Source organism: Neisseriales bacterium (assembly GCA_016699915.1).
Classification (GTDB): domain Bacteria; phylum Pseudomonadota; class Gammaproteobacteria; order Burkholderiales; family Q3-R57-64; genus Q3-R57-64.
Window position 1 is genome coordinate 461,372 of sequence record CP064990.1, and the last position, 115,343, is coordinate 576,714.

The 115,343-nt window shown below is 40.7% G+C and carries 102 protein-coding genes, 8 tRNA genes and 1 other RNA gene (2 of these 111 running past the window's edge); 58 read left to right on the top strand and 53 right to left on the bottom strand.

Going from position 1 to position 115,343, the window contains the following annotated elements:
- Together modB and IPK86_02185 are read left to right on the top strand one after the other, a co-directional pair.
- Positions 1-553: the 3' portion of a molybdate ABC transporter permease subunit gene (gene modB, locus IPK86_02180; protein ID QQS16272.1), read on the top strand. It extends 125 nt beyond the left edge of the window; 553 of the gene's 678 nt are visible here — the last part of the coding sequence; its start codon lies beyond the left edge, outside the window; the stop codon is at positions 551-553.
- 44 nt (positions 554-597) lie between these two features.
- The gene (locus tag IPK86_02185) at positions 598-1,392 is read left to right on the top strand and encodes an ATP-binding cassette domain-containing protein (GenBank protein ID QQS16273.1); all 795 of its coding nucleotides are present in this window, start codon (positions 598-600) and stop codon (positions 1,390-1,392) included.
- A 27-nt stretch (positions 1,393-1,419) separates the two neighbouring features.
- On the opposite strand, the gene clpB is transcribed toward IPK86_02185, so the two are convergent.
- From clpB to IPK86_02225, 8 genes are all read right to left on the bottom strand, one after another.
- On the bottom strand, positions 1,420-4,011 hold the full coding sequence (gene clpB / locus IPK86_02190) for an ATP-dependent chaperone ClpB (protein ID QQS16274.1): 2,592 nt from the start codon (positions 4,009-4,011) through the stop codon (positions 1,420-1,422).
- A 141-nt stretch (positions 4,012-4,152) separates the two neighbouring features.
- Complete coding sequence (locus IPK86_02195; GenBank protein ID QQS16275.1) at positions 4,153-5,979, bottom strand: SurA N-terminal domain-containing protein; 1,827 nt, start codon at positions 5,977-5,979, stop codon at positions 4,153-4,155.
- Positions 5,980-6,105: 126 nt separating this feature from the next.
- Complete coding sequence (locus tag IPK86_02200) at positions 6,106-6,375, bottom strand: HU family DNA-binding protein (GenBank protein QQS16276.1); 270 nt, start codon at positions 6,373-6,375, stop codon at positions 6,106-6,108.
- 178 nt (positions 6,376-6,553) lie between these two features.
- Positions 6,554-8,995 carry an endopeptidase La gene (lon, locus tag IPK86_02205; GenBank protein QQS17046.1) on the bottom strand — a complete coding sequence of 814 codons (2,442 nt, stop codon included), beginning with the start codon at positions 8,993-8,995 and terminating at the stop codon, positions 6,554-6,556.
- Between the two features lie 107 nt (positions 8,996-9,102).
- Positions 9,103-10,377 (bottom strand): ATP-dependent Clp protease ATP-binding subunit ClpX, encoded by a 1,275-nt coding sequence (gene clpX / locus IPK86_02210; protein QQS16277.1) that lies wholly within the window; start codon positions 10,375-10,377, stop codon positions 9,103-9,105.
- A 3-nt stretch (positions 10,378-10,380) separates the two neighbouring features.
- Positions 10,381-10,989 (bottom strand): ATP-dependent Clp endopeptidase proteolytic subunit ClpP, encoded by a 609-nt coding sequence (gene clpP / locus IPK86_02215; GenBank protein QQS16278.1) that lies wholly within the window; start codon positions 10,987-10,989, stop codon positions 10,381-10,383.
- An 81-nt stretch (positions 10,990-11,070) separates the two neighbouring features.
- Entirely contained in the window at positions 11,071-12,450 is a 1,380-nt protein-coding gene (locus IPK86_02220) for a trigger factor (protein QQS16279.1), read from the bottom strand.
- A 35-nt stretch (positions 12,451-12,485) separates the two neighbouring features.
- Positions 12,486-12,570: transfer RNA gene (locus tag IPK86_02225), tRNA-Leu, on the bottom strand.
- Positions 12,571-12,742: 172 nt separating this feature from the next.
- Here IPK86_02225 and IPK86_02230 point away from each other — a divergent pair.
- The 12 genes from IPK86_02230 to glmU all read left to right on the top strand — a co-directional run bounded on the left by IPK86_02230 (position 12,743) and on the right by glmU (position 24,104).
- Positions 12,743-13,531 (top strand): 3'-5' exonuclease, encoded by a 789-nt coding sequence (locus tag IPK86_02230; GenBank protein ID QQS16280.1) that lies wholly within the window; start codon positions 12,743-12,745, stop codon positions 13,529-13,531.
- 34 nt (positions 13,532-13,565) lie between these two features.
- Positions 13,566-15,470 carry a tRNA uridine-5-carboxymethylaminomethyl(34) synthesis enzyme MnmG gene (gene mnmG, locus IPK86_02235; protein ID QQS16281.1) on the top strand — a complete coding sequence of 635 codons (1,905 nt, stop codon included), beginning with the start codon at positions 13,566-13,568 and terminating at the stop codon, positions 15,468-15,470.
- Positions 15,442-16,092: a 16S rRNA (guanine(527)-N(7))-methyltransferase RsmG gene (rsmG, locus tag IPK86_02240; protein ID QQS16282.1), complete on the top strand. Its 651-nt coding sequence runs from the start codon at positions 15,442-15,444 to the stop codon at positions 16,090-16,092. The genes mnmG and rsmG overlap by 29 nt, the downstream gene beginning before the upstream one ends.
- Positions 16,093-16,204: 112 nt before the next feature.
- Positions 16,205-17,044, top strand: coding sequence for a F0F1 ATP synthase subunit A (gene atpB / locus IPK86_02245; GenBank protein ID QQS16283.1), 840 nt, complete (start codon positions 16,205-16,207; stop codon positions 17,042-17,044).
- A 53-nt stretch (positions 17,045-17,097) separates the two neighbouring features.
- Positions 17,098-17,340 carry a F0F1 ATP synthase subunit C gene (gene atpE, locus IPK86_02250; GenBank protein QQS16284.1) on the top strand — a complete coding sequence of 81 codons (243 nt, stop codon included), beginning with the start codon at positions 17,098-17,100 and terminating at the stop codon, positions 17,338-17,340.
- Positions 17,341-17,385: 45 nt separating this feature from the next.
- Entirely contained in the window at positions 17,386-17,859 is a 474-nt protein-coding gene (locus IPK86_02255; protein ID QQS16285.1) for a F0F1 ATP synthase subunit B, read from the top strand.
- Between the two features lie 2 nt (positions 17,860-17,861).
- Positions 17,862-18,416: a F0F1 ATP synthase subunit delta gene (locus tag IPK86_02260; protein ID QQS16286.1), complete on the top strand. Its 555-nt coding sequence runs from the start codon at positions 17,862-17,864 to the stop codon at positions 18,414-18,416.
- A complete protein-coding gene (locus tag IPK86_02265) occupies positions 18,407-19,975 on the top strand; it encodes a F0F1 ATP synthase subunit alpha (GenBank protein QQS16287.1) in 1,569 nt (522 codons plus the stop codon). The genes IPK86_02260 and IPK86_02265 overlap by 10 nt, the downstream gene beginning before the upstream one ends.
- Positions 19,968-20,831 (top strand): F0F1 ATP synthase subunit gamma, encoded by an 864-nt coding sequence (gene atpG / locus IPK86_02270; GenBank protein QQS16288.1) that lies wholly within the window; start codon positions 19,968-19,970, stop codon positions 20,829-20,831. The genes IPK86_02265 and atpG overlap by 8 nt, the downstream gene beginning before the upstream one ends.
- A gap of 44 nt (positions 20,832-20,875) precedes the next feature.
- Positions 20,876-22,285 carry a F0F1 ATP synthase subunit beta gene (atpD, locus tag IPK86_02275; GenBank protein ID QQS16289.1) on the top strand — a complete coding sequence of 470 codons (1,410 nt, stop codon included), beginning with the start codon at positions 20,876-20,878 and terminating at the stop codon, positions 22,283-22,285.
- The gene (locus IPK86_02280) at positions 22,282-22,704 is read left to right on the top strand and encodes a F0F1 ATP synthase subunit epsilon (GenBank protein QQS16290.1); all 423 of its coding nucleotides are present in this window, start codon (positions 22,282-22,284) and stop codon (positions 22,702-22,704) included. Before atpD ends, IPK86_02280 begins: the two co-directional genes overlap by 4 nt.
- Positions 22,705-22,721: 17 nt before the next feature.
- The gene (gene glmU / locus IPK86_02285) at positions 22,722-24,104 is read left to right on the top strand and encodes a bifunctional UDP-N-acetylglucosamine diphosphorylase/glucosamine-1-phosphate N-acetyltransferase GlmU (protein ID QQS16291.1); all 1,383 of its coding nucleotides are present in this window, start codon (positions 22,722-22,724) and stop codon (positions 24,102-24,104) included.
- Between the two features lies 1 nt (position 24,105).
- Here the strand turns inward: glmU and tsaD are convergent, their stop codons facing one another.
- Positions 24,106-25,131 carry a tRNA (adenosine(37)-N6)-threonylcarbamoyltransferase complex transferase subunit TsaD gene (gene tsaD / locus IPK86_02290; GenBank protein ID QQS16292.1) on the bottom strand — a complete coding sequence of 342 codons (1,026 nt, stop codon included), beginning with the start codon at positions 25,129-25,131 and terminating at the stop codon, positions 24,106-24,108.
- Between the two features lie 99 nt (positions 25,132-25,230).
- On the opposite strand from tsaD, the gene nusB reads away from it, so the two are divergent.
- The 14 genes from nusB to IPK86_02360 all read left to right on the top strand — a co-directional run bounded on the left by nusB (position 25,231) and on the right by IPK86_02360 (position 46,639).
- Positions 25,231-25,641, top strand: a complete 411-nt coding sequence (nusB, locus tag IPK86_02295; protein ID QQS16293.1) for a transcription antitermination factor NusB — start codon at positions 25,231-25,233, stop codon at positions 25,639-25,641.
- A gap of 30 nt (positions 25,642-25,671) precedes the next feature.
- Entirely contained in the window at positions 25,672-26,634 is a 963-nt protein-coding gene (thiL, locus tag IPK86_02300) for a thiamine-phosphate kinase (GenBank protein ID QQS17047.1), read from the top strand.
- Entirely contained in the window at positions 26,585-27,118 is a 534-nt protein-coding gene (locus IPK86_02305) for a phosphatidylglycerophosphatase A (protein ID QQS16294.1), read from the top strand. The genes thiL and IPK86_02305 overlap by 50 nt, the downstream gene beginning before the upstream one ends.
- Positions 27,119-27,154: 36 nt before the next feature.
- The gene (gene ndk / locus IPK86_02310; GenBank protein QQS16295.1) at positions 27,155-27,592 is read left to right on the top strand and encodes a nucleoside-diphosphate kinase; all 438 of its coding nucleotides are present in this window, start codon (positions 27,155-27,157) and stop codon (positions 27,590-27,592) included.
- On the top strand, positions 27,589-28,656 hold the full coding sequence (gene rlmN, locus IPK86_02315) for a 23S rRNA (adenine(2503)-C(2))-methyltransferase RlmN (protein QQS16296.1): 1,068 nt from the start codon (positions 27,589-27,591) through the stop codon (positions 28,654-28,656). Before ndk ends, rlmN begins: the two co-directional genes overlap by 4 nt.
- On the top strand, positions 28,653-29,867 hold the full coding sequence (gene ispG / locus IPK86_02320; GenBank protein ID QQS16297.1) for a flavodoxin-dependent (E)-4-hydroxy-3-methylbut-2-enyl-diphosphate synthase: 1,215 nt from the start codon (positions 28,653-28,655) through the stop codon (positions 29,865-29,867). The genes rlmN and ispG overlap by 4 nt, the downstream gene beginning before the upstream one ends.
- 283 nt (positions 29,868-30,150) lie before the next feature.
- Positions 30,151-31,440, top strand: a complete 1,290-nt coding sequence (hisS, locus tag IPK86_02325; protein ID QQS16298.1) for a histidine--tRNA ligase — start codon at positions 30,151-30,153, stop codon at positions 31,438-31,440.
- 18 nt (positions 31,441-31,458) lie between these two features.
- A complete protein-coding gene (locus tag IPK86_02330) occupies positions 31,459-32,088 on the top strand; it encodes a tetratricopeptide repeat protein (GenBank protein QQS16299.1) in 630 nt (209 codons plus the stop codon).
- A 2-nt stretch (positions 32,089-32,090) separates the two neighbouring features.
- Positions 32,091-33,245, top strand: a complete 1,155-nt coding sequence (gene bamB / locus IPK86_02335) for an outer membrane protein assembly factor BamB (protein ID QQS16300.1) — start codon at positions 32,091-32,093, stop codon at positions 33,243-33,245.
- Between the two features lies 1 nt (position 33,246).
- Positions 33,247-34,578: a ribosome biogenesis GTPase Der gene (gene der / locus IPK86_02340; protein QQS16301.1), complete on the top strand. Its 1,332-nt coding sequence runs from the start codon at positions 33,247-33,249 to the stop codon at positions 34,576-34,578.
- A 40-nt stretch (positions 34,579-34,618) separates the two neighbouring features.
- A complete protein-coding gene (locus IPK86_02345; protein ID QQS17048.1) occupies positions 34,619-35,938 on the top strand; it encodes an adenylosuccinate synthase in 1,320 nt (439 codons plus the stop codon).
- A 117-nt stretch (positions 35,939-36,055) separates the two neighbouring features.
- Positions 36,056-43,918: a hypothetical protein gene (locus IPK86_02350; protein ID QQS16302.1), complete on the top strand. Its 7,863-nt coding sequence runs from the start codon at positions 36,056-36,058 to the stop codon at positions 43,916-43,918.
- Positions 43,919-43,982: 64 nt separating this feature from the next.
- Positions 43,983-45,947, top strand: a complete 1,965-nt coding sequence (locus IPK86_02355; GenBank protein ID QQS16303.1) for a hypothetical protein — start codon at positions 43,983-43,985, stop codon at positions 45,945-45,947.
- Positions 45,948-45,949: 2 nt separating this feature from the next.
- Positions 45,950-46,639: a hypothetical protein gene (locus tag IPK86_02360; GenBank protein ID QQS16304.1), complete on the top strand. Its 690-nt coding sequence runs from the start codon at positions 45,950-45,952 to the stop codon at positions 46,637-46,639.
- A gap of 162 nt (positions 46,640-46,801) precedes the next feature.
- Here IPK86_02360 and IPK86_02365 read toward each other — a convergent pair whose 3' ends face one another.
- From IPK86_02365 to IPK86_02395, 7 genes are all read right to left on the bottom strand, one after another.
- Positions 46,802-47,368 (bottom strand): HD domain-containing protein, encoded by a 567-nt coding sequence (locus IPK86_02365; protein QQS16305.1) that lies wholly within the window; start codon positions 47,366-47,368, stop codon positions 46,802-46,804.
- A 35-nt stretch (positions 47,369-47,403) separates the two neighbouring features.
- Positions 47,404-48,681 carry an MFS transporter gene (locus IPK86_02370; protein QQS16306.1) on the bottom strand — a complete coding sequence of 426 codons (1,278 nt, stop codon included), beginning with the start codon at positions 48,679-48,681 and terminating at the stop codon, positions 47,404-47,406.
- 87 nt (positions 48,682-48,768) lie between these two features.
- Positions 48,769-49,284 (bottom strand): 2-C-methyl-D-erythritol 2,4-cyclodiphosphate synthase, encoded by a 516-nt coding sequence (locus IPK86_02375; protein QQS17049.1) that lies wholly within the window; start codon positions 49,282-49,284, stop codon positions 48,769-48,771.
- A 24-nt stretch (positions 49,285-49,308) separates the two neighbouring features.
- A complete protein-coding gene (locus tag IPK86_02380) occupies positions 49,309-50,010 on the bottom strand; it encodes a 2-C-methyl-D-erythritol 4-phosphate cytidylyltransferase (GenBank protein ID QQS16307.1) in 702 nt (233 codons plus the stop codon).
- A gap of 6 nt (positions 50,011-50,016) precedes the next feature.
- Positions 50,017-50,709: a DNA polymerase III subunit epsilon gene (gene dnaQ / locus IPK86_02385; GenBank protein QQS16308.1), complete on the bottom strand. Its 693-nt coding sequence runs from the start codon at positions 50,707-50,709 to the stop codon at positions 50,017-50,019.
- Entirely contained in the window at positions 50,706-51,194 is a 489-nt protein-coding gene (gene rnhA / locus IPK86_02390) for a ribonuclease HI (protein ID QQS17050.1), read from the bottom strand. Before rnhA ends, dnaQ begins: the two co-directional genes overlap by 4 nt.
- Positions 51,194-51,940, bottom strand: coding sequence for a methyltransferase domain-containing protein (locus IPK86_02395; protein QQS16309.1), 747 nt, complete (start codon positions 51,938-51,940; stop codon positions 51,194-51,196). Before IPK86_02395 ends, rnhA begins: the two co-directional genes overlap by 1 nt.
- Before the next feature lie 136 nt (positions 51,941-52,076).
- Between IPK86_02395 and IPK86_02400 the strand changes: the two genes are divergently transcribed.
- Both IPK86_02400 and IPK86_02405 read left to right on the top strand, forming a co-directional pair.
- A complete protein-coding gene (locus IPK86_02400) occupies positions 52,077-53,744 on the top strand; it encodes a LysM peptidoglycan-binding domain-containing protein (protein ID QQS16310.1) in 1,668 nt (555 codons plus the stop codon).
- A 15-nt stretch (positions 53,745-53,759) separates the two neighbouring features.
- Positions 53,760-53,849 (top strand) — tRNA-Ser (locus IPK86_02405).
- Positions 53,850-53,937: 88 nt separating this feature from the next.
- Here the strand turns inward: IPK86_02405 and ssrA are convergent.
- Both ssrA and mfd read right to left on the bottom strand, forming a co-directional pair.
- Positions 53,938-54,302, bottom strand: a transfer-messenger RNA (tmRNA) gene (ssrA, locus tag IPK86_02410).
- 52 nt (positions 54,303-54,354) lie between these two features.
- Complete coding sequence (gene mfd / locus IPK86_02415) at positions 54,355-57,729, bottom strand: transcription-repair coupling factor (protein QQS16311.1); 3,375 nt, start codon at positions 57,727-57,729, stop codon at positions 54,355-54,357.
- A 133-nt stretch (positions 57,730-57,862) separates the two neighbouring features.
- Here mfd and rlmB point away from each other — a divergent pair, with 133 nt between their 5' ends.
- From rlmB to rplI, 5 genes are all read left to right on the top strand, one after another.
- A complete protein-coding gene (gene rlmB / locus IPK86_02420; protein QQS16312.1) occupies positions 57,863-58,621 on the top strand; it encodes a 23S rRNA (guanosine(2251)-2'-O)-methyltransferase RlmB in 759 nt (252 codons plus the stop codon).
- Positions 58,622-58,786: 165 nt separating this feature from the next.
- On the top strand, positions 58,787-59,272 hold the full coding sequence (gene rpsF / locus IPK86_02425) for a 30S ribosomal protein S6 (GenBank protein QQS16313.1): 486 nt from the start codon (positions 58,787-58,789) through the stop codon (positions 59,270-59,272).
- Positions 59,265-59,558, top strand: a complete 294-nt coding sequence (priB, locus tag IPK86_02430) for a primosomal replication protein N (protein QQS16314.1) — start codon at positions 59,265-59,267, stop codon at positions 59,556-59,558. The genes rpsF and priB overlap by 8 nt, the downstream gene beginning before the upstream one ends.
- A 12-nt stretch (positions 59,559-59,570) precedes the next feature.
- Positions 59,571-59,804: a 30S ribosomal protein S18 gene (locus IPK86_02435; GenBank protein QQS16315.1), complete on the top strand. Its 234-nt coding sequence runs from the start codon at positions 59,571-59,573 to the stop codon at positions 59,802-59,804.
- A gap of 10 nt (positions 59,805-59,814) precedes the next feature.
- Positions 59,815-60,264, top strand: a complete 450-nt coding sequence (gene rplI, locus IPK86_02440) for a 50S ribosomal protein L9 (protein QQS16316.1) — start codon at positions 59,815-59,817, stop codon at positions 60,262-60,264.
- Between the two features lie 18 nt (positions 60,265-60,282).
- Here the strand turns inward: rplI and lolD are convergent, their stop codons facing one another.
- From lolD to IPK86_02460, 4 genes are read right to left on the bottom strand one after another with little or no spacing between them, the layout of a single operon-like run.
- Positions 60,283-60,990, bottom strand: coding sequence for a lipoprotein-releasing ABC transporter ATP-binding protein LolD (lolD, locus tag IPK86_02445; protein ID QQS16317.1), 708 nt, complete (start codon positions 60,988-60,990; stop codon positions 60,283-60,285).
- Positions 60,983-62,230, bottom strand: coding sequence for a lipoprotein-releasing ABC transporter permease subunit (locus IPK86_02450; GenBank protein QQS17051.1), 1,248 nt, complete (start codon positions 62,228-62,230; stop codon positions 60,983-60,985). The genes lolD and IPK86_02450 overlap by 8 nt, the downstream gene beginning before the upstream one ends.
- Positions 62,214-62,459 carry a hypothetical protein gene (locus IPK86_02455; GenBank protein ID QQS16318.1) on the bottom strand — a complete coding sequence of 82 codons (246 nt, stop codon included), beginning with the start codon at positions 62,457-62,459 and terminating at the stop codon, positions 62,214-62,216. The genes IPK86_02450 and IPK86_02455 overlap by 17 nt, the downstream gene beginning before the upstream one ends.
- A gap of 13 nt (positions 62,460-62,472) precedes the next feature.
- Positions 62,473-62,988: a C40 family peptidase gene (locus IPK86_02460; protein QQS16319.1), complete on the bottom strand. Its 516-nt coding sequence runs from the start codon at positions 62,986-62,988 to the stop codon at positions 62,473-62,475.
- A gap of 432 nt (positions 62,989-63,420) precedes the next feature.
- On the opposite strand from IPK86_02460, the gene IPK86_02465 reads away from it, so the two are divergent.
- Positions 63,421-65,889, top strand: coding sequence for a hypothetical protein (locus tag IPK86_02465; GenBank protein QQS16320.1), 2,469 nt, complete (start codon positions 63,421-63,423; stop codon positions 65,887-65,889).
- A 141-nt stretch (positions 65,890-66,030) separates the two neighbouring features.
- Here the strand turns inward: IPK86_02465 and IPK86_02470 are convergent.
- Positions 66,031-66,104, bottom strand: a tRNA-Thr gene (locus IPK86_02470).
- Between the two features lie 26 nt (positions 66,105-66,130).
- A tRNA-Pro gene (locus IPK86_02475) sits at positions 66,131-66,207 on the bottom strand.
- 211 nt (positions 66,208-66,418) lie between these two features.
- Between IPK86_02475 and IPK86_02480 the strand changes: the two genes are divergently transcribed.
- Positions 66,419-66,988 carry a dCTP deaminase gene (locus IPK86_02480; protein ID QQS16321.1) on the top strand — a complete coding sequence of 190 codons (570 nt, stop codon included), beginning with the start codon at positions 66,419-66,421 and terminating at the stop codon, positions 66,986-66,988.
- Between the two features lie 41 nt (positions 66,989-67,029).
- Here IPK86_02480 and IPK86_02485 read toward each other — a convergent pair whose 3' ends face one another.
- A complete protein-coding gene (locus tag IPK86_02485) occupies positions 67,030-67,629 on the bottom strand; it encodes a TIGR00730 family Rossman fold protein (GenBank protein QQS16322.1) in 600 nt (199 codons plus the stop codon).
- Between the two features lie 184 nt (positions 67,630-67,813).
- On the opposite strand from IPK86_02485, the gene ftnA reads away from it, so the two are divergent.
- The 3 genes from ftnA (at position 67,814) to IPK86_02500 (ending at position 69,950) form a co-directional block, all read left to right on the top strand.
- The gene (gene ftnA / locus IPK86_02490) at positions 67,814-68,338 is read left to right on the top strand and encodes a non-heme ferritin (protein ID QQS16323.1); all 525 of its coding nucleotides are present in this window, start codon (positions 67,814-67,816) and stop codon (positions 68,336-68,338) included.
- A gap of 17 nt (positions 68,339-68,355) precedes the next feature.
- A tRNA-Met gene (locus tag IPK86_02495) sits at positions 68,356-68,432 on the top strand.
- Positions 68,433-68,567: 135 nt separating this feature from the next.
- Positions 68,568-69,950: an amino acid permease gene (locus tag IPK86_02500; protein QQS16324.1), complete on the top strand. Its 1,383-nt coding sequence runs from the start codon at positions 68,568-68,570 to the stop codon at positions 69,948-69,950.
- A 166-nt stretch (positions 69,951-70,116) separates the two neighbouring features.
- Here the strand turns inward: IPK86_02500 and IPK86_02505 are convergent, their stop codons facing one another.
- Positions 70,117-70,404, bottom strand: a complete 288-nt coding sequence (locus IPK86_02505) for a C40 family peptidase (protein QQS16325.1) — start codon at positions 70,402-70,404, stop codon at positions 70,117-70,119.
- A gap of 466 nt (positions 70,405-70,870) precedes the next feature.
- On the opposite strand from IPK86_02505, the gene IPK86_02510 reads away from it, so the two are divergent.
- A complete protein-coding gene (locus IPK86_02510) occupies positions 70,871-72,286 on the top strand; it encodes a hypothetical protein (protein ID QQS16326.1) in 1,416 nt (471 codons plus the stop codon).
- Between the two features lie 106 nt (positions 72,287-72,392).
- Here the strand turns inward: IPK86_02510 and IPK86_02515 are convergent, their stop codons facing one another.
- From IPK86_02515 to IPK86_02525, 3 genes are read right to left on the bottom strand one after another with little or no spacing between them, the layout of a single operon-like run.
- Positions 72,393-73,145, bottom strand: coding sequence for an SDR family NAD(P)-dependent oxidoreductase (locus tag IPK86_02515; protein ID QQS16327.1), 753 nt, complete (start codon positions 73,143-73,145; stop codon positions 72,393-72,395).
- Positions 73,146-73,180: 35 nt separating this feature from the next.
- Positions 73,181-73,327 (bottom strand): hypothetical protein, encoded by a 147-nt coding sequence (locus IPK86_02520; protein ID QQS16328.1) that lies wholly within the window; start codon positions 73,325-73,327, stop codon positions 73,181-73,183.
- A 35-nt stretch (positions 73,328-73,362) separates the two neighbouring features.
- Complete coding sequence (locus IPK86_02525) at positions 73,363-75,741, bottom strand: Rne/Rng family ribonuclease (protein ID QQS16329.1); 2,379 nt, start codon at positions 75,739-75,741, stop codon at positions 73,363-73,365.
- 386 nt (positions 75,742-76,127) lie between these two features.
- Between IPK86_02525 and IPK86_02530 the strand changes: the two genes are divergently transcribed.
- The 4 genes from IPK86_02530 to IPK86_02545 all read left to right on the top strand — a co-directional run bounded on the left by IPK86_02530 (position 76,128) and on the right by IPK86_02545 (position 79,391).
- Positions 76,128-77,063: an RluA family pseudouridine synthase gene (locus tag IPK86_02530; GenBank protein QQS16330.1), complete on the top strand. Its 936-nt coding sequence runs from the start codon at positions 76,128-76,130 to the stop codon at positions 77,061-77,063.
- A 6-nt stretch (positions 77,064-77,069) separates the two neighbouring features.
- Complete coding sequence (locus IPK86_02535) at positions 77,070-77,768, top strand: HAD-IA family hydrolase (protein QQS16331.1); 699 nt, start codon at positions 77,070-77,072, stop codon at positions 77,766-77,768.
- Positions 77,752-78,384 carry a hypothetical protein gene (locus tag IPK86_02540; GenBank protein QQS16332.1) on the top strand — a complete coding sequence of 211 codons (633 nt, stop codon included), beginning with the start codon at positions 77,752-77,754 and terminating at the stop codon, positions 78,382-78,384. Before IPK86_02535 ends, IPK86_02540 begins: the two co-directional genes overlap by 17 nt.
- Before the next feature lie 65 nt (positions 78,385-78,449).
- Positions 78,450-79,391: a S49 family peptidase gene (locus tag IPK86_02545; protein ID QQS16333.1), complete on the top strand. Its 942-nt coding sequence runs from the start codon at positions 78,450-78,452 to the stop codon at positions 79,389-79,391.
- 82 nt (positions 79,392-79,473) lie between these two features.
- Here the strand turns inward: IPK86_02545 and secA are convergent, their stop codons facing one another.
- Positions 79,474-82,200, bottom strand: coding sequence for a preprotein translocase subunit SecA (gene secA, locus IPK86_02550; GenBank protein ID QQS16334.1), 2,727 nt, complete (start codon positions 82,198-82,200; stop codon positions 79,474-79,476).
- Positions 82,201-82,385: 185 nt separating this feature from the next.
- On the opposite strand from secA, the gene IPK86_02555 reads away from it, so the two are divergent.
- A complete protein-coding gene (locus IPK86_02555) occupies positions 82,386-82,727 on the top strand; it encodes a DUF721 domain-containing protein (GenBank protein QQS16335.1) in 342 nt (113 codons plus the stop codon).
- Positions 82,728-82,758: 31 nt separating this feature from the next.
- Here the strand turns inward: IPK86_02555 and IPK86_02560 are convergent, their stop codons facing one another.
- Positions 82,759-83,250, bottom strand: a complete 492-nt coding sequence (locus IPK86_02560; protein ID QQS16336.1) for an RNA pyrophosphohydrolase — start codon at positions 83,248-83,250, stop codon at positions 82,759-82,761.
- 107 nt (positions 83,251-83,357) lie between these two features.
- Here IPK86_02560 and dnaB point away from each other — a divergent pair, with 107 nt between their 5' ends.
- Positions 83,358-84,773: a replicative DNA helicase gene (dnaB, locus tag IPK86_02565; GenBank protein ID QQS17052.1), complete on the top strand. Its 1,416-nt coding sequence runs from the start codon at positions 83,358-83,360 to the stop codon at positions 84,771-84,773.
- Here dnaB and IPK86_02570 read toward each other — a convergent pair.
- The 4 genes from IPK86_02570 to IPK86_02585 all read right to left on the bottom strand — a co-directional run bounded on the left by IPK86_02570 (position 84,758) and on the right by IPK86_02585 (position 87,975).
- A complete protein-coding gene (locus tag IPK86_02570) occupies positions 84,758-86,368 on the bottom strand; it encodes an electron transfer flavoprotein-ubiquinone oxidoreductase (protein QQS17053.1) in 1,611 nt (536 codons plus the stop codon). The genes dnaB and IPK86_02570 overlap by 16 nt on opposite strands.
- 54 nt (positions 86,369-86,422) lie before the next feature.
- A complete protein-coding gene (gene asd / locus IPK86_02575; protein QQS17054.1) occupies positions 86,423-87,589 on the bottom strand; it encodes an aspartate-semialdehyde dehydrogenase in 1,167 nt (388 codons plus the stop codon).
- Between the two features lie 2 nt (positions 87,590-87,591).
- Positions 87,592-87,804, bottom strand: coding sequence for a hypothetical protein (locus IPK86_02580; GenBank protein ID QQS16337.1), 213 nt, complete (start codon positions 87,802-87,804; stop codon positions 87,592-87,594).
- A 97-nt stretch (positions 87,805-87,901) separates the two neighbouring features.
- Positions 87,902-87,975: transfer RNA gene (locus IPK86_02585), tRNA-Gly, on the bottom strand.
- A gap of 96 nt (positions 87,976-88,071) precedes the next feature.
- Between IPK86_02585 and IPK86_02590 the strand changes: the two genes are divergently transcribed.
- The 7 genes from IPK86_02590 (at position 88,072) to recR (ending at position 95,894) form a co-directional block, all read left to right on the top strand.
- On the top strand, positions 88,072-88,884 hold the full coding sequence (locus IPK86_02590) for an inositol monophosphatase (protein QQS16338.1): 813 nt from the start codon (positions 88,072-88,074) through the stop codon (positions 88,882-88,884).
- A 64-nt stretch (positions 88,885-88,948) separates the two neighbouring features.
- Complete coding sequence (dnaE, locus tag IPK86_02595; protein ID QQS16339.1) at positions 88,949-92,395, top strand: DNA polymerase III subunit alpha; 3,447 nt, start codon at positions 88,949-88,951, stop codon at positions 92,393-92,395.
- 106 nt (positions 92,396-92,501) lie between these two features.
- Positions 92,502-93,011, top strand: coding sequence for a pantetheine-phosphate adenylyltransferase (gene coaD, locus IPK86_02600; protein ID QQS16340.1), 510 nt, complete (start codon positions 92,502-92,504; stop codon positions 93,009-93,011).
- Positions 93,012-93,034: 23 nt separating this feature from the next.
- Entirely contained in the window at positions 93,035-93,322 is a 288-nt protein-coding gene (raiA, locus tag IPK86_02605; protein ID QQS16341.1) for a ribosome-associated translation inhibitor RaiA, read from the top strand.
- Between the two features lie 82 nt (positions 93,323-93,404).
- Positions 93,405-94,259 carry an RNase adapter RapZ gene (gene rapZ, locus IPK86_02610; protein QQS16342.1) on the top strand — a complete coding sequence of 285 codons (855 nt, stop codon included), beginning with the start codon at positions 93,405-93,407 and terminating at the stop codon, positions 94,257-94,259.
- 12 nt (positions 94,260-94,271) lie between these two features.
- Entirely contained in the window at positions 94,272-95,213 is a 942-nt protein-coding gene (gene miaA / locus IPK86_02615) for a tRNA (adenosine(37)-N6)-dimethylallyltransferase MiaA (GenBank protein ID QQS16343.1), read from the top strand.
- A gap of 84 nt (positions 95,214-95,297) precedes the next feature.
- The gene (recR, locus tag IPK86_02620; GenBank protein QQS16344.1) at positions 95,298-95,894 is read left to right on the top strand and encodes a recombination protein RecR; all 597 of its coding nucleotides are present in this window, start codon (positions 95,298-95,300) and stop codon (positions 95,892-95,894) included.
- A gap of 11 nt (positions 95,895-95,905) precedes the next feature.
- On the opposite strand, the gene IPK86_02625 is transcribed toward recR, so the two are convergent.
- The 7 genes from IPK86_02625 to ubiE all read right to left on the bottom strand — a co-directional run bounded on the left by IPK86_02625 (position 95,906) and on the right by ubiE (position 101,716).
- Positions 95,906-96,679 (bottom strand): ABC transporter ATP-binding protein, encoded by a 774-nt coding sequence (locus IPK86_02625; GenBank protein ID QQS16345.1) that lies wholly within the window; start codon positions 96,677-96,679, stop codon positions 95,906-95,908.
- Positions 96,663-97,619, bottom strand: coding sequence for an iron ABC transporter permease (locus IPK86_02630; protein QQS16346.1), 957 nt, complete (start codon positions 97,617-97,619; stop codon positions 96,663-96,665). Before IPK86_02630 ends, IPK86_02625 begins: the two co-directional genes overlap by 17 nt.
- A 9-nt stretch (positions 97,620-97,628) precedes the next feature.
- On the bottom strand, positions 97,629-98,426 hold the full coding sequence (gene dapB / locus IPK86_02635) for a 4-hydroxy-tetrahydrodipicolinate reductase (GenBank protein QQS16347.1): 798 nt from the start codon (positions 98,424-98,426) through the stop codon (positions 97,629-97,631).
- 52 nt (positions 98,427-98,478) lie between these two features.
- The gene (locus tag IPK86_02640) at positions 98,479-98,841 is read right to left on the bottom strand and encodes an outer membrane protein assembly factor BamE (protein ID QQS16348.1); all 363 of its coding nucleotides are present in this window, start codon (positions 98,839-98,841) and stop codon (positions 98,479-98,481) included.
- A gap of 68 nt (positions 98,842-98,909) precedes the next feature.
- Positions 98,910-99,365, bottom strand: a complete 456-nt coding sequence (gene nrdR, locus IPK86_02645; protein ID QQS16349.1) for a transcriptional repressor NrdR — start codon at positions 99,363-99,365, stop codon at positions 98,910-98,912.
- Positions 99,366-99,437: 72 nt separating this feature from the next.
- Positions 99,438-100,982: a 2-polyprenylphenol 6-hydroxylase gene (gene ubiB / locus IPK86_02650; GenBank protein QQS16350.1), complete on the bottom strand. Its 1,545-nt coding sequence runs from the start codon at positions 100,980-100,982 to the stop codon at positions 99,438-99,440.
- Entirely contained in the window at positions 100,973-101,716 is a 744-nt protein-coding gene (gene ubiE / locus IPK86_02655) for a bifunctional demethylmenaquinone methyltransferase/2-methoxy-6-polyprenyl-1,4-benzoquinol methylase UbiE (protein QQS16351.1), read from the bottom strand. The genes ubiB and ubiE overlap by 10 nt, the downstream gene beginning before the upstream one ends.
- 227 nt (positions 101,717-101,943) lie before the next feature.
- Between ubiE and IPK86_02660 the strand changes: the two genes are divergently transcribed.
- Both IPK86_02660 and accC read left to right on the top strand, forming a co-directional pair.
- Complete coding sequence (locus IPK86_02660; GenBank protein QQS16352.1) at positions 101,944-102,414, top strand: acetyl-CoA carboxylase biotin carboxyl carrier protein; 471 nt, start codon at positions 101,944-101,946, stop codon at positions 102,412-102,414.
- 67 nt (positions 102,415-102,481) lie between these two features.
- A complete protein-coding gene (gene accC, locus IPK86_02665) occupies positions 102,482-103,852 on the top strand; it encodes an acetyl-CoA carboxylase biotin carboxylase subunit (GenBank protein QQS16353.1) in 1,371 nt (456 codons plus the stop codon).
- A 32-nt stretch (positions 103,853-103,884) separates the two neighbouring features.
- Here accC and IPK86_02670 read toward each other — a convergent pair.
- From IPK86_02670 to selD, 11 genes are all read right to left on the bottom strand, one after another.
- Positions 103,885-103,961: transfer RNA gene (locus tag IPK86_02670), tRNA-Pro, on the bottom strand.
- A 19-nt stretch (positions 103,962-103,980) separates the two neighbouring features.
- The gene (locus IPK86_02675) at positions 103,981-104,292 is read right to left on the bottom strand and encodes an integration host factor subunit alpha (protein QQS16354.1); all 312 of its coding nucleotides are present in this window, start codon (positions 104,290-104,292) and stop codon (positions 103,981-103,983) included.
- Between the two features lie 20 nt (positions 104,293-104,312).
- A complete protein-coding gene (pheT, locus tag IPK86_02680; protein QQS16355.1) occupies positions 104,313-106,334 on the bottom strand; it encodes a phenylalanine--tRNA ligase subunit beta in 2,022 nt (673 codons plus the stop codon).
- Between the two features lie 13 nt (positions 106,335-106,347).
- Positions 106,348-107,331 (bottom strand): phenylalanine--tRNA ligase subunit alpha, encoded by a 984-nt coding sequence (pheS, locus tag IPK86_02685; protein ID QQS17055.1) that lies wholly within the window; start codon positions 107,329-107,331, stop codon positions 106,348-106,350.
- Positions 107,332-107,436: 105 nt separating this feature from the next.
- Positions 107,437-107,796, bottom strand: coding sequence for a 50S ribosomal protein L20 (gene rplT, locus IPK86_02690; GenBank protein QQS16356.1), 360 nt, complete (start codon positions 107,794-107,796; stop codon positions 107,437-107,439).
- Between the two features lie 13 nt (positions 107,797-107,809).
- Positions 107,810-108,007, bottom strand: a complete 198-nt coding sequence (gene rpmI, locus IPK86_02695) for a 50S ribosomal protein L35 (GenBank protein ID QQS16357.1) — start codon at positions 108,005-108,007, stop codon at positions 107,810-107,812.
- A 330-nt stretch (positions 108,008-108,337) separates the two neighbouring features.
- Positions 108,338-108,871: a translation initiation factor IF-3 gene (infC, locus tag IPK86_02700; GenBank protein ID QQS17056.1), complete on the bottom strand. Its 534-nt coding sequence runs from the start codon at positions 108,869-108,871 to the stop codon at positions 108,338-108,340.
- Positions 108,872-108,875: 4 nt separating this feature from the next.
- Complete coding sequence (thrS, locus tag IPK86_02705; protein ID QQS16358.1) at positions 108,876-110,792, bottom strand: threonine--tRNA ligase; 1,917 nt, start codon at positions 110,790-110,792, stop codon at positions 108,876-108,878.
- Positions 110,793-110,908: 116 nt separating this feature from the next.
- A tRNA-Val gene (locus IPK86_02710) sits at positions 110,909-110,986 on the bottom strand.
- Between the two features lie 87 nt (positions 110,987-111,073).
- The gene (locus tag IPK86_02715) at positions 111,074-112,435 is read right to left on the bottom strand and encodes a purine permease (GenBank protein QQS16359.1); all 1,362 of its coding nucleotides are present in this window, start codon (positions 112,433-112,435) and stop codon (positions 111,074-111,076) included.
- A 135-nt stretch (positions 112,436-112,570) separates the two neighbouring features.
- Positions 112,571-113,629, bottom strand: a complete 1,059-nt coding sequence (selD, locus tag IPK86_02720) for a selenide, water dikinase SelD (protein QQS16360.1) — start codon at positions 113,627-113,629, stop codon at positions 112,571-112,573.
- A 1-nt stretch (position 113,630) separates the two neighbouring features.
- Here selD and mnmH point away from each other — a divergent pair, with 1 nt between their 5' ends.
- Together mnmH and IPK86_02730 are read left to right on the top strand one after the other, a co-directional pair.
- Positions 113,631-114,689: a tRNA 2-selenouridine(34) synthase MnmH gene (mnmH, locus tag IPK86_02725; GenBank protein ID QQS16361.1), complete on the top strand. Its 1,059-nt coding sequence runs from the start codon at positions 113,631-113,633 to the stop codon at positions 114,687-114,689.
- A 126-nt stretch (positions 114,690-114,815) separates the two neighbouring features.
- Positions 114,816-115,343: the beginning of a 2,3-bisphosphoglycerate-independent phosphoglycerate mutase gene (locus IPK86_02730; protein QQS16362.1), read on the top strand. 999 nt of this gene lie beyond the right edge of the window; only the first 528 of its 1,527 coding nucleotides appear in the window; the start codon lies at positions 114,816-114,818; its stop codon lies beyond the right edge, outside the window.

The following is a 115,343-nucleotide window of genomic DNA, read 5'->3' on the forward strand; positions in this document are numbered from 1 at the left end:
GATTTTGTTAGAGACTATAGTAAACTTGCCACTGATTTTACCGCCTTCTGTTCTTGGTTTTTATACGTTACTGGCAATGAGTCCGCATCTGGCGTTTGGTAAGTGGTTACTTGAAAAATGCGATATTCAGCTTTTATTTACCTTTAAAGGCCTTATCATCGGTTCAATTTTGTATAGCCTTCCTTTTATGGTGCAACCGATTCGTGTTGCTTATACAGCCATCCCAAAGAATTTGTTAGAAGCTTCTAAAACTTTTGGTAAGTCGGCATGGAAAACTTTTTGGTGCATTGAGATACCTTTAATTCGCTCTGGATTACTTGTTGGATTAGTCATGGCTTTTGCGCATACTGTAGGCGAATTTGGTTTAGTTTTGATGATTGGGGGAGGTATTCCTGGGATTACTAATGTTGTTTCTATTGCGATTTACCATGAAGTAGAAATGAATCACTATGCTCAAGCCAATCTTTATGCATTAATTTTAGTTGTTTTTAGTTTTTCAATTTTATTTACTTTAAATTTATTCAACCGTCGCTATCAATTTTTTAATTCATGATTCATTTTAATTTTTCATTTGCTTACCATGATGCCACATTTAAGATGAGTGGTCATATTCACGCAAAAGAGTTGATTGGATTATCTGGTCCTTCTGGTGCCGGAAAATCAACCTTATTACGCCTATTAGCTGGTCTAGAAAGAGCATATGATGGTCGGTTAGTGGTTGATGACGTAATCTGGTTTGATGCTAAACAACAAATATGGTTACCTCCTCAAAAGCGTCCGATTGGTCTTATTTTCCAAGATGGAGCTTTATTTCCTCATATGACAGTTAAAGAGCAAATTTTCTACGCAGGTAATTCAATAGATACAAAATGGATTGATGAGCTGATCAGATTAACTGGTCTAACTAAGTTAGTATATCGCTATGCACATGAGTTATCGGGAGGTCAGAAACAGCGTGTAGCTTTAGCGCGAGCATTAGCTCGAAAACCAAAATTGCTACTATTAGATGAACCACTCAGCGCTCTTGATCAAGGCGCAAAGGAAAAATTGCAAGCTTTATTGCAGCGCGCTCACGAAAAATATCTGACTTATACGATTCTTGTATCGCATGATATCGCAGAGCTATTATCTTTAAGTCACCGCGTCTTTAAATGTGAAAAAGGACGAATTATCCAGTGTGGTATTCCATACCAAATACTTTTACCCAATACTTCCCAAGCTCTATCAGCACAGGTTCTGGACAAATGCTATGTCAATCATCAATGGACATTAACTTTGCGAATTGAGCAAACAATATTCAATATCAAGGTATCAGCAAAAAAAGCCAAAGCCTTACAAAAAAACCAAGTTATTCAGCTGCATCCAAAAACATTTAAAGTGATCATTAATTAAGTCACGCTTTTTTTAGTGTTTGTGTTGTCAAGTTGCCGAAATATTCTCAAATATAAACTCGTCACTAATATAGTCGACCTTGATTGTACTATACGGCATATAGCTATTTTCTAGAATAGCTTTTGCGATCGGATTTTCTATTCGATTTTGAATAGCGCGTCTAAGGGGTCGTGCGCCATATACAGTATCGAATCCTATTTTTGCAATAGCCTTTATTGCCTTGTCTGTTATATTGAGTAGAAGATTCAGTTTTGATAAACGTTTTTCTAATCCACGCAATTGTATACGTGTGATTGCCTCTAACTGTGTAGCATTCAACGCATGAAAAACAACCATTTCATCAATACGATTGATGAATTCTGGCCTAAAATTTGTTTTAACTTCTTCTAATACTGCTGATTTGATGTCTTTATACGAGCTATGATTTATTTGCGAAATATGCTGGCTGCCAATATTAGAAGTCATCACAATAACCGTGTTTTTAAAATTTACTGTTCGTCCATGGCTATCTGTTAATCGCCCTTCATCCAATACTTGTAGTAATAAATTGAACACATCTGGATGCGCTTTTTCGATTTCATCAAATAACACAACACTATAAGGTTGCCTTCTAATTTTTTCAGTAAGATATCCACCTTCTTCATAACCGACGTAACCAGGTGGTGCACCGATTAATTTTGCTACCGCATGTTTTTCCAAAAATTCTGACATATCAATACGAATCAGATGGCTTTCTGAATCAAATAAGAAATTAGCCAGCGTTTTACATAGTTCTGTTTTACCAATACCAGTTGGCCCTAAAAATAAAAATGAGCCATAAGGTTTACTTGGGTCAGCAAGTCCTGCTCTAGATCGACGAATAGCATTGACGACCGCATTGATAGCTTCATCTTGTCCAACGATACGCTCGTGTAAAATAGCTTCCATATTTTGTAATTTGATTTTCTCTCCCTGCAATATTTTAGAGACAGGTATACCGCTAATACTCGATACGATTTCAGCTATTTCTTCTTCTCCAACCTCTGTACGCAACAAGCGATGTTGCAAAGTGGAACCAGTATCCATTTCCTGGATAGATTTTAAGCGTGCTTCAAGTTCTGGTAATTGTCCATATTGTATTTCGGCTAAAGCCTGCCAGTTTCCTTGTCGTTTGAGTGTTTCCATTTGCATTTGAAGTTTATCAATTTTTTCTTTGATTTGTTGGCTGCCTGCGATATCCTGCTTTTCTGCTTGCCATATTTTTTCTAATGCTTGATAGCCAGATTCATCTTTTACAATTTCTTCTTCGATAGCTGCCAATCGTTTTTTAGATAATTCATCAGGCTCTTTTTTCAACATTTCTCGTTCGATTTTCAGTTGGATTAAGCGCCGATCCAGTTTGTCCATCGCTTCTGGTTTGGAATCTAATTCTATTTTAATACGGCTTGCCGCCTCATCAATTAGATCTATAGCCTTGTCTGGTAAATAGCGATCACTGATATAACGATTACTCAACTCTGCCGCCGCTACAATCGCCGGATCAGTAATTTGAACACCATGGTGAATTTCATAACGTCCATGTAAGCCTCGTAAAATCGCAATTGTATCTTCCACGCTTGGTTCATTGACTAAGATTTTTTGGAAACGTCGCTCCAATGCGGCATCTTTTTCGATACACTGACGATATTCATCTAATGTTGTTGCGCCAATACAATGCAATTCACCTCGTGAGAGAGCGGGTTTTAACATATTGCCAGCATCCATTGATCCTTCTGTCTTGCCAGCACCCACCAACATGTGAATTTCATCAATAAAAATTAATACATTACTCCCACTACTGGAGAGCTCTTTGAGCACAGCCTTTAGGCGTTCTTCAAACTCACCTCTGTATTTAGCGCCAGCGACCAAGGATGCTAAATCAAGTACCAATAGTTGTTTATTTTTAAGTGATTCAGGTACTTCTCCTTGCACAATACGTTGTGCAAGACCCTCAACAATTGCAGTTTTACCAACGCCGGGTTCTCCAATGAGAACAGGATTATTCTTGGTGCGTCGTTGTAAAACTTGAATCGTACGACGTATCTCATCATCTCGCCCAATGACTGGATCAAGCTTGCCTTGCTTTGCGCGTTCTGTTAAATCCAACGTATATTTCTTCAGTGCTTCACGCTGAATTTCAGCATCTTGTTGAGTCACAGATTGTCCTTGTCGCATTGTTTGAATAGCTTTCTCAATATTATTTTTTTGTATACCAAATGATCTGAGTAAATCACTAATTGGCAAATGGCTATCTAATAAAACCAGTAAGAATAATTCACTTGCAATAAAACTATCTTGCCAAAGTGCCGCTAATTTTTCAGTGAGATTTAATAGATTATTTAATTCACGGCTAAGCGTGATTTCGCCATCATGTTTAACTATTTTAGGAAAATGCCGTAGCGATTGGTCAAGTGCATTTTTTAATGCAGCCAAATCAATTTTATGTTCATAAATAAGCCTAAAAACAGTACCATTTTGGTCAGCAAGCAGAGCAAGTAGTAAATGCTCTGGCTCCACAACATTATGATCATGTGTCAGCGCAAGATGCTGCGCTTCCAAGAGCGCCTGCTGGAAAGTGTGAGTTAATTGATCGAATCGCATAGCGATCTACCTAAAAAATTACATAGTACCCTAACCTTAAATTTGGGTGCTATGAGATAATTTTCAAGCGATATTTACAAGCAAAAATCAGCAGATTTTAATCTTGTGCTATAGAGCTATGATGGCAAAAACGACTTCAGGCTAATGTTCGCTCGGATATACAATTGATATTTTGTCCCTTAACGCTCTAATATAAGCAGCAATTTGCGCGAAGCTAAAATTCTCCTCAAGTTGAGCGGAGAACTGTGCTTTTTCGGCTGGGGTCAATGTACTGGATTTAGTTTTGACAGCGTCAATTCTTATAAGCCAATAGGCGTTTTGGTTTGTTTTAAAGCCAACATAGGTTGGTAATACTGTAACAGGTGTTGTAAAAATGCGACGAATAGCTGCTGGAGGAAGTATTTGTTCTGGCATACTAAGCGATGCAATCAAAGGTCCTTGCCATGCAAGGGGTATTTTTTGACCATGTTTTAAAGCACGAAGCGTTGATTGAGCTTTATTCAAAGCAAGGCGACTTGCTTTTTGTTTAGTCAGTAACTGAATAATGGTAGGTGTTGCTTCTTTAAGCGTTAAAGTACGAGCAGGACGTTTTTCCTTGACTTGTAATACCAACAAGCTATCATCGTTTAATCGAATGACATCGCTGATTTTCTGGTGTTGATAAATGTTCGATTTAAAAATCTGCGCTAATACTTGAGGTTGACTCAAGTATGGATGCGTTGTTGTTTGGCTAGTCAGCCAGTCTGCATGTTGAACCGTACATTTTAGGGTTGCAGCAATTGTTGTCAAAGATTGGCCATCGTAGACCATTTTAGCCAATAATCGACCATTTTTTCTCATAGCCACCTTTTGTGCTTTTTCTTGTAATTGCGCAACGATAATGGGTTTAACGGTACTGAAGTTGTCTTTGCGAATAGCCTCAACTTTAATTAAATGATAACCGTACTGCGTTACAACAATATTGCTGACTTCGCCAATTTTTAGCGCAAAAGCCACTTCTTCAAAAGGTTTAACCGTCATACCACGACTAATTTCACCAATATTACCACCTTGCTCAGCAGAGCCAGTGTCTTGGGAGTATGCTTTAGCTAAAGTACTAAATTGAGAGGGGTTTAAGCGCAGCTGTTTTAATAAGGTCTGTATTTTTTGTTTTGCTTGAGTTTTTTCAGTATCGGTGCTCTGTACAGGCACTTGAATAAGAATATGTGAAATTTTTCGCTTTTCGAATTCAGCTTGATGAGTGTTATAGTAGGCTGCAACCTCTTTTGGGGATATAAAAGTATTTTTATTGGGTGATACGGTAATAAAATCAACCTTTGCCGCTTCAGGTTGTTTAAAATTTTTCATGTTTTGTTGATAATAAAGACCAATTTCTTTTGACGTGATCTGTACTTGCTCTAAAAAAGCAGTGGGTTCAAATTTAGCAAGCTGTACAATGCGTTTTTGTGAAAATAAAGCAGAGAGCCATTCAACTTGTTGTTGAGCGATAAATTGCCCTGCTAGAAACGGTGAAAGTTGTACCTGCACTAAAAACTGCTTCCTAACAGCAGCTTCAAATTCCTTCGCTGTTTCGCGACGGCTTTCCAGTAAATAGCGATAACGTAGCTGACTAAATTGCCCCGCCTCTTGTAGCTGAGGAATAGATAAAATAATTTTGGCAATTTGCTCATCATTGACCATGACATGCTGATCTTCTGCTTCAATCGCTAAGAGGTTATGGCCGATTAATTCATCAAGCACTTGTTGCTTGATTTGTGCTGTTACAGCAATATTACCGTTAGCTTTTAAACGTTCTATTGCACGCGCAAAATCATTTGATGTAACCGTCAAATGCCCAACTTTTGCTAGATAGTTACCACCTTGGCTAGACCAACGATAGCTGCCAACACCAAAACCAACAAAAGTCAAAGCAATGATTCCTAAGATCAAGCCAATGGTTAAGCGGTGTTTTTGGACAAAATCAAACATGATGATCTTTCGTGGCAAATAAACAAAAAAGGCGAATCAAGCAATCCACCTTTTTTGTTTTAATTTTGCTTATAAACAGCCACAATACAAATAAGATAGCTATCGTTTACTTTAGTCGTTAACAAATTACAGCGCATCTTTCAAAGCTTTTCCTGCGCGAAATTTAGGAGAAAGTGAAGCTGGTATCTTGATAACTGCACCGGTTTTTGGGTTACGTCCATTGCGCGCGGCACGCTTGCCTACGTAGAATGTACCAAATCCAATCAAAGTTACCGTGTCACCCTTATTTAAGGCTTTGGCAATAGCACCTAACGCACCATTTAAAGCAAGACCTGCTGCAGCTTTAGAAAGTTTAGCGGATTTTGCTATGTCATCAATTAATTCAGATTTATTCATGTTAAACCCTACTCATGTAATAGTTGATAAACTCACTACAAAAACGACTATCCCACCAGTTTCTGCCGAATAAACCATTCCAGCAGTAAGGCTACTTTATAGCAAGGAAAAAATCCCTCTGTCAAGCAATAAAGCGGATAAAACAGGTTTTATGCTATTTTTTATATGGTGTTAGCAATCAGTGTGCAAGTTCAGCAGATGAAACTGAAGGCTCTGCTACAACAATCGAAGCGGGTAGTATAAGGTCATTTATCTTGTCAGACAGAGTTTCTGGTAGCCTTTCCAAAGAAAGGGCAAAAACTTCATCAACCCATTTAACCGGCTTGATAATTAGTTTTTCCTGGATATTTTTGGGAGTTTCTGCCAAATTCTTCATATTACCTTGAGGGATCAATACATATTTGATCCCACCACGTAAAGCTGCGAGTAATTTTTCTTTCAGCCCGCCGATAGGTAATATTTCGCCACGTAAAGTAATTTCGCCTGTCATCGCAACGTCAGCTCGAACAGGAATATTGGTTAAAGTTGAGGCAATAGCTACCGCCATTGCAATCCCTGCACTTGGCCCATCTTTTGGGGTTGCGCCTTCTGGGACATGGATATGCATGTCTGTTTTTTCATAAAAATCAGACTGAATACCCAATTGTTTCACTCGGCTACGCACAACGCTCATTGCAGCGCTAATAGATTCTTGCATTACTTCACCTAGTTGCCCAGTACGAATAATTTGACCTTTACCTGGCATCGCTGTTGATTCTATGGTAAGTAATTCGCCACCCGTTTTTGTCCATGCAAGACCTGTCACCAAACCAACGCGGTTATCTGTTTCTGCTATCCCAAAATCAAAACGATGTACTCCCAAAAATTTATCAAGATTTTTGCTTGTGATGACTTTGTGATACCAACTTCGTTGGTGAAGCTGTTGGTGAGTAACGGTTTTACGACAAATTTTAGCAATTTCTCGGTCTAGGTTACGAACACCAGCTTCTTGAGCGTAGTAGCGTATAATATCCCGAATCGTGTTTTTTTGAATCAGTAATTCATCTTTTTTAACGCCATTGGCTTCCATTTGCTTAGGAATCAAATATTTCATAGCAATGTTTATTTTTTCTTCTTCCGTATAACCTGCTAAGCGAATAATTTCCATGCGATCCAATAGTGCAGATGGAATATTCAGCGAGTTCGCAGTGGCAACAAACATCACATCAGAAAGATCGTATTCCACTTCAATATAGTGATCAATGAATGTATGATTTTGTTCCGGATCCAAGACTTCCAGCAAAGCCGACGCTGGATCACCTCGATACGAATCCATACCCATTTTATCAACTTCATCAAAAAGGAAGAGCGGATTTTTAACTCCCGATTTAATAATATTTTGTAAAATTTTGCCAGGCATGGAACCAATATAGGTGCGCCGATGGCCTCTAATTTCCGCTTCATCACGAACGCCTCCTAATGCCATACGCGTAAATTTTCGATTCGTTGCCCTTGCAATAGATTGTCCTAATGAGGTCTTACCTACACCCGGTGGGCCGACTAAACATAAGATAGGCGCTTTTAAATGATTGGTGCGACGTTGTACAGCAAGATATTCTAAAATCCGTTCTTTAACCTTTTCTAAACCATAGTGGTCTTCTTCTAAGATTTTTTCAGCGTCCCGTATATCTTGACTTATTTTTGTTTTTTTCTTCCAAGGTAAACTTAACAACGTATCAAGATAATTACGCACAACAGAGGCTTCAGCAGATAATGGTGACATAGAGCGCAATTTTTTAAATTCGGACAATGCTTTAGTTTGTGCTTCTTTAGACATACCAGATGTTTGAATTTGTTTTTCAATTTGCTCAAAATCACTTAATTCATCATTTTCTCCGAGCTCTTTTTGAATTGCCTTAACCTGCTCGTTGAGGTAGTATTCACGTTGGCTTTTTTCCATCTGTTTTTTAACGCGCCCACGAATGCGTCTTTCGGCCTGCAAAATATCAATTTCGCTTTCCATATGACGAAACAAACTCTCAAATTGCTTTTCAAGACTCAATGTTTCTAAAATTTCCTGCTTTTGTTCAACCTTAATAGGCAATTGTGCTGCAATAGCATCTACCAAAGCATTAGCCGATTCGATATCTTCCAGTGAATTAATAATTTCCGGTGGGATTTTTTTGTTTAACCTAACCAATTGCTCAAATTGATTCAATAGCGCCCTTCGCATTGGCTCCACTTCCTTGTTTTCTGCATCGCTCGTAACCAACTCTGTTACCTTGGCATGCCAATAATCTTCTTCATACAGCACATCAATTTTTGCTCGACAATGACCTTCCACTAATACTTTTGCTGTTCCATCAGGAAGTTTAAGGAGTTGCAATATTGTCGCAATAACGCCTATAGAATAAAGTTCACTAGGTGTTGGGTCTTCTTGAGAAGTGGTGCGTTGAGCGACTAATAGTATTTTTTTATCTGCTCCCATTGCCGCTTCAAGTGCCTTAACAGATCTTGCTCGCCCAATCAGCAGTGGAATAACCATATAGGGAAACACCACGACATTACGCAATGGTAGTAAAGGCAGCGTTATTTCTTTTGTTGAGGCTACTATCGTGTTATCTGAAATTTTATCTGTCATAGTTTTTGTTTCTATAAAACGTTGTAAGTTTTTATAAGAAGTAACAGCTCGGTCTAATAATCGTTTTAACTGGTTAGCCATGTACGGTACTCTTATCGCATATCGCATCAGGCCGACTGAGCAGATAAAGACTCAATGTTTTTGTTAAGATGATAAGTAATCAAAGGTTTTTCTTTTAGTTTAATGGTCGCTTCATCAACAACAATCCTATCTATATCTTGCAGATGGGGTAGGTCGTACATAATATCAAGTAGTACATCTTCAATAATTGAGCGTAAGCCTCGTGCTCCTGTCTTTTTGGCAAGTGCTTTTTTAGCGATCGCTCGTAATGCTGCAGGTTTAAATTCTAAGGTTGCACCTTCCATTCTAAATAGTTTTTGATATTGCTTAACCAATGCGTTTTTGGGTTGTGTCAAAATAATAACCAGCGCTTCTTCATCCAGCTCTTCGAGTGTACTGATGATAGGTAACCGACCAATCAATTCTGGAATAAGGCCAAATTTAATTAAATCCTCAGGTTCGACTTCTCGAAGTAGCGTAGCTGTTGAGGTCGTTGTATTTTTGCTTAAAATTTCAGCGCTAAATCCCATACCGCTTTTACCTAAACGGTTCATAATCGTGTGGCTTAAGCCATCAAAAGCTCCACCACAAATGAATAAAATATTAGCAGTATCTACTTGAACAAAATCTTGATTGGGGTGTTTACGACCACCTTGGGGTGGTACGGAAGCTACGGTTCCTTCTATAAGCTTCAATAAAGCCTGTTGAACGCCTTCTCCAGATACATCGCGGGTAATAGACGGGTTGTCAGACTTTCTTGAAATTTTGTCAATTTCATCAATATAAACAATGCCGCGTTCTGCTTTTTTGATATCGTAATCACATTTTACTAATAGTTTTTGAATAATTTGCTCAACATCTTCTCCGACATAACCAGCTTCAGTTAACGTAGTTGCGTCAGCAATGACAAAAGGTACGTCTAAAATTTTAGCAAGTGTTTGAGCCAACAGGGTTTTACCAGAACCCGTTGGACCAATAAGTAAAATGTTGCTCTTGGATAACTCTATATCATCTTGCACATCTTGCTGCACTGATATAAGACGCTTGTAATGGTTATATACGCTCACCGCAAGAGATTTTTTAGCTGCTTCTTGAGCGATGACATAATCATCCAATGTAGCCCGTATTACTTTTGGTGTTGGCAATTGACTTGATGCTGATGGTTCTACCGTCTGTTCTTTTGGTATATGCTCTTGTAGCATTTCGCTACACAATTGAATACATTCATCACAAATATAAACTTGGGGACCTGCTACAAGGCGATGTACCTCGCGTTGATTTTTACCGCAAAACGAGCAAAGCAAAAGCGTTTCTTCTGTCATAACTTACTGTCTTAAATGAGGTCGAACGGTTAAGATTTCGTCAATTAAACCATATTGTTTTGCATCCTGCGCCGACATAAAATGGTCACGGTCGGTATCAGTTAGAATTTCCTTTACTGTACGATTGCAGTGCTTAGCCATTAATTCGTTTAATTTTGCTTTGGTATCAATCAATTCCCTTGCATGTATTTCAATGTCCGAAGCCTGCCCTTGCAATCCTTTTACATGAGGTTGATGAATCATAATACGACTATTTGGTAGGGCAAAACGTTTATTTTTTTGGCCAGCTGACAATAAAAATGCGCCCATACTAGCAGCTTGTCCTAAACAAAGCGTTGAAATATCTGGTTTGATAAAATTCATCGTGTCATAAATCGAAAAACCCGCAGAAATAGATCCGCCCGGTGAATTAATATAGAGAAAAATATCTTTTTCTGGATTTTCTGCTTCCAAAAATAAAAGTTGCGCAACCACTAAATTCGCTGTTTGATCATTAATTAATCCAACCATAAAAATAATACGCTCTTTAAGTAAGCGGGAATAAATATCATAAGCACGTTCACCGCGGCCACTTTTTTCAACAACCATCGGTACCAAATTTGCTTCAAACATATTTTCTTATCCTATAGTCCTGTATACCTACTATTTTTTTAATAGCTTCTTCATTTTAGGTAATTACTGTTTTTTGACCAACTAAACATCGGATTTTTTATTGATCTGGGGCGACTTAACGTTTTTTCTCTTTGCGGAAGAAGGTTTAGAAATTGACTTTATTGGTTGTATCTCCATGATTTCAGCAAAAGTAACAGGTTGCTCGACCAATTTGACCTGTTGAAGCACCCATTTAATGACTGTTTCTTCTAACGCAATCTTTGCAGCACTCGCCAAGCGATTTTTATCGGCATAGTACCAATCTATAATTTTTTTCGGATCCTCATAAGTGTCCGCAATGTGATCAACCGTCGTTTTGATATCCTCAGGTTTAGCTGTTAGCTGTTGGGATTGAATAATTTGACTAAAAATGATATTAAGCGCCACATTGCGCTCGGCATTTTTTTGGAAAATTTGGCGCGGCAATGATTTTACTCCCTTATCGCTTTGTGACAAACGTTTTTCTGTATCTTCAACCAAACGCTGTATTTCTTTTTCTACTAAACAAAGCGGAAGTTTTATAGGCACTGCTTCTAACAGCATATTCATGACATTTTCGCGTGTTTTAAAATATAAACGGCGATCTACTTCTTTTTCAATATTACTGCGTACTGCTACAAGAAGTTTATCAACATCGCCATCTACGATCCCTAACTTTTTTGCAAAAGTAGTATCTAAATTTGGCAGGGACGGTTCCTCTATTTTCTTTACAGTAATAACAAATTCTGCAGTTTTTCCAGCTAACGTTGGGCTATGATAATCCTTCGGAAAGGGTACTTTAACTGTATTGGTTTCTCCTACCTGCATACCGATAATTGATTTTTCAAATGCTGGCAGTAGCCGTCCTTGACCCAAAATTAACACAAAATCCGCTGCTTTACCTCCTTCAAATGGTTTTTTACTGAGCGTGCCCTCAAAGTCAATTGTGATACGATCACCACTACATGCAGCACGCTTTATTAAGTTAAATTGGACATGCTGTTTTCGCAACATTAACACTGTTTGATCAATGTCTTCATTTGTTACTACTGTCGTTGGTTTATTGACTGTTTTTGTAAATAGATCTTGAATGAGCACTTCTGGATACACTTCGAATATTGCTTTAAAACTAAATACATTGCCATCAGTTGGTTGATCACTTAGCTCGAATTCAGGTACGCCGACGATTTGTAGGTTATGATCAGACAAAGCTTGCTCAAAGCTACTATTGACTAATTCTCCGATAACTTCACGGCGGATAGACTGGCCATAATTTGCTGCAATAATAGAAAGCGGTGCTTTACCAGGTCGAAATCCAGCGATTTTTGTGCGGACAGATAAATGTTTTAATCGTTCTGCTATTTTCTGCTCAATAACTGGTGCTGGAATCGCAATATGCATTTTGTGCTGGAGATTAGCTAACTTATCAAGCTTTACTTGCATAACCAAACCTTAAATTTTAGGGTTGAACAAATTTTTGGTGCGAAAGGAGGGACTCGAACCCTCACAGGTCACCCCGCTGGAACCTAAATCCAGTGCGTCTACCAATTCCGCCACTTTCGCTTAATTAGCCAACATAATTTAAATATTTTCCACAATGGTTAACACTAAAAATAACCTTATTGAAGGCAAATCAAAGCAGGAATCGTGTGAATCTAGATAGCAAACACTATGCTATCATTTCCACTATAATCATATCATATCCATATATTGATATCTCATGAAGAATCACAGTATGAACAAGATCTTAGTGTTTGATATTGAAACTGTGCCCGATATCAAAGGCTTACGCCTTATTCATCGTTTACCGCATACAACGCAAGATGAGGCAGTCTATCAATTTGCACTTCGCGTTCGTCGTGAACAGGGACAGAGCGATTTTTTTCCTGTACATTTACAAAAAGTGATAGCAATTTCTTTTTTGTATCGACAAAAAGAAAGCGACATACATATTGGTACTATTGGTCACTTAGGGGACGATGAGCCAATACTACTTACAAAATTTTTTCAAAAAATTGACAAATATTTACCCATACTTGTTTCGTGGAATGGGAATGGTTTTGATTTACCCGTTTTACAACATCGAAGCCTAGTTCATGGCATCTCGTCATTCTGTTATTGGAATACAGAAGGCGAAGCAAAATGGCAAAACTATCTCAACCGCTATCAATTTCGCCATATTGATTTGATGGATATTTTATCGCGCTATCAACTTCAATCACGTGCTTCTTTATCGGATATGGCGAGATTATGTGGTTTTCCAGGCAAACTAGATATGGATGGTAGCGATGTTTGGCAAGTCTTTCAAGAGGGTGATTTGCAAAAAATTCGCAACTACTGCGAGGGAGATGTAGTAAATACCTACCTCTTATTTTTGCGTTTTCAGCGGCTGCGTGGACTATTAACGCAAGAATATTATGAAGATGAAATACAGTTACTGCAGTCTTGGCTAAAAAAACAAGATAGTCTGTACTGGCAACAATTTCTTGAAGTATGGCAACCCGCAACGGTTGCTATCCATTAAATAGCTATGCTGGGAATAATTTTTGGGTTGACCTGTGATACATCCGATTAAATATGACGTAATTGTTGTAGGGGCTGGTCATGCCGGAACAGAGGCTGCTCTAGCTGCAGCGCGCGTGGGTTGCCAAACCCTGCTCATTACACATAATCTAGACACACTAGGTCATATGTCTTGTAATCCATCCATTGGTGGTATCGGAAAAGGTCAGCTTGTCAAAGAAATTGATGCTTTGGGTGGCATTATGGGACGAGCAGCTGATATATCTGGCATACAGTTTCGCACTCTCAATAGTAGTAAGGGTCCCGCAGTCAGATCCACGCGCGCTCAAATTGATCGCATGCTCTATAAAATTACAATCCGTCGCGCACTAGAAAATCAACCCAATTTGATGCTCTGTCAAATGGAAGTAGAGGATATACGCATATTAAATGGCACGGTTTCAGAAATATTAACAAGTGCTGGCGTTGCCTTTAAAGCGAAGGCTATTGTATTAGCAACCGGTACATTTTTGGCGGGCAAAATCCATATTGGCTTAAAGCATTATTCGGGCGGACAAGCAGGTCATCCTGCATCAGACAAATTAAGCAATTGCTTGCAGTCTATTGCGCTACCCGTTGCAAGACTAAAAACGGGAACACCGCCTCGTATTGACGGGCGCACAATTAATTTTACAGCCTTAGTTAAACAGCCCAGCGATGATCCTTTGCCCTCCTTCTCTTCTTTAACTAAAACCCCTGACCATCCTCGTCAAATTCCTTGTTGGATTACAAGAACGAATGCCAAAACAAAAGAGGTAATACTTAAGTCGCTAGATCGCAGCCCTATGTTTACAGGACTCATTAAAAGCGTTGGGCCGCGCTATTGCCCTTCTATTGAAGATAAAGTTCACCGCTTTGCACACCGTGATGGGCATCAAATTTTTCTAGAACCAGAGGGTCTCAATACATACGAATACTATCCTAATGGTTTAGCGACGAGTTTGCCATTCGATACACAGTTAGCATTAATTCATACGATTCCCGGTCTTGAAGACGCACATATTTTACGACCTGGGTATGCCATTGAATATGATTACTTTGACCCACGTTTCCTTAAAACTTCTTTGGAAAGTAAAATTATCCAAGGATTGTTCCTTGCGGGTCAAATTAATGGCACAACAGGCTATGAAGAAGCCGCAGCACAGGGATTACTTGCCGGGATTAATGCTGCAAGATTCGCTAAATCTTTGCCATCATGGTCACCTGAGCGCCATGAAGCTTATTTGGGTGTTATGGTTGACGATTTAATTACCAAGGGAGTATCCGAGCCTTACCGTATGTTCACTAGTCGCGCAGAATATCGCCTACAGCTTCGAGAAGATAATGCTGATATACGTTTGACTGGTATTGGACGCAAACTAGGATTAGTTCCTGATGAACAGTGGCAAATTTTTGTAAGTAAACAAATGGCCATAGAAAAAGAAATCGCTCGACTTGCCAAAATCTGGGTGGATCCTCGCCAGCTGTCCGACAGGGAGCAGAGAACTATTTTGGGGCAGCTGATTGAACATGAATACACGTTGTATGATCTATTGAGACGACCTCATATTACTTATGATGAGCTCATGGCACTTTCCTTGGCACAACCCGATATACCGCTTGCTACAACTATAAAAGAAGCTGTTGAGACACAAATTAAATATCAAGGTTATATTCAGCGCCAAGCTAAAGAAATTGCTAAAAATCAGTATTTGGCACAAATCACGCTTCCTTCTTACTTTGATTATTCACAATTAGAAGGGTTGTCTTGCGAAGCGCGACAAAAACTTAATCAACATCAACCAGAGACTTTGGCTCAAGCTGCAAGAATTTCTGGTGTTACACCTGCTGCCATTAGTTTACTCATGGTTTACGCTAAACGTGGTTTTAAATGTGATGCAGCCGACTCCTGCACACATTGACCCGCTCATTCGTCGGCTGAATTTAATATTCAACCATTACCAGCTTGAGCAATGCTGTGCTTTGTTAGCTTTACTTGCCAAGTGGAATCATACCTATAACCTTGTTTCGGCTAACAGCATAAAACAACTAGTTAGTTACCATTTGCTAGATGCATTAACTATTGCAAACAGCATAAAACAGTTATGCCCTAAAAATATTTTAGATGTCGGGTCAGGAGCAGGTTTCCCCGGTATACCATTGGCAATCGCATTACCTAAAACAAGTGTCACGTTAATTGATTCGAGCCAGAAAAAAACTGCTTTTTTGCGCCAAGCGAAAATAGAAATTGCAATACCTAATATCCACGTTGTCACTCAAAAAGTGGAGAGTTGGCAAACACCGATACTTTTTGATTGCATCGTAAGTCGTGCATTTTCTACGCTGGCAATTTTCACACAAAAAACACGCCATCTTATCGCTCAACAAGGCAAGTGGTTTGCTATGAAAGGAGATTTATCAATGATTGATTTTGAAGTTTTGCCCGTTGATATTGTTATTAGTCGAGTTATTGCTTTGACAATACCTGATGTTAAAGCTACACGTCATTTGATTGTATTGAATCATCAAAATACTGCTTTGTAGCATTGCCAAAATGGTGTTTTGGTCTTACTATTGCAATCTTTACAATTTTAGTATTTAGTTGCGTCGGTTAAATCAATTCTTGTAAGAAATTATCATTATATTTCATTGATTTATGGCTATTGAATTAACGCCCAAGTCCTATATTGTTCACCATTTGACCAATCTAACACATACGGGTCATTTACAAGAGCGGGTGGTTGATTTTCACTTATTGAATATTGATTCCATTCTTTGGTCAATAATTGCTGGATTGATTATTCTGGTGTCCTTATATGCCATTATAAAGCCTGCAACAGCAAGCACACCTAATCGTTGGCAGGCTGCAGTGGAGTTACTTGTTGAATTTGTTGCTAACCAATCTAGAACCATTGTCCGTGGCAAACAGTCTTTTGTAGCCCCTTTAGCCTTAATTACCTTTTTGTGGGTGGTGATGATGAATAGCTTTGATTTACTACCTGTTGATTTAATGCCTAGCGTTATGGAATATTTAGGTGTTCAGCATAACCATATGCGTATCGTGCCAACTGCTGATTTAAATACAACATTAGGTATGGCGCTTGGTGTTTTTGGTATGAGCTTGTTTTTTAATCTGCGACATAAACATCTAAGTGGATTCTGCAAAGAGCTTGTCACTGTGCCATTTGGTGCCAATCTATTTTTTTGGCCATTTAACCTGCTACTGAATCTTATAGAATATATTGCTAAAACATTATCGCTAGGCATGCGATTATTTGGCAATATGCTCGCTGGGGAATTAATATTCTGTTTAATTGCACTACTTGGCACACTGTGGACGGGTTTAAATTTTACCTCTTTACTGGGTGTGGCAGGTCATTTTCTCGCAGGTATTGCTTGGGCAATATTTCATATTTTGATTATCGTACTACAAGGCTTTATTTTTATGATGCTCACGCTAGTATATATAGGTCAAGCTTGTGATCACCATACATAATCTAAGCTCTTTCAAAGCATGATGGGTTTTATTTTTTTAAAAGGGAGAAAGTGATGACGGATGTTGCTATGGTAGCCTTATCTTGTGGTTTAATTGTAGGATTAGGTGCAGTGGGTGCCTGTATTGGTATTGGATTAATGGGTGGTAAATTTATTGAAGCCTCTGCTCGCCAACCAGAGCTAATGGAACAATTACAGGTCAAGATGTTTTTGTTAGCAGGGCTCGTTGATGCAGCTTTTCTAATTGGGGTAGGGGTAGCTATGATGTTTGCTTTTGCTAATCCATTTGCCAGCTAATATTAATAGCTTATTTATATAAATGATTGCTATAGGACTTACATTGTGAACATAAACGCTACACTGTTGGTACAGTTGGCAGTGTTTTTTTCGCTGGCTTGGATTACGACAAAATATATCTGGCCTCCTATTACACGTGTTTTGGATGCACGCATAAAGAAGATAGCCGATGCTTTGTCTGCAGCAGAGCGTAGCGAGCAAGATCTTTTACTTATCAAAGAGCGCATTCAAACACAACTGCAATCCGCTCATGATCAAGCTGCCATCATCCTAGATGAAGCACATGTACGAGCTAAAAAGATCATTGAAGAGGCACAAACACTTACTAAACAGACTGCTGAGCAATATTTATCTAAAACACATCAACAAATTGAGCAAGAAAGACTGCAAGCTAAAAAAGCTTTGCAAGCTGAGTTAGCAAGTTTGGTAGTGGAGGGCGTCGAAAGTATTCTTCATAAAGAAGTTGATATAAAAGTACATGCTGATTTGCTTGATAAACTTAAACTCAATATGCGTTGATTATGACTGCTTTAAACCATGTAGCGCAATCTTACGCTAGGGCTCTGTTTGATATTGCCAAATCAACAAATAGTTCGGAAGAGTGGTCGGCAATATTAGCAAATCTTGCTGCTTTAACTCAGCCAAAATCCATGCAGTATTTGCTTAATCACCCTAATTTTTCTTCTGCAATGCTGCGCAAGCTATTGATGCATCATATTGCTCAATGTTATCAACAGCCTGTTAGCAATCTATTAGCTTTGCTAAAAAAGTATAAGCGCCTAGCCATTCTGCCCAGCATTCATCAAGCATTTTTACAGCTAAAACTCGCTTCGGAAAATAAAGTAGCTGTAACGGTTGAGTCGGCTTTTGAACTAACAAAAACGCAAATTGCACGTCTTGAGCGGCAATTATCTGAGCAACATAAAAAACAGGCAGTGTTAGCCATTAAACATTGTCCAGCACTGATAGGTGGCATCAAAATTGTGATTAAAAACGAAGTATGGGATCAATCTATTCTAGGTTTACTTAACCATATCAAAGCAAGTTTTAAAAACAAGGAGCATCCATGCAGTTAAATCCGTCCGAAATTAGCGCATTTATTAAGGCTAATATACAGGGTTTGCCTGACCTTACTACTGCTTACCATAAAGGTACAGTTATATCGGTAGCCGATGGCATTGTTCGCATTTATGGTCTTGACCAAGCAATGGTTGGCGAATTACTGCAATTTCCAAATGATGTGTTTGGATTGGTGATGAATTTAGAACAAGATTCAGTTGGAGCAGTCATTCTAGGAGAGTATGCGCATATTACCGAAGGTGATGAAGTAATCTGTACAGGACGTATTCTAGAAGTTCCTGTCGGACCTGCTTTAGTTGGTCGTGTTGTCAATGCCTTAGGGCAACCTATTGATGGCAAGGGTCAAATTGAAGCAGCCTATTTTTCACCTATTGAAAAAATTGCACCCGGTGTTATTTGGCGCCAATCTGTCTCGCAACCTTTACAAACTGGATACAAATCTATTGACGCCATGATCCCTATTGGTAGAGGGCAACGTGAATTAATTATTGGTGATCGCCAGATTGGTAAAACTACCTTGGCGGTTGATACCATCATTCGACAAAAAAATACTGGTGTTATTTGTATTTATGTTGCTATTGGCCAAAAGAATTCTTCAATTGCTGGGCTTGTGCATAAATTGATTGAATATGATGCTTTAAAACACACGATTGTTGTTGTTGCTGCCGCTGCTGAATCTGCTGCATTACAGTATATTGCACCGTACGCTGGCTGTACGATGGGAGAATATTTCCGTGATCGAGGAGAGGATGCACTCATTATTTATGATGACCTTTCTAAACAAGCTGTTGCTTATCGACAAATTTCTCTACTACTTCGTCGACCACCTGGTCGTGAAGCTTATCCTGGAGATGTGTTTTATCTTCACTCGCGCCTGCTAGAGCGTGCAGCACGCGTTAATGCAGATTATGTTGAAAAAGCAACAAATGGTCAGGTAAAAGGTAAAACAGGTTCTTTGACAGCATTACCTATTATTGAAACACAAGCAGGTGATGTATCGGCTTTTGTACCCACCAATGTTATTTCGATTACAGATGGACAAATTTTTCTAGGAGCCGATTTATTTTATGCAGGGATTCGCCCCGCGGTTGATGTTGGTGTCTCCGTATCCCGTGTTGGTGGTGCGGCACAAACGAAAATTATTAAACAGCTTGCGGGTGGTGTAAAATTGGCACTAGCGCAATATCGCGAACTTGCTGCTTTTTCACAGTTTGCTTCCGACCTTGATGACGTAACACGTAAACAACTACAGCATGGTCAGATAGTCACCGAATTGATGAAACAAAAACACTTTTCTACGCTGAGTATTGCAGAAATCGCTTTAACACTCTGGTGTATTAGCCAAGGCTGTTATGAAGATATACCTGTCGAACAAGCTCTATCCTTTGAGGCAGGCTTTCATACTTATGTTATGGATCATTATCCTGATCTGATTAGTGGTATTAATAAAACGGGCGAAAACTTCACAGGAGAGCAAGAAACCATCCTAAAAGAAGCAATAAAATCTTTCAAGATCACGTTTAATAGTAAATGGATCAATCATAAAAATGATTAATAGGGGCATTTTAACAAAAATCAAAAACGTTCAAAACACGCAAAAAATTACGCGCGCGATGCAGATGGTATCTGTGGCCAAAATGCATAAAACGCAAGAGCATATTAATATGGCGCGCCCCTATGCAGAAAAAGTACGCGCTGTGATGGCGCACTTATCAATGACTAATACCGATATTAAATTACCTTTTCTTAAACCCCATTCATCTGTTTCGCGCGCTGGCATAATACTTGTTACCAGCGATAAAGGTTTGTGTGGAGGATTAAACATTAATCTCATCAAACGTTTTTTGCATCAAGTACATGAATTATCTGCCAGTCATATCACGACAGAAGCATGTTGTTTAGGTTTAAAAGGGTTGATTGCCTGTAAAAAAGCACATATTGATGTCATTGCAAGCGCCGTTGAGCTGGGTGATACACCGCAAATGGATAATCTTATCGGTCCGGTATCACGTGTCTTGCAACGATATGAAGAACAAAGCGTTGATATGATTTATATACTGTACTCTCGTTTTATTAATTCAATGAAACAAATACCAGTACTCGAGCAAATTGTCCCGCTGACAGGAGATCATACGAAAGTCAGTAGTGGATACGCCATTGACTACTTATATGAGCCCGATGCACAAGCAGTATTGCAATGGTTAGTCAAGCGTTATATTGAGTCGGTGATTTATCAAGCGGTCGCCGATAATATGGCCTCTGAGCAAGCCGCAAGAATGGTAGCTATGAAAGCCGCAACCGATAATGCTGACCATGTCTTAAAAGAATTGCTCTTAACTTATAACAAGTCTCGCCAAGCTGCTATTACGACAGAATTATCTGAAATTATGGCAGGTGCAGCAGCGGTATAGGATAACGCAAACATTTATTAACGAGGTGCAGGAGTTGTATAAGAATGAGCCAAGGTAAAATTGTTCAAATTGTTGGTGCCATTGTAGACGTTGAATTTTTAGAGGAAATCATACCTAAAATATACGATGCGCTCATTGTCTCAGAGGTTAATTTGACGCTAGAAGTGGCGCAACAAATAGGGGGTCGGATTGTTCGCTGTATCGCCATGGGCACATCTGATGGCTTGCGTAGAGGAATGCTTGTTGTCAATACCCAAGCGCCAATTAGTGTTCCTGTTGGGCAAGCAACCTTAGGGCGCATCATGGATGTATTGGGCAATCCGATCGATGAAGCCGGAGAAATTGCAACAAAAACAAAACGCTCTATTCACCAAGCAAGTCCAGCATTTGATACGCTATCAACTTCCGAAGAACTATTAGAGACTGGTATTAAAGTCATTGACTTACTATGTCCTTTTGCTAAGGGAGGTAAAATTGGTCTATTTGGTGGCGCAGGCGTCGGTAAGACGGTCAATATGATGGAACTTATCCATAATATAGCTAAAGCCCATTCAGGTCTATCTGTATTCGCGGGAGTAGGAGAGCGTACCCGGGAGGGTAATGATTTTTATCATGAGATGAAAGACGCCAAAGTCTTAGATAAAGTTGCTATGGTTTATGGTCAGATGAATGAGCCACCAGGCAATCGGTTACGTGTTGCATTAACTGGACTGACTTTAGCAGAGCATTTCCGCGACGAAAAAATTGCTGGCAAAAAAGGGCGGGATGTTCTACTTTTTATTGATAACATTTACCGTTATACTTTAGCTGGCACCGAAGTCTCCGCTCTATTAGGACGTATGCCTTCTGCTGTTGGTTATCAGCCAACTTTAGCGGAAGAAATGGGTAAACTACAAGAGCGTATAACCTCAACAATATCCGGTTCAATTACTTCTGTACAAGCTGTTTATGTGCCTGCTGATGATTTGACGGATCCTTCTCCTGCAACAACTTTTACTCATCTTGATGCAACGGTCGTGTTATCACGAGACATTTCGTCACTTGGTATTTATCCTGCAGTTGACCCTTTAAGCTCAACATCTCGTCAACTTGACCCTTTTAAAATCGGGGAAGATCATTACGCAGTAGCCAGAGGTGTGCAATCTACCCTTCAACGCTATAAAGAATTGCGTGATATCATCGCTATCCTTGGTATGGATGAATTATCTGATGTGGATAAATTATTGGTATCACGTGCACGTAAAATTCAACGGTTTTTGTCGCAACCTTTCCATGTTGCCGAAGTTTTCACTGGTTCACCTGGTCGCTATGTATCGCTCAAGGACACCATTGCAGGTTTTAAAGCAATTTTAGAGGGAGCGTGTGATACCTTGCCCGAACAAGCGTTTTACATGGTAGGCGACTTAAACGAAGCAAGGAAGAAAGTATCAGATTTACCTGAAAGCGCATCATGAAAGTCATGCAAGTAGAGATAGTTAGTTCTGAGCGCTCTATTTATTCTGGGCAAGCGGTTTTTGTTACAGCACCTGGTGTTGAGGGAGAAATCGGTATTTATCCACAACATACACCTCTTTTGACGCGCATTAAACCTGGTCTGCTTCGTTTGGTGCCACCAGGCGATAAACAAGAGGTGCTTATTGCTATATCAGGTGGATTGCTAGAAATACAACCAACACTTGTCACGGTACTTGCTGATACCGCTTTGCGGGACGATGAATTAGATGAACAAAGAGCTATCAAAGCAAAAGAAACCGCAGAACAAATTTTGAAAAAAACGAAAAATGATAAAGCAATAACTGCCGCTCATGCATCTTTGGCAGCAGCAATTGCTGAATTAAAGGCGCTTTATTATCTACGCCATCGCAAGCCTTAAAAAGGGAGATTAAACGAATGACACTCGGCATCGTTATTCTTGCCGCAGGAGAGGGAAAACGTATGCTTTCACCTTTACCTAAGGCATTGCATCCCTTAGGTGGCGTCCCCATGATTGCACATGTACTCCGTACAGCCAAAGCGTTAAAGCCAGATCAATTAGCTATCGTGCATGGCCATTTAGGGCTCATGTTACAGCAGTATTTGGCGGAAGATAAAACCATTACATGGATAGCACAACCTACGCAATTAGGTACAGGTCATGCCTTAAAAATTGCTTTAGATCAGTTGCCACGTACAGACTATATATTGGTTTTGTATAGCGATGTTCCTTGTATCAGCGCTAATACATTACAACGATTATTACATCAAGCTAAAACGATTCAAGGTATTGCGCTTTTGACAAACCAATCCAGTGATCCAACTGATTTAGGGCGCATTATTCGCGATGAAACGGGTAATATTATCAATATTATTGAAGAAAAAGATGCCAGTACAGCACAAAAAGCGATTTTGGAAACCCATGCCGGTATTATGGTTTTACCAGGCGCGCCACTTCTTGATTGGCTTAGCGCATTGAATGTTGACAATGCACAGCGTGAATATTATCTCACTGATATTATTAGGTGTGCTGCGCGTGATGGTATGCCAATTTCTTCGGTACTTGCTGAACCCAGTTGGCAAGCTATGGGCGTTAATACCATGGCTCAACTTGCTCAATTGGAGCGATATTTTCAACAGTCCCAAGCGCATCGCCTGTTAAGTGAAGGGGTTACACTAATCGACCCTAGTCGCTTTGATTTGCGTGGCGAACTTACTTGTGGCAGAGGCGTGATCATTGACATTAATTGTCTAATTCTTGGAAGCGTTAGGTTGGATGACCAAGTTACTATCGGTGCACATTGCATTTTAAAAGATGTTATCATCGGCTCTAACACGACTATTAAGCCTTTTTCGCATATTGAAGGCACTCACATTGGATCAAAAGTAACTGTTGGGCCTTATGCTCGACTCAGAGCTGGTACACAGCTAGAAGAAGGTGTACATGTTGGTAATTTTGTGGAAATTAAAAATAGTACGCTTGCTTCTTACAGCAAGGCTAATCATTTTGGATATTTGGGTGATGCAAAGATCGGCAATTTCGTCAATATCGGTGCTGGCACAGTAACTTGTAATTATGATGGCGCTAATAAATTTAGCACGGTGATCGAAAAAGGAGCTTTTATCGGATCCGGCACGATGCTCGTTGCACCAGTACAAATTGGTCAAAATGCAACCATCGGTGCAGGCTCGGTGATTACACAGGATGCACCGCCAGATGCTTTAACATTCGCTCGTTCAATTCAAACAACGAAAAAAAATTGGCAAAAACCAAAAAAATCAGACGATATGGTGCAATAAACTACCTAAATACTGCTGGTAACGGTTGACCTAGTACCCACCTTGGATATACCGCGAAACGACCAGCTAACTTTATGTATTGTTGGTTTAAAGCGCCCGCAAAGGCAATCATGGCGCCATTATCAGCGCATAGTTCAATGGGTGGATAGGCAATTTGCCAGTTATTATTTTCAGCTTGCACAGCTAAAGCTTTGCGTAACTGTTCGTTAAGACTTACCCCTCCTGCAACAACTAAGCGTTTCATCTGATAAATAGACAATCCAAGACCTATTTTATTGACCAAAACATCAACCATGGCTGCTTGAAAGGCTGCGCATAAATCATGTTTTGTGGTTTCATCTATGGGTTGCTGCTGTGCATTGACTAAGTGAACCATAGCTGTTTTAAGTCCAGAAAAACTCATCATTAAATCATGTCGCTTTCCCAGTGGTCTTGGTAGTCTAAATCGATTAGGGTCTCCTAATTTTGCCAAAGCAGATAACTGTTTTGCGCCAGGATAGGGTAACCCTAGCAGTTTAGCTACTTTATCAAAAGCTTCGCCTGCCGCGTCATCTAGTGTTTCCCCAATTAACTGATATTCACCAATAGCTTTGGCTTTAAAAAATTGCGTATGCCCACCCGACACAAGTAATGTTAAAAATGGAAATGCTATAGCATGTGATGGATAAAGGGCAGCGAGCAAATGGCCTTCTAAATGATTGACTGGAATAACGGGTATATTGAGCGCAAAAGCCAGTGATTCGGCAACGCTAGCCCCTACCAATAAAGCACCAGACAATCCTGGTCCCGCAGTATAAGCAATAGCATCAATTGATGAGAGCGTTTGGTGGCTATTATTTAAGCAAGTTTTAATAAGTGGCACAATGTGACGAATATGATCACGACTGGCTATCTCAGGCACAACGCCGCCATACCGCGCATGCAGTGCTGTTTGTGTATGCAGCACTTGTACTAAATGCTGCGCTTTATCATCATAAAGCGCTACGCCTGTTTCATCGCAAGATGTTTCAATACCAAGTACTAGCATAGGTTAAAAATTTATATCCAAATCATTATTAGGAGGATGCTATACTGCATTGATCACACGAGTATTTTATTGTTCATTGATAATTAAGAAAGTTATAACGTGAAAACGGCACGGCGTTATGCCCGAGAACTGGCTATGCAGGGCATTTTTCAATGGCAATTTAATCGTGATGTATCTATTTTAACTATTGAAAATGATTTACGTGACTACAAAGGGTTTTCTAGAGCAGACAGCAAATTCTTGCTTGATCTTTTGCGTGGTGTGGTGCAGCAAGAACCGCTATTACTAGCTAAAATTATACCGCATTATGATTGTTCGGCAAAGGAAGTCAAGCCTGTTGAGCGCACGATTTTGTTGATAGGAACCTATGAATTACTTTATCACGCCGACACACCATCACGCGTCATCCTCAATGAAGCAATTGAAATCGCCAAAGTATTTGGTGGCACCGATGGCCATAAATTTGTTAACGGTGTATTGGACAAATTGGCCGTTGCTATTCGCGGTTAGACTAGCGACCTTTTTATGTGTTGATGCATGATGAATGAATTTGAACTGATCAATCATTTTTTTAAGCAACCTTGCCATCATTCAACTTTAGGTATTGGAGATGATGCTGCTATCTTCGCACCAACAACAGGTTGTGAAATACATGTATCGGTTGATACATTAGTTGAGCATCAACATTTTTTCGCTAATACGTCACCAACCGATCTTGGTCATAAAGCATTAGCGATCAACATATCCGATATCGCAGCAATGGGTGCTGTGCCACGTTGGGCCTTGTTATCACTCACACTGCCCCAAGTTGACCCACCTTGGTTAGCAGGTTTTATGCGTGGGTTTTTTTCACTAGCTAAACATTTTAATATTGACTTAATTGGGGGAGACACCGTTTGCGGTCCGCTTGCGGTGACTGTGACTATCATCGGTGAATCACCCATCGGTCGTGCTTTATATCGTAGTGCTGCTAAACCAGATGAAGATATTTGGGTAAGTGGTATATTAGGGTTAGCGGCGTTTTCGGTGTATTACCAAACACAAACTAATCATATTCAAAAAGAAACTATTCCCACTGAATTATGGGCAATGAGTGAAGACAAATTGAATAGACCATCGCCTCGCGTAGCGCTTGGTCAAGCATTACGTGGTATAGCAAGTGCTTGTATTGATGTATCAGATGGATTGCTTAGCGATTTATCTCATCTTCTTAACGCTTCTTGCTGTGGCGCTACATTGTGGTTCGAAACCTTACCTTCCCATCCTTTTATCAAACAAGACTCTATTTTACAGCACCGCTGCTTACTTGGTGGCGGGGATGACTATGAACTTCTTTTCACTGCTCCTGCACAACATCGTAATCATATTGATCAACTGAGCCAAGCACTACAATTACCTTTAACGCGCATTGGTGTATTACATACCCAACGCGGTTTACAGGTGTTAGATCAATATGCTCAGCCCATTACGATCACCCATAGAGGATTTGATCACTTTGCTTAAAATTAACTGGCGTTTCATTATGCGTCACCCTGCTTATTTTCTTGCTTTCGGGATGGGTATTGGTTTGTTGCCTAAAGCACCCGGTACCATTGGCTCGTTGTGCGTTATACCTTTTGTATGGCTCTGGTATGACCTCAATGGTTCTATGACAGGGCTTACCATTTTATGCGGATTATTTTTTATAGTAGGTACTTGGTGCTGTCAGGTTACAGGGCGCGCTATAGGGGTATCGGATTACGCAGGGCTTGTTATAGACGAAATGGTTGCAATGAGTATCTTACTCATCGCCTTGCCTTATTCATGGCGATGGTGGAGCATTGGTTTTATCTTATTTCGATGGATAGATATTCAAAAACCGTGGCCAATTAACTGGGTTGATCGCACTTATAAAAATGGTTTTGGCGTTATGTTAGATGACCTCTTAGCTGTAGGCTATGTTCTGATCATTTATCATGGCATCAAGATGAGTTTTTTATTAAAGTGATCAATCATTCCTCATGAACGATTTAGGAGTAAAACAATGGTACAGGAAAGAACGTTATCATTGATTAAACCCAATGCAGTAGATGCGCAACATATTGGCGAAATTATCCATCGCTTTGAAAGCAATCAACTTCGAATTATCGGCATGAAAATGTGTCAACTTTCTCAACAAAAAGCAGAAGGATTTTATGCAATCCATCGCCACAAGCCTTTTTTTAGGCATTTGATCGATTTTATAATATCTGGCCCGATTGTCTTACTGGTACTGGAGGGCGAAGATGCCATCGCGAAAAATCGGCGTTTGATGGGTCATGTAGATCCTGTTTTGGCTGAACCACAAACTATTCGTAAGGATTTTGGTCAAACAATCACTGCCAACGGTATTCACGGTTCGGATTGTGTGAGTAACGCGGCTTTAGAAATTCGTTATTTTTTTGCAGAAACTGAGCTTTATCCGCATTCCTTGTCGTCATGATCAATTTATTAAACTATAGTCGAACGCAATTACAAAATTGGTTTGCATCGTTAGACGAAAAACCCTTTCATGCTGGTCAAGTTATGCGTTGGATTTACCAGCATCAATTAAGCGATGTTACTCAAATGAGTAACTTATCGCATTTGTTGAAAAAAAAATTATCTGCCTTGGCAACGATTCCGCAGCCTCATCTTTTACAACAGCACTGTTCCAGCGATGGTACATGTAAATGGCTATTTGATACGGGTCATAATACAGCCATTGAAACAGTATTTATTCCCGAAAAAACACGAGGTACGCTATGTATTTCATCGCAAGTTGGTTGTGCTCTAAAATGCGCATTTTGTGCAACAGGTCACCAAGGTTTTTATCGCAACTTAACCACAGCAGAAATTATCGGGCAGTTATGGTGGGCAAAGCAAGTATTGCCTGCAACGCATCATAGCCAACGAATTATTTCCAATGTCGTGCTGATGGGTATGGGAGAGCCACTAGCCAATTTTGATGCACTAGTTGTAGCGCTTGATATTATGTTGGATGACTTTGCTTATGGTTTATCAAGAAGGCGTGTGACTGTTTCAACAGCCGGCATGGTACCGCAAATAGCTCAATTAGCTAGAACAAAACCCGTGGCGCTGGCAGTCAGTTTGCATGCCCCTAATGATGCCATACGCGATCAACTGGTTCCATTGAATAAAAAATATCCCTTAGCTAGATTGATGGAGGCTTGTGAAGACTATCTATGTTTTGCGCCACGTGATTTTATTACCTTCGAGTATGTACTTTTAGCGGGTATAAACGATCAAATCGTTCACGCAAAAAGTCTGATTAAGCTATTAGCTCCTATTCCTTGCAAAATTAATCTTATTCCTTTTAATCCTTTTTCTTTATCTTCCTTTATGACACCGAGTAAAAAAACCATTGAACAGTTTGAGGATACGCTACAATCGGCAGGCTTTGTTGTCACAATACGTAAAACACGTGGACAAGATATCGCCGCTGCCTGTGGTCAATTAGCAGGTAGGGTACGTCCTAAAACCCCATCAAACGCTCAAGTTTTATGAATACTTCGGCTTTATTACGTACGACCTCCACAGTTTATGTAGGTTCTGTTGCTATTGGCACAGGGCATCCTGTTGTGGTGCAATCCATGACTAATATATCAACAAGTAATGTTGTGGCGACGGTTGAGCAAATTAAAGCTTTATCTGATGCCGGATCAGAAATGGTTCGTTTGACTGTGGATACCAAAGCTGCCGCGCAAGCTGTCCCAACAATTCGTCAACTACTAGATAAGGCAGGCTATCAGGTTCCTTTAATTGGGGATTTTCATTTTAATGGGGATCGATTACTGCGCGATTGTCCAGATTGCGCGATAGCTTTGGCCAAATACCGAATTAATCCAGGTAATGTCAATAGCAGCCGGCTAGGCGATACGGCCTTTTGTTTTTTAATTGAGCAGGCCATAAAATACGACCGCCCAATTCGCATTGGTGCAAATTGGGGAAGTCTTGACCCGGTCTTTTTATCGCATAAGATTGAGGAAAACCAAAAACAAGTGCATCCTAAACCCATCGAAATCCTTATGGACGATGCACTCATTCAATCAGTGTTAGAAGCTGCTGATCACGCCAGGCAACTGGGTTTGGCTCAAAACAAGATCATTTTGTCTTGCAAAGTCAGTCAAGTGAATCGTCTTATTGCTATTTATCGTCGATTAGCCCAAGCTTGTTCTTATCCTTTACATCTTGGATTAACCGAAGCAGGGTTAGGCTACTCGGGTATTGTTACAACCACAGCAGCGCTGACAGTGTTATTGTCAGAAGGTATTGGAGAAACTATACGCGTTTCCCTAACACCACAGAACAATGAACCCCGAACCACTGAAGTTACCATAGCTCAAGCGATTTTACAGTCACTTGATTTACGTCGCTTTACGCCACATGTTACCGCTTGCCCAGGTTGTGGCCGCACTACAAGCCGAGTATTTCAAGAACTAGCTTTTCAAGTCCAGCAATATATTGCACAAAAAATGCCCATGTGGAAAAAACAGTACGTAGGTGTTGAAAACCTACAGGTTGCTGTGATGGGTTGTGTTGTTAATGGTCCGGGTGAGAGTAAATTAGCCAATATTGGTATTGCCTTACCTGGTAAGGGAGAAAAACCATCTGCTCCGGTATATGTTAACGGTAAAAAAACGGTTACCTTACATGGTGATCATATTGCAGATCAATTCAAAGTCTTAATTGAGCAGTATGTCCAACACACTTATTAGGCGATCATCTCATAGCTATGTAGTGGTTAGAGCAATCAAACTAAAAATACGGCCATGAAACGCAATAAACCCATGATGATGACAGGGCAACCAGCATCCTTTTTGTGATCATCTTTTTTTCCACACATAGCTGATCCAATTTTGAACCCACTCTGTTTGGATGGGCTACGCTAAAATCATCCACAACGATGGATGCGTGATATTTTCACGCTCTTTACCTGCTTGATTACTCTATAATGTGTAGGTATCTTGCATCCTCTAGCGATTGACGTGAGCATTTTTGATGAATCAAATTGAACAGCAACCTATTCAAGTTTTACGTGGTATGCGCGATAGCTTACCAAGCGAAGCAAATCATTGGTCGGCTATCGAAAATATACTTAAAGCTTGGTGTGTTGATTACGGTTATCAGCGGATCAATTTACCCATTATCGAATCCACACAGTTATTTTTGCGCACGTTAGGTGAAACAAGCGATATTGTTGAAAAAGAGATGTTTACTTTCACCGATACATTAAATAGCAAAAGCGTCACACTGCGCCCAGAAGGCACGGCTTCTTGTGTACGTGCTGTGCTAAATAGCCATGCACTCCGCCATCAACCCATGCAGCGTTTATGGTATTACGGCTCGATGTTTCGCCATGAGCGGCCTCAAAAAGGTCGCTATCGGGAGTTCTGTCAGATTGGTCTTGAAGCATTAGGGATGGAAGGACCAGATATTGATGCCGAATTGATCCTCATGACGAAAGACCTTTGGCAACGCCTTGGTATATTAGATAATTTAGTGTTGCAGATTAATTCAATCGGCACAGCCGATGAACGTTCCGCTTATCGCCAAGCACTCGTAGATTATTTATTGCCACATTGTGCACAGCTTGATCAAGATAGCCAACGCCGACTTGCCACCAACCCTCTTCGAATTTTAGATTCAAAAGATGAGACGACACAAGCACTATGCCAGCGTGCTCCGCGCTTGATGGATTATCTGGGTGATCGTTCACTTGAACACTACCATGCTTGGAAAAAAATGCTTGATGCGCTACAGATTCATTATGTTGAAAATCCGAATTTGGTGCGCGGGTTAGATTACTATAATTTTTCTGTATTGGAATGGGTAACCACCTCAAAAGGTGCCCAAAACACGGTATGTGCTGGTGGTCGCTATGATCAATTAATGAGTCAATTAGGCGGTAAAGCCACACCTGCTGCCGGATTAGCAATTGGTATAGAACGCGTGCTACAGTTAGTAGATCATAACAATCAATGGCTTGCTAATATTGTGCCGGATATTTATCTTATCCAAAAAGGAGAAGAAGCATCGCTTCATGCTTTATGCATTGCTAATACCTTGCGGCAAGCAGGATATCATGTGTTGCAACATATGGGTCAAGCTAAGTTTGCTTATCAATTTAAGCAAGCTAATCTTTCCGGTGCACGTTTTGCTATTGTTCTTGGAGAGCATGAAATGGCTCAGCACACGGTTACCATCAAGCCACTTTTAGAAGCAGGCAAGCCACAGCAAACCGTTCAGCAAACTGATTTGATGACCACTCTTAAGGCTCTTTGCACATAAAATAAGGAATACTACGTTATGGCACATCATTTAGATGAACAAGAAAAAATTGAACATTTGAAGCGGTTTTGGCACCAGTATGGTAAATGGCTCACCATCGCCTTGAGCGCTTTGATTGTTGGTTATTTAGGGCATATTGCTTATGATCAATACCAAGCCCGTCGTGCCTACCAAGCCGCCGAAATATATGTCACACTAGATATAGCGATCGGCCAACGTGACTTTGCCAAAGCACAAGGCGCTGCTGACCAATTGATCAACAACTATGCTAACACGGCTTATGCTTCACGTGCTGCTTTACTGTTTGCTAAAATCGCGTACCTGCAACGCCACATTGATCAAGCCAAAGCGAAGTTAAATTGGGTCATTGAAAATAGTGATGAGCCTGCATTACAGGCCATTGCTCAGATACGCCTGGCTACCTTATTGTTTAATGAAAAGCAATATCAAGCAGCGCTGGCTGCGATAGCCGCATTACAAGACAAAACATTCGATGCGCAAAGCTTAGAGCTTAAAGGGGATATTTTACGCAATTTGCGTCAATATGTAGCAGCTAAAGCAGCCTATGAAGCCGCACTCAAAACATTGCGTGCCAACGACCCCAATCGCTTCTTACTAGAAATTAAATTAAGCGAACTAGGAAATTAATTATGTATGATCGTATCATCGCCGTCGTGTTATCGGTATGTTTGGTAGGCTGTGCCAACCTTTTCCCTGCGAAGGATATACGTCAACCCGTTTCGCTGGTTCCCATTAAGAATACCTATCCTATTATTACTAAATGGACAGTTTTTTCTGTCAAAGCAGTTGATCGACGATTATCCAGCAGTTTTTCACCAGCATATCATGATGGCTTTGTCTACGCTGCTTGGCCAAATGGTCGGATCGAAGCAATTGATCGTTTAACCGGACAGATTCGCCAAAAATGGATCGTGCCCAAAGTTAGACTTACTTGTACGCCAGCTATTTTTCAGCGTGTACTATTTTTGGGCACAGATAAAGCCGAGCTCATTGCATGGCATGCCGATAATAAGCAAATACTTTGGAAAAATAATCTCTCTAGTCTTTTACTCGAGCCTCCACTGATTGTTGATGATACGGTCATTACTAAAACGAATGATGGACATATTAGTGGTTTTGACCGCAAAACTGGTGCCTTAAAATGGCGTAATCAACACGCTGTTCCAAGTTTTATGATTCGCAGTAATCAATCACTTACCGCATTTGACCACTCAGCATTTTTGTTAGGCATGCCTGTTGGTTATATTTATGCCATTGACCCTCAGACAGGTTATAAATTATGGCAAGAATCCATTACCGTTCCTAAAGGGCGTACTGAATTTGAAGGGGCGGTTGACGTTATTTATCCCCCTTTACTCAAGGGCGATTTACTCTATACCACTGCTTATGAAGCAAGCATTGTCTGTTTTGATTTAAGAACTAATAAAAGACAATGGTCAAAAAATATTGCAACGCATCAACCCATAGTCATATTAGGCTCCTCTATTGTGATGAGTACAACCCATAGTGAGGTGGTGGCACTTGACCGCTATAGCGGTCAAGAGTTATGGCGCACTAAAACACTTTTACATCGTGCCATATCTGGTCCTGTTGCCCTTGGCAGTATGGTCATGGTGATGGATCGGTTTGGTATCGCACATGTCATGGATCCAGATACGGGATTATTAGTAGGACGCAAAAATATCGGTATTGGTGCACTATTAAGTGCTCCGCAATCGTTTGATGAAGGCGTTTTGCTTCAAAATCGCTATGGCAAGCTCGTGTATATTGTCCTAGGAAAATAAAGTGAAGCCAACTATTGCCCTCATTGGTCGCCCCAATGTGGGAAAATCAACGCTATTTAATCGTCTCACAAAAAGCCAATCGGCTATTGTTATGGATGAGCCAGGCATTACAAGGGATCGACAAATTGGTGAAGGTAGGGTAGGGGATAGGCCTTATTGGGTCGTTGATACCGGTGGATTTGAAGCAAATGCTACCGACATGGTAGATCAGCAACGTATTCAACAAACGCTTCGTGCGGTTGATGAAGCCAATGCGGTCATTGTCTTGTTGGATGCGAAAACGGGCTTAACCATACAAGATCAAGTTTTATCCGAACAACTCCGCACAAGTCACGCACGTGTCTTTTTAGTTGTTAATAAAGCCGAAGGTATGTCGCAAGCGTTGGCTACGGCGGAATTCCATGAACTAGGTTTAGGTCAACCCTATGCTATTTCTGCTACGCATGGTGACTATGTTTCAGATCTTATGGAACTTATATTAGAAAATTTTCCGCCCGTTGAAACTGTCACAAGTGCATCAAAACATCCTATTTTAGCCATCATTGGTCGACCTAATACGGGTAAATCTACCTTGTTAAATCGCATTGTAGGTGAAAATCGCGTGATTACTTGCGATGAACCGGGCACAACAAGAGACAGTATTTTTGTTGATGTGACCTATCATGACCATCACTATACGTTGATTGATACGGCTGGTATACGACGCAAAGGGCGTATTGTTCAAACCGTTGAAAAATGTTCTATATTTAGAACCTTACGTGCCATGGATACGGCTCATGTTGCCTTATTGATGTTGGATGCACGAGAGGGCATTGCCGATCAGGATTGTGCAATTGCTAACCTTGCATTGCAAGCTGGTTGTGCATTGGTTATTGCGGTAAATAAATGGGATGGCATGGACACCTATCAACAGCAAGTTATTAAGCGGTCAATCGCCCAGAAACTTGCTTTTTTAAATTTTGTGCGACTCCACTATATTTCTGCGCTGCATGGCTCAGGCATTAACGCAATCTTTCAGTCTATTGATGAAGCTTATCTGGCAGCTACCATTAAATTTTCAACACCAAAATTAACAAAAATATTAATGAATGCCGTTGCCCTGCAAGCACCCGCTAGAACGGGTAACATCGTCCCTAAGCCACGCTATGCTCATCAAGGAGGCAATATGCCTCCTACTATTATTATTCATGGGAATGCCTTACATCGTCTTTCTAAGCACTATATGCGCTTTTTAGAGCATCGTTTTCGTCAGGCTTTTAAACTCATGGGTACACCGCTTAGGGTGCAATATAAGTCGGGTCGTAATCCCTACCACAAGGCCGCTAAGCATTGATAGATATCTTTTTGGATTTTCTGAAAGCATCAAGATAATGATCGGTAAAAATATATTAGTTGTTGGCACGCAATGGGGTGACGAAGGCAAGGGTAAAATTGTTGATTTATTGACTGATCACGCAAAAGGTATTGCGCGCTTTCAAGGTGTTGTGCGCTTTCAAGGTGGACATAATGCAGGTCACACAATTGTTGTTAAGGGTAAAAAAACGATACTCAGGTTAATTCCTTCGGGTATTTTGCATGCTGATTTGACTTGCTTTATTGGCAATGGTGTTGTGGTGTCCCCTGAGGCACTTATTCAAGAGATCAAAGAGCTTGAAAGCGCAGGCGTTGCTGTGAGCCATCGCCTCAAGATTGCTCAAACTTGCCCGCTTATTCTGCCTTATCACGTCGCTTTGGATCAGGCAAGAGAAGCGAAAAAGGGTATCCATAAAATTGGTACAACAGGGCGTGGTATTGGGCCAGCATATGAAGATAAGGCTGCTCGTCGAGCCATTCGTGCACAAGATTTATTTTATCCTGAGCAATTAGCCATTAAATTAAAAGAAAATATCGCATACTATAACTTTTTATTGGAAGGCTATTTTCAAGCACCGACGATTGCTTTTAAAGAGGTACTGAACCATACCTTGCAATATGGTCAGCAGCTTTTACCCATGATTACCGACGTTTCAAGTGATTTGTATCACTATTACCAAACTGGGAAAGCTTTACTTTTTGAAGGTGCACAAGGTACCTTATTAGACGTTGATCATGGCACTTATCCTTTTGTCACATCGAGCAATTGTATTGCCGGAGCTGTGATGAGTGGTGCTGGGATTTCTCCTCAAATGCTGCATGGTGTGCTGGGCGTTGCAAAAGCTTACACTACAAGAGTAGGAGCAGGACCTTTTCCGACTGAACAAAATAATGCGATCGGTCAATATCTTGCCGAACATGGCAACGAATTCGGATCCGTGACAGGTCGTCCAAGACGTTGTGGCTGGTTCGATGCAGTGCTATTAAAGCGCTCCGTACAAATTAATGGTCTCCATGGGCTCTGCATTACTAAATTAGACGTGATGGATGGGCTAAAAGAAATTAAGCTATGTGTTGGCTATACGCTAAATGGCCAAACGATAGAGACGCTACCATTTGGCGCAGCTGATGTAGCAGCTTGCCAGCCCATTTATCAAACCTTACCCGGTTGGTCTGAATCAACCACCAACATTCAGCACTATGAAGCCTTACCAAGCCATGCCAAAAATTATTTGCAAACTATTGAGAAGATGATTGGTGTACCGATTACGATCATTTCAACAGGACCGGATCGAAATAATACGATTGTTCGAGCCGATTTTTATACCTATTGCGAGTAATGATCATTAAGATATGCTAGAATAGCTGGACGGAGGAATTAATAGGAAATTGCTGACGTGATCCGTCATTTTACACGGAATTGCCTATTAGTTTGGTTATGCTTTGCTCAGCCAACGGTGGCGCTTAGCTCAGAATTGTCTTGGGTTGGTAATATTTCAGAGGGCGGCTGGGAGAATGAGATCGACTGGCGTGGTCGCCCTGAAGAGTTGACATCGCATCTTCGACTGCAAAGCACTTATCACTTCAGTACCGATAGCGATGTTGAGTTGCGAGCCGGTGCTCAGTGGGTTGATGGCAAGATCTCGTTGGATGAGCTATCCATCGCAGCACATAACCAATTTGGACAGTTGCGTTATGGGCGACTTCCTTCATTACTTAGTGAACCAGTAGCGTATCAAACACCCACCCAACCAACCACCCAACGACGCACTGCGCCTTTTAACCGCGTGCCTATCTTCTTTGATACCCTTGAAAGTTTGTCTCACCAAACTATTGCTTATGATTCGCCCCAGTTTGGTGGCTTTCGAATTAGTTTAGCCAGTGGTCAGTCTGACCGATATGACAAACCCTTTCGCCAACTTAATGGGAATCAAGCAGTAGTTGAAAGTGAGCGAAGTTTTACGATGGACTTCGTGAATAAACCACGCCAATTCGCGGTAAAAAGTGTACAAATTAGCTTTCAACCCAATGACCTTTTTTTGGCACGTTATACCCTAGCCCAATATGCCGATCATGTCCCGGTGTTCAAAGAGCGCTCCCAAACTATGCAGTGGGACAATGACCATACCACCACCATGAAACATGCTGGCGATGTTACTGGTTTTGAACCGGGCTGGATTCAACGCTACGAAGGGGGATTTTACCAACGTAACATAGCGTTGATGGCGAGTGCTCAGTTTGCTCATTTAAGTGGTTTGCCTTTTGATTTTGATTCGCCACACAGTGCGCCTTTTAACCAAAGCTATCATGATAGCCGACAAATTGGGCTTTCAGGGGCAATTCGACTGTCGCCACAAGTGACTATTCGTGCTGGCTACGTGACAGGTAAAAGTCATTGGGTCAACGGTTTGGCTCTATCGACTACCACATCATCGCAAACTTCAAGACGATTTCAAACCATTGATGCCTATCATCCCAATGAAACGGTCGTGATGGATCGAGGCACGGCTGAATTAGAAGCATTTGTCTGCGCGGAACTGAATCCTGATGGTACCTGTCAACGCTATTATGTACCACAAGACGCGAAAACCCTGGTGACTCAAATGCTAAGCGATGTTACTGCCGCCGTGGATAAAATTGAACGCTATTTCTTGCACATCGATTTGGCATCACCGACATTATTATTAGACCATCAAGCCGAAGTTTTAGGTTTGTTAGCCCAAAAAACCCGCACTATTCATTGTAGAAATGATTCAACGTTGGCAGCTTGCCAAACGGGTGTAAAAAATATTTTGCGTGCTGCTGCCGAGATCCACCATATCAAAACTGATTTTGATCAAGCTATGGATCGTTTAGAACGAGCTCATAACAAGATTCAACATATCTGGCATCAAGTGCAACGAGCTATCCCACATCCTGAGACCGAAACAGACTATCTCAAAGAGCTGTATGAATTTGTTGAAAAAGCAGCGGCCTATAGCACTCAACAATTTGCTATGCTTCATACCTGGGAAGACACCATGGAGCAAGTTGCCCACTATGCAACCGACGAAGCGCAGTCGGTTGCATGTCATGTTCAAGAAGAAGACAGACAGTTTGATCAAGACGTACAAGCTGTAGGGGTGGCCAATCGAACTGTCTGTACCAGAGCTCCAGTGCCTTGGGGAGACTATGTTTTTGATGGTGCTCAGGTGATTGATCCGACAAACCGCAAGTTGTGTGGGACATTTAATGACGACCGTACCTGCAAAACCTACATTACCCTAAAACAAGCGCTTGATGAACTGGATTCGCTAGGAGGGCACCCTCAAGGCTATTTACAACAGGCTGACCATACAGTGGGTAATATTGTTCAAACCACAGATAATATAACTGGGTATGCTTTGGATCAAGCCTATACAAACTATTTATACCTGCGAAATACTGATCAAAAAAAAGAAGCAGCACTTGCTATATGGAATGAAGCCTATGAACTAGTTGGGCATTTTCAAAATGTTCAAGACTGGTTTACAAGCCTCCAAAGTGTGCAACAGCAAGCGGACTTACTATGGCAGCAAATACAAGCGTTAATTCCTGATCCCACGCAAGCTATACAATCCGAGCGAACGCACTATGATCGTGCTCAATCAGTGGTGCAAACGATTGCACGTTACGTCAATAGCGTATCGGGCAAGGGGTCATTTTTGAATGACGCTCGACACCAGACTATTCCAGACGTTACTTTAATTGTTGGACAAGCCAAGGATTATGCATCCCGTGTGGGCTGTCTACTTAATGCGGAAGATTACTACGCCAAAGCGGATAGGATGCGACTAGATATGGTTTGCCAGAACCATACTTTATTTCATTACTTAAGAGAAGCGAAAGAAACTTATGCGCGAGCCCTCCAAAAAAACCCTAAAGAGATGGATACTGATAGACCCAATCCTGTTTGGGAAAAGGAAGCGTGGCTGGCACTAAAAAACATCAAGGACAACCTGACCGGGCAGATCCAGACGGTACAACTCGCGTCATCGTATTGCGCCATCAAACCTTCATCCATGGCATGTCAACAACAAGCTGCTAAAGTGGGCGTAGCACTCCAAGATGCTAACCGAGCTAGGCAAGAGCTAGATCGGGCCGATCGACGTTGGGCAAGCGTGAGCACAACCATTCATCGAGTCTTAGAGGAGGCCATCAGTGCTATACCCGATGCAGAGCGGGCGCCTCTCTATAATGAAGATACCTTGAACAAAATTGGAGCGTTTCATGATCAAGCATCCCAGTTTCAATTGCATGTACATGGTTTAAGGGATTCAGCGTATCAGGAGTTTAAACAGGCGGTGTGCTTACCTCAATCAGTGGATGTCCACCTTTCTCAGGAAGATCGTCAGCAGATAGCCACGATAAAAGAAGAGCTAAAATTAACCTGCTCTGAACACCTGAACGGATCAGTGGATTCTACTTTTCCAGATCAAGAAATCATCACTGGTGTGCATACTCCTAGTCATAGCGGCAAGCCTGGTGACTCAAACACTGGTCCAAGGCATCATCCAAAAATACAAAAAGCAAAAAGAGATGCTATGGAGAAATGGTCAACCTGTTACGCAAAAGACGGGAAGGCTGATAATAAAGAAAGAAAAGCCTATCAAGCAGATGATGAAGCGGATCATAGTGAAGCGGATATCAGCAATACTCGCCATCAGGGGAGCGAACCGACATCTGAAGCGGTGAACAGGGCGGTGCTGAACCGTCAGCGTGCCGAAGCAGCCATTCAAGTAGCACGTCAAGCTAGAGAGAAAGCCAATGCAGACGCTGGGATCGCAAAGGCAGCCGAAGCGATTTATCAACAAGCTTATATATCAGAACATGGTACTAATCCCTTACCATTAAGCAACGGCCAAGACTCGACTCCTCTTTATACCGATGAGGATTACGCCAGACCTAAGGCGCACTATTATGCAGATCCTAATCAACAAATACCGGGCTATGGCGACTGGATAAAAAAACCAGAGGATACTGGGCCTCCCAAAGAGCCTGATATCCACCCCATGAAGCGTCCACCGAAACCGTATCATCCTCCCAAACCAAATGATACAGAGGGTGGTTCCATATCCCGAAGTGATTATGATCCACAGCATCCTGAAGCTTTTCGTCAAGAACATGCCCAGCGCGTGCAGGCAGACCGGTTTAACACCAGTCGTCGGGTAACCAATTTGCCCGATTCGGATCCAACGATGAAGCAATGGATGCAATACCTGCAAGCGCATTTACAGCAAAGGAGTACTCCCATAACGGGGGTGTCACCAACTCTTAACCAACAAGTTCACCGTGATTCAACTCCTCGTTTAGTGCGTCAGCAGCAGGTTGCGCCATCCACTAAACAGCAAGCGGTTCAACAACTCAAACAAGATATCAAACGCCTTGAAAAGCAACTTCGGTGGATTACGGTGTCTGGTCGCCCTCAAATTACTCGGGAGAGCTTAAAACAGGCCGCCATCCGCTTAGACAAGGACATCTTGGCAACTAAACAAGCCATCGGGCGCTCGCGCGATACACTCAATTTGCTATTTTTCAAAAAGAAACATATTCACTTAACGCATCGATCGGATCAACGCAGAGCGATTCAAAGCACGCAACGTGCTTATCTGAAAGCGCAAAGCATGATGAAAAAAGAGCAAGCCACGCTTCGTTTCTACCAACAACGCCAGGCACTATTAGCCAAATACCATCGCTTAAAGAATCGCTTGGCACAGGCTGATGAGCAGCTAGACTCTATGACGCAAAAAGGATCAAAACAAGCACCCAGAAATCGAGCAGAGTCAAAAGTGATGGGGGAGGGGGAAGTACGAACTACAGCACAAAAGGTCGCTTCACCCTCCAATACGGATCCTATAGAGGCAAAATTCAAGCAAGAACTTGCTGCCTTGATATCTCAGGTTGCTGAAACAGAATCCCTCTTCGAAGCCAAGCACCCAGTATTAGCAAAGCGTGATCAAGACAGCCAATCTTTCAATGCAATCGATATGTTGGATAAAAACATTGCCGAATTAACCGAAGCAATCAGTCTGGCAGATCAACAAAAAAACAAAGCAGAAGTTCAACGACTCACCCAAGCAAGAACTCATTACGAAAAACAAAAACAACAAGTGATGGCACGGCGACCAACCCAAGCTACCACTTATCAGAATCAACCCCGATCCAAACAAGAAGGTAAAGAGATGGGTCTTGGGTGGGGCTTAAAAGGAGGCAATCCAGGTAAGAAGGAAATAGAACAGTCGCAAGACGAGTATGAGGAAGCCAAAGAACCACCGCCAACATTTTCATTCTCAGAAGCTGTCGGCGCCGCTGAAGAAGGATTAATGGACGAAGGAAAGATTGCCGATACGCAAAGACGAATGCCATACCTTGAAACTAGAAAGAGTCCTAATCAATCTCTTGAATGGAAAGCTGAAAAGAGGTTGCAGCAGGTCGATGCGCTCTCACAGGAAGTTACAGCTGTCTTAGGGCTCGCACAAAAAAGCAAAAAAGATTTGAAAGATTTGAGTAAAAAGGAGGATATGATCCTCCAAAAAATCTCAGATATAGAGAAGCATGATCAGGAGCGCAGAGCACGCAGAGGAACATCTAGGTTATTATCTTTGAGTGGTAGTGGCCAATCCGTTAGCCTTGCTGATCGTGTCTTATCGCAAGGAAGTGAAGATGATCCAGTAGATGAGTCGAATCCTTCGCCAGAAATGCCTGAAATAAGACAAAGCGCTACGGAGGAAGAACTAAAAGATGCTTTGGTAGACACCTTGGATCAGGTTTTGCGGTCCATCCAGAATATGGATGTTGAAATTGCACGACTCCAGAGCACTATGCCAAGTGACCCAATAGGGTCGGCAGAAGCTCAGAAAAAAATCGAAGAATTAGAACACAAGAAGATCGACATGGAGCAAGCCGCAAAAGATATACAGCTTCAACAGCGTATGCAAAAGCCTAGCGATCCCCCATCACCTCCAGATAGTCCCACCAGCCTTTCGCTCGGAAAAATGCGTTCAGAAATCCAAGAAACTGAAAGCCTCATGCGAAGCACGAGAGGCGCCAGCAAGGAAAAACAAGTATTATACTTTCATTCTGAGAAACCTGTTACTGGTCAGCCTTTAGAACAGGTGACTGGGTTGTTGAACACTTTGAGCGAGCGAAAGAGAGAAGAAGGGAAGAAGGTTCAAGAGCTCTCAAGGTTAGCTGAAGATGGACTAGCAGAGTATTATTTACAACATCAAAAAAAACTTAACGAACCTTTAGGTAGCGGGAAACCCACAGATAGGCAAAGTCCAACTTTGTCAGATGAGCTAGATCAAGCACCACGGAAACCAACTCAATCGCACGAAAGGGACATGTCGCTTTCAAGCACACCATACTTTGATCGTGAGAAACCTGTTACTGATCAGCCTTTAGAACAGGCAGCCAGCTTGTTGAACGCTTTGAACGATGAACAGAGAGAGCGTTTGGAGGCGTTTCAGCTGCTCTCAAAACGAGCTCGAGCTGCGGCTGACTCAGAATTAAAAAATGAATATCTCACACAAGAACAAAGTTTCAAGAGAAGCTTGGATGTATCCCAAGTACTCCTAAATCAAGAAAAAACCCTAACAAAATTTAACTTATCTTCGAGTGGTAGTGGCCAATCCTTTAGCTTTGCTGATCGTGCCTTATCGCAGAGAATCAAAGATGAGGAGCCAGAAGAGCCAAAGCCATCATCTCTATCCATAGCGGTGTATTCCACGCCATCTTCTCATCGTATGGTTAGTTATATTTCGGGTACCAGCCAATTGATTGGTCAATCAGGCGAGCAACGTGCAGTTTCATCAGATTCGTCAGATCAAACACCAAGCGCACCAAAGGATATACGGCAAGAAAAGCCGGAATTGCCTAGTACTGCTAAAAAAATGTCGTTAAGAGAAGAGCTAGAGCTAGCAGGCTTAGATACTGAAGCAAAAGAAGAAGGACTCCTTATAACGCCTACGCCAACAGTAAAGTCTCGTTTTAAATTTCCGTCAACAACACATGAGAGCTTGTCAGAAGAAGATGAGAGCGCACAAAACAGGAGACATGTTTTAAAGGCCGCACAAGCTACACCACCTCCGAATCAAGTACAAGAAATTGATCAGTTGTTAGAAGATGACCAGCGTTCAATACAAAGAACCCAAACATCAAGACACATAACCCACAAAACATTTAGCAGCTTGGATAGTTTTTCGTTATCATCTGGCTTACCAGGAACGGAATTTAGCGTAAGCCCACTTGTAACTCAACGTAGCGATTTCTCCAACGAAGATAGATTGGAAAGCATTTTTGAAGTTGCATCATTCACATTGCCACCAAGCGGCGCAGGCGATTTGTCTGTCAAAGATCAAATAGAGAATCAAAACGAGTTGGTAGCAGCAACCGAGCTTTATCAAGAACTTCATAAAAAAAAATCACAGCTTGAAGATATCCTAGGTGCACTCAAAAAAGATTGGGAACAGAATCAGCGACAGATTGAAGAATTAAGAAATGCACGTGAAATACTTCTGTCCGAGATGGGGAAAAATGTATCAACTACTCGGACAGTCTTAGAGGAAGCAGAAGTTGATATACGTGATGCTGTAGAGAATTTAGAGGAAAGAGCAGGCGGCCGACTAAGACTTGCTCAAACCCAATTGGATGACATTAACAAACAGCAACGCGCCATTGAAATAAATCTAGTCCAAACTGAAAAAGATGATATCGAGGCTGCGATAAAACACAGCCAAAACGTGCGAAAATTTGCATCTCGTTTAAATAAAGATTCAGTCGACTTTGATAGCAGAGTAGCAAACTTATTAGTAGAGTTTGAGCATTTTAAAGAAACCGAAATGCATATGGCCAAACAAGACTTTCAAGCGAAAAAGGATGAATTAGATAGGCATCTAGAGGAGGCAATATTGAGCGAATATTACTACCCAGCACAAGTGAAAAGAATAAAAGGTATGGTACAAGATATTCAAAGTGCCATGAATAACCAACAATCTGTTATAGATAATAAAAGAGCAATATTGGGACTTACTAGACTACCCAGAGGCACAAGTTTCGGCAGTGACATTTCCTCTACATTATCTTTTCTAAAACCTAGTTTTATGGGCAGATTAACACCTATCCAAGATGAGAATACCTCATTTAACTCAAGATCGAGGACGTCATTTTTCAAAAGAGATAGCACTAACAGGCGTCTTAATTATGAAGAAGAAGATGATGATATTCCGAGAAAATCAAGACCAAGACGAAAAATAAGCGATTTGGGGGGGGGGTTCTTACCAACCATTCTCCCAGTTATCTGAACATAACTCCGAATTATTACCCCAATCACCCAATCCAACCAACCCATCACCCAATACAGGAATCTTGAAATTCCATGTTGATTTGCCTGAACGGTTTAACAAAGAAATTGAAACACGGCTCGCAAATTTAAAAAAAGACTTACTTGTAATAGATCAACAGACAGCAATAGTCCACGAGCTTGCTGAACAAAAAAGAACAATACAAAAATTTTTTGGGTCAGGTAACCTAAAGGAGCCAACTATAAATGAAGAAGCAAGATTGCTTACAGCACGTTATATTAAAGAACTTGAACAGCGCATTGTTGAGCTTGATACAGCAACAGAGAAAATAAATAAAGAGCTACGAGAAGTAAGTCTAACGGAAACAGTATCAAGAATATACAAAAACGAACTACGCAAGATAAAAGAAGCAAAAATACAATTGACAAGCGCATTACAATCAGCATTAGAGCAGTTGAGCAAGTTACCCAGCATAACGGATGAAAAATCGTTAAAACCCGATACACCATCAGCTAAAAAGACTGAAGAACCACAACCAACAAGCACTACTGTACCCGCAGAAAGAAATCCTACAGAAGAAGTAAAAGCAACACCGCAGTACGATGAGACACCCAGCATAATGGATGAAGAAGAACCGTTAACACCTTCATCCAATCAAGGAATCTTGGAATCCTATGTTGATCTGCCTCTGCAGATTTCCTTGTTGGAAAGTATCCAACATCCTACCAAAGAAGATGTAGAACAGCTCGCAAACTTAAGAAAAGACTTACGAAATCAAATAGCTCAACAGATCGCAATAATCAGCAGACTTGAAAGTCAAAACAAGGCAATACATAACTCTTTAAAGTCAGGTCGCCTAACAATTGCTGAAGAGTCTAACGAAAAATACATTGATAAACTTACTCAACGTATTGATGAGTTTAATACAGTAATAGAGGAAATAAATGAAAGGTTAGCACGACAATCATTCCTAATAGACAGCGCGAAAACAGTATACGAAACCCAACTACGCAAGATGGAAGACGAAAAAAAACAATTGGAATCCGCCTTACAAGTAGCATTAGAACGGATACACAACAGCTCACTTACCGCAGCGGATGAAATATCAACAATACACAATACCCAACTACGCAAGATGGAAGACGAAAAAAAACAATTGGAATCCGCCTTACAAGTAGCATTAGAAGTGACAGAAGAAAAGTCACCCAGCGAAATAAATGTACTTGGCAAAAAGATTGATGACATTAATACAGAACTCTGGGCCATACAGCAGTCTAAAGTTACACACAAACCTGATAATCCAACTTTCCAAACCATGCAAAGCAGAGAAGAAGAATTGAGTGACGAAGTAATGGTGATGCGAGATGAGATAAAAAGCTTACTAACAACTCTGCAGTACGACGAGCGATCCAGGTACGAAGAAAAAACTCCTACAGGAAAAGTAGAACCAAAACCGCTGTACGAAGAGCCGCCCAGCATAACACGGGGGGAAGACGCATTATTAACTATATATCGCGAAGCAGAATCTATAGGAGAGATGCAAGCACCATCCAGCATAACGGATGAAGAACAGTTTCAAAGCATTAGTAGGAGTAAGAGAAAGCGATTAAAGGCAGAATTTGCAATAATAAGAAAAGAGCTTGAACAATTAAAACACGGCGAGCTAAGCATACCCCAAACAACTTCTTTCTGGAACTGGAAAACTGCCCTTGGAGCCGGTGGAGCCGGGGTTGGATTAGTAGCGTTAGGATTTGCAATTGGCTACGTAGCCAGCCTGCTAATAATAGATGATGACGACGACGGAGAAGAAACGACTACAGAAGATACGACCGGAGAAGAAACGACTACAGAAGATACGACCGGAGAAGAAACGACTACAGAAGATACGACCGGAGAAGAAACGACTACAGAAGATACGACCGGAGAAGAAACGACTACACCTCCTGAAGAAGGAAGTACTACCACAGCAACACCTGCCACACCAACATCAATTCCAAATAGTGGGGGGGGGGGGCAGGCGGTGGATTAGTATTGGGACTCTTAGGCTTACTAGGAGCTGGTGCTGCAGCTTTCATGATGATGAATGATACAGACGAGGAAGGCGAAGAAATAGAAGATGAAACCCTACCTTTACCTGAAGACAAAACGAAAGTTTCCAATAACATGACACTAAGTGATGAACTCGTGGCACTACTCAAACTGTTCTATCGAATGGAACAAAAAACAGTTACAAAAAAAACTACAGTAACCAATCAACTGTCTCATCATCAACTTCATCCTTTCTTATTACTCGCTATGAATGGGGATGGTCCTTTGGTGATGGGATCACAATCAGCACGATATCTTAAGAGCGAGAAGCCTTTACTACCACCGTTACGGGTGGATTATCATCCCTCTACACGACAACGCTATAACTGGTTGCCTTATCAAGCCTGGCATAACAATCAACCTGAAATAGATGAACCACCAGAAATAATTACCTTCACCCCTAATCAACCAGTTGAAGTCTACGATGGCAATTTATATGACTTACAGAACCAGGATAGCGACTATCAACAATGGATCATTGGATTAGACTATGACTTCACTTCTCAAATAAAACTGAACTGTTCGCTGGGCTATTTAGCCAGTCATAGTATCTATCATTTAACCAACGATAAACGAGAAGATAAGAAGCGAAAAACCTTTACTGCTGGTATTGATTTGATGATTCGGTTTTAAGAGTAGGATAGTTACTAACCAAATTATATTGGATGAATTGGTTCTTCAAATTTAACATAATATATATTATACGAAGTTAAATAAGTAGAACATAAACGAACTAACTGCTCTCTTAGTCAAGCAAAATGCTTGACTAAGAGATTCTGATAGATTGTTAATGGCTTATAGAATGATGCATTGCGCTATCATAGCTTGATAATGCTCTAATTCTGGAGGGATAAAATCGGCTTTTTTCCCTTTATCATCCGCAATACGCACTTTAAGCGAATCTTCAAAATAGGGATCGGTTTCAAATTCGAGTAACTCAAGATCTGTCATGCGACCACGTTGGTGAGGTAAGTTAAGGGTATATTTGCTGTGTTCACTTAAACCGTCATAGTACTCTTTTGAGTTAGTGACTAAATAGCGCTTTGCCGCAACGTGATTACGCGCTAGTGCGCACACTTTCGGTGTGAAATATAGTTCACGCAATAAACGTCCACTGAGGTATTCGTGACCAAGCCCTGAGTCTAATTCCTCAAGGCTTACTCCCTTTTCCATAGCGTTTAAACGTCCTATATCATGGAGCAGTGCAGCGATGATTGTTTCTGCATCACCATCTGCCTTTTTCGCAAAGTAAGCACTTTGTAGGGCATGGGTAAGCTGTGAGACTCCCTCCCCCATATAGTCCAAATCAGCTGCTTGAGCCATGATTTTTTCAATTTTTGCAACAATGATTTCTTTTGTCATGATTGAATTTTTCCAATGATAAATGGTAGATGAAGTTATTGTAAGTTCGTTTCAGCAATACCACGGGGATACATTAACGTTAATAAAGCTCCCCCAAAAAGTGGTAAAGACATGATCATGACAGCTATATAGATTCCTATTGAGTGCTCCAAGAATGGCAGAAACATGGTACCGACGAACGCACCTATCTTACCCATGCTAGCAACAAAACCATGACCCGTTGCACGGATGGATGTTTCGTAGATTTCTGCTGGTATTAGATAGGTTGTTGTTCCGACTAGTGCTATAAAAAAGTTGTACAGCATAAAAATCGATACAATAAAAGTATTGCTGGTAAAAATCGGATGGAATATTCCGAACCCTAAAGACAGTAAACAAATTGCTGTGATAAAGAACCAAATACTTTGGAAGGTACGCCGATCCATTTTGTTAATAATGAGCCTAGCTATAATACATCCGGCGAGTGTTGCTAAGGATGTAAAAATGGTCACTTTAAAAGCATTACTGATTTTTTCAAAGGGATCTACTGATTGATGAATTTGCAATATCATCAATATGGTTGGCATAAACATGTGAATGCCGTATTCGGAAATGTCTTTTAACGCATAGCAGGACGAGGCAATGAAAGTACGCTTTCGGTACTGCGGATTACAAATTTTTACAAATCCGCTAAAGGTTGTTTTGATCCGCTGTGCTGCTTTCCACAGAAAGCTTTCAGGTAACTTTGTACGTAAAAGCGAGCCAATGATCGCTGGGATGGCTCCGAGCAAGAACATCCAGCGCCATGCTGTATTGGAGGAATCTACTTGTATAATTAAAAAAGCCGCCAATGCTCCGGCTGGATAACCAATTGCATTGATGATTCTAATCATAGCAACGGATTTTCCTCGCTTAAAACGAGCTATTTCAGCCAAGTAAGATGCACAAATTGGATAATCTGCCCCTACCCAAAATCCTACCAAAAACCGAAAGCACATAAACGATTCTGGATTCCATGCACAGGCCGACAATAAAGAGACCATAATAAATGCAATCATATTGACATACATGAGTGATTTACGTCCAAATTTGTCGGCAAACATACCTACTAAGAAGGCTCCTAGAGCTGCTCCCAGGGGTGCAGCGGCTTGCATTAATCCCAGTAAAAGCCCTTCAACCTGAAATCCTTGTTTAACAAAAGGCTCCGCCATGGAGGCAATAAATAAATCATAAGCATCAGTAAACATACCAATCCCGCAAACAGCTAGCACTAAAGCATGGTTCACAGATTCTTTCTGTGAGAACGTAGGATTTTCTCCGCTAGTTTGACTCATAGTACTTTCTCTGTTATGTGTATAAATATTGAAACGTTAACTGCCGAGCCTACGTAACATAAAACCAATTAAAAAACAAATTAAAATTTAACTTTTTAAACAATTCATTGCATCCATTTTAGAACTTGTGCACTGGCTACATAGCGCTATGGCTTGAGCTACTATGGCTTCTCCTTGACCAATATAACCGAATCGCTCATTCGTTTTTGCTTTGACATTTACAGCTTGCAATGTTATCTGAAGATCCGAGGCAATATTTTGGCGCATCACGTCAAGATAAGGAGTTAATAATGGAGCTTGTGCAATGACTGTTGCATCAATATTAGCTACTTTAAAATTTGCAACCGCTATCTTCTGTTGAGTCAACCGCAACAATTGACGGCTATCAATAGCACGCAAGGCAGGGTCGTGATCTGGAAAATGACGTCCAATATCTCCCAATCCGGCTGCCCCTAACAAACTGTCGATAATGGCATGTAACAATACATCAGCATCAGAATGGCCTAAAAGACCTAATTCGAACGGTATCGTTACGCCACCCAAAATAAGCGGCCGATCTGTTACTAAAGCGTGGATGTCATACCCCTGACCCACTCGACATATTGTGTCAATCACGCTAGATATCCTCTATGAGTGTAGATGAGTAAAAGTAAGCAACGCTGTTGCTAAAGCTAGATCAGTCGAATAAGTTACTTTGATATTATTAGTTGCGCCCCTCACTAAGGTTGGTCGATAACCTAAATATTCTATGGCAGAGGCTTCATCAGTCGCTTCTATTTCTTGTTTTAAAGCCTTCATCAATAAATAAGCACGAAACATTTGCGGTGTTTGTGCAAGCCACAAATTACTTTTCTCAACGGTTTGTATAATGCGAGATTCTGTATTCGTTTTTTTGAGCGTATCCGAAACGGGAATAGCCATAACGCCCCCCACTTCATCGTCTTTGAGGGTTTGAATAAAATAAGTTACTTGATCAGGTCTAATGCAACAACGTACGCCATCATGTACCAACAACCAATCTTGTGGTTTAATCAAACCTTGTTGTTGCAAAGCAGCAATACCCAATTTCACACTTTGGAAGCGACTCCTTCCCCCTACTCTCAATACCATAAGTGATTTGAAAGCCGACCAATCAAATTGATCAAAATGCATATCACAAGGCGCAAGCACCACAGCCAATTGGGTAATCTCAGGTACTTTTGATAAAGCAAGAAGGGTATAAAATAATAACGGTTTTCCGGCAATGCACTGATACTGTTTGGGTACTTTTTCATCCATACGTTGACCCATACCTGCAGCAGGCACTAATGCAATGCATGACACAACCATGAGTTGCTATTCCTTATATCGTCGCCATAAGCATTTTTCGCCTAATTGATGAAGATAGGCTTCATGTAAAGCGTTTTCCGCTTCGGTTGCCTTGTGTAGCACTAAAGCTGATTTATCCACCTTTAAGATCGACGAAAAGGCCTTAAGATAACCTTGTGCCTCGACATGCATCGTCAAACTTTCCTGGCCACGAGTTAATAGCAAATAAATCTTGGCCAATAAACTGCAGTCTTTTTTAGCGCCATGTAATGTTCTATCTGATCGATCAATATTAAATCGGTCGCATAACGCATCTAAATTATTTCGTTTACCTGGGAACATTTCTCGTGCCAATTGAAGCGTATCAATAATATTTGGACAAATCTTTTCCACCGGATCCATCCCCAATTGCTTCAATTCTATATTGAGGAATCCTATATCAAATGCTGCATTATGAATAATCAGTTCTGCACCATGAATAAATTCGACAATTTGATGCGCTACTTTATCAAAGGTTGGTTTTGTTGCTAAGAATTCTGTGGTAATACCATGCACCAATAAGGCTTCTTGCTCAATTTCTCGTTCAGGATTAACATGGGTATGATAATTTGCACCCGTTAGTACACGATGCACCATTTCAAGCCCAGCAAATTCAACGATGCGATGGCCTTGTGCTGAATCAAGCCCTGTTGTTTCTAGGTCGAGAATAACCTGTCTCATGATTTTTCCGCTTGCGATGCCATGACTTGTTGTTGTGCCATTAAAACACCTTGATTGGCTAGTTTATCAGCCCATTCATTGCCTGTGTCTCCAGCATGTCCTTTTACCCATCGCCAATGAATAGTATGGCGCGTTGTTTCGTTATCTAATTGCTGCCATAAATCTTTATTTTTCACTGGTTTTTTATTGGCAGTTCGCCAATGGCTGATTTTCCAATTGTTGAGCCATTCGCTGATCCCTTTTTTGACATATTGAGAATCGGTATACAACGTCACATTACACGGTTGATCAAGGGCTCTTAATCCTTCAATCACGGCGGTTATTTCCATCCGATTGTTCGTTGTTGCTGTGGCGCCACCCCATAGCTCCTTTTTATGTTGATGGTAACAAAGCAAGGCACCCCACCCCCCTATTCCTGGATTACCCTTACATGCACCGTCTGTGTAAATAACTACCTGCTTTTGTTTTATTTTAGCCGTATTCATCATGAATCGCTTGGATGATTAATACAAATAGAGTTTTTGCTTTCCGCAACAACCGCTGGCTTAAAGTTGACTGGTCGCCATTTTGGCATCAAGCGATGTGCGCCATATACTTGTTTTACTGCCCTGATACCGTATATACCAGCGCCTGTTGGCCACCATCTATCCCCTGCTGGATCGAGCCATCGGCCATGTTGTACATAGGATGAAAAAGGTAAGCGATAGAGCATAAAGCGACCCAGTTCAATTGTTAATCCGAGCAATTTCAGCCAATCTTTAAGATGACGCAAGCTAAAAAAAGCTCCGCACCAAGGCACTATCCCTGCCCTTTTATGTATGAAATGCCTCATCCCCCATAAAGATAGCGGATTAAATCCTGTCAAAACCATATGTCCACCAGGAATGAGTAATTGTGATGCTTCGCGCAGCACGGCTAAAGGATCCGGACTAAAATCAAGTGTATGCGGCATGACGATCAAATCAATACTATGGTAAGGCAAAGGCAATAAATCTATTTCTGAGCGAATATTAGCAAAGCGAGAAGTGTCTACTCGAGCATAATGCGTTAAACGACAATCCCGCAATAGCTGATGTGCTGATAAACCAAGTTGGATAGCATAAAAACCAAACATATCAGCTGTTATACGACAAAAAAAATCTGTTTCTTGTCGTAAGACATAACGCCCTAGGGCATTTTTTTCAAGCCATCGAGCAAATTGATGGTACGAAGTACTACTTTTCGTTTTCATGATTTACGCCACATCAATCAATCCATCGCGATATCTTGATACAAGATCGGCTTGCCATTATAATCGTAACCTGAGTATCTTAAGTTCAATGAAATGACATTTTCAGCACTTTCTTTTAATTTTTCGTCGTATACCTATGCGTTCTTTTCAAGTAGCACAATTCATTAGTATTGCTTATATTGCATTGTTTTCGATCGCGCAAGCAGATGATACGGTTTTGTTGCCCACTCAATCTGATCCATTAACGCAATCAGCGATACAGCTTAACCATACCACGCTACATGATGACAACAACCTATGGCAAATCATTCGAGAAGGCGCAACGCTTGATGAAGTTAATACTGAACTGGTTCGGTTGCACGAAACAGAATATGCCGCTCAAAAGGCCTATTTATTACGGGTATTTGATCGAAGTCGTCCGTTTTTATTCTTTATTACTAAAGAACTTAAAGAGCGCAAGATGCCAATGGACATTGCGCTCTTACCAATTGTGGAGAGCGCTTATCGTGCTCAAGCAACGTCGTCTAAAGGCGCGGCGGGTTTATGGCAATTTATGCCTGCTACTGGGCAAGACTATCAATTAAATCAAACTTGGGCTTTTGATGCTCGTCGAGACATCCTGCAATCTACACGAGCTGCTTTGGATTTATTGCAGAATCTCTATCGCCAATTTAAAAATTGGCCACTAGCCTTAGCAGCTTATAACTGGGGTCCTGGTAATGTTTCTCGTGCCATCAATAAAGCGCGACGTCATGGCAAACAACCCACTTATGAAAACCTATCCATGCCTAACGAAACGCGGCATTATGTACCGAGACTTTTAGCGATACGCAATATTTTGCTTACTTCGCCTAAATATGGTTTAAAGTTGGAAAAACTCCCCGCTCAACCGCAACTTGCCATTTTGCCGTTAGATCAAGATATAGATGTTACGGTTGCTGCACAATTAACGGATATGCCGCTTAGCGAATTTCAAGCTCTCAATGCAAGTTATCGATTGCCAGTATTAGTGGCTGATAAAAATAGAACTATCGTTGTTTTAGCCGATCGCTTAAATACTTTTTGCAATAACTTGAATCATTGGGGCAATAAACCACTTACTAGTTGGAAGGTATACGTGCCAGAAAAGACGGTTGACGTGGCAACATTAGCAAAAAGCTTTGATATGCAACCGAGCGAATTGACTAAAATGAATCATTTAAAAGATGCTACTGTTATGGCTGGTAAACCTTTATTGGTCGCTAATGTACAGCAAAAATCAATTGCACCAGAAGTGCCTGTTACGATTACAGCAGAGCAACGCTCCCAAGCACCCGTACTGGTTGAAGTTGCCAATACTGTATCGCAAGAAGAAGTTGCTGTGTCTTCACTAGATAGCCATGTTATGCCAGCAGTCAACACGGTTTATCAACAAACAGGATCAGCGCCCAAACAAAGCATGTCCTCGGTGCCCGTAACACCCGCTTTACAAACCAAAGAACATGTCGTGGTCAAGGGCGACACTTTATCAAGCATTGCTCGCCACTATCGCTTATCGATAAACCATATTAAAGCTATTAACCAACTTGTCACCAATACCATCAAAGCTGGCCAAATTTTGCGCATTTTCCCTATCACGTCAAACCTTGTTAGTGATGTCAAACAATCTTTCTCAAAAACTTCTCACTATACAACATATACGGTTAAAAAGGGGGATACGCTTTACGGTATTGCTCACTTATTTGGGGTTGAAATGAAAGATATTAAAACACCACGCAACACCGAAAAACTCATGCCCGGTCAAAAGTTACAGATTATGCGTTAATTTTTATCGGCAATTGGAGAGGTGCCGGAGTGGTTAAACGGCCCTGACTCGAAATCAGTGGAGGGATAAATCCCTACGTGGGTTCGAACCCCACCCTCTCCGCCACTTGTATGAGTAACAAAAAAATTATTTTTTGCGCTAAAACTTTGAGTGCGTTCGCTAAAAGAAATCATCAAAAAAATTGACATACTAGTGGTGGAGGCGGCGGGAATTGAACCCGCGTCCGAAAGTCCTCTACAGTGAGTTCTACATACTTAGCCATTTCTTTTGTTTTTAACTTTCATTACGCCGAATTGGCAGGCTTAATGTTAGCGAGTTACCTTGCGTTTTACCTTTAATCAAGTAACCCGATTAAAGGCGAGCTGATGTGATATGACGCTACAGTGGTGTAACCCACCCGATCCACCAGCCTATCGTTGTAGCGTCTAGCGCGATTAAGCGGCTAGAGCGTAGTTTTCGTCGTTTGCGACTATAATTTTTCAGTGTTTTACGGGATAACTGAAATCCCGGTATGCACCCATCTGCTTTGCAACCCCCGTCGAAACCAAGGTCGCCCCCAGATTGATGAGATCATTGTAACATATCTATATATGACATAAATAAATACAAGTTATGCCCCTAATGCTTTCAAAACTTGTTTTGATTGATCAATGCGATCAACGAGTCTTGGCATCGCTATTTTGATCTGCAATTTATCGGCACTAATCAGGCTTGCATGGGTTTGTGTTTGAAGCCAGGCTACCATTCTTGATGCATCAATAGCTGGTTTTGCTGAAAACTGAATCGTTAAACGCTGTTCGGTTGCATCGAATTTGATAATACCCAAAGGTTTGGCCATTTGCCCAATTCGGCAGTTTTCAAGTAGCGCTTGAGCTGGTTCAGGAAGCAAACCAAACCGATCAATCAGTTCTTCATGGATGCTATTTATTGCTTTTTCTGATTCGCATGAGGCAAGACGCTTATACAACACCAGTCGTTCATGAATGTCAGGGCAATAGGACTCGGGCAACAAGGCAGGATAATGTAAATTAACATCAATATGCGTGTGGAGCGGATTATCTATATCCAATGTTTTGCCTTGTTTTAATAACGCAACGGCTCGTTTGAGCATGGCATGGTAAAGCGTATAACCGATTGCTTGCATATCACCGGATTGCTGTTCTCCTAAAACAGCTCCTGCACCCCGAATTTCTAAGTCTTGCATGGCTAAAGAAAATCCTGCTCCCAATTCATCTGATAATTGAATAGCTTCCAAACGCTTTGCTGCATCTGCTGTGATTTCATCTGGCACCAATAAATAAGCGTAAGCTTGGTGATGGGAGCGCCCTACTCTACCGCGTAATTGATGAAGTTGCGCTAATCCAAAACGGTCAGCGCGATGGACGATAATAGTATTAGCATTGGGTACATCAATGCCCGTTTCGATAATCGTGGAACAAAGCAAAACGGCGTAGCGTTGTTGCACAAAGTCTCGCATCACGGTTTCTAATGATTTTTCATGCATCTGGCCATGCGCTATACCGATCTGTATGTTGGGTAGCCATCTTATGAGGTTTTCATACATGGCATTGATGCGTTGGACTTCGTTATATAAGAAAAAGACTTGCCCGCCACGCCTTACTTCACGTAACACAGCTTCTTGAATAATCCCTTGACTCATGGGGGAGACAAAAGTTTTAACTGCTAAGCGCTGGTTTGGCGCTGTGGTGATCATCGAAAAATCACGCAATCCCTCAAGTGCCATGGAAAGTGTGCGCGGAATGGGTGTAGCGGTAAGGGTGAGTACATCGACATTGGCTCGCAAACGCTTTAAGGTTTCTTTTTGATGTACGCCAAATCGGTGCTCTTCATCAATAATCACTAATCCTAAATTTTTAAAAACAACATCAGATTGCAGTAAGCGGTGCGTACCAATAGCTATATCTATTGTGCCATGAGCAAGATCCAATAAAGCTTGATGCGTTACTTTTTTGCTACGAAAACGGGACAACTCAGTAATACGGACAGGCCAAGCAGTAAAGCGATCGCAGAAAACTTGGTAATGTTGTTCTGCTAATAATGTAGTCGGTACCAATACGCAAACTTGGTAACCATTCATCACCGCAATAAAAGTAGCACGTAAAGCGACTTCCGTTTTACCAAAACCAACATCGCCACATATCAAGCGATCCATTGGTTTACTTGAACACATATCGTTTATAACCGCCTGAACAGCACTTAATTGATCGGGTGTTTCTTCAAAAGGAAACCCAGCAATAAAAGCACGGTAATCTTTTTCTGATAACGTCAAGGTATGTCCTGTTCTTGCCATCCGCGCCGCATAAAGCGCCAAAAGTTCTGCTGCAGTATCGCGCACCGCTTCTAGTGCTTTGGCTTTAGTTTTGGCCCAACCAGCATGGCCTAACTGATTTAATGCAACCTGGTTAGCGTCCTGACCCATATAGCGTGAAATAAACTGTAACTGCGATACTGGTACATAAAGCTTGGCTGCATTGGCATACAGTATTTCCATCATCTCAGCTGTTGCTTCCCCAGCTTTGATCAACTTAAGGCCTTGATAACAACCAATACCATATTCTTCATGTACCACTTTATCGCCAACATGAATGGCCGATAGATCACGTGATGCAGGGTCGATGATGTTACGTGCTACTTTATCTGAATCACTGTGTTGCACATAATGTGCATAGTGTTGATAAAGAATAGCTTCTGTAATAACAGCAATGTTCTTATCAACAAAACTTTCAACAAGCGGCGTTTGGGCAATATATAACGCGTCATGGCCCGCGATAAAAGCAGACCAGCTATCGATATTCATGACTGCTAAAGTAGCTTCTTTAAGCAATTGTTTGAGCGTTTCTAGGCGCCCTACGCTCTTAGAAGTAATCAACACTTTGCCGGAGAATGTATCAAGAAACGTTTTCAATGTTGCCAAAGATGTTTTAGCATGCGAAGTGATCGCCATATCTGGGATAGCCGATGGCTTAACAGCGATTGACTGACAAGGATAGGATAAAAGATGCTGATCCCATTCATCTGGAGTGATATAGAGCCTATCGGGTGGTAAAATAGGGCGATCCATATCACTTTGTGCAATATGATAAAAACGATTGATGTCATGCCACCAGGTTGTAACGGCTGAAAAAGCGTTTTCTAACGAAACAATGTGTGCTCTTTGTCCAATGTAGTCGAACAATGTTGCTGTTTTTTCAAAAAAAAGTGGCAGGTAATATTCAATCCCTGCCGGCCAAATCCCTTTAGCAACATTTTGATATAACCGGTCATTTTGATGGTGGGATCCCAAAGTAGCCAAATAACGCTCGCCAAAATAGTGAATGGCTAAGGCATCGGTTGGATATTCTTTTGCTGGCAATAAATGCAATTTTTCAACATGTGTAATGGTTTTTTGCGTATCGGGATCAAAGGGACATAGCGTTTCGATTTGGTCATCGAATAGATCAATGCGATAAGGTAAGTCTGCGCCGATAGGATAAAGATCAATGATACCACCCCGTTTGGCAAATTCACCGTGCGCTACAACTTGACTGACTTGATGATAACCCGATGCTACTAAATCTTGACAGAGCCTCGACATGTGTAGCGTTTGACCAACTTCTAAAAAAAAGGTACGCCCCATCAAATAATCAAGTGGTAAAAGGCGCATTAAAGCCGTATTCACAGTTAATACAATAATTTTAATCAAACGTTGGCGCACTTGCCAAAGTGTCATTAAACGCGTCGAAATTAAATCAATATGTGCTGAAAAATGGTCATAAGGTAAGGTTTCCCAGTCTGGAAAATAAGCAATCGGTATATCGGGTACAAAATAGGCGATTTCTTTAACCAAACGCTTGGCTGTTCGCGCGTTTTTGGTTAATACCACTAATAATTGGTCAGCGGATGCTAAGCGTGCAATAGTTAAGCTATCGCTTGCCACTTTCAGGATTTTTTGATGTTTTGAGCGACGAAAAGGTTGTTCCGACATAGTCTAAGTTAAGAATGAATAATCCGTTTATATTGTAAGGGCTATACCAATTAAAACATCGTCAGTGCAGTAAAAATAGTGTAAGTTCTATTCGCTGACATCATGAATGAACCACCATTGAAAGGGATTTGATTTGGACAATACGAAACTTATTTATGGTTTTCACGCAATCAATTTACATTTGCAGCATCATCCCGATGACATCCAAATGTTGTGGATCAAAGAAAACCGTTGTGATAAGCGCGTTCAGCAGCTTTCAGATCGCGCTTTGCAATATAAAATAGCGATTCAGATCGCACCAACTGCAACATTAGATGCCCTAACCCATCATGCTCATCACCAAGGCGTGGTAGCAAAAGTATTGCATCGTCACTTAGCGTTGAGTTTGGATGAAATGTTATCTGATCTTCACGATGAAGCTTTACTAGTTGTTTTAGATGGCGTTACGGATCCACATAATCTCGGCGCTTGTCTACGTGTTGCCGACGCAATGGGCGTTGATGCCATTATTGCCCCAAAAGATCGTTCCGCCAAAATCACAGCTGCCGTGGCAAAAGTAGCTTGTGGTGCTGCCGAATCAGTACCTTACATTCTTGTAACGAATCTAGCGCGCACCTTGCAAGCTCTCAAAAAGCAAAACTTTAAAGTTGTTGGTTTATCAGAGGAAGGATCTTTGCCTTTATTTCAATGCGATGCTCGTTCATCCATTGCATGGGTATTGGGTGCAGAAGGAACAGGACTGCGCCAATTAACCAAAAGATACTGCGACGAATTCGTTCGCTTACCCATGTTGGGTATTGTCGAGAGCCTGAATGTTTCAGTATGTGCAGGTATTGTATTGGCTGAATCACGCCGTCAGCGCGAATATACCAAGCCAGTATCTAAAAAATAATGCATCCTAATTGCTAGGTCTATTGATAAGTAATTGAAGTAATAGGTAGTTTTTAATCAAAGTACCATATTGGCAGAATCCGTATTTTGCTATAGAATTACCAGCCTGAAAGAACCTTGGCTCTTTTAACGCAGAAAAGAGCTAATTTAGCCAAAAGGAATCCTCATGCGCTATTATGAAATCGTATTGATTGTTCATCCTGATCGGTCAGAACAAATCCCGAATATGCTCAAACGCTATCAAGGACTGATCACTGAAAAAAACGGCATCGTTCATCGCTTGGAAGACTGGGGGCGTCGTCCGCTTGCTTATCCAATCCGTAAAATACATAAGGGTCACTACATTCTGATGAACATCGCTTGTGTCGCTGATATCTTGTCAGAATTGGAACATACTTTTAAATTCAATGATGCCATTCTCAGACATCTGATTATTAAAACGAAGCAAGCTATTACCGAACCTTCGGTGATGTTTAATGGTTCTGAAAAAGTTAAAAACTTGCTCGCTCCGGAAGAGAAAATGGCGCATACGCAAACAACTGATGCGGTTGATGAAAACCTTGCTAAGGATGATGACGTATCACTTCAAACCCCTCAATCTGAACACTTAACAGCAACTGAAGAAAACAATACTAAAGGGATTGATGCATAATTTTTTACGATTATCGGGTAGCATTACACAAGAAGAACCATTGCGTTATACCCCAGCTGGTGTTGCAATTTTGCAAGTGTGGCTAACGCATCATTCTGAGCAGCAACAAGCAGGAGGAACAAGAAAAACAGATTGCGTTATCCAAGCTGTTTTAACTGGGCAAGACGCTAAAAAATTTACAGGACAACTCATTGACAAGCAGATTGAGGCAGAAGGATTCTTAGCAAAACGCAGCTTTCTGAACCCAAGACTTGTTTTTCATATTCAACAATTTAAATTGATTTAGGGTACTGATGATATGGCTCAACCACTATTCAAACGTAAACGGTTTTGTCGTTTTACAGCGGAAGGTATTAAATCGGTTGATTACAAAGCAATTGATCTTTTAAAAGATTTCATTGCAGAAAATGGCAAAATTATTCCATCTCGGATTACGGGCACTAAAGCATACTATCAACGTCAACTGTCGACCGCTATTAAAAGAGCGCGTTTTTTAGCGCTTTTGCCCTATACCGATCAACATAAACAATAGGGTCCATGTCATGCAAATTATCTTAATGGAAGACATTGCTAGGCTCGGTCGTTTAGGAGATATTGTTAAAGTCAAAGATGGCTTTGCGCGAAACTTTTTGATCCCACAAAAAAAAGCGAAGCGTGTGACCGAAGCCAATCTTGCTGAATTTAAAGCGCGACGCGATGAACTTGAGAAACAACAAGCAGCCATATTGGAAGCAGCAAAAGTTCATTTTGAAAAACTCCATGGCGCCGTATTAAGTTTGCCTCAAAAAGCTGGCGTAGAGGGTAAATTATTCGGTTCTGTTACCGCCAGCGATATTGCTAAGGCGGTGAGCACTTATGGTGTACCCGTTTTAAAAGAGGCTGTCAAACTACCTCATGGTGCTATCAAAATGCTTGGGGAATATACAGCAAAAATTACGCTGCATCATGAGGTCATCGCCGATATTACCTTGCGTGTTATAGCCGAAAGCTAGCAAAATAAGTGACGTGCGCTAATCCCCTGCTTTGCATAGCGACGAGTGGCGAAGTGTTAAGTGTCCTTTTTCTAATTGATAGATGCGCTGCATCCGCTTTGCTAACTGCTTATCATGCGTCGCCACAATAATGCTTGTATTGGTTCGCTCGTTTAACGATAACAGTAAATCAATGATGTGTCTTGCATTGTCGTAATCTAAATTACCCGTTGGTTCATCTGCTAATATGCAAAGTGGTTCGGTAACCATGGCTCGCGCAATCGCAACGCGTTGGCGCTCACCTCCTGATAGAGCGCTGGGTTTATGTTGTATTCGATGCTGTAAACCAACTTTTTCCAATATAGCATGGGCTCGTGTTTCGGCTTCTTGCCATGTTATTCTTCTAATTAATAATGGCATGGCTGTATTTTCTAAAGCTGTCAATTCAGGCAATAAGTGATGAAACTGATAAATGAATCCCAACATGCGATTACGTAAATAACCTATTGCTTTTTCTGAAAGCGTTGATAAAGCTGTCTGATCAACCCACACTTCCCCGCAGCTTGGCCGATCTAACCCACCTAATAAGTGCAATAATGTACTTTTTCCAGAGCCAGAAGGCCCTGTGATCGCTACACATTCACCCGATGCGACGGATAATGCAACCTTGGCAAAAACTTCGACATAGGTGGCACCACGGCCATAATTTTTGCTAAGGTTACTGCAATGTAAAACGGTTTTATTCATAACGTAAAGCTTCAGAAGGCTGAGTATGTGCTGCACTTAAACTCGGATAAAGTGTTGCCAAAAAGGTTAATGTTAGCGATAGCGTAAGAATCACGGCAATATCGCTTAACTGAATTTGGCAAGGCAGATAATTTATTAAATAAATATCACCTTGGATAAGTTTGGTACCTGATATCCATTCAATCCATTGCCCAATTTTGCCAATATGCAATGCTGCCATTACTCCAAGCAATACACCTAATAGTGTACCCAATATCCCTGTTACCATACCTTGAATAATAAAGATATACATGATGCTACGTGGTGTAGCACCAAGTGTGCGCAAAATGGCAATATCTGAACGCTTATCATTTACCATCATATATAACGTTGAAACAAGCCCAAAGGCAGCAACTAGAATCATGATTGATAAAACAATTAACATCATCCGTTTTTCGATTTGCACAGCACGAAAATAATGACTATGTTGTTCGGTCCAATCCGTTACTGATTTTAATTTTGACGACAGTGAGCTTTTCAGTAAATCGGTTTTGACTTGCGGTGCTTGCATAGGGTTAAGGAGTCGCAATCGAATGCCAGAAATGGAGCGACCCAAGTGATACAAGGTTTGCGCATCGGTTAAGTGAATAGCCACGACGGCACGGTCATATTCTACAACACGGGTACGAAAAAGAGAGACCACTTTAAATTGTTTAAAATGCGGTATCACACCAAATGGGGTCATGTTACCCGCTGGCACAACCACCATAACAAAATCTCCCACCTTCACTTTAAGTGTAGTGGCTAACGCTTTACTCAATGCCATGCCAAATTGACCAGATTGAAGTGCTTCAAAATTGCCTTGTGTTACTTGCCAGCCTTGATCTAATACCTTTTTTTCAAAAACCGGATCAATACCTCTGATCATGACATGTTGTAGTGTGTCGCCTTGAGACAATAAGGCCTGGCCACTGACAAAAGGAGCAGCTGCTGCCACATTTGGTATTATTTTAAGTTGCTTGATCGTATCGGGCCAACGCGAACTTGCGTATTCACTTAGTTCAATATGTGAAGCTGTACTGAGCAGATATGACCTAATTTCTTTTTGAAACCCATTCATTACAGAAAGCACGATAATCAGAGAAGCCACTCCTAAACAAATAGTTAGCGTCGTAATTGAAGCAATGACAGAAATGAAACCATAACGAAAGCGTGGACGCAAATAACGCAGCCCAATTTTCCACTCAAATGGTAGATTTATCATGATTGCCAGTCGTAGGACGGTAGGGATTTTTTAAGTTGTGGATTCGGTCAAGTAAAAACTTGCGAATTTGTGTTTCATCACAGCCCATGAGTAAAGCGTCCTCAAAAACATCTTGGGCGCTTTGAATCAGTTCTTCTAAGTTTTCACGCATGACCTTAATTTTCTCAATACATGATAAGGGTTGGCCGAGTGAGTCGTGCCATATAGGAAAAGTATTATCTGGCATTTATATTACCTTTTTATGATTCATTATTTTTGGTTTTGACCACTCGCCTTGCACTGTTATAACGCTTCGCCCAATACGATGATTTGATATTGCTAATTTCAATATATTTACCTGTGCGCGGCGCGTGGACAAATTTATCATCTCCTAGGTATAGCCCGACGTGCGAATTTCTACCACGCCTTGTATTAAAAAACACAAGATCACCTGGTTTTAATTCCTTTAACGTGACTAGTACGCCGATACGCGCTTGCTCTGCTGCAGTACGGGGCATACTCAAATTCAGGGATTGCTTGAAAATATATTGAATAAATCCGCTACAATCTAAACCTCGAATTGGGTTAGAGCCACCAAATTTGTACGCGACACCAATTAGGGTCATGGCTTGCAACAAAAGCTCATCTACCGCTGTACTTTGTGCTAATTCAGATTCAGTGGCCGTATCCGCACTCGCTGGGGAGGTAAACACTAGACCCATTACATTGCAAAAACTAGCCAAAATTATGATAAAAAAACGGCACTTTAAAATCATCAGACATACACACAGATAAATAGGTTAGATGATAAATAGGTTAGATGATGAATAGTTCAGGGAAATTATATACCCAAAAATTCTAAAAACTGACTAGCTAACTAGATTAGCTAAGGATAAGCTTACGCAAAACCTCTAAAATTAAAGAAAAATAAAATCATACTGGCGGTACAATCTTTCTCATTTTGAAGCGCTCTGCTAATATATTTTATGCCCTACCCTATAACAATGCTGTCTAATATAAACTATGTTAATCTGTTTCTAGGTGGCTTTAATACTGGATTCCATACGATCTTACAACTAGTAACGATTAAGAATAATTAAGAAAGGAAGAAAAGATATTTTCAATATTTGAATAAAAATTATTGACAAATACGCACACTGAACAATTTTAGTGTATCGTGGCAACATATTTTTTCATAAATGCTCAACATGCAGAAAATTTATTCTTTTGTTAAGCATCTTTTTTTGATATTTTTTGTTCTCCAATTACTCATTAATTTGGGCGGTTGCGCCTCTACTGGTGGCGGGGAGACAAAAAAAGGAAATTATACACCTCCTCCACCTACAGAAGAACCTGCACCTACAGAAGAACCTGCACCTCCTCCACCTACAGGACCTAATCAAACTGTTGATATGGATTTTGATGGTTTACAAGACAAGCTGGATCCCAAACCCAATGACACCGACAATGATGGCGCCACCAATGATCAAGATGAAGATGATGACAATGATGGGATAGAAGATGACGATGAAAGCATCAACAAACAATATGACACGGACAATGATGGCATCAGAAATGATACGGATCCGGATGATGACAATGATGGTTTAAATGAAGCCGAAGGGGGATATCCTGATGCTCAAGGTGATCGGAAGCCCTATGACACCGACAATGATGGCAAAACCAATGATCAAGATCCTGATGATGACGATGATGGGATAGTGGATGCTAATGATGGTGATCCGTTACATCCGCTCGAAAAAGGTCCAAAAGTGGATACGGATTTCGATGGTTTAGTAGATGACCAAGACACCATGGATAATGACACCGACAATGATGGCACCACCAATGATGAAGATGAAGATGATGACAATGATGGCTTTGAAGACGAGGATGAGGGCGTGGATTGGTTTATCGAAGCCTTATCTGTTGAACAACAATATGCTTATACCTTTGACACGGACAATGATGGCATCAGAAATGATACGGATCTAGATGATGATGCCGATGGTTTAAATGAAGCCCCAGGAGGTTTTCTTGATCCTCAAGGTGATCGGAAGCCCAATGACACCGACAATGATGGCGCCACCAATGATCAAGATGAAGATGATGACAATGATGGGATAGAAGATGACGATGAAAGCATCAACAAACAATATGACACGGACAATGATGGCATCAGAAATGATACGGATCCGGATGATGACAATGATGGTTTAAATGAAGCCGAAGGGGGATATCCTGATGCTCAAGGTGATCGGAAGCCCTATGACACCGACAATGATGGTATCAGAAATGATGAAGATGAAGATGATGACAATGATGGGATAGAAGATGACGATGAAAGCATCAACAAACAATATGACACGGACAATGATGGCATCAGAAATGATACGGATCTAGATGATGATGCCGATGGTTTAAATGAAGCCCCAGGAGGTTTTCTTGATCCTCAAGGTGATCCCAAACCCAATGACACCGACAATGATGGCGCCACCAATGATCAAGATGAAGATGATGACAATGATGGGATAGAAGATGACGATGATGATCAACCATTAGATCCAAATAATCCTCATAAGTTAGCTTATCTTCTCGACAAGGACTTGCAATCGAATCAATCAGAAGCACCATTGACCGATACCGATGGTGATGGCCTTATGGATTCAAAAGATCCTTTACCAAAAATTCATCAAGGGGTAGTGAAAGCAGCAACCTATTTAGCTCATCGAGAATTAACTCTCAAGGTTTTTAACTACGATGTCCAACAAGTTTTAACTCAAATACCTGATAACAACAAACCTACTTGGGGAACTTGGATGCAAATCCAAAAATTGGGTGCAACGCAATCTATTCAAGCGACTCAAGAACAAGCGGATGCTGATACACAATACCATATTGTTTCAACCAATTATGGTGGCTGGATGACTCAATGGGGTATCAATACGATCCAACGCCAAGACACGACCCTCTACCATGTGGGTTTAACAGCTGGCTTAATGCAAGCAACCCTTATTGCTGATGATCATCATCCAGCTTCGATCACCACAATAACCAAAGGTTTTGCTTTGGGTGGTTATGGTTTTTATAAAGGTACCCAAGGTGAAATCGCTTTCAGTCTTCAAAAAGGTTGGTTTGATCATCAACAAGATGTAGCCTATCAAAGCAGTACCCTCATCAGTCATATCAAAGCTACTTATGCTTTACACACTTGGGGCGCATTAACCTTCAGCCCAACTTTGGATATTACTTATCGCTTTAATACGGATAATCTGAATGAAACAACGACAGAAAATCAATCCATGTATGAAGGGATATTGGGTCTTCGTGTATCCAGCGTTTGGGGTAGATTGGCTCCCTTCATAACGGTTGATTATAAATTGGGGGCATCGGATGATCTAAAGGTGACTCAAGATGATGCCAAACAAACTACTTTTACTCTCAAAACCCAACCAATACCTATTCATTTTGGCCTACAAGGTGGATTGACTTATACTCCCAATCATCAATGGAATCTACAAAGTCAATTAAGTTATCGAGACAAAACACTGAATGTAGACTGTCAATTAAACTATCAGCTTCATGAAGCGCTTAGTCTAAGTGCTAGCTTGCATGAAACCTTTTTGAAGACAGACGTTGATGTTAAAGGAGAAGTGGGATTAAGATGGGGGTGGTGATTATTGTTGGGGCGTGCAATAAGTTGGGTGGACTCACTAACTATTTTTGTACACATGCAACGTCGACTTAATCATAGCCTTCTCGTTGTACCTATCACTACAAACAGTGACTTCCTTCAAAAGATAAAACTACTATTTGGATGGTGCCGCTAACTAGAATCGAACTAGTGATTATTGATTACGAATCAACCGTTATACCACTTAACTATAGCGGCTCTAAAGCACTTAATTTTATACCTCATGGTCGGGGTGAGTGGATTTGAACCACCGGCCTCTACGTCCCGAACGTAGCGCTCTACCAAGCTAAGCTACACCCCGTTGGCTTAGCCAAACCCAAGCGATTATCTATGAAAATAATAATGTGAGCAACTATTCGTGTCTGCCAAGTAATATACTGCTCAATCATCCAATTGATTAGTTTATCTAAACAAAATAAGGTATATAAACTACAACAAAATAAATCAGATGATATGAATTCAGAATTATAATTATGCATCGCCTTTAATTTATGTGAGGTTTGAGATACTCCGTGAGCATTAAATCAGACCAGTGGATACGTCGCATGGCCATCGAAAAAGATATGATTGCCCCTTTTGAATCAAAGCAAATCAAGATTGTTGATGGCAAAAGGATTATCTCATATGGCACATCTAGTTATGGTTATGATATCCGTTGTGCCGATGAATTTAAGGTATTCACTAATATCAATAACTCTATTGTTGACCCTAAAAACTTTGATCCGCAATCATTTATTGAAATTTCGGGCAAAGGATACTGCCTGATCCCTCCCAATTCTTTTGCCTTAGCAAGGACATTAGAATATTTTAAGATCCCGCGCAATATTCTCACTATTTGTGTAGGTAAATCAACTTATGCTCGCTGCGGCATTATTGTCAACGTTACCCCATTTGAGCCAGAATGGGAAGGTTATGTTACGTTAGAATTTTCTAATACCACGCCCTTGCCTGCTAAAATCTACGCCAATGAAGGGGTAGCCCAAGTATTATTTTTTGAGTCCGACGAAATTTGCGATACTTCCTATAAAGATCGACAAGGAAAATATATGGGTCAGCAAGGGGTAACACTACCTAAAACTTAAGTCCAAACTATTATTATGTAGTCAGCTATACAATTTTAGGTTTAGGCAGCAATGTCACTTTTTCCTCTGGGCAACCACTTGACAACCTGTGGCGGATGATAGTGTTCTAAAGCCATCAATAGCTCTTCTGGTGTTGAATGGGAAATAAGTAAATCGCTATGTTTTTTGCGCATAAAGCCTGCTGCAATATTGGCTTGAAGCAAAGACAAAAGCGGATCAAAAAAACCGTTGACATTTAGCACGCCACAAGGCTTCTGATGCAGTCCAATCTGAGACCAAGATAATATTTCAAATAATTCTTCAAAAGTCCCTAATCCACCAGGTAATGCAATAAAGGCATCAGATAAAGCCATCATACGCGCTTTACGCTCATGCATGTTGGCAACAATTTCTAACTGAGATAGCTTAGGATGCGCCTGTTCTTTATCAACCAATATATGAGGTATAACACCTGTTATGTGCCCGCTTAGCTCAATTACTGTATCCGCCATTACACCCATTAACCCAATTTTTCCACCACCATAAACTAGCTTACGTTGGCTTTGAACAAGTGTGCGAGCAAGCGCTTTAGCGGCCATTTCATAAGCAATATCCACCCCATGATTAGAACCACAAAATACACAAATTGTTTGCAATTTCATATGTTGTGATCACCTTAAAAAGAGGAGCACATTGTATTGCATTTTACGTGCTAACATGGCGATACTGACAAGATAGCTATGAGTTTTATTGAAAAGTAGGCCTTTCTAAACAAATTTGAGTTAAGAATCAAAAATAAAGTTATGCTAGAATAAACAAATTAAATTTAATTTGGGGAGTGTGCCCGTGCTAGCACCAGAAATGATCCAACGTTTAAATAACCAAATCAATTTGGAGTTTTATTCTTCTAATCTTTATTTGCAGATGAGTGCTTGGGTAGCTGATAGAGGGTTTACGGGATCCGCTTTCTTCTTGGGTAAGCATGCAGCGGAAGAATTAACACATATGCAACGCTTGTTTAGCTATGTGAGTGAAACGGGAGGTTTACCCATCATTGGTGCAATTGCAGCACCTCCTAGTCAATTTTCATCGCTTACCGAAGTATTTCAGCAAACGCTTGCACATGAAAAAATGATCACCACTCAAATTAATGAATTAGTACACACTGCAATGGCGATGAAAGACTACTCTACCTTTAATTTTTTGCAGTGGTATGTTAGTGAACAGCATGAAGAAGAAAAACTCTTCCGGGGTATCTTAGATAAGATTGAAATGATCGGTCAAGACAATAAATCATTCTTTTTGGTGGATAAAGAAATCCAAAATATGGCAAGAATTGGTGTCGTAGCTAATGCTGCGCCCCATGGATGATTTACTAAACTTGATATGGCGAATTAGCTCAGTTGGTTAGAGCGACGGAATCATAATCCGCAGGTCCGGGGTTCAAGTCCCTGATTCGCCACCATAGCGTAAATCTTCAATTTAATATTTTTTTAATTACAAAGTAACTTGATTGATGATGTACTGGTAGCTTAATGGACTGAAATCTAGACAAAATCAGTCACCTTAATTCTAACAAAATAGAGAGATTAGCATAGACATGAAAAAACAGTCTGTTCCCGCACAAGAATCTTCTTTACACAGAGGGCTTGCCAATCGACATGTCCAAATGATTGCAATTAGTGGCGTTATTGGCACAGGTTTATTCTTGGGTGCCGGCAAAACAATCAGTCTTGCTGGTCCATCTATTATCTTCGTTTATGCAATCATTGGTTTTATTTTATATTTTGTAATACGTGCTATGGGCGAAATACTTCTATCCAACTTACAGTATAAGTCCTTCCTTGATTTTATTGATGATATTTTAGGTCCAATGTGGGGGTTTTTTGCAGGGTGGACCTACTTATTCAGCTGGACCGTAACAGTGATAGCTGAAATTATTGCTGTTGCTGGCTTTATGCAATTTTGGTTTCCAGAAACCCCTGCTTGGATTCCAGCGCTTACTTGTACTTTAGTGCTAATGGGGATGAATTTGACCACCGTTAAACTATTCGGTGAAACAGGATTTTGGTTCGCTCTGATCAAAGTGGTTGCCATATGTGCTTTAATTGTGATTGGGTTAGGTTTTATTGTTACAAGCTTTGAATCATCTGCAGGTATAGCCTCATTTAGTCATATTTGGAATCATGGTGGATTTTTCCCAAAAGGGATATTTGGATTTCTTGCGGGATTCCAAATTGCGATATTTACATTTAACGGAATTGAGCTACTGGGTACAACTGCTGCCGAGACATCCGAACCGACCAAAACACTTCCAAACGCAATTAATACTGTGCTGTGGAAAATAGTCTTTTTATATATAGTTACACTAGCTGTCATTATGAGTGTAACACCTTGGAACATGATCTCATCTAGCAAGAGTCCGTTTGTAGGCATGTTTATGCTCATCGGTTTTCCTGCAGCCGCTGGTATCATCAATTTTGTCGTACTAACAGCCGCTGCCTCAGTGGGTAATAGCGGGATCTTTTCAGCTAGTCGAATGCTCTATGGTTTAGCGGAAAAAGGGGATACACCACAATTATTTAGAAAATTATCTCGTCGTGCAGTGCCAGCTAATAGCATTTATATCATGAGTATTTGTACGTTAGGTAGTGCTGTTTTAATGTTGTACTTTATCCCTAATGTGATGGAAGCTTTTACTGTGGCAACTTCTTTAACAGCCATCCTGATTATGTGCGTCTGGTCTATTATTGCTTACACTTATATTGTTTACCGTAAGAAACGGCCAGAATTGCACGAACAATCTATTTATAAGATGCCGTGGGGCATTCCTATGTCTTGGATTGCAATTGGATTTTTTATTTGCATGGCTGTTTCATTGGCTTTTAAAGAAGACACACGTATTGCATTGGAATTTGTGCCATTCTGGTTTATTTTCTTAGCCATCATCTGTAGCGTTCTTCAGAAAAATAAAACCAAATAAGTATTTTGGTATCCAAAACAGCAAAAATCAGTTACTGGTTTTTGCTGTTTTTTTATGATGAATTGTTGTTTGATCTGGAAAATGTCATGTTAGTTTTTATGGACATATTCTCGGAGAACATAGATCTCAATCAATAAAGCATTTGCCGAATTCTAGCGACTGATGGTCAATCAAAATCTGCTGCAGTACGGGGCATACTCAAATTCAGGGATTGCTTGAAAATATATTGAATAAATCCGCTACAATCTAAACCTCGAATTGGGTTAGAGCCACCAAATTTGTACGCGACACCAATTAGGGTCATGGCTTGCAACAAAAGCTCATCTACCGCTGTACTTTGTGCTAATTCAGATTCAGTGGCCGTATCCGCACTCGCTGGCGAGGTAAACACTAGACCCATTACATTGCAAAAACTAGCCAAAATTATGATAAAAAAACGGCACTTTAAAATCATCAGACATACACACAGATAAATAGGTTAGATGATAAATAGGTTAGATGATGAATAGTTCAGGGAAATTATATACCCAAAAATTCTAAAACTGACTAGCTAACTAGATTAGCTAAGGATAAGCTTACGCAAAACCTCTAAAATTAAAGAAAAATAAAATCATACTGGCGGTATAATTTTTCTTATTTTGAAGCGTTCTGCTAATATATTTTATGTTTTATTTTATAACAATGCTGTCTAATATAAACTATGTTAATCTGTTTCTAGGTGGCTTTAATACTGGATTCCATACGATCTTACAACTAGTAACGATTAAGAATAATTAAGAAAGGAAGAAAAGATATTTTCAATATTTGAATAAAAATTATTGACAAATACGCACACTGAACAATTTTAGTGTATCGTGGCAACATATTTTTTCATAAATGCTCAACATGCAGAAAATTTATTCTTTTGTTAAGCATCTTTTTTGATATTTTTTGTTCTCCAATTACTCATTAATTTGGGCGGTTGCGCCTCTACTGGTGGCGGGGAGACAAAAAAAGGAAATTATACACCTCCTCCACCTACAGAAGAACCTGCACCTACAGAAGAACCTGCACCTCCTCCACCTACAGGACCTAATCAAACTGTTGATATGGATTTTGATGGTTTACAAGACAAGCTGGATCCCAAACCCAATGACACCGACAATGATGGCGCCACCAATGATCAAGATGAAGATGATGACAATGATGGGATAGAAGATGACGATGATGATCAACCATTAGATCCAAATAATCCTCATAAGTTAGCTTATCTTCTCGACAAGGACTTGCAATCGAATCAATCAGAAGCACCATTGACCGATACCGATGGTGATGGCCTTATGGATTCAAAAGATCCTTTACCAAAAATTCATCAAGGGGTAGTGAAAGCAGCAACCTATTTAGCTCATCGAGAATTAACTCTCAAGGTTTTTAACTACGATGTCCAACAAGTTTTAACTCAAATACCTGATAACAACAAACCTACTTGGGGAACTTGGATGCAAATCCAAAAATTGGGTGCAACGCAATCTATTCAAGCGACTCAAGAACAAGCGGATGCTGATACACAATACCATATTGTTTCAACCAATTATGGTGGCTGGATGACTCAATGGGGTATCAATACGATCCAACGCCAAGACACGACCCTCTACCATGTGGGTTTAACAGCTGGCTTAATGCAAGCAACCCTTATTGCTGATGATCATCATCCAGCTTCGATCACCACAATAACCAAAGGTTTTGCTTTGGGTGGTTATGGTTTTTATAAAGGTACCCAAGGTGAAATCGCTTTCAGTCTTCAAAAAGGTTGGTTTGATCATCAACAAGATGTAGCCTATCAAAGCAGTACCCTCATCAGTCATATCAAAGCTACTTATGCTTTACACACTTGGGGCGCATTAACCTTCAGCCCAACTTTGGATATTACTTATCGCTTTAATACGGATAATCTGAATGAAACAACGACAGAAAATCAATCCATGTATGAAGGGATATTGGGTCTTCGTGTATCCAGCGTTTGGGGTAGATTGGCTCCCTTCATAACGGTTGATTATAAATTGGGGGCATCGGATGATCTAAAGGTGACTCAAGATGATGCCAAACAAACTACTTTTACTCTCAAAACCCAACCAATACCTATTCATTTTGGCCTACAAGGTGGATTGACTTATACTCCCAATCATCAATGGAATCTACAAAGTCAATTAAGTTATCGAGACAAAACACTGAATGTAGACTGTCAATTAAACTATCAGCTTCATGAAGCGCTTAGTCTAAGTGCTAGCTTGCATGAAACCTTTTTGAAGACAGACGTTGATGTTAAAGGAGAAGTGGGATTAAGATGGGGGTGGTGATTATTGTTGGGGCGTGCAATTTGATAGTGTTTGTCAAGCTCTTATAATATATTCTGATTTAGATACTGATGGTATGGATAGTTAAAGGCTTTGCTTATGTGCCTACTTACTTGCTAGCTTGATGCACAGTAAGACCAGCATAAGTTTGACAAATAGGCATCATTTGTAGGACATTGATATTGACATGTTTAGGTAGTGCGCAAACCCAATAAACTGCCTCGGCAATATCTTCAGCAGTAAGCGGTTGCGTCTTATCATAAAGCGCTTTGGCTTTTGTCTTATCACCACGGAATCGAACAATAGAAAACTCTGTATTTCCACTAAATCCAGGCTCAATATTCGTTACACGTATCGGAGTACCCAATAAATCAATGCGCAAATTATTACTCAATTGATGCACAAAAGCTTTACTGGCTCCGTACACATTACCGCCACGATAAGGCCACTCCCCAGCTACCGAACCAAGATTGATAATGTGGCCATTTGAGCGCTTTAGCATCCCTTGTAACACAAGGTATGTACAGTAAAGCAATCCCTTAATATTGGTGTTAACCATTACTTCCCATTCATCAAGTACACAATCTGCAAAGGTTTCCGTACCAATAGCAAGTCCAGCGTTATTAATTAAAACATCTATTTTTGAAAAGCGATCAGGTAAAGAAGATAGGGCATTTTCTGTAGCAATACGATCTGCTACGTCAAAATTTAGCGTATAGCATGGCTTACCCAGCAATGATTGTAGATCATTCAATCTATTTTGGCGTCGACCTGTTGCAATAACAAAGTGCCCTTCTTTTACAAAGCGTTTAGCAATCGCCTCCCCAAAACCAGAAGTAGCACCTGTTACCAAAACAATCATTTTGTTATCCAGTAAATTCTTAATGGCAAGTAAAATTAAGTGGTATGCACCTGTTTAAGTTTCGCCCTACTTGGCTTATTAACAGTTTGCCCTGTTTTTTTCTGATCACGTCGGCGTACTCCAGCGGGCAATGTCATCTCTGCTGGCTTTACCGCCAAAGAAGCTAAAGAAGTAGAGACCATAACGAATTGATTTTGAGTAGATTTCTTACTGCGTGTTATTTTTGCTCCACCTGATATCTGATGCTGTGTTGCAGTTTTTTAGTTGTTTTTTTATTAACATCTGGCTCCAAAAGTGCTTTGGCGACAACCACGGTATTTTCTTGAGCAACGGATAGATTTGTTTTTTTCGGAAGGGGCGTACGCGTTTTTTTTACCATTTTGGCTTCAAAAATGGGTACAGATTTTTCAGGTATTTGAACCGGCTCTTGAGGATCTAACAAGGCATCACTTGAAGTGGTTGGCTTAATCACTGCAGAGGTTGGGCGTTTAGCTTGTCTAGCTTGACGAGAATAATGACGTGGTTTGACAGTTTTATTATCTTCGTGGCTATTAACAACGTTAATAGATGCGTCAATTTTTGGTACTGATATAGGTTGTATATTGTTTTCTGTGACGCTAATTGGACGATTCGTTAACTGATCTGAGTTTTGATCTTGATGAGGCAGCAAATGCGTAACAACCTCTTTTTTTAGACGGTTTTCGCTGGCCACATATTTTTGTTGTGTTTGGTCAGCGGATTGTTTTAGAGCATGCTGTGTATCCGATGCATAGTTTTGTTCTTCCCTTCTTTGATGTCCAACACGCTGGTTTTTTCGACCTTTACGGTGATATACGGATTGCGATCTTAAAGCACGATGATGGTTTTGAGCGATATGCACAGCTGGTTTCTTTTTAAAGAGAGATGAAAATGTACCGCTTAAGCTCTCTAAAAAGCGCGATGCGATACGAGCAATCCACGTAGTAGTTAATTGAGCTGGTAGTTGCTCCCTTGTAATACCCTTAACGGCCGCTTCAAGTGGTTTGACATTGGCTAATTCATCATTTATACGACCTTCTGCTTGCGGCATTTCAACCATTTTATAGCTTGGGTTATCACCAATTTCGCTGTTCTCATCAATACGTGTTCTATCAATTTTATAATGAGGTGTTTCAAGATGAATATTGGGCACTAGAATAATATTAACTCCAAGGCGATCTTCTAAATTATGTAGTTCGGCGCGCTTTTCATTGAGTAGGAAAGTAGCCACTTCAACAGGTACTTGTGCACGAACCATGTTAGTATGATCCTTTGCCGCTTCTTCTTGTAAGATACGTAAAATATGTAAAGCCGAAGACTCAATACCTCTAATAAAACCGATGCCAAAACAACGCGGACAAGTAATATGATTGGTCTCACCTAAACTAGGTTTTAGTCGTTGTCGAGATAACTCTAGTAAACCAAAACGGGATAATCGACCAAGCTGAATACGAGCACGATCTTGATGAATAGCGTCTTGTAATGCAGATTCAATCATCCTTTGATTCTTGATGTTTTCCATATCAATAAAATCAATGATCACAAGCCCACCTAAATCACGTAACCGTAACTGGCGAGCAATCTCTTCCACTGCTTCGAGATTAGTTTTAAAGGCAGTCTCTTCAATATCAGCGCCTTTTGTAGAGCGCGCAGAATTAACATCAATTGATACTAAAGCCTCGGTATGGTCAATAACAATAGCTCCACCAGAAGGAAGTTGCACATTACGTGAGAACGCTGTTTCGATTTGATGTTCAATTTGAAAACGAGAAAATAAAGGCACATCATCTTGGTACAGTTTGATGCGATTTTTATAATTAGGCATCACATATTCCATGAATTGTTTAGCTTGATCATAAATTGCTTGTGTATCAATCAACAATTCACCGATATCTGGCTGAAAATAATCGCGAATCGCGCGAATAACAAGGCTACTTTCTAAAAAAATCAGAGCTGGCCCCTTTACTGCTTGAATTTTACTTTCGATTTGCTTGCTTTCTCCCCAAGCTGATTGATCAATTGCTGACCAAAGCTGTAGTAAATAACTCAAGTCCCATTTTAGCTCTTCTAGTGAACGACCAATACCTGCCGTTCTTGCAATAAGACTCATCCCTTTCGGGACGTCGAGTTTGAGCATTAACTCTTTTAGAATCTGCCGACTTTCACCTTCGGCTCGGCGTGATACACCACCACCTCGTGGGTTGTTAGGCATCAGCACAATATAACGACCTGCTAAACTAATATAAGTCGTTAAAGCCGCTCCTTTATGACCGCGCTCATCCTTATCAACCTGTACCAATACCTCCAAACCTTCATGGAGCGCTTCTTGAATACGTGCATGTGAATGATATCGCAAGGCAATTTCTTTGAAAGGCAAAAAACCGTGTCGATCACTACCATAGTCTACAAAACAAGCCTCTAAAGAAGGCTCAACACGCGTAATAATACCTTTATAAATATTACCCTTTCGTTGCTCGCTACCCGCTGTTTCAATATCAAAATTAACTAGTTTTTGGCCATCCACTATAGCTACTCGCAGCTCTTCAACTTGTGTAGCATTAAACAGCATTCGTTTCATCTATTGTTCCTTAAAAATACGCACATTGTTTGTATCACATCCTTTGCATTTAGCAAGGTAAATAAAATCAATCAATTATCAAGATAAAGTAAGCTGTTATTTTCTCAAACCGCAAACTTTACTTGCGCTTTATCTTGTTTAAAAATTCCAATGCTATATCGGTTATATTACGATTGAAATAGCCACATACGACCTTCCACAAAACTCTTGTTTTGCGTTATAAAATATCATTGGGTAAAACCTGCCCAAAGCACAGTATAATTAGCAATCGCTTTGTTATTCTAAACAATCAAAATCCTGTCATTGTGTCAGATTTATGTCAACACAATGCTTCACTGAGCAAAATTCAGGTTGTACAAAATCTCCCTGTGAGAGTATAAAGCAATATGTCAAGTCAGCGCAAAACATCTGTCACTTATTCACTTATTCATGAGGAATATGCTGGTCAACGTATTGACCATTTTTTACATTGTTTACTGAAAAATGCACCAAAAAGCCTCATCTATCGCTTTATTCGTACTGGTCAAGTACGTATCAATAAAAGGCGTACTACTCCAGATTACCGACTAATGGCAGGCGATAATATTCGCATTCCACCTGTTGATGTAACACAATTTAAAGTATTACCCTGCGCTCCTAGAAGAAAAAATTTTAAAATTGTGTACGAAGATGATGCATTGTTGGTCATTGATAAACCAGCCCATGTTGCTTCGCATGGCGGAAGTGGCATTGCTTTTGGTGTCATCGAGCAATTAAAGCAAGCAAGGCCTGATGCCAAGTATCTCCGGTTAGCCCATCGCTTAGATAAAGATACCTCTGGTTTACTCATGATCGCTAAAAAACATGCAGCATTAGTACGATTACATGACATTTTGCGAAATGGTTTATCTGACAAGCATTATTATGCTTTACTTTTAGGGCATGTCTTAAACTATCAGGAAGATATCACGTTACCCCTACACGAAGGTCGTACTTCAGAAGGAAAAAAATACGTTCAAGTCAATCAAAATGGTCGTTTTGCTCGTACAATACTAACCGTTGTAAAAAAATACCATGACTATACCTTGGTTGATGCGTTGATTAAAACAGGGCGTACGCATCAAATACGTGTACATACGCAGTATCTTGGACATCCTGTTGCAGGAGATGCGTTATATGGTGATTTTAATCACAATAGAAGTTTAGCTAGATGGGGATTAAAACGTATGTTTTTACATGCTTATCGCATTACATTGCCCCACCCTATCAGTAATAAATCGCTGACTATGGAGTCGCCTTTACCCGTGGATTTACAAAAACTACTTGATCGGCTTGAGGTTTAAGCGTTGATGCCTATACAGAATCGTTTACCAAGTTTTTTACAACTGATCATCTTTGATTGGGATGGCACGCTAATAGACTCAACAGCTCATATTGTACGAACAATCAATGCGGCTTTTACCGAACATAACCTACCTATACCCTCTCAGGAAGCGGCTAAACATATTATTGGTCTATCATTTTATCAAGCTATAACACAACTGACACCAACACTACCTGATACAAAAAGACACCAACTGATTGAAACCTATCGCCAGCTGTATGCAAATGGATTAGAGGAAGTTGTGCTGTTTGATCAAGTAAAAACAGGTTTATCTGCACTAAAAAATAAAGGGGTATTGCTTGCTATTGCCACTGGCAAAAGCCGAAAGGGACTAGATGATAACCTTGCCATGACAGGAACCCAAAACCTATTTGCTACAACACGTACCGTTGATGAATGCCCTTCTAAACCAGATCCGGCTATGATTCATGCTATCTTAAGTGAGTTGAATATCACACCAAATCACGCCATCATGATAGGAGATACTTCTTATGATCTGATGATGGCGCGCTATGCTGGCATCAACAGCGTTGGTGTAAATTATGGCGCTCATTCTGTTGATATGCTTCGTACTTGCTTGCCTGTTGCTATTTTTGATGAATTTGTATCACTGTATGAATGGCTTATTCAACAACTTGGATCACAACATGCTCGAATGGCTTGAAAATTTTGCCAGCTGTTATCGATACACTATTCAGCTTGTTGCTGCTACAGCTATGGCTGGTACATTAATATATACGCTATACATCACCTATCGCGATAAAGGTACCCTTAAAGCGCGCGTATTTGTGCGCGAATTAAGAAAAAATGAAAATATCAACCCGATCATTCTGGGGCAATATCACTTTACCATCAGCCTGTTGATGAAAAATACAACCAACCACAGCATTTATTTATCTAAAAACTCCTTTGAATGGGGATTACCCCGATTTTTTGGTGCCTTATTTATAAGACCTAAGGGCACATTTAGTGGTTTTGAAAACACGATAATTCCCTCTCATGCTGAAGAGCGCATTGATTTAACTTATGATTTTGCGCAGCATAGACGTTACCTTAAGCATGCTTGTACGGTTGATGACGTACTGCATTTGCCAACGTGCTTATCTATATTGAAAGGTAAACATTTGCCTTATTTAGCGCGACGCCTAGTTAAACTATATATTTATGCTGAAGACGGTATGGTATACAAAGCTAAATTCTCAGCAAGTTATAAGAAAAGATTTTTTAGCAAAAAAAGCATAGGAAATTTACTTCATGCGACCTACAATAAATCCATTTGACATAAAAATGAGCGTATATTATGAATTTTAGCTATTTTATTCGACTGCTTGGATGATATTAACTCATGAAAACGCAACAACCTCGTTGGGAGCGCACTGTTCTTGAACAAATTGCCATGCAGGGATTGCTGGAACAACGCCGACTAAGACGTTGGAAGATTTTTTTTCGTTTAGCGTGGCTGAGTGTTCTTTTGGTTATCCTGTACCATATTTTTTACTACCACACTGCTTCAGCACTGCATAGCACAGCCCCCTTTACCGCAGTCATTGATCTGAAAGAGACTATTGATAGTGATCACGATACGGCCAATAAACTTGTGGCAGGTATCGAAGCGGCTTTAGATAATCCCAATACACGTGGCGTTATTATTCATGCTAATAGTCCAGGCGGCTCTCCTGTACAGGCTGGCATTGCCTTTGATGGAATCAGAAAACTTAAGCAACAATATCCAAAAATACCTATTTATACTGTTGTAGAAGATATGTGCACTTCAGGTTGTTACTATATCGCTTGTGCTACAGATAAAATATATGTAGATAAAGCAAGCATAATTGGCTCAATTGGTGTCGTGTCTGATGGCTTCGGTTTTGTTGATATAATGAAAAAGCTTGGTATTGAAAGGCGCCTGCAAACAGCTGGTGACAATAAAGTTATCAATGACCCATTTTCTCCTCAAAACCCTAAACATCAGGCAGTTATTAAAACGCTTTTGGATCATATCCACCAACAATTTATTCAAGCTGTCAAAATTGGGCGTGGCAATCGCCTAAAAAAGGATCAGGCGCTTTTTTCTGGTCAAATCTACTTAGGAAACAAAGGTTGCCAACTTGGACTTGCAGATGGTATGGGTAATATACGTAGTATTGCTGAAGACGTTATTAAAACTAAGCAGTTGAGGAACTTTACAGTCCAAGAACCACTTATGGATCGACTTGCTAAAACTTGGGGCGTGCAATCAGATACGCAATTATTTAATAAGCTATTACATACGCTATCAATACGTTAACCATACACAAAAATAGGTAATCAACTCCAGTAACGATATGTTTGGCTAACTACAGCATCATCACTGTCTAGTCTTAGGTATGTCAATACAGTTTTCCGTGGCAATGTTTATACTTCTTGCCGCTACCGCAAGGACACGATTCATTGCGACCAATACGTGGGTCTGTACGAACGATTGGGGAGTGTTTAGCAGGTTGCGTAGCTTCTGCCGGTTGTGCTACTTCTTCAAGCAGCGAATCACTTTCATCATGAACCAACTGTAAGGGTTGATTATGACTAGGTTGTATCGCTTTAATATCCTGCTCAGTATTAAACTCTACCGACAGTAGTACACCGACAACATGGCTTTTAATGGAATCCAGCATAGTACCAAATAACTCGAACGCTTCGCGCTTGTATTCTTGTTTAGGATGTTTTTGTGCGTAGCCACGAAGATGAATACCACGCCTTAAGTGTTCTATCGTTGCAATATGTTCCCGCCAATGTGTATCCAATGTTTGTAACAATAAGTACCGCTCAAAACAATCCATAGCTTCTTGTCCAATCAGCTGTATTTTTTGTTGGTAGTGTTGCAATGCCATACTCAGCACTTTTTTAGTAATTTGTTCAGTGTCCAATTCAGGCGTTTCTTTCAACCATGTAGTTACTGGAGCAGATAAGCCATATTCCATCTGTAATGTTTTTTCAAGTAACGGCAAATTCCACTGTTCATCGATCACATCCGGTGACATATGGGTACGCACGACATCTGAAAGTACATCCTCTCGCATCTGAGCAGTGATTGACTGTATCCTATCCTCATTCAAAATCGCTTTGCGCTGCTGATAAATCACTTTACGTTGATCATTAATAACATCATCATATTCAATCAATTGTTTACGAATATCAAAGTTTCTCCCTTCCACTTTTTTTTGTGCATTCTCTAAAGCACGTGTTACCCAAGGATGCTCAATTGCTTCGCCTTTTGGCATTTTTAAACTTTGCATAATTGTAGCAACGCGATCCGAAGCAAAAATCCGCAATAGCGGATCTTCTAAAGACAGATAAAACCGACTAGAGCCTGGATCGCCTTGTCTTCCAGACCGCCCACGTAATTGGTTATCAATGCGCCGTGATTCGTGGCGCTCGGTACCAATAATATGCAATCCACCCGCTGCTATGACGGCTTGATGCGCTACTTCCCATTTACTTTTAATTTGCGCAATACGTTCATCACGTTCACTTGCTGAAAGTACTGTATTTTGCTCAATGAGCTTAATATCAGCAGCAGGATTACCACCTAACACGATATCTGTACCACGGCCAGCCATATTAGTTGCTACCGTAATCATTTGCAAACGTCCTGCTTGCGTAACAATTTCAGCCTCTCTTTCATGCTCTTTAGCATTTAAGATGTTGTGTTTTAAATTTGCCTGATTGAGTAGTTGTGAAATAAGTTCCGAATTTTCAATATTAGTGGTACCCACCAAAACTGGTTGACCTTTGTCATGGCAAATTTTAATTGCATCAATAATAGCTTGATATTTTTCTTGAGCAGTGCGGTAAACTTGATCTTGAAAATCTTGACGAATCATTGGTTGATTGGTCGGTATGACCACCGTTTCTAAACCATAAATCTGCTGAAATTCGTAAGCTTCTGTGTCTGCAGTACCCGTCATACCAGCAAGTTTATGGTAGAGTCTGAAATAGTTTTGGAAAGTAATAGAAGCCAATGTTTGGTTTTCGCGGTTAATGGTTACCCCTTCTTTGGCTTCAATTGCTTGATGCAGACCGTCCCCCCAACGCCGACCCGGCATGAGTCGACCTGTAAATTCGTCTACAATTACAATTTCATTATCCCGCTTGACATAATGCTGATCAACATGGAATAAACAATGTGCTTTTAATGCTAACATCACATGGTGCATCAGCCCCAAATTAGCGACAGAATAAAGACTACTACCTTTTCCAATCAAACCCATTTTAGATAAAATGGCTTCACAGCGCTCATGACCCGCTTCAGATAAAAGTACATTACGTGATTGCTCATCAACCCAGTAGTCTCCTTTATCATCTTCTGTTGCTTGGCGTTTTAGTTGACTCGGCAGCTTATTCATACGCTCGTAAAGTGCAATATTATCTTCAGAAGAACCAGAAATAATCAGTGGCGTTCTTGCTTCATCAATCAATATAGAATCAACTTCATCGACTACCGCAAATTCAAGCGGTCGTTGTACTTGATCGCTCGGCTTAAAAACCATATTGTCACGTAAATAATCAAAACCGAATTCGTTATTGGTACCGTATGTGATATCTGCTGTGTAAGCTACTTTCTTTAAATGGTGTGGTATTTGTGATAAATTGACACCGACCGTCAATCCAAGAAAGTTATATAGTGGCTCCAGTGTAGCTGCATCGCGACTGGCTAGGTAATCGTTTACCGTGATGACATGTACTCCATTACCCGAGAGTGCATTAAGATACACCGCTAAAGTTGCTACTAGCGTTTTACCTTCCCCGGTTCGCATTTCAGCAATCTTGCCATCATGCAATGCTATGCCGCCAATAAGCTGTACATCAAAATGACGTAAACCCAATACACGTCGGGAAGCTTCACGACATACCGCAAATGCTTCCGGTAAAATTGCATCCAGTGTTTTGCCATTTGCTAACGCTTCCCGCAAATCAGTTGTCTTGTGCGATAGCTCTTCGTCAGAAAGCTGTTGCATTCCGGATTCCATTGCATTGATTTGTGCAACCACGGCGTGATAGATTTTAAGTAATCGCTCGTTGCGACTACCAAATACCTTTTTAAGAAGCGTCAAAAACATATCGTGAACAACTTATCGTTTAAAGAATTAAAAAGAACTGGTGAATTCTAGCATAACCCACTAAACAAACATGACCTATAATTTGAGGTATTGACTATATTGCTTGGGTACAAATTGAAAAAACAAGCATAATACAAATTTTGTTATATTGCTCGTTATAAAAATGACTTAATTAGAATATCCTTATGCCTACTATAACCGAACATCATTGTTTAGATTTTTGTCAGCAAAATACACAGCTTTCTAAGCTTATTCAGTCAGCAAAATTACAACTGCAGTGTGCACACATACTCAATACCTTATTACCCAACAATTTATCTACTCAATGTCAGGTTGTAAAAATCAATGATGATGGTGTTCTCTTAATTCTTGCTAAAACGGGCACTATTGCTAAAAAATTACAGTGGTTATCGCTTAGTTGGCAAAGTGAATTTATGCGGCATGGGTTACCAGTAAAAACAATTAAAGTCAGTGTGCTGCCTTCGGTTACATCAGTTGCTAAACCTCAGCTTAATGCAAAAAAATAGGGAATTATTTATTCTAATAAAGTTTTTTAAATTAATAAGTGTTAGGCATCAGATCAATTAAATGGACAGAAAGTATCTGTAAAGCTTCTCGATACACTGCTTGCTTAAAATTCACTACTTCTTGAGTAGGTTTCCAATAGTCAAGCCAGCACCATTTATCAAATTCTGATGGCGCTGAAGCATCCAAAGTAATAAAACTGTCTTCTACGATCAGGCGCATCAGAAACCATATTTGCTGCTGTCCGCGATATAAAAAACGATATAAAGGTTTTAGTAGGTGCGCTGGTATATCATATCGTATCCAGTTTTGCGTTTGACCTAATACATTAACATGAGCTGGTAGTAACCCAGTTTCTTCAAATAGCTCACGATACATCGCCTCTTTCGGACTTTCTCCGTGTTGAATACCGCCTTGCGGAAATTGCCATACATTCTGCCCCGCTCTTTTTGCCCAAAACACCTGATTATGCTGATTAACGATAATCATACCTACATTATGTCGGTATCGTGCCAATCGGATCATCAATAAATATCTCCCATTAAGCTTAAAATATAGTATTTAGTTATATAATACACAATACATTACTTCTTTCAAAACTTGCTAAACCACCACTTAACCCTTCTTCGATGATCAACGATAAAAGCTTGGTAGTAGGTGATAATTTAGATGAACTAAAAGTACCACCTCATGCTATTGAAGCTGAGCAATCTGTAATCGGTGCTTTATTGCTAGATAATCTAGCTTGGGATAAGATTGCCGACAAAATTAGTGAAGAGGATTTTTATCGGCAAGAACATCGCCTGATTTATCAGGAAATTAAACGCCTGGTCAATCAGTCGCATCCTGCTGATATTGTAACCGTTGCCGAGTCATTAGAAAACAACCATTGTTTGACCGAAATCGGTGGATTGGTATACCTATCAGCGCTGGTCAACAATACCCCCTCTTCTGCCAATATATTACGTTACGTAGAAATTGTCAGAGAACGCTCTATTATGCGCCAGCTCATTGCAGCTAGTATAGAAATTGCAGAGACGGCTTATGTCCCTCAAGGTCGCGATATCAAAGAAATTCTTGACGGAGCAGAAAACAAAATTTTTCAGATTGCCGAAAACACACATCGCAATCGACAAGGTTTTAACAAAATTTCTTTATTACTGACAAGGGCTACCGAACGCATTGATCTGCTCTGCCAACGCGACAACCCGAATGAAGTAACGGGCGTTCCTACTGGCTTTATTGATCTAGATAAAAAAACATCTGGTTTACAAGATGGAGATCTAATTATCGTAGCAGGTCGCCCCTCCATGGGTAAAACAGCTTTTGCAATGAATATGGCAGAACACGCCGCTATCAATCACCACTTGCCAGTGATTATATTTTCGATGGAGACAAGTGGCGTACAGCTGGTCACAAGAATGTTGGGTTCTGTTGGTAGGATTGATCAACAAGTGCTACGAACAGGTCAATTAAAAAATGAGGATTGGCCTAAGCTTAGAGAAGCAATTTCGAATTTATCTGAAACCCACATTTACATAGACGAAACACCTGCTTTGACAGTGTTAGAGTTGCGAGCTAGAGCAAGGCGTATGGCTCGCCAATTTGATGGCAAAGTCGGGCTTATTATCGTTGACTATATTCAGTTGATGTCTGGAAACAATATTAAAAACGACAATCGTTCAGTGGAATTGGGGGAAATATCGCGTGGCTTAAAAACACTTGCTAAAGAACTGAATGTTCCGGTCATAGCCTTATCACAGCTCTCAAGACTTGTTGAGCACCGTACAGATAAGCGACCCGTCATGTCAGATTTACGTGAATCAGGCGCCATTGAACAGGATGCTGATCTAATTATTTTTATGTATCGCGATGAATACTATAATCCAGATTCACCTAACAAAGGTCTTGCTGAAGCAATTATTAGTAAACAACGTAACGGACCAACAGGTAAGATACATCTAGCCTTCTTAGGCAATCTCGTACGATTTGATAATGCGACGCAAGATTGGTCCAGTACAGGTCAATCATCTTACATGCCAGAATAATTGGGGCCACTACCTCCTTCTGGTGTTGTCCAAATAATATTTTGGGTGGGATCTTTAATATCACAGGCCTTGCAATGTATACAGTTTTGTGCGTGAATTTGCAGGGTGGGTTGATCTATCCCTTTATTAATTTCATACACCTGTGCTGGACAATAACGCACTTCAGGCGAGTCATATAGCGCTAAATTCTTGCTAATGGGTATTGTGGCATCCTTTAACTGAAGATGCACTGGTTGGCCTTCACGATGCACTACATTAGCAAGAAATACGGAAGACGTTCGATCAAATGTCAAACAATGATCCGGTTTAGGATAGGTAATTGGCTTACAGTGGTTAGCAATTCGCAAGCATGTATGATCCGGTTTACGGCTATGTAATGTCCAAGGCGCATGACCTTTGAGGATATACATATCTAAAGCAGAATAAATAAGTCCCTCATATAATCCTCGCAAAAATGCTAACCGAATATTGCGTGCAGCCCATAATTCATCGTAAAGCCAACTTTGACGAAACAAATCATCATAGGTATTGGCTTCGACGCGTTGACTTATGAGTGCTTCATGCACAGCATGTGCTGCGAGCATGCCCGACTTCATGGCTGTATGAATTCCTTTGATACGCGGTACGTTTAAAAAACCTGCCGCATCACCTACTATGACACCACCCGGAAAAGTTAGTTTTGGCAAAGCCTGTATACCACCTTCTGCTAAAGTTCGTGCGCCATAAGCAATACGTTGACCACCTTGTAGTATCTTTCTAATAATAGGATGCGTTTTAAAACGTTGGAATTCTTCAAAGGGCGAAAGGTAAGGATTGGCATAATCTAGGCTCGTCACAAAACCGACAGCTACTTTGCCATCAGTTAAGCAATATAAAAATCCACCACCATAAGCATTTTGACCGAGTGGCCAGCCAATGGTATGCATTACTTGACCACCCCTTACCAAGGTTTGATCTATCTTCCATAATTCTTTGATACCTAATCCATAAAGTTGCGGATCACTGTTAGTAGCTAACGCAAAATGCTTAATAACTAACTGACTCAACGAACCACGGCAACCTTCGGCTAATATCGTTTGATGAGCCAACATCTCTATACCAGGTTCATAGCGTTCACTAGGTTTGCCCTCTGCATTAAGTCCCATTACACCTGTGAGCACCCCTCGTACTGCACCTTGATTATCATAAAGTATTTCCGAGGCAGCAAAATTAGGATAAATCTCTACCCCTAATGCTTCGGCTTGCGATGCCAAAAAAGAGCAGAGTTCGCTAAGGCTGATAATATAGTCACCTTGGTGACGCATAGTGGGTGGAAGTGGCAAAGGAATAGCATGATGGCGCATTAAGTATAAAAAACGACTACTGTGAACAGCTGTATGTATCGGAGCATGAAGTTGCGTCCAATTAGGTAATAGTTCATCTAAAGTACGTATATCGAATATAGCGCCAGATAAACTATGCGCGCCTATGGTTGAGGCTTTTTCTAAAACACAAACAGATAGCTGGCGACCTATTTTTGCGCTCAGTTGCTTGAGGCAAATAGCCGCTGATAGTCCAGAGGGACCTGCTCCAATGATTAATACGTCATAGAACATATTCTCACGCTGTGTGGCAGACTTATTCTGAGCAGTCATGACTTGATACATACCTTAAGTTTGTTGTTGGTAACACTCAAATTGGTGAGTTAACACAATCTTGATCATCCTACGGATGGGCTCCGCAGCACCCCATAATAGCTGGTCACCTACAGTAAAAGCAGATAAATAATCATCACCCACTGTAAGTTTTCGTAAACGTCCAATGGGTACTACTAAACTACCTGATACGGCAGCGGGTGTTAGTTGTTCTATGCTATCTTCTTTCTTATTGGGGATCACTTTTACCCAATCATTTGCCTGTGCAATACATGCTTCAATTGCATGCATAGACATTTTTTTGCGTAATTTAATTGTTAGGGCTTGGCTGTGACAACGCATAGCACCAATACGCACACAAAGACCGTCAATAGGAATTTGATGTTGCTTACGCCCTAATATTTTGTTCGTCTCTGCGCTACCTTTCCATTCTTCTCTGGATTGACCATTACTTAAATCTTTATCAATCCAAGGGATTAAATTTCCAGCAAGCGGCACATCAAAATGCATTTTGGGGAATCCATCACTGGTTAAGCATTTAGTTATTTTGCGGTCAATATCAATGATAGGAGTATGAGAATTGATCAAATCGGATTGTGCGCTATGATAAATAGCACCCATACCTAAAATCAACTCTCGCATATGCTGAGCACCTGCGCCAGAGGCTGCCTGATAAGTCATTGTCGTTACCCATTCAATCGCTTCTTCCTGAAATAAACCCGCCAAAGCAATAAGCATTAAACTTACCGTGCAATTAGCGCCAACATAAGTTCTAATACCCGATCGTAATGCTTTGTCAATTAAAGGACGATTGACAGGATCAAGTATAATAACCGCTTCTTCATCCATACGTAATGTACTGGCCGCATCAATCCAATAGCCACGCCAACCTCTTTGTTTTAGCGTAGGATATACAGCATTGGTATAGTCTCCACCCTGACAAGTCACAATGACAGGTAATGCACATAACGCATCGATATCATATGCTTGTTTGACCGGGTAGAGTTGTCCGTCACCTATATCTGGACCTCTATCAACTGTTTGTGAAGTACTAAAAAATATAGGCTGTATGGGTAAAGAAATAAAATCCGCCTCTTCTTTCATGCGTGTCATAAGTATCGATCCAACCATACCTCGCCAACCGATAAATCCGACAGGCAATCTATGAGCTTGGGTATGCATCATCATGTTCCTAAGGCTATCAAGCAGTACATGGTTAAGGTGCCATGTGATCGAACTGTATCGTTCTGTTTATCCTGTAATACTTGTATGTGCTGGCGATATTCTGACCATATCGGAATATAATCCAACTTAGCACAGATAGCGGACAATTCCACGCTACCTAAAAATACATTAGTATCCTGACCAAGAGGATTTGAAAAATTACGTGAACCCATTTATTCCGTTTTAAACGCCTATTGAAAATAGTAAGTCATAAACATGATAAACTGCTCAAACTACACGATTGATCTTATTTCACAATGATTGTTGTCATGGAGCGGGTGAAGGGAATCGAACCCTCGTCGTAAGCTTGGGAAGCTTCTGCTCTACCATTGCGCTACACCCGCATTGATCACTTCTCAACCATTCTAGATAGATAAGGAGCGAAGTGTAGCGGTTTTTTGTGATTTTGGAAACCTGACTCTATTAGAGAGCACAATCATATGCACCCTATGCTCAATGTTGCAATTAAGGCCGCTAGGCGCGGCGCCAGTGTTATTCGGCATGCTGCTTCAAAGTTAGATGGCATCGCGATCGAAAAAAAGGATAATGATAGCATTGTCACCGAAGTGGATCGTACTGCAGAAGAAGCAATCATTGGCGTTATTCTAGAAGCTTACCCCACGCATACAGTATTGGCAGAAGAATCTGGTTTTCATCTCAACCAGGATGCAACCTACCAATGGTTTATTGATCCCTTGGATGGCACCACAAATTTCATTCACGGACATCCTCAGTATGCTGTATCCATCGCATTGGCTCACGAAAATCAAATAGAGCAAGCTGTTGTTTATGATATTGAGCGCAATAACTTATTTACTGCAACACGTGGCGCAGGTGCTTATCTTAATGACCGACGCATCCATGTTGCTAAACATAGCCAATTAAATGCTGCGCTACTTGCTACAAGCATCCCAACATTTAATCCCAACTCGGTTCATTTATATTTCAACATATTGCGCGATATGGTTGCTTTACAAATTAGCACACGTAATGAGGGTTCTGCGGTTCTAGATTTATGTCATGTTGCCTGCGGACAAATTGATGGCTATTTTGCTTTGCATCTTAAACCGTGGGATATGGCCGCTGGTGCATTAATTGTTCAAGAAGCAGGTGGGCTTATTACCGATCCCTATGGCGAAGATCACTGGCAAAAAACAGGGCATATTGTGGCATCTAATCCTAAGTTACTTGCTCAGCTTTTACATATCATTACACCGCATATGGTAAATCATATGTTGCCATTACCTTGCTAAGGAAGTTAGTTTTGAAATATTGGCTTGATAACAGCAAGCATGATTATCAGTATAATAGCGCATCATGATAGATCCTGTCTTCGTTCACCTACGGCTACATACAGAATTTTCTATTTCAGATGGCATCGTTCGTATCCATGAAGCTGTTGCTCGGGCATCCGAATTAGCTATGCCAGCCCTCGGCATTGCTGATTTGATGAATCTATTTGGTGCTATTAAATTCTATAAGACTTGCCAAGATGCCGGGATTAAACCCATCATTGCTTGTGATGTTTGGTTAACAAATCTCGCGCGCCGCCAACAACCTTATCGTTTGCTGTTGATTGTTAAAAACCATAATGGTTATAAACGACTCTGCGAATTACTAACCCGTACACATATTAAAAATCAATATCAGGGTCGTCCGGAAATTCATCCTGATTGGTTTTTAGAGGGTGACAATGGCGGTCTAATCTGTTTATCGGGTATTCATAATACAGACATTGCAGCTTTTTTAAAAAATGGTGAATTGGAAGCAGCTAAACAGCAAACTCAGCATTGGGCAAAATTATTTCCACAATCTTTCTACTTAGAAATACAACGAATAAGAGATGATACGAAAGAATTAGAGCAAGGAATTTTATGGATTGCTAACCAAACAGGTCTTCCTGTTGTCGCAACACATCCAATACAATTTATGCAACCTGAAGACTTCAAAGCGCATGAAGCAAGGGTCTGTATTACAGAGGGTTGCAAACTTAATGATAAACGTCGCCAACAATATTTTGAGACCAATCAGTACTTTTTATCAACCGAAGCGATGCAAAAGCGCTTTGATGATCTAGAAGTTGCGCTATATAACTCGGTAGAAATTGCTAAACGCTGTAATCTTACTCTGCCGCTTGGCAAACATCACTTACCCAATTTTGATATGCCATCGGGCATCACGTTAGACAATTATTTTATTCAACAAACACAGGAAGGACTAATAAAACGCTTAACTGAGCTTTTTCCAGATAGCACGGTAAGACAAACCCAACAAGCCGTATTTAAGGAGCGTTTACAGTTCGAAATAAATACTATTATTGACATGGGCTTTTCTGGTTATTTCTTAATTGTTGCTGATCTTATTAACTGGGCAAAAAATAACCAATGTCCAGTCGGACCTGGTCGAGGTTCTGGTGTTGGTTGTTTGGTATCGTTTTGTTTAGGTATTACAGAAATTAACCCCCTAGCCTACGGATTGCTCTTTGAGCGCTTCTTAAATCCAGAACGGATGACAACGCCAGACTTAGATATTGATTTTTGCCAAGAAAATCGATATCGCGTTATCGAATACGTCAAAGAACGTTATGGTGAAAAGGCGGTAAGCCAAATCGCTACTTTTGGTAAATTAGCTTCAAAGGCTGTTATTCGTGATGTCGGGCGCGTGATGTCACTTCCTTATACTTTTTGTGATCAATTATCAAAGTTAATTCCTTATACCGCTAATAAGCAATATACGCTTGATGAAGCAGTTGAAAATGAGCCACTTTTAAAAGAGCGGCTAGATAATGAAGAAGAAACATCAGAACTATGGGATTTGGCTAAAAAATTAGAAGGGTTGACTCGAAACGTGAGCATGCATGCAGGAGGCGTGCTGATTGCACCTAGCCAACTGACAGATTTTTGTCCCTTATATCAAGGCTCTAGTCATGATGCAGTGCCTGTTTCCATGTATGACAAAAATGATATTGAGCAAATTGGACTTGTAAAATTTGATTTTTTGGGTCTGCGAAACTTAACTATTATCGATCTTACGATACGTTATATCCAATCTTTTGATCCTGCTTTTAATGTTGACCTTAATAAACTACCTTTTACTGATCCGGCAACCTATAAAACCTTCCAAAGAGCCAATACGACCGCTGTATTTCAAGTCGAATCGGAGGGCATGAAACGCCTTTTAGAAAAACTAAAACCGGATCGATTCGAAGACATCATTGCTGTACTTGCATTGCATCGACCAGGGCCACTAGGATCGGGCATGATTGATGACTTTATTTTGCGAAAAAAAGGTAAGCAGCGTATTAATTATTTCCACGATGACCTTAAAAGCTGTTTAGAGCCGACTTATGGCGTAATTCTTTATCAAGAACAAGTTATGCAAATTTCACAAATTATCGGAGGTTATACCCTAGAAGGCGCTGACATTCTCTGTCGCATTATGAGTAAGAAAAAACAAGAAGCGATGGATAAGCATCGCATCACTTTTATTGAAGGCGCTAAACAAAAAAATTACTCTATCAAACTTACTGAACAATTATTTGACCTGATGGCTAAATTCGCTGAATATGGTTTTAATAAATCGCACAGTGCCGCTTATGCCGTAATCGCCTATCAAACAGCTTGGCTTAAAACACACTACTGTGCAGCCTTCATGGCTGCTACCATGTCTTTAGAATCTCACAATACAGACCAATTAAAAATATTGTACGATGATGCGCGTCGCAATCGTCTTGATTTTTTACCATTGGATATTAATGAATCAGTTTACTATTTTGTTCCGATCAACGATACACAGATCCGTTATGGATTCAGTGCAGTAAAAGGAGTTGGTAGGACTGCTGCTGAAAAAATCATATCGGAGAGAAAAAAGCATGGCGCTTTTACCAGTTTACTTGATTTTTGCAAAAAAGTTGATCGGCAGCACCTTAATAAAGGAGCTATCGAAGCGCTCATCTGTGCGGGTGCTTTTGATGCAATTGAAAAAAATCGAGCGTTACTATTTCGGAATATTGAATTGGCGATGAATTTTGGTGAACATGAACGGATCAATATACAGCAAGGTAAATTATTTAGCGATATGCATGCGACACAAGCAACTATTAAAATGATTACCTATCCTGATTGGTCGGATAAAGAAAAATTGGTACGGGAAAAAAATGCATTAGGTTTTTATTACTCAGGTCATCCTTTCACAGCATATATTACGGATATTTGCCATTTCACGGATAGTAAATTAAGTCAAATTACGCCACAAAATGAAACAAAATGGCTAAGCGGGTTAGTGACAAATTTTCACACAAAAATGAGTGGTAGAGGCAAAATGGCCTTCATTCAATTGGAAGATTTAAGCGCAAAAATAGAAGTCATTGTTTATACTGAACTGTGGAATCAATGTCAAAATAAGGTTTTAGAAGACGAGCCATTGGTTATACGAGCCAAAATTAGTCAAGATGAATTCTCAAGTAATGTCAAGGTGATTGCTGAGGAATTGCTCAGCATCAGTGAAGCAAGGTGCCGTTTTGCGCATTATTTGAAACTAGATATTGGAAAACCGATAGATATGGCAATACTAAAAAATAACTTGTCAACATTTGTTGACCCACAAAATGGCAGTATCATTCATATTACTTTTTCTAACGATAGTGCTATGGGTGAGTATTATCTTAGTTCCAATTGGCGTGTCCGTTTAGAGGATAAGCTACTTGAATCGTTGTCTATCCTATTGGGCAAGCAAGCGGTACATATTATTTGGAAAACACAGTAAGTCAACAGTAAAACACATAGTGTCCGCTTCAAAATTAGTCATAATGTAGCAAAATAAATTAAAGATTTGAAGGTAAATATTCATCAATTTATGGGATAAATTACTCTTGAAAAGAGCGGTATATGCGGGTAGTTTTGATCCGCCAACTAATGGTCACCTGTGGATGATCCAAGCTTCCGCTGAACTCTTTGATGAAGTCATTGTAGCAGTTGGCGATAATCCAGAAAAACAAAGCACTTTTAGTCAGCAAGAGCGTGTGATGATGCTCAAAACAGCTATTTTTGGCATGGATAAAGTCCGCGTTGAAACTTTTTTGCATACATTTTTAGTAGATTATGCTAAAGCAATATCGGCAAATTATATTTTGCGCGGCGTTCGCAGTGCAGCAGACTACGAATATGAACGTATCATGCGTTATATCAATGCCGATTTATACCCAACTATCACAACTGTATTTTTAATACCACCACGCGAATATGCTGAAATTTCCTCCACCATGGTTAAAAATTTAATCGGCCCAAAGGGTTGGGAGGCAATTGTGCGTCAATATTTACCCAAGACAGTGTACCAAGCCATACTGCAATACTATAAAAATAGATCAAGCGTCGTAAAATGAGTATATATATCTAGGGAGGAGCTATGGATCTTAAACTAATTGGACCGCATCTTGAAATCACGCCAGCACTACAGGAATATGCGAACACTAAATTTCAGCGCATTGCCCGCCATACCGAGTCAGCGATCTCGATAACGGTTACCTTATCTACTGATAAAACGGTTCATCAGGCTTACGCAGATTTACATGTTGCTGGCAAATCCATACATGGGGAAGCATCGCATAAAGATATGTATGCTGCTATTGATTTATTGGTCGATAAACTGATTCGCTTATTCATTAAAAATAAAGAAAAAAGTTGCACGCTATAAGTCACCTCATCATTTTTCTTAAGCAAAATAAACAACAAGGTTGCGCGCTATATTTAAGCGATATATTGATTGGATGTGACTCATGAAACTAGTATTGGTCAGTGGTTTATCAGGCTCCGGTAAATCTGTTGCTTTACATACTTTAGAAGATATTGGCTATAGTTGTGTTGATAATTTACCCGTCATTATGCTGGCAGATTTCGTCGCTTTATATCAAAAATTATCGTATCAGCAAGTTGCTATTGGCATTGACACGCGCTCTTTACCCAATGTTTCAGAGCTATCTGATAGCATCCATAAACTTACTATGTCAAACATTGAAACTTATCTTATTTTTTTAGAAGCAAGGGATGATATTTTGATACAACGTTTTGCTGAAACCAGGCGTAGCCACCCTTTTTCCCGCCATGAACGCACTATTGAAGAGGCTATTCAGTATGAAAGAGCCTTATTGGCGGATATGAGTGCGTTAAGCCACCAAATTGATACGAGCTTATTGTCTATTTATGCTCTGCAACAACTAATTTTGCAGTGTATTACATATACCGCTTCGCCTATTGGGCTATTATTTGAGTCATTTGGTTTTAAATATGGTATGCCATTGGATGCCGATTTTATTTTTGATGTACGCTGTTTACCGAGCCCGCACCATATCAAAGCCTTACAAGATTATACGGGATTGGAATCGCCTATTATTGATTATTTTTCAGATGAAGCGCTTGCTAACACAATGGTTGATGATATTGCGCACCATATTCAAAAATGGTTACCACACTTTATTCAAAGTACGCGTAGTTACCTTAATATTGCCATCGGTTGTACAGGTGGCAAACACCGTTCCGTTTATGTTGCCGAAGCATTAGCAAAACAGTTTGCGCACTACTTGCCACTTGTCAGACATAGACAATTGTTACTTCATCAACCCTGTGCATTGTAGCAATGCTAATTCATGTTACCTTCCATTGGCTGCATTATCGGACCTACTGCAAGCGGCAAAAGTCAATTAGCGCTACATCTTGCAGCATGCTACGACGCTGAAATTATTAGTGTTGATTCAGCGTTAATTTATCGACATATGAATATCGGGTCTGCTAAACCTTCTCTAGAAGAACGCCAACAAATCCCGCACCATTTAATTGACATTATTAATCCAACTGACCGCTATTCTGCTGCAAACTTTTGTACTGATGCCACAAAACACATCACTCGTATCATGGCCAAAGGTAAAATGCCATTATTGGTCGGTGGTACTATGCTTTACATTTACGCACTTGAAGTTGGGCTGTCACACTTACCTTGCGCTGATTTAACTTTACGCGCTCAATTGGATGAGGAAGCACAATTAAAAGGTTGGCCTGCCCTACATAAGCAACTTCAAGCCATTGATCCAATTGCAGCGTCACGCATTGCACCATACGATAAACAACGTATCCAAAGGGCTTTGGAGATATTTTTGCTCTCTGGTCATCCACTTACCACTTTACTTAAAAAAAAATCCACGCCATCTTCTTTTAAATTACTCAAAATGGCGCTTGTTCCTGCTGAACGTGCTTGGTTGCGCGATCGCATTACGCATCGTTTCCGACATATGCTTAACATGGGTCTCGTTGAAGAAGTCAAAACATTACGCACCCGTTTCCCAAACTTAACCCCAGCATTACCTGCCATCAGAACAGTGGGTTATCGGCAAGCATGGCAATATCTTGACAATCAAATTAATTACGATACCTTTGTTACGCAGGCAATCACTGCTACGCACCAATTAGCTAAACGACAATTAACTTGGTTAAATAAGCTTCAAAACCTAACTTTATTGAACTGCCAAGATAAAAATCAGTTACCAGCACTGGCTGAAAAATGGTTTAGGCAGCATATCCTGCCTATATCTTAGACGGTATAAACGTTTTGTTGCATTATATTAAATACTAGGTTCGTTTATAATCAATATTATTGAATTGACTTGGTGAATCATTTTATGAAACCCATTGCCTCACTGGATCGGTTGGTTCATGCCTTAAAAATATTACCCAGTGTTGGGTCCAAATCAGCGCAACGTATGGCTTTTCATTTGTTGCAGCATGATAAGTTGGGCGCTCAAAAACTAGCGCTTGCTATCCATGAAGCACTTGATAAAGTCAAGCACTGTGAAGCTTGCAATACGTTTAGCGAACAAACACTCTGTCCAATTTGTATTGATGACACAAGGCAAAAAGATATATTAATGGTGGTTGAGATGCCAACCAACCTTGCTTACATTGAGCAAACTGGTTGCTACAACGGATTATATTTTGTATTGATGGGTAGACTATCTCCCTTGGAAGGCATTGGGTTACATGATATTGCTCTGACTAAATTAGTAGAGCGCGCCTCAAAGCAATCCTTCAAAGAAATTATTATCGCAACAAATTTTACAGCTGAAGGTGAAGCCACCGCTCATATCATTTCAACATTACTCAAACCACATAAACTATCCCTAAGTCGCATTGCGAGAGGTATTCCGGTAGGCGGAGAAATTGAATATATTGATCAAGGCACTCTCGCTCAAGCAATCCATGAAAGACGATTGCTATAAACTAGATCACTTTATGATGCTTTGATGCTTGGCTTACCGAGTGCAATAAAGGCTTTATTGGGTGGCTTGGCATTATCAATTAACTGTGCAAGCGATGTATCATATAGCGCTTCGAGCTTTTTAAGATGCATTACCTCAGCAGTATGCCCTAATACATGTAATGTTGAGTGTGCCATAAGACCTACTTTGTCAGCATGACGTAATGCCAAATTCAGGTCATGCAATACAACCAATACGGCGATATCAAACTGACGAACAATATCTCTTATCAAGGTTAAAACAGCGTCAGCCACGCCAATATCTAACGAAGCGGTTGGTTCGTCCAGTAAAAGATAACGCTCTTCAGTGGCTTGGGTAAGCAATTGAACTAATGCGCGAGCTAGCAAAACACGCTGTATTTCACCACCTGAAAGCGTTTCACTATTTCTAGACATTAAATCTTGGATGCGAATCAATGATACTGCTTGATCAATAGCGTCTTTTTCACCATGCCGATAAGCGCCCATCTCAACAATAGCGCTAACTTTAAAACCAGAGGGCAATACAGGACGCTGCTCAAGCACCGCACGCCTTTTAGCAAGCTGCTTTGCTGAAAAATAAGACAGCGGTTCACCATCTAGCAGTGCTTCACCGACATCAGGTTTTTCAAGACCAGATAAAAGGGACAGTACACTACTTTTACCTGCTCCATTCGGCCCTAACAATACTACCAGTTCATTTTTCTGAAGTGATAAAGTCACATTTTTGACGCGATTTTTGAGCGAAACATTAGTCAGCGAGAGCATTAACATTCCTACGCTGTATACGAAGCATGTGCCATAAAAAAAATGGCACACCAGTTAAGCTAGTGATCACACCAACTGGTAGCTCAACAGGATAAATAGCTAAACGCGCAATGAGATCAGCACTACCAGTAAGCAGTGCACCAATCAGCGGGGATACAAATAAAATACGTTTTGCGTCGCCACCAATCGCAATACGACATAAATGGGGAGCCATCAGACCAATAAAGCCGATTATGCCACATTGCGATACAACAAGTGCTGTGGATAACGTCGCCAAAACCAGTGCACTAAAACGCCATTTTAGTAGAGCATAGCCCGAATAAAATACTGCATGCTCACCCAATTGCAATAAGTTTAAATAACGCCAATGCTGCCATAAAAAAAACCAAATCACAGGTAAGGCAAGCAATAGTGATAAAGCGGTGGACCAATTACTGGCTGAAAAACTACCCATCAGCCAAAACGTCACACTTTGCAAAGGACCATTAGGTAATATGGTCATCAATAGCATTAAAAAACTACCCGTTAATGCGTTCACCGCAACACCAGCCAAAATCAAGTGTGTGGACTGATACGCTGCACCAGCTAGAAACCACACCATTAATAGTGCAACAGCTGCACCAGTAAACGAAATTATCGACACCATAAACGGTAAGGCGCCAAGATGTAATGCTAAGGCCGCAAATAAAGCAGCGCCACCCGAAACACCAATTAATCCAGGTTCCGCCAGAGTATTACGAAACTGGTATTGTACTGTTGCGCCAGCACAGGCCAGTAAGCCGCCAGAAGCAAAAGCGGCAATCGTTCGCGGTAAACGAAGTTGCATAATAATCTGTGGGGTATCCCAATATAGCCAACCCTCTACGCCATCTAGAAAAATGCTCGCCACAAATACAACCAGTAAGGCAACGCCAATAAATACTAAGCGATAAATAGACATAGGGTTACATTAATCAATCACATCTTGCATGCTATATAGACCAACTGGATGATTAGCTATCCAGCACGCAGCGCGTAGCGCGCCCTTTACCAAGGCTTGGCGGTTATGTGCTTTATGGATTATTTCAATCCGTTCAGCTTCTCCTACAAACCATACAGCGTGCTCACCGATAATATCACCTGCCCTGATAGAAGAAAAAGCAATGGCTTGAGGATCACGCTCCCGATGCAAGGATTGTTGATCATACACCGCACACTGATCTAAATCACGTCCTAAAGCCTCTGCAATCACTTTACCCATTTCTAAGGCAGTTCCAGATGGCGCATCAATCTTATGTTGATGGTGAGCTTCAATAATTTCCACTGCATAGTCATCTTTTAACATGTGAGCTGATGCAGCCAACAGTTTTAGCATAACGTTAACGCCAATACTAAAGTTAGGCGAATAAACCATACCAATTTGTTGAGCAGCTTGCAATAAAGCCTGTTTTTCTAATGGAGTTAATCCCGTCGTTCCAATCACCATCGGCACCTTTAACTGCTCGCATACTTTGACATATTGAATTGTTGCAGCGGGCGATGTAAAGTCAATCAACACATCCGTATGGGTCAGAGCTTTATCTATGTCATCAGAAATAGTCAACTTGCTTGAAGTATTCAATAGCTTTGACAATGGTTGACCAATAAGGGAACTTTCCGATTTTTCCAGCGCAGCACAGAGTACTAAATCAGTCGTTGACAAGATAGCCGCTGTTAAAGCACGCCCCATACGACCACCTGCACCTGTTACCGCTAATCGTAAGGCCATACTTTACACTCCATTAACCATAAATAATTCATGAATATCCAAATATATCAACCTATTTGGGCAGTAAAATTTTCGTTTTAAACGGTATGGATACAGAATGTTCAACACTTTTTAGCGCATTATCCGCAAAATAAATAACCATGCACCACTGCTCAGCAATTTTGCCGCCTTGCGCTACTGTATATTGGTAAATCCAGCGATCAGCATGTAACGCATCCGCCAACATGGGTGTTCCCAATAAATTACGCACCTGTTCAGATGTCATCCCTACTTTCAGCTGATCCAGTTGTGCCGGGGTAATAACATGTCCCTGTAAGACGACAGGTCTATAATAAATAGAAGCTCGAACATCGTAACTAAACGATGTGCAAACACTTAACATCCCCATCATAAATAAAAGCAATATACGTGCCATTTTTATCAATCCCCAACCCATCATTGACAGAGTCATTCATTATACACGCACCAATATAAGTGTTACGGTTAGTCTCTTTGCTTCATTTTCTCAATTGTTTCGGTAAATTCATCCACATCTTGAAAACTTTTATATACTGACGCAAAGCGCACATAGGCTACTTTATCAAGCTTGGTTAACTCTCTCATAACCATCTCTCCTAATTGACGAGAAGGCACTTCGCGCTCGCCCAATTGCAGTAGAATATTGCGAATCGCAACGACTGCATGGTCAACTGCCTCAATAGGTACAGGACGTTTATGCAAAGCTCGAAAAAAACTGGTTCTGAGCTTTTCAACATTAAAAGCTGAACGACGCCCATCATTTTTAATGATATGGGGCATATGTAATTCAGCAGCCTCAAAAGTGGTAAAACGTTTCTTACAAGCTAAGCAACGGCGGCGGCGGCGGATCTGGTAGCCATTCTCACTCATGCGCGAGTCCGTCACTTGTGTATCGCTATGACCGCAAAAGGAACATCTCATCTTTATTCCTTTTCAAGTAAACTAGGTATTCAATATAGCTCACAGGTTAATAAGGCTTAGAGTCTATCTTACCTAAAATAAACAAAACAACCCAATTGTAGACAAAATTAAAATCGTTACGATCAACAATCGATTCTGTTTTTGCGTCTCACGCAGCGTATGCTGTAAAAATAGTTGCGTTTGCATTGCTTGATCATTGCGTGAAAGCCATTCATACATTTTCTTTGGCATAGCAGGTAATATATTGACCCAGTCAGGCATTTCTTTATGTAACCTCTTTAAAAATCCACGCCAACCAACTTGCTCTTTCATCCATTGCGCAAGAAAAGGTTGCGCAATTGCCCATATATTGAGCATGGGATCCAATTCTCGCCCCAAACTTTCAACATACATAAGAGTTTTTTGTAGAAGAATCAGTTGGGGTTGAATATTAATTTTAAAGGTTCGACTTACTTCAAATAATTGCATAAGTAAGTCGCCAAACGAGATACGTGATAATGGTTTTTGGAAAATCGGTTCACATACTGACCGAATGGCTGATTCGAAAGCATTAATATGACCATCATCTGGCATCCAACCGCATTCTATATGCGCCGTTGCAACACGATGGTAATCACGGTTAAATAGCGCAAGAAAGTTCAGCGCTAAATAGTATTTATCATGCTCACTCAGCGTACCAATAATGCCACAATCTAGCACAATATATTGTCCTTGATCGTTAACCAATAAATTACCCGGATGCATATCGGCATGGAAAAAACCATGCTTGAACACTTGTGTAAAAAAAATGGTGACCGCAACATGTGCTAGCGCTACTGGATCGATATGTTTTTTGCGTAGAACAGTTTTATCTAATATGGGCATACCTTGCATCCACTGCATGGTCAGCACTGTTTTACTGCAATAATCAAAATAAACTTCAGGTACCAGTAGTAGCGGGTCTTCATTGGAGAAATTATGTTTCAATTGGCTGGTATTGGCAGCCTCTTGCATCAAATTCAATTCGCTATGTAATGATTGATCAAATTCCACTATAATTTCGCGTATATGCAAGCGCGAAGCGTGTGGTAAAATACGATTGAGTATTTTAGCCAGCCAATAAAATAACGCTAAGTCTTGTTCGATAATCGTTTGAATATTTGGACGCAATATTTTAACGGCTACTTCTTGGCCACGTTGTCCGTTAGCATTACGTAACCAAGCATGGTGTACCTGCGCAACAGAGGCGCTGGCAATTGGAATTGGGTCAAAATCCATATAAAGGGCTTTGATTTCGCGCTTGAACGCCTCTTGAATCTGCCGATAAACTAATTGCTCGGAAAATGGTAAGACCTGATCTTGTAATAACTTAAGTGACTGAATATATTCATAAGGTAGTAAATCGGGACGGATAGAAAGTAATTGGCCAAATTTCACAAAAATTGGCCCCAAACATTCTAGAGCCAGCCTCACCCTCTCCCATAAAGGTTTATTCGATAATTGCCCAGGGAGATAGCGCATCCATTTTAATAGCTTAGACTTGGGTCTCCAAAAACTAAGTAGATCCAATAAACCAAATCGATAACCCGTCCAAAAAATTTGCCCAAGGCGAAATAACCGACTTTGGTTCAATCGCATCGCTTAAACCCTTTATGTAAAGCAACAATACCAGCACTTAAATTAAAATAACTAACTTGGCAAAATCCTGCTTGAATCATCATCTCTTTAATCATATTTTGATCAGGATGAACCGAAATAGATTCTCCTAAATAACGATAACTGGCCTGATCATTTGCAATCCACTTGCCCAATAATGGTAAGGCTTTTAAGGTATAAAATTGATATAGTTTAAAAAAAGATCGGTGTACTTTAGAAAATTCTAAGATAATAAGTCGCCCTTTTGGTTTGAGCACGCGATACATTTCTTTTAAAGCTTGATCTTGTCTTGTCATATTGCGTAAACCAAAAGCGATAACAATACAGTCAAAATAGTTATTTTGAAAAGGTACTGCCTCAGCATCAGCATTAACAAGCGGAACAATTAAGCCTTTGTTTAACAGGCGATTACGACCAATATGTAGCATAGAGCAATTAATGTCTGCACACCACAACTCCCCTTTTTTTGAAAGTTTTTTTGAAAGATGAATCGCTAAATCACCGGTGCCGCTTGCCATATCTAAAATACGGTCTTCTGGCCGAATCATGGCAATTGTTACAGTAAACCGTTTCCATAATCGATGCAGCCCACCTGACATTACATCATTCATCAGATCATATTTTGCAGATACTTGATGAAATACCTTCGCGACTTGTTCATTTTTGTCGCACTCATCAATTTGCTGAAAGCCAAAATGAGTTTTTTTGTATGCCATGCTAGACTTATATATCGCGTTATCCAAAAGACATCATGCCAAACAAATGACATATCAGCAAGATGGCTCATTATAAATAACTCAATTGTGCCTGACATACTATCTTTTTCTTTTGCTGTTAGTAGACAATCGTTCCATCTTATGCAAAAATCACGCTTCAACAACATTGTGCTGCAATCCTTTCTTTTGCAACTAATTCCCTTCTTTTATTAAAGAGTCTTTTTACGATGGATCTACGAAAGCTAAAAACATTAATTGATTTGGTAGAAACTGCTAATATCTCAGAACTAGAGATAACTGAGGGAGAAGAAAAAGTCCGCATTACGCGCGGTGCCTTGGCGTTTCCTTTGCCACAAAAGGTGGTTGTTGCAGATCAACTTCGTTCTACTTCACAAGAAGCTGTATTGGAAAGCGTAAACATTGACCCTGTTGTTAACGGCCAACCCGAACAAACTGCTGCTAGTGGCAACACAATTAAATCTCCCATGGTTGGTGTCTTTTATCGATCCGCTTCTCCGAATGTTCCTGCGTTTGCTGAAATTGGTCAATCAGTCAAAGTGGGTGATACCCTGTGTATTATTGAGGCCATGAAATTGATGAATGAAATTAAATCGGACTATGCTGGTGTCATCAAAGCCATTCTTGTGGAAGATGGCGAGCCTGTCGAATACGGAGAGCTTTTATTTGTCATTGAATAGTCATTTAAATAGCATTAACATCAAAGCATTGTGTTTACAGCGCAACTCAACCTTTTAGGTAATCGTTATGTTTGAAAAAATACTCATTGCTAATCGGGGAGAAATTGCCTTACGTATTCAGCGTGCCTGCAGAGAAATGGATATCAAAACTGTGGTTGTCTATTCCGAGGCAGACATTAACGCGAAATATGTCAAGCTTGCCGACGAAGCAGTCTGTATTGGTCCTGCATCGCCTGCGAAAAGTTATCTGAATATTCCCGCTATTATCGCTGCTGCTGAAGTCACCCATGCACAAGCCATCCATCCTGGTTTTGGTTTTTTATCTGAGAATAGTTCTTTTGCGGAACGTGTAATTGAATCGGGATTTACTTTTATTGGACCTCGCCCTGAAACGATTCGCCAAATGGGCGATAAAATCACTGCTAAAAAAGCAATGAATGAGTCCAATGTACCCACTGTACCTGGTTCAGAAGGCGCTTTACCAGATAATGAACAGATTATTCTTGATATAGCTAAAAAAATCGGCTATCCCGTCATGATTAAAGCAGCTGGTGGTGGTGGCGGTCGTGGCATGCGCATTGTAAAGCAGGAAGCAGATTTAACAGCTGCGATTAACTTAACACGTAGTGAAGCAGGTGCCGCTTTCGGTAATCCGACGCTTTATATAGAAAAATGCTTGGAACACCCTCGACATATTGAAGTACAGGTATTGGCTGACCAATTTGGTAATGTTATATGTTTAGGAGATAGGGATTGCTCAATGCAACGCCGCCATCAAAAGATCATTGAAGAGGCCCCTGCCCCTCAAGTCAGCGACAAACAGCGAGAAAAAATTTATAAAGCCTGTATCAAAGCCTGTAAACGTGTTAAGTATCTTGGCGCTGGTACTTTTGAATTTTTATATGAAGCTGGTCACTTTTATTTTATAGAAATGAATACTAGGTTACAGGTTGAGCACACCGTCACCGAAATGATTACGGGCATTGACATTGTGCAAGAGCAAATCCGCATCGCGGCAGGTGAAAAACTCCGATACAAAGCCAAAGACGTGCAATTAACTGGTCATGCTATCGAATGCCGTATTAACGCAGAAGACCCTTTTACCTTCGCACCCAGCCCGGGTAAAATCAAAAGTTATCATCCTGCAGGTGGATTAGGTGTTCGGATTGATTCGCATATTTATCACGGCTATTCAATTCCACCACACTATGATGCCATGATTGGTAAACTAATTACGCATGGCAGTAATCGAGAACAGGCCATTGCGCGTATGCGTATTGCCTTGTCTGAAATGGTTATCATTGGGATTAAAACGAATATCCCCCTACATCAGTTTTTGCTCAACGATCCAGCATTTATAGCGGGTGGCGTTGATAACCATTACCTAGAAAGTTGGCTTGCTGAATTTCAAATACCGCAAAATACCGTATCGTCGTAAGCTACTTGTCAACAGAGTTACTTCAGACACATTGGTCGGGATGAGAAGATTTGAACTTCCGACCCTCTGCACCCCATGCAGATGCGCTACCAGGCTGCGCTACATCCCGACAACTTCATATTGCCCTGCTACTTACCCATTGTAGTTGGTTTACCAACGGTTTGTTCAAAAAATCGCTTGATATAGTCGCTTGCTTGAAAAGTGACGACACGTCTTGCGCACACGACATGGATCTGACCTGTTTTTGGATTACGACCAGGTCTTGCCATCTTGTCACGCAACTTAAAACTGCCAAATCCAGATAACCTGACTACTTCACCTGAAGCAAGCGCCAACTTCATTTCATCAAAAAATAGATCGACTATTGTTTTAGCCTCCAGTTTGGTTAATGCCATTTTATCCAATAGCAAACGCGTTAATGTCGCTTTTGTGACAGTCATCTATATAATCTATCTGTAATCTACGTTCGTAACGTTGCACCAATTGTACTGACCGCATCAAGTAACTGATCCATTGCGGCATTAATTTCGTCATCAACGAGCGTTTTATCCATAGCTTGCAACAAGACATGGTAGGCCATACTTTTCTTGCCTAGCGGGATTCCAGAACCACTATAGACATCAAATAACTCAATGGATTTGACAATATGTGGTGCATGGCAATACAAAGCATCATATAACTGCTTGGCCGAACAAGTTTTATCAACAATCAGCGCCAAATCACGCTTGACCATGGGAAACTTAGACGTGGTACGATAACTTGCTAAACATTGTTCGTATAATACTTCGATACTGAACTCACTTAAAATGGGTGCGCTAAGTAAATGATATTGCTGGGTAAGCTGGGGCGACAATTCTCCAATAACACCAATAACTTGCCGATCAAGTAAGATATTTGCAGCACGGCCTTGATGTAAGGCTAGATGTTCGATAGGCTCAAACTCGGCCTTACGCGGTGCAAACAAGGCTTCAATGTCAGCTTTAACATCATAAAAATCAACGCGTGATTCAGCATAACCCCATTGCTCAGGATAGCGCGCTCCCCAAGCTAATAAACCTATATAAGCCTTCTGCTCAGCTTGCTGATTGATCCCGCTAAAGATATTGGCTATCTCAAAACATCGCACACGCGTATGCTGGCGATCCATATAATAGATCAAACGCTCCACTAAAGTTCCTAACAGGGTGGAGCGCATCATGGTCGCTTGACTATCAATAGGGTTTAGAAGTCGCACTAAAGACGTTTGAAATGAAAAATTTTTCTCTAACGCCTCTGATACAAAAGGATAGTGAATGACTTCTTGATAGCCTCTTGCGACTAATACCTGGCGTAGGAAGCGAGATTGCACTACAGCTTTAGGTTGCAAAACCACATGCAAGGGCGCAGATGGGCTAAGCGCTGGAATATTGTCGTAACCATACAGTCTTGCAATTTCCTCAACCAAATCTTCCTCAATCATTAAATCGTTGCGAAAGCTTGGCTTGCTAACTGTAAAATGACCCGTTTGCCGTGTAAAATTAAGCATTAAACGCGCTAATATCGTAGCGATTTTCTCATCAGGAATATGGATACCAAGTAATTGCTCAACGCGTTTTGTGTGTAGATCAATAAACTGATCGCATAAACTATCGCCTTGTTTCTGAACAATCGATCCGACTTGTCCACCAAAACTTTCTACAATCAACTGGGTTACCCGTTCAAGCGCTTCTTGTTGCGCTGTACTATCAATACCCCTTTCGAACCGATAGGCCGCTTCAGAAACAATGCCCAAGCTACGTGCTTTATTAGCCACCACATTAGGTTGAAAATAGGCCGACTCTAAAAATAGATCTTGTGTCGTAGATGTCAGAGCACTTTCCATACTACCCATTATGCCCGCAAGAGACAAAGGCTTTTTGTCATCCGCAATGACTAACATCGTCGCATCCAATGTGATGAGTTGATCATTTAAGCAATGTAATACCTCGCCCATTTTTGCCATTCTAACTTGTATAGCCCCATCAATTTTTTTAGCATCAAAAATATGGAGAGGCTGTCCTAGTTCTAGCATCACATAGTTGGCTATATCAACAACTGTTGAAGTAGGTACCAATCCACTAGCTACGAGGCGATCAGTGATCAACTGTGGTACGCACCCATTGATTAAATCAATGTGTCGAATTAACCGACCAGTATAGAAACAACAGGCGCTTGGCTCATGAATATGTACAGCGGGCGCTCGGTGATACGTAATAGTAGCTGGAATAACACAGGATGGATGCCAAGGCGTGTTCGTTAAAGCGGATACTTCCCTTGCTAAACCCTTAATAGATAGGCAATCTCCACGATTAGGCGTAATTTTAAAGAGAAAAATATGATCTGTCTTACCACTTGGATATATAGCCTCAACCTCAATACCCGACACGGTTAATAATTCTGCAAGATCTTCAATTGATAGCGGAGGATCTACCCAATGGCGTAACCAGCTTTCTAGAATTTGCATCGCAGTTTATGGCTCAACAGAATTGTGCGAGAAAATCAAGATCATTTTCAAAAAACAAACGTAGATCATTCACGCCATAGCGTAGCATAGCAAACCGGTCAAGACCTATACCAAAAGCCCAACCTTGATATTGAGTAGGATCAATCCCAACATTTTGTAATACGTTAGGATGCACCATACCACAGCCAGCAACCTCTAACCAACCCTTTTCGCCCCATACATCAATTTCAGCAGAGGGTTCTGTAAAAGCAAAAAAGGAAGCACGAAAACGCACCTTAAGGTCTTCACGATCAAAAAAGCGCCGCAAAAAATCAATCATGATCGCTTTGAGTTCCGCAAAGTTTGCGCATTGATCAATCCATAATCCCTCTACTTGATGAAACATCGGGGAATGTGTTGCATCAGAATCCACGCGATAGACCCGTCCTGGTGCAATAATCTTAATCGGCGGTTGATGTGAGCGCATGTAGCGCACTTGCACAGATGAGGTATGGGTACGCAACAATTTTTCATCGGTAATATAAAATGTGTCATGCATAGCACGTGCTGGATGATTAGGTGGGATATTTAATGCTTGAAAATTATGAAAATCATCTTCAATTTCAGGACCATCAGCCACTATAAATCCAACCGATGAAAATAAATCAATAATACGCTCCAAGGTAAGCGTAATGGGATGCAATCCTCCACTTGCTTGACCGCGACCCGGCAACGTCACATCCCATGGTTCTGTTAACGATTGAGATTGCACAAGTTGCATCGTCAATTGATTTTTACAGGAGTGGTAACTTGCTAAGAACTGTTGTTTAGCAAGATTGACCGCAGTACCATAAGCTTGTCGATCTGAGATAGGCAACTGCCCAATACGTTTTAGCGCTGTGGTAAGCAGGCCGTTCTTGCCCAAATAATTGACTTTGACTTGTTCAAGTGCATACAAGTTACTCGCTTCCTGTAGCGCAGAAATACCGGACAAAATAATCTCATCCATCTGCTGCATAGTCACGTTAACCCAAAAAGATAATCATGATGACTTAACAACGTATAAACTTGCTGTCGTTTTGTATTGGCCGCTAGCACTGATCAATGCTTATTTTGCGCCATCTTACATAGCAAGACTTGCTTTGGCTTGTTCGGCAATTTTAGCAAAAGCTGGTTTGTCAAAGACAGCCATATCCGCTAACATTTTGCGGTCAATACCGATTGCTGCTTTTTTAAGACCATCCATGAATTTGCTATAATTTAAACCACACTCATTAGCTGCTGCATTAATACGCACAATCCAAAGTCGACGAAAAAGGCGTTTTTTTTGACGCCGATCGCGATAGGCGTATTGGCCCGCCTTCATGACTGCTTGTTTGGCAACACGATATACATTTTTGCGGCGACCACGAAAGCCTTTAGCCAATGTAAGGACTTTTTTATGACGTGCATGAGCTACAACACCGCGTTTAACGCGTGGCATAATCCCTCCTTATTTAAGCGTATGGCAACATCTTGGCCACGGACATCGCATCGCTCTTATGTACCATTATCATGCCACGTAGCTGACGTTTTGCTTTAGTTGTTTTTTTAGTCAAAATATGGCGCTTGAAAGCAAAAGAACGTTTAACGGAACCATTTCCCAAGATTTTCAAGCGCTTTTTTGCGCTTGATTTTGTTTTCATTTTCGGCATACGAATTTCCTGTGTTGAACCCGCTTTTTTGCAACAGATAACCTATCGTCTATCTTAACAATTTTTTCAGAGGTTGATTATACCTGATTATTTTACCATTTGGATAGCTTAAGCCGAAATGATTAGCACTCTAAACAGCGTACAATTAATTAAACAATTACCTAACCAAAGCAGCAATCTATGTAACTTAGGCATAACGAAAAAGAATAACGGCAGAATTGATGGAGCAAATTCCATCACATTTACCTAACGAGTTAATTCAACCTTTCGCTGGTGTGCAAATAGTCAACAACCACTAAACAGATTGAATCTGCCTCAACATAAGATTTTTTATTTTTTCTTTGGCACTACTACCATGATCATTTGGCGCCCTTCCATTTTGGGGAAATACTCAATCACCCCTTTTTCTAATAAGTCCTGCTCAATTTTTTTGAGTAGAGCCAATCCAAACTCTTGATGTGCCATTTCACGCCCTCGAAATCGTAAAGTAATTTTTACTTTATTCCCTTCTTCCAAAAAACGCGCCAGATTACGTAATTTTATCTGGTAGTCGCCTTCATCAGTACTGGGGCGAAACTTCACTTCTTTAATTTGTATTTGCTTTTGTTGTAGTTTTGCTTTGTGCTTTTTTTTAGATTGCTGGTATTTATATTTACCATAATCCATAAGCCGACATACAGGTGGTATTGCAGTCGGAGAAATTTCCACCAAATCTATCTCACGCTCCGCTGCAATACGCAATGCCTCTTGTACAGCCACAACACCAAATTGTTCACCCGCATCCCCAACTAATCGAATTTCCGGTACATTAATCTCGTGATTAATGCGTGCGTCACGTTCTTGAGCGATGATTAACTCCTTAATCTATTTAGTTTGATGATAGTTTCACCCTCGTTTGTTTGCTAAGTAACTCCAATAAACTTTCCATGGTCATCTGCCCCAAATCCTCCCCACGCTGACGCACAGCTACTTGCTTACTTTGAACTTCCTTATCCCCAACAATAATTTGAAAGGGTCGTTTTTGCAAGCTATGCTGGCGAAGTTTATAGCCAATTTTTTCATTTCTCACATCCAATTCACAACGAAAACCAGCTTGCTTGAGCTGCTCAAAAACACTTCCTGCGTAAGCAACTTGTTTATCTGTAATCGTTATCACTACTAATTGAATAGGAACCAACCAAAAAGGGAAATTTCCTGCATAGTGCTCAATTAGAATACCCAAAAAACGCTCTAAAGAACCTAAAAAAGCAGTGTGTAGCATCACTGGGCAACATTTAGTGTTATCTTCTGCAATATAACTGATATTGAAGCGCTCCGGTAAATTCATATCCATTTGTAAAGTGCCGCATTGCCAATCTCGACCAATCGCATCGCGAATAACAAATTCGATCTTGGGTCCGTAAAAAGCTCCTTCCTTGGGGAAAATTTGATAAGGCAACTGCATCCTGTTTAAAGCGTTGGAAAGTGCTTGCTCCAGTTTATCCCATATCGCTTCAGAACCAATTCGGTTATCGGGTCTTGTGGATAATTTAATCAATACTTGGTCAAATCCAAAATCTTTATAGATGTCTAAAATCAGCCCGATCACACCGCAACATTCCTCAGTAACCTGTGCTTCTGTACAATAGATATGAGCATCATCTTGCGTGAAATGACGCACACGCAATAGGCCGTGTAATCCGCCGGAAGCTTCATAGCGATGGACTTTTCCAAATTCTGCCATGCGAATAGGTAAATCGCGATAACTCTTAATCCCCTGCGAAAACATAGATACGGAACCCGGACAGTTCATTGGCTTGAGAGCAAAAATACGCCCATCTTCAGTTGATGTCACAAACATGTTTTCCCGGTAGTTAAACCAGTGGCCAGAAATCTCCCAAAGCGCTTTATCCATTACATCTGGTGTATTAACTTCAACATAACCTGCCTTTTCTTGGCGATGACGCATATAGCGAATAATCGTTTGAAATAAACGCCACCCTTTAGGGTGCCAAAATACTGAACCGGGCGCTTCTTCCTGCAGGTGGAATAAATCAAGCGTTTGACCCAGCTTACGATGATCACGCTTTTCAGCTTCTGTTAACCGATTTAGGTAGGCAGCTAAATCGGCTTGATTAGCCCAAGCTGTGCCATAAATACGTTGCAACATCTCATTTTTGCTATCCCCTCGCCAATAAGCGCCTGCTAATTTGGTCAATTTAAAGGCAACCAGCTTACCCGTTGAAAGAACATGCGGACCGCGACAAAGATCTGTAAATTGCCCATCACTGTATAATGTGATGGCCTCATGTTGCGGAATCCCTGCTATCAACTCACACTTGTAGTGTTCGCCCTTATGCTTGAAGTAATCTATCGCTTCATTGTGCGCCATCGTTTGGCAGTCAATCGGTAGATTTTGTTGAGCAAGCGCCCGCATTTTTTCTTCAATGATATCCAGATCTGCCGGTGTAAAGGCACGCGAAAAAGCAAAATCGTAATAAAATCCATTCTCAATAACGGGTCCAATCGCTACTTGTGCTTCAGGAAATAAAGATTTAACCGCATGGGCTAGTAAATGCGCTGTGGAGTGACGAATAATTGCTAAACCCGCTTCATCTTGATCCGTTATAACAGAAAGCGTAGCGTTATGGTCAATCATAAAACGCAGATCAACTTGTTTATCATCAACCAATCCAGCAATAACCCGCTCAAAAATCACAGGATCAATTGATTGGATGGCAGATAACACGGTAATCGGATGGTCAAAGGTATGTCGTGTACCATCTGAATATTGAATATCAATCATAGTGAAAACAAATTGGTTAACCTATCCTTAACTAAATAAACAACTCAACAACCCATTTAGGTTATTTAGTCGTGACCAAACCAGCCATGAACCAATAAGTTGACCCATGGATCAATTGGTAGGCGCGACTGGATTCGAACCAACGACCCCCACCATGTCAAGGTGGTGCTCTAGACCAACTGAGCTACGCGCCTAATAATCTACAACCCATTTAGGTTGGCTAGATTATACCCACCAAGTGGCTACTTTCACAAGAACGCCTAACCTCGGCATTTGAAGCTTTAATGCAAGGTATCTTTCGTCTTACCTGATACCATCACATCCTCTTCAGCAACTGCTTGACTGCGCAAGCCATTAAATAAAATATTCAGCAGCACTGCAGACAACGTTGCTAACAAAATACCGCTTTTTAATAACGGCGCAAGTACTGGCGGAAGTTGTACAAAAAATTGTGGGGCAACCACCGGTATCATACCCACTCCAACGCTCACTGCGATGATATATTGATTTGCCCGATTTGCAAATAAATCGGCACGCGATAAAATGCGAATACCTGTCGCTGTTACCATACCAAACATCACAATACCAGCTCCTCCTAGGACAAAAACAGGCACAGAAGCAACAATATGAGCGATTTTGGGAAATAGACCTAGCAATAATAAAATAACGCCACCAACCGCACAAACCCACCTGCTACGAACACCTGTTACCGCAACCAACCCGACATTTTGCGAAAAAGAAGTGTAAGGAAAAGTATTAAATACGCCACCAATCAACGTTCCCAATCCATCCACTCTAAGCCCTCTTATCAGAGCTTGCGTATTCACAGGTCTGCCTACAATATCACCAACCGCCAAGAACATACCGCTTGACTCAATGAAGGTAACGAGCGTCACCATAATCATGGTCACAATCGCCCAAAAATTAAAAGTTGGTAATCCAAAATGGAAAGGCAGAATGAGCCCTATGGACGCTACTTGTGTTAAATCTGGAAAGGTGATTTTTCCACACAACCAAGTAACCACAAACCCGAAAATGATACCAAGAAGCACCGAAATATCAACCCAAAAGCCCTTACCAAATTTATTGAGCGCCAAAATGAACAACAGAACAAGTGTTGATATCAATAAATAAAAAGGATGTCCATAATGCGGATTTCCAAGCCCACCAGCGGCCCAATGAATACCAACCCCCATTAACGAAATCCCAATAACCATAATAACGGTACCTGTTACCACAGGTGGAAAAAAACGAAAGAGTTTCCCGACTAAAGGCGCGATAAATATGCCGACAATACCCGCTATAATCACAGCACCGTAAATACCCAATAAACCGAGATTGGGATCACTACCAATCGCAATCATGGGAGGCACCGATGCAAAAGTAACACCCATCATAATCGGGAGTCGAATGCCAAATGGACCCATACCGATCGTTTGTAGAAGTGTCGCAATGCCGCAAGCAAAAAGATCGGCATTGATCAAAAAAGTAATTTGATCCTTCGGTAAGTGCATGGCACTACCTACAATCAAAGGAACCACAACAGCGCCAGCGTACATCACTAAAACATGTTGCAAACCCAAAGCCATCAGACGAGAAGTTGGCAATATCTCATCAACAGCATGCACTTGATTAGAGGTCATCTTGATGTTTTTTTTCAGTAAAATTAATAACCTGACAAAGCCACTCTTTAAAGATAAAGACGGGCAACTTTACATCAAATATTGAGTGCTAAAGTTAACCATTCTAATATTCCTTGATAAAAAACCAATAAACGATTATTCAAAGTGAAGATGGACAGATCCTGATTGCAACACACCAATTGCGGCAGCGTGCATAAATCCAGCTTGATGAAAGCATCGTAAAACTTGCTGTACTTGATCGGGTACTACGGCGACCATTAACCCACCGCTTGTTTGTGGATCAAACAGGAGGTTTTGCTGCCATTTTTTTAGCAATGGCGCAAAAGAAAGGTGGGATCTAAAACTTTGATCATTGCGTGCTGTAGCGCCCGGTGTAATACCCTGCTGAGCATAGGATAGCGCTTCGGGCAAAATAGGTAATTTGGTAAAATGGACTTGAGCGCCCAGTTGTGAAGCGTGACAAAGCTCAAAAAGATGACCTGCTAATCCAAAACCCGTAATATCTGTCATGGCATGCACACTAGATAAAGTACCCAACACTTCCCCTACACTATTTAATTGTGTAGTCGTTGCAATGAGTGCTTGATAGGCTGATGTCGTTAACACACCCTGCTTCATGGCATGAGCAAGAACACCAATGCCTAAAGGCTTACCGATGATCAATACATCGCCGGCTCGCGCGTCACTGTTGCGCTTTATTTTTTTTGGATGGACAAGCCCTAATACAACAAGACCATAGATCGGCTCGAGTGCGTCAACAGAATGCCCGCCAGCAATGGGTATATTGGCTTGTCGACAAATAGCTTCCCCACCTTCTAAAATGCGCTTTATGACAGCAACAGATAGCTTATCAAGCGGCATACCAACCACTGCAAGAGCCATGATGGGTTTGCCGCCCATTGCATAGATATCTGATAAAGCATTAGCTGCCGCAACACGCCCAAAATCAAAAGGATCATCAACAATCGGCATAAAAAAATCAACGGTAGCAACCAATGCCTGCTCAGCGCTAAGTTGATAAACAGCGGCATCGTCAACCGTATGATTGCCTACTAACAATGCTGGGAACGCAGCAAACTGATCAGATGCTGAAGCAATCAACTGATTAAGTAGTACTGGGGCAATTTTGCAGCCACACCCCCCACCATGCGATAATTGAGTCAGTCTAATCGGACTCAATTGAGGGTTATCCATCTTGCGCACTTCTCGTTTTGTTAGATCGGCCAATATAGCACAACTTAATGAGTTTACTGAGATCATTGATGTTCGTACGCCATCTGAGTTTGCTGCTGATCATATTCCCGGAGCACGTAACTGTCCTATTTTGAGTGATGAAGAGCGCTCAATCATTGGAGAGCTTCACCAAACCCAGCCTTTTGCGGCTCGCAAACTTGGTGGTGTTTACATTGCTCGACGTATCAGCCAATGGATTGAACAGGATTTCATTCATGCCGATCGCCATTGGAAGCCACTTTTATACTGCTGGCGCGGCGGGATGCGTAGTCGGGCTTTAGCAATTGTTTTAAACCAAATAGGTTGGCAAGCATGCCAACTTATTCAAGGATATAAAGCTTATCGCAAGCATGTACTTACAACACTTAACAGATTACCCGAACAGTTATCTCTTCATGTTGTTTGTGGATCCACGGGTACGGGCAAAAGCCAACTACTTCATGCGTTAGCTCAATATGGAGCACAAATTATTGATTTAGAAATGCTAGCACAGCACAAAGGCTCGGTTCTTGGGTTATGCTGCGATAAAATACAACCGACACAGCGAATGTTTGATTCCATGCTGTGGCAGACATTGCGTTGTTTAGATCCAAATCGTCCTATTTTTATCGAAGCAGAAAGTCGCCATATCGGCAACATTGGTTTGCCTGATGCTTTATATCAGCGCATGCATCAAAGCCATTGCATTCTTCTAGAAGCACCGATCGATCAGCGCGTACTATTCCTCTTAAAAGAATACCAATGTTTTGTGAACCAACCCGATCAGTTAATACAACAATTGACCTGCTTAATCCCTGTTAAAGGTCGCGTAATAATTGAGGAGTGGCAAAAGCTTGTTCGGCAAGGTCATTTTGCTCATTTGGTTCAGAAACTCCTTCAGCAACACTACGACCCCTTGTACTGGCGTGCTTTGCATAAAAATTACCACTATATTGGTCAAGCAAGGCTGATCACACTTCCGGATTTAGAGCAAGCAACTATCCAGCAATCTGCTTTAACATTAATCCATGCGCTAACTTAATTAAGGGTCATGGGGTAGTATACCTTCCTATATACCTTGAGCAACAAATAGTTCGGGCATCCTACTGGTTGTTAGAATCTCTTATAATACATAGCATCATAAGATAACTAGAGTTTATCAACGATCATGGTTGCTTTATCCGTAACACCCGTTTTGCTACTGATTCTTGATGGTTTTGGTCACCGAATGCAAGGTGAAGACAATGCCATATACAAAGCGCATACACCCTTTCTTGATGCGCTACGCGCCCAATATGCCTATGGAACGATTGCTACCTCCGGTCAAGTGGTAGGTTTACCGAGTGGACAGTTTGGCAATTCTGAAGTCGGACATATCAATATTGGTGCCGGACGGGTTGTGCTACAGGATATCAGTCGCATTGATGAAGCTATCCAAAATAACACTTTCACTCATCATCCCGTTTTTGTACAAGCTTTCCAAGCAGCTCAACACCATACCTTACATATTTTAGGCTTGTTATCAGATGGCGGGGTACACAGTCACGAAAAACATATCCATACACTGATTCATGCTGCACAAGCGTATGGTGTCAACCATATCTGTCTACACGCTTTTTTAGATGGTCGGGATGTGCCGCCTAGAAGCGCTTTGACTTATTTAGAACATCTTAACACGGCTTGTCGTTTAACTGGT

What these genes read in the sequence shown, in the direction of transcription:
- recR (QQS16344.1), top strand. Translation starts at nt 95,298, where the DNA reads ATGAAACCCATTGCCTCACTGGATCGGTTGGTTCATGCCTTAAAAATA.
- ubiE (QQS16351.1), bottom strand. Translation starts at nt 101,716, where the DNA reads ATGGCATACAAAAAAACTCATTTTGGCTTTCAGCAAATTGATGAGTGC.
- IPK86_02220 (QQS16279.1), bottom strand. Translation starts at nt 12,450, where the DNA reads ATGCAAGTAAAGCTTGATAAGTTAGCTAATCTCCAGCACAAAATGCAT.
- IPK86_02640 (QQS16348.1), bottom strand. Translation starts at nt 98,841, where the DNA reads ATGGCACGTATATTGCTTTTATTTATGATGGGGATGTTAAGTGTTTGC.
- lon (QQS17046.1), bottom strand. Translation starts at nt 8,995, where the DNA reads ATGACAGATAAAATTTCAGATAACACGATAGTAGCCTCAACAAAAGAA.
- priB (QQS16314.1), top strand. Translation starts at nt 59,265, where the DNA reads ATGCATAATTTTTTACGATTATCGGGTAGCATTACACAAGAAGAACCA.
- clpX (QQS16277.1), bottom strand. Translation starts at nt 10,377, where the DNA reads ATGACAGAAGAAACGCTTTTGCTTTGCTCGTTTTGCGGTAAAAATCAA.
- IPK86_02555 (QQS16335.1), top strand. Translation starts at nt 82,386, where the DNA reads ATGCCTACTATAACCGAACATCATTGTTTAGATTTTTGTCAGCAAAAT.
- hisS (QQS16298.1), top strand. Translation starts at nt 30,151, where the DNA reads ATGAATCAAATTGAACAGCAACCTATTCAAGTTTTACGTGGTATGCGC.
- ispG (QQS16297.1), top strand. Translation starts at nt 28,653, where the DNA reads ATGAATACTTCGGCTTTATTACGTACGACCTCCACAGTTTATGTAGGT.
- clpB (QQS16274.1), bottom strand. Translation starts at nt 4,011, where the DNA reads ATGCGATTCGATCAATTAACTCACACTTTCCAGCAGGCGCTCTTGGAA.
- bamB (QQS16300.1), top strand. Translation starts at nt 32,091, where the DNA reads ATGTATGATCGTATCATCGCCGTCGTGTTATCGGTATGTTTGGTAGGC.
- IPK86_02260 (QQS16286.1), top strand. Translation starts at nt 17,862, where the DNA reads ATGACTGCTTTAAACCATGTAGCGCAATCTTACGCTAGGGCTCTGTTT.
- IPK86_02560 (QQS16336.1), bottom strand. Translation starts at nt 83,250, where the DNA reads ATGATCCGATTGGCACGATACCGACATAATGTAGGTATGATTATCGTT.
- rplT (QQS16356.1), bottom strand. Translation starts at nt 107,796, where the DNA reads ATGCCACGCGTTAAACGCGGTGTTGTAGCTCATGCACGTCATAAAAAA.
- atpD (QQS16289.1), top strand. Translation starts at nt 20,876, where the DNA reads ATGAGCCAAGGTAAAATTGTTCAAATTGTTGGTGCCATTGTAGACGTT.
- IPK86_02625 (QQS16345.1), bottom strand. Translation starts at nt 96,679, where the DNA reads ATGCTCTCGCTGACTAATGTTTCGCTCAAAAATCGCGTCAAAAATGTG.
- thiL (QQS17047.1), top strand. Translation starts at nt 25,672, where the DNA reads ATGAATGAATTTGAACTGATCAATCATTTTTTTAAGCAACCTTGCCAT.
- atpG (QQS16288.1), top strand. Translation starts at nt 19,968, where the DNA reads ATGATTAATAGGGGCATTTTAACAAAAATCAAAAACGTTCAAAACACG.
- pheT (QQS16355.1), bottom strand. Translation starts at nt 106,334, where the DNA reads ATGCAAATTCTAGAAAGCTGGTTACGCCATTGGGTAGATCCTCCGCTA.
- IPK86_02435 (QQS16315.1), top strand. Translation starts at nt 59,571, where the DNA reads ATGGCTCAACCACTATTCAAACGTAAACGGTTTTGTCGTTTTACAGCG.
- IPK86_02230 (QQS16280.1), top strand. Translation starts at nt 12,743, where the DNA reads ATGAACAAGATCTTAGTGTTTGATATTGAAACTGTGCCCGATATCAAA.
- IPK86_02590 (QQS16338.1), top strand. Translation starts at nt 88,072, where the DNA reads ATGCACCCTATGCTCAATGTTGCAATTAAGGCCGCTAGGCGCGGCGCC.
- IPK86_02580 (QQS16337.1), bottom strand. Translation starts at nt 87,804, where the DNA reads ATGGGTTCACGTAATTTTTCAAATCCTCTTGGTCAGGATACTAATGTA.
- IPK86_02395 (QQS16309.1), bottom strand. Translation starts at nt 51,940, where the DNA reads ATGAAAACGAAAAGTAGTACTTCGTACCATCAATTTGCTCGATGGCTT.
- asd (QQS17054.1), bottom strand. Translation starts at nt 87,589, where the DNA reads ATGCATACCCAAGCTCATAGATTGCCTGTCGGATTTATCGGTTGGCGA.
- IPK86_02525 (QQS16329.1), bottom strand. Translation starts at nt 75,741, where the DNA reads ATGAAACGAATGCTGTTTAATGCTACACAAGTTGAAGAGCTGCGAGTA.
- secA (QQS16334.1), bottom strand. Translation starts at nt 82,200, where the DNA reads ATGTTTTTGACGCTTCTTAAAAAGGTATTTGGTAGTCGCAACGAGCGA.
- nrdR (QQS16349.1), bottom strand. Translation starts at nt 99,365, where the DNA reads ATGAGATGTTCCTTTTGCGGTCATAGCGATACACAAGTGACGGACTCG.
- lolD (QQS16317.1), bottom strand. Translation starts at nt 60,990, where the DNA reads ATGAATAAAACCGTTTTACATTGCAGTAACCTTAGCAAAAATTATGGC.
- IPK86_02455 (QQS16318.1), bottom strand. Translation starts at nt 62,459, where the DNA reads ATGCCAGATAATACTTTTCCTATATGGCACGACTCACTCGGCCAACCC.
- IPK86_02400 (QQS16310.1), top strand. Translation starts at nt 52,077, where the DNA reads ATGCGTTCTTTTCAAGTAGCACAATTCATTAGTATTGCTTATATTGCA.
- IPK86_02715 (QQS16359.1), bottom strand. Translation starts at nt 112,435, where the DNA reads ATGACCTCTAATCAAGTGCATGCTGTTGATGAGATATTGCCAACTTCT.
- IPK86_02305 (QQS16294.1), top strand. Translation starts at nt 26,585, where the DNA reads ATGCTCAGCCCATTACGATCACCCATAGAGGATTTGATCACTTTGCTT.
- pheS (QQS17055.1), bottom strand. Translation starts at nt 107,331, where the DNA reads ATGCAGCAGATGGATGAGATTATTTTGTCCGGTATTTCTGCGCTACAG.
- selD (QQS16360.1), bottom strand. Translation starts at nt 113,629, where the DNA reads ATGGATAACCCTCAATTGAGTCCGATTAGACTGACTCAATTATCGCAT.
- IPK86_02545 (QQS16333.1), top strand. Translation starts at nt 78,450, where the DNA reads ATGAAAACGCAACAACCTCGTTGGGAGCGCACTGTTCTTGAACAAATT.
- IPK86_02540 (QQS16332.1), top strand. Translation starts at nt 77,752, where the DNA reads ATGCTCGAATGGCTTGAAAATTTTGCCAGCTGTTATCGATACACTATT.
- dapB (QQS16347.1), bottom strand. Translation starts at nt 98,426, where the DNA reads ATGGCCTTACGATTAGCGGTAACAGGTGCAGGTGGTCGTATGGGGCGT.
- miaA (QQS16343.1), top strand. Translation starts at nt 94,272, where the DNA reads ATGTTACCTTCCATTGGCTGCATTATCGGACCTACTGCAAGCGGCAAA.
- ndk (QQS16295.1), top strand. Translation starts at nt 27,155, where the DNA reads ATGGTACAGGAAAGAACGTTATCATTGATTAAACCCAATGCAGTAGAT.
- glmU (QQS16291.1), top strand. Translation starts at nt 22,722, where the DNA reads ATGACACTCGGCATCGTTATTCTTGCCGCAGGAGAGGGAAAACGTATG.
- rpsF (QQS16313.1), top strand. Translation starts at nt 58,787, where the DNA reads ATGCGCTATTATGAAATCGTATTGATTGTTCATCCTGATCGGTCAGAA.
- IPK86_02185 (QQS16273.1), top strand. Translation starts at nt 598, where the DNA reads ATGAGTGGTCATATTCACGCAAAAGAGTTGATTGGATTATCTGGTCCT.
- IPK86_02515 (QQS16327.1), bottom strand. Translation starts at nt 73,145, where the DNA reads ATGATTGTTTTGGTAACAGGTGCTACTTCTGGTTTTGGGGAGGCGATT.
- IPK86_02675 (QQS16354.1), bottom strand. Translation starts at nt 104,292, where the DNA reads ATGACTGTCACAAAAGCGACATTAACGCGTTTGCTATTGGATAAAATG.
- IPK86_02485 (QQS16322.1), bottom strand. Translation starts at nt 67,629, where the DNA reads ATGAAATTGCAAACAATTTGTGTATTTTGTGGTTCTAATCATGGGGTG.
- IPK86_02630 (QQS16346.1), bottom strand. Translation starts at nt 97,619, where the DNA reads ATGTCTATTTATCGCTTAGTATTTATTGGCGTTGCCTTACTGGTTGTA.
- IPK86_02460 (QQS16319.1), bottom strand. Translation starts at nt 62,988, where the DNA reads ATGATTTTAAAGTGCCGTTTTTTTATCATAATTTTGGCTAGTTTTTGC.
- tsaD (QQS16292.1), bottom strand. Translation starts at nt 25,131, where the DNA reads ATGCTAGTACTTGGTATTGAAACATCTTGCGATGAAACAGGCGTAGCG.
- IPK86_02380 (QQS16307.1), bottom strand. Translation starts at nt 50,010, where the DNA reads ATGGTTGTGTCATGCATTGCATTAGTGCCTGCTGCAGGTATGGGTCAA.
- IPK86_02520 (QQS16328.1), bottom strand. Translation starts at nt 73,327, where the DNA reads ATGGTCTCTACTTCTTTAGCTTCTTTGGCGGTAAAGCCAGCAGAGATG.
- mfd (QQS16311.1), bottom strand. Translation starts at nt 57,729, where the DNA reads ATGTCGGAACAACCTTTTCGTCGCTCAAAACATCAAAAAATCCTGAAA.
- IPK86_02570 (QQS17053.1), bottom strand. Translation starts at nt 86,368, where the DNA reads ATGTTCTATGACGTATTAATCATTGGAGCAGGTCCCTCTGGACTATCA.
- IPK86_02500 (QQS16324.1), top strand. Translation starts at nt 68,568, where the DNA reads ATGAAAAAACAGTCTGTTCCCGCACAAGAATCTTCTTTACACAGAGGG.
- ubiB (QQS16350.1), bottom strand. Translation starts at nt 100,982, where the DNA reads ATGCGATTGAACCAAAGTCGGTTATTTCGCCTTGGGCAAATTTTTTGG.
- rnhA (QQS17050.1), bottom strand. Translation starts at nt 51,194, where the DNA reads ATGAATACGGCTAAAATAAAACAAAAGCAGGTAGTTATTTACACAGAC.
- IPK86_02530 (QQS16330.1), top strand. Translation starts at nt 76,128, where the DNA reads ATGTCAAGTCAGCGCAAAACATCTGTCACTTATTCACTTATTCATGAG.
- raiA (QQS16341.1), top strand. Translation starts at nt 93,035, where the DNA reads ATGGATCTTAAACTAATTGGACCGCATCTTGAAATCACGCCAGCACTA.
- IPK86_02535 (QQS16331.1), top strand. Translation starts at nt 77,070, where the DNA reads ATGCCTATACAGAATCGTTTACCAAGTTTTTTACAACTGATCATCTTT.
- IPK86_02195 (QQS16275.1), bottom strand. Translation starts at nt 5,979, where the DNA reads ATGTTTGATTTTGTCCAAAAACACCGCTTAACCATTGGCTTGATCTTA.
- atpB (QQS16283.1), top strand. Translation starts at nt 16,205, where the DNA reads ATGGCTATTGAATTAACGCCCAAGTCCTATATTGTTCACCATTTGACC.
- atpE (QQS16284.1), top strand. Translation starts at nt 17,098, where the DNA reads ATGACGGATGTTGCTATGGTAGCCTTATCTTGTGGTTTAATTGTAGGA.
- rplI (QQS16316.1), top strand. Translation starts at nt 59,815, where the DNA reads ATGCAAATTATCTTAATGGAAGACATTGCTAGGCTCGGTCGTTTAGGA.
- rpmI (QQS16357.1), bottom strand. Translation starts at nt 108,007, where the DNA reads ATGCCGAAAATGAAAACAAAATCAAGCGCAAAAAAGCGCTTGAAAATC.
- thrS (QQS16358.1), bottom strand. Translation starts at nt 110,792, where the DNA reads ATGATTGATATTCAATATTCAGATGGTACACGACATACCTTTGACCAT.
- IPK86_02265 (QQS16287.1), top strand. Translation starts at nt 18,407, where the DNA reads ATGCAGTTAAATCCGTCCGAAATTAGCGCATTTATTAAGGCTAATATA.
- IPK86_02200 (QQS16276.1), bottom strand. Translation starts at nt 6,375, where the DNA reads ATGAATAAATCTGAATTAATTGATGACATAGCAAAATCCGCTAAACTT.
- accC (QQS16353.1), top strand. Translation starts at nt 102,482, where the DNA reads ATGTTTGAAAAAATACTCATTGCTAATCGGGGAGAAATTGCCTTACGT.
- IPK86_02465 (QQS16320.1), top strand. Translation starts at nt 63,421, where the DNA reads ATGCAGAAAATTTATTCTTTTGTTAAGCATCTTTTTTTGATATTTTTT.
- clpP (QQS16278.1), bottom strand. Translation starts at nt 10,989, where the DNA reads ATGTTTGAAGCAAATTTGGTACCGATGGTTGTTGAAAAAAGTGGCCGC.
- IPK86_02365 (QQS16305.1), bottom strand. Translation starts at nt 47,368, where the DNA reads ATGACAAAAGAAATCATTGTTGCAAAAATTGAAAAAATCATGGCTCAA.
- rlmN (QQS16296.1), top strand. Translation starts at nt 27,589, where the DNA reads ATGATCAATTTATTAAACTATAGTCGAACGCAATTACAAAATTGGTTT.
- IPK86_02505 (QQS16325.1), bottom strand. Translation starts at nt 70,404, where the DNA reads ATGATTTTAAAGTGCCGTTTTTTTATCATAATTTTGGCTAGTTTTTGC.
- IPK86_02660 (QQS16352.1), top strand. Translation starts at nt 101,944, where the DNA reads ATGGATCTACGAAAGCTAAAAACATTAATTGATTTGGTAGAAACTGCT.
- dnaQ (QQS16308.1), bottom strand. Translation starts at nt 50,709, where the DNA reads ATGAGACAGGTTATTCTCGACCTAGAAACAACAGGGCTTGATTCAGCA.
- IPK86_02330 (QQS16299.1), top strand. Translation starts at nt 31,459, where the DNA reads ATGGCACATCATTTAGATGAACAAGAAAAAATTGAACATTTGAAGCGG.
- dnaE (QQS16339.1), top strand. Translation starts at nt 88,949, where the DNA reads ATGATAGATCCTGTCTTCGTTCACCTACGGCTACATACAGAATTTTCT.
- IPK86_02370 (QQS16306.1), bottom strand. Translation starts at nt 48,681, where the DNA reads ATGAGTCAAACTAGCGGAGAAAATCCTACGTTCTCACAGAAAGAATCT.
- rapZ (QQS16342.1), top strand. Translation starts at nt 93,405, where the DNA reads ATGAAACTAGTATTGGTCAGTGGTTTATCAGGCTCCGGTAAATCTGTT.
- IPK86_02280 (QQS16290.1), top strand. Translation starts at nt 22,282, where the DNA reads ATGAAAGTCATGCAAGTAGAGATAGTTAGTTCTGAGCGCTCTATTTAT.